We start from the raw sequence: 115,343 nt of genomic DNA, 5'->3' as shown, positions 1-115,343 counted from the left end.
CTTCTTCCGCGTAAATATCCAAGAAGGTAGATACACGACCTAGGGACATTGCAGCGCCGTTCTGGTCTTTTACTGCTGCCAAGTAGCCAAAGTATACCGCCTGAATTGCTTCCTGTGTGTTGGTAGCAGGTTTGGAGATATCACAGCCATATCTTGCAGCCATGCTCTTCATTGCTTCCAAAGCACGGATTTGTTCAGAAAGTTCTTCCCTTTGACGGATGGTTGGGCTGTCCATATAGTCAAAAGCAAAGTTTTTCTTTGCGATTTTCTTTTCTTCGATTAACTTGTCAATCCCATACAAAGCAACACGGCGGTAGTCGCCAATAATCCTTCCACGGCCGTATGCGTCTGGTAAACCAGTGATAATCGCACAGTGGCGAGCTGCCCTCATTTCATCGGTATAAACATCGAATACACCGTCGTTATGGGTTTTTCTGTGTTTAAATACACGTGCAACCTTTGGATCCATCTCTTTGCCGTATGCTTTTAAGGAAGTTTCCACCATACGGATTCCACCGTAAGGCATAATCGCACGTTTTAAAGGCTCGTTAGTCTGCAAGCCAACAATTGTTTCCAGGTTTTTATCAATATAGCCTGGAGCATATGCGTCAATAGCGGAGATTGTTTTTTCGTCAATATCCAATACGCCGCCGGCTTCCCGCTCTTTTTTCATTAAATCGGTTACTTCTTGCCAGAGGTCTTTTGTTTTTTCGGTTGGTCCAACCAGAAAGCTGTCATCACCATCATATGGTGTGTAGTTTCTTACAATAAAGTCACGTACATTGATTTCTTTGTTCCATTTTCCTGTTACAAAATCCATGTATTTTCCCTCCTGTTTTTGTATGACTGCCTTTGTTCACTTTCCTTCGATAAAGAACTATTCCGTCCATCCTTTATCTCGCATTAATATCTTAACAAACCACAAGAATAATGTCAAACAATTGTACGCCAAACTTTCTGCAACAAACTATACTTATTTTGTATATATTATATAGGAATCATTCCTAACATTGCAATAAAACGTTTTTTCATAAATAAACCAAGAATTTATTTCTTTATCAAATAAATTTTTCTCTTTTTCTCAAAAAAACAAAAATAATTTTTGCTTCCAAATCTTTGTTTTTATTCATTTTTTTGGAAACAATAAGTCTACTATGATCAATTCCTATCAAAATAAGGGCGAATCAACATCGCCCTTCTATTATCGAACCCTATCTTTTACCTTCTGGTAAACCAATATTCCTCCAGTTGTCAGAAGAAACGCCGCTACAATAATCAGTAAAACAATTCCTTCCGGTTTAATGCCTTCTAAAAATTTCGGCCTGGTTGGGTTCGTAATTAATCCAGGTTCTCCTCCGTAAGGGAAAACGTGCTTATGTTCTTTTACGCGGTTTATCCGTTCCGCAAAGTCCTTATAGGTATAGCGCTGTCCATCTATAAAATCACCGGCTGATTTCATATCTCCTGATATTTTTTCTATACCGCTTACACTAAAATCTTTAATTGGAACCATATAAACAGGTTTTTTATCCTGTAAAACGAGGCTATACAATCCTCTCATCTTATTACAATCGCCAAAAAATATTTTATGTACCCTCTGATCGAAATTCGTATTGATCAAAGCGTCATCCAGTATTTCCGTTGGTAACTTGGAAGCGTTTGGATAATAATACGATAATGAGGTCTGCCAGCGGACCTCCTGATTGGCAATTATGCGGAGGGAGGAATCGGTCAACAGCCCTTTGCTATTTGTGTTTAATTTTCGGTTCAAACGACAGCTCACAATAAAATGCCCATTATCGGTGAGAACCGGAATATTCCAAGCATATTCCGCACGAGGCAACTCCTGCTCCAAATCCTCTAGTTTTAATGGATTTACCATATAAGATTTGTATGCCAATTTAAAATGAATATTTTCTTTTTCAACGGTGATATCTAAATTACTGGAACGGATAATGGTACGGGTTTCACTTAAGATACTCCCTGAAAGCTTTTGTATTTTCTCAAATTCTTCTGCTTGAAGCAATGATTCATATCCATTTTCATTCCATACCAGTTCCCTTGTTTCCACATCGGATGAACACGCTGTTAGGATAGAAAACAGCAGTAGCATACAAGATAAGCAGGATAAAATCTTTTTCATACGACCACCTTCTCGTCCATAAAGGTCACTCACATGTTAATTTAAAACGGATGATACACACCGCTACCAAAATCGAAACAATCCCAACTAACACGAGCAAAAGGATTTGAACGTACGAGATACTATTCAAATGGGGAAAATCCTGCTTCTCTGCTTTTACCTGTTGAAATCTTTTTGCCATCTCCGAAAAATTATAAAATTTTCCAATTTGATATTCCCTCACCGATCCTTGTCCAAACCTTATATACTCCGACCCGATAGGGTAAGAACCATCTAACAAAATTCCTTGGGATAATTGATTGTTTTCCACTGTCACACCCAATGTTCCAGTTAGTTTTTCTGCGCCATAAAACAATAATTTTGGCTGGTTTGGATCAACGCCATACCATCTGGAACGCATCTGAAATTCTTCCGCTACATCCATACCTGATGAATACCGCACATAGTTTAACGCGAATTCACCAACCACCCAGCTTCTCCCTGATTTCTCCATCTTTTCCTTTTCGCTATCCGCTAAAAAAGGATAATCCCTTGGAAAACACTGGATTGTAATCCGAAACCCCTTACAACAGATTGGAATCATCCAAATATGAGTGGTATAACGCAGTTCTCGTATACAATCTTCTGTGGAAAACTCTCCTAAAAGAAATGGGTCAGACATAACAAAACAGCAATAGGCGTTTTCATAATCAATCAATTCCGGAACAATATCGGATTTTTCCACATCCTCCAGCCCCAGCAAATTATCACTGATTTCTTCCAAAATATCCTCTTCCAATGCAGAAATTTCCACAAAGTCCTGAGATTTCATTAAGGATAAAAATCCGGATTCATTCCACTTTAATATTGGTTCTTCCGCAAATGCTGGTAATTCAAACAAAACGGCAAGCATAACACATATCCATACCAACATCCATCTTTTCACAACTGTTACCAGCTTAGAAAAATCAATTGTTATATCCCCAAAGTAGGAACATTATCGTCTGTTCCCTCTACCTCCTGATGCAAAATTTTTCCTTCCCAATACAAAATATTCTCATTTTGTTTTGAGCCAATTTCAAAATGCCAGGTTTCGGAATCAGAACTTAATTCGTCCGTCCATTCATAAACATGAGGCCCATCGTTTAAATTAAACACTAACAACCCATTTCCTGTTGATTCTGTCGTTTCTGGTACCACAGTATCATCTTCAATATAACAGGTAAAATCAGTATCCACAAAAAATCCGCCTCGATATATTTCCTGGTCACCCGCAATCGTACATCCACGGTATTCGTCCAATTGTAAAACCAGATTTCCCTGTTCATCATACCAAGAACCATTATTCAGCAACAATGCGTATTCCCCGCCTAGAGTAAGGGTTTGATTAACATTGCCAAAAACACATCCAGTTAGACAAAGGGTCACCATAACACAACATAAAACAAATACTCCTACTTTTAAACTCTTTTTCATCATAAATGCCTCCTTTTCCTGCTTTTATTGTAGCATAAGGGATAACAAATAGCTATATAGTAAATCGACAAAAATCACCAAAATATTTTTGCGAAATCAACATACTACTAGATATTTCAAAAGAGATTCGTGCTACTATGGAGAGAATATCCTTTTATTTTTTGTGTGAACTATTGATTATCTGGTTTCTATTGTGATTTTTCTAATACATAAAATGAAATACTATTCCTTGTTTTGCGTCCTTCTTAAAATAACATTTCTCCTTTTACAGTAGAAACCCTAAAATATCTTTACATTGATTGATATCATAAAAACCTTCTATGGTAGGATTGAATAGATCCAGCAAAAACGGATAATAGACAAAAGCCCCCTGATGTAGGAAAATAGATACATCAGGGAGCTTAACTGTACAAAAAGGAAATTACACGCACGGGCAGGAAATATTACCAGAAATCGAGGAAATAATTCAGGCAGGAAAAAGTCAGAGAGAAATAATTGACCAATATATCCATTTCTACAACCACGAACGCATCCAAATTAAAACAGGAGTAGTGCCGCTCACACTGTGCCATTCCTACTAAAACTTAATATTCCTACACCACGGGTCTTTTTTGTACTGTCTGCACAATATGGGGCAGTACGATCCTACCATAGAGGGTTTTTGCGCTTATTCGTTTTATTATTTTTTCAACATTGTAATCCCGTTTGCAAGCTGGATAAACTGTTCCATCGTCAATTCTTCCGCACGGGCAGTAGATTTTATTCCGGATTCCTCCATCAATTGTTTTAACCGGGGTTTGCCCACCCCTAAACTGCCGGATACTGGGTTCACCAAAGTTTTTCTTCGCTGGGAAAACGCCGCTTTTACCAAACGGAAAAACAGCTTTTCATCCAGTATATTCTGTGGCGTTTCTTTTTTAATATCCAGCCGGATAACGCAGCTATCTACATTAGGCGCAGGCATAAAACTTCCTCTGGATACCTGGAACAAAATACGAGGTTCGCTAAAATAACGCACCGCCAAGCTAACAGCACCTACATCCCTGGTTCCAGGCTGGGCACAAATACGGATGGCAGCCTCTTTTTGCACCATCACGGTAACAGCATCAATTGGCAACCTACTTTCCAACAAATACATAATAACAGGAGAGGTAATATAATAAGGAAGGTTAGCGCATACCACAACCTGCATCCCTGCGAATTCTTCCTGGATCAATTTGTGGAGGTCTACCTTTAAAATATCCTGGTTGATGATTTTGATATTATGATAATCAGATAAGGTTTCCTCTAAAACCGGTAACAGCCGCTGGTCAATTTCCACCGCAACCACTTTATCAGCCCGTTGCGCCAATTCACTGGTTAAGACACCGATCCCCGTTCCAACCTCAATTACGCCGACACCTTGTTTAGCGCCTCCTTGTTCCGCAATCCTAGGGCACACACTGGGGTTTACCAAAAAATTTTGCCCCAATGATTTGGAGAATGTAAAACCATGTTTGGTTAATATTGCTTTAATTGTTGAAATATTGGATAGATTTTCCATCTATTCCTCCTTATCCGAGCCACTCTATTTTTGGGAAAAAGGTGAATTCTGCTTTCCCAAGAATTTTATCCCGTTTCACAAATGTATTTTTCCAATAACGGGAGTCTAAGGAGTCATTCCGATTGTCCCCCATCATAAAATAAGAATCCTCTGGCACTTCAAACGGTCCAAAATCTTCCCGAATGGCAATATCGGTATAGTCTGGAGAAAGTTGTTCCCCATTGACATAAACAACGCCATCAATCCCTTCCACAGTATCTCCTGGTGTACCAATAATCCGTTTAATAAATTTTTGCTTTTCATCATCTGGATATTTGAAAATCACAATATCCCCCTGTTGAGGGTCAGAAGTCAGGTATGCCAGCCGAAAGCCTATCAGACGATCCCCTTTTGAAATGGTAGGTTCCATAGATGAAGAAGGTATGGAAACATTTAAAATAATAAAACTATTTAAGATGATTGCGGCTAATACCGCTGCACCAATGGTAATCACCCAACTTAATATATTTTTTTTGGTTTCTTTTGTCAAAAGAATCCCTCTTTTCTGGATTATAAATCAACCTTTAAACTGATGTTACAATTTCTCATTGGATAACTCTATCATACCAAATTTTTGATGTATTTTCAAATCCTTTTTCTATTAATGCCATACGGATACTTTACTCGTTAACCAAATATTAATTGTTTTTCATACACATTACTTTTTAAATCCTAATTTATCATTAGAAATTTTCTCTAATCTTATCTTTTAGTTTTATTTTGTATAGACATCAAAAATATTACTAATTGTTTAAATGTTAATTTCGCTTTATAGCAAAAAGTAAGCGTACCATAGTCCTGTAACAGTCCAACATTATTTTCAGTTCTGTATCGTTATCATTTTATCCGTTTATATGGTTTCGTTTTATTTCTTTTTTCATCTTCTCCAGTATAACTTTCTCAATATAGTCGAATCAGTGGCTTATACAGCCCCTAAAAGGGGATAGCTAAATAATATGATTGCATCACACGCACTGGCTTTTCATTCGCTATACTTTTTCATACAGCCTCTTTTCAACTCGCATAAAGCTGGTCATTATAATTCTTGCACTACTTTTATTTCTTCTCCACTCAAACTAGGGGATTTTCCCACGTCAAAAGACACCATTAAAAAAACTGCTGTAACGATTTACAGCAGTTTTTCTATACTATTTGTTATAAAATCAAATTAGATTTACCTAATCCATTTGATACTATTTTGCATAATCCACTGCACGGCTTTCACGGATCAGGTTTACTTTTACCTGCCCAGGATAATCCAGTTCATTTTCAATGCGCTGAACAATCTGACGTGCTACTAAAATCATGCCATCATCCTTAATCACTTCTGGTTTTACCATGATACGGATTTCACGGCCTGCCTGAATGGCGAAAGAGCGTTCTACCCCTTCAAAGGAGTCAGCAATTTCCTCCAGTTTTTCCAGACGTTTAATATAATTTTCTAAGTTCTCACGGCGAGCACCTGGACGTGCAGCGGAAATAGCATCCGCAGCCTGTACAATACAGGCGATTACTGTTCTTGGTTCTACATCGCCATGATGTGCCTCAATTGCGTGAATTACTTCTGGATTTTCTTTGTATTTTTTACATACATCCACGCCAATTTCCACATGGGACCCTTCAATTTCGTGGTTCAACGCTTTACCAATGTCATGCAACAAGCCGGCACGACGTGCAGTATTTGCGTCCACACCTAATTCGCTTGCCATCATACCAGCCAAATGAGCCACTTCAATCGAATGGTTTAATACATTCTGTCCATAGCTGGTACGGTATTTCAAACGACCAATTAATTTTACTAGTTCGTGGTGAATACCATGTACATTGGTTTCCATCACAGCCCGTTCCCCTTCCGAACGGATAGTTTGGTCAACATCCCTACGTGCTTTTTCCACCATTTCTTCAATGCGGGCAGGATGGATACGTCCATCTGCAATCAGGCGTTCCAAAGCCTGGCGGGCAATCTCCCTTCTTACTGGGTCAAAACAAGAAAGTGTGATTGCTTCAGGGGTATCATCAATAATCAGGTCAACTCCGGTAAAGGTTTCTAAGGTACGGATATTCCTACCTTCACGGCCGATGATACGGCCTTTCATTTCATCATTTGGCAAGTTTACAACTGAAACGGTTGCTTCTGACACATGGTCAGCAGCACAACGGGATACCGCTAAAGAGATCAGCTGCCGCGCTTTATCCTCTGCTTCATCCCGGATTTGCTGTTCATAAGTAGATATTTTTAAAGCCTTTTCATGTACCAGTTCTTTATCCAAACTTTCCAGCAGCTGGTTTTTTGCCTGTTCTGCTGTTAAACCGGATATTTTCTCCAGCATTTCCATCTGGTGGGTTTTGATTACTTCGGCTTCTTCCAGTTTTTTATCCGCTGTTTTAATTTTGTTTTGTAAGATTTCTTCTTTCTTTTCAAAATTATCCAGCTTGCGGTCAAGTGTTTCTTCTTTTTGCTGCAAACGGCGTTCCATACGGTTTGCTTCATTACGGCGCTCTTTAATATCCCGGTCGGCTTCCAAGCGCAATTTATGGATTTCGTCTTTTGCTTCAATCAATGCTTCTTTCTTTTTGGAGGATGCATCCTTTTTTGCGTCTTCTAAAATACGTTTTGCCTGTTCTTCTGCACTTCCCAGTTCCCCTTCCGCAACCTGTTTGCGGTAAGCAATTCCTTTTTTAAAGGAGATAAAACCGGCAACAAAGCCACAAAGCGCGCCTGACACAACAAAGGTTAGCACACACCATAAAACTGTTTCCAAATCAAATAAACCTCCTTTTTGTTAGATTACCCTGTATTAGGATTGTAATAGTTTTCAAAATGTTTTAGCGGTGCGCACTACGCAATCGATCTATTTGATAAAGCAGTATTTTCCCAGAAAAAACACTACTCCCTGGGAAAACAACTATTTCTATTTTTTATAACAAGACACCCTCGTGTACGGACTTAAACAAAAGTGATACAGTTTACAATACGATTGTTATCTTTATATTGAAATTGAATCATCATTTTTTATTTAGGAACCCCGACGTCCCAAACCGTCGGTTTCAGTTATAAATATAAACACAAATCTATCGATAATAGGAACGATACGTCTTTCACACGCACCATATCTTTATTTTATTACGGAAACCATGTTATGTCAAGAGAAATTGTGTAATTTATACAGGTTTATTTGGATAGGAATCGACAAATACAACAAATTAGTTGAATTTATTTTACAGCTTTGCACATATTGCCAACAAACTCGCCAACAGATGTGATTTTTTCTTCTTTTGTTTTGCCATTGGCAATCCGGTTTACAATCGCACTGCCTACAATGACTCCATCACAGTACTGTTTTACTTCAGCAGCTAGTTCCGGTGTAGAAATTCCAAAGCCAATACAATTTGGAATCGTACTATAGGTTTGGATGTTATGGAAAAATTCGTTTAAGTCGGTGTTGATGTGGTCTCGCATCCCAGTAACCCCAAGAGAGGAAACACAGTACAAAAATCCTTTTGATTTAGCGATAATCCCTTTCATTCGTTCCAAGGAGGTTGGGGCTACCAAACTGATTTGATATACATTGTATTTGTTGGTATACTCCTCTATCTCGTCACTTTCTTCATAGGGCAGGTCGGGAACAATAATCCCATCTACACCCACTTTGGCACAGCCAGCAAAAAATGGCTCTGCCCCATAGTGAAGTAGACTGTTATAGTACATTAAAAATACAATGGGGATTTGGCTGGACTGGCGGAGTTTTTGTACCATTTCAAACAAACGGTCAATGCAAACATCGTGTTGTAATGCACGTAAATTTGCAGCTTGAATGACAGGACCTTCCGCCATAGGGTCAGTAAATGGAACCCCTAGTTCCACTAAATCAGCCCCCTGTTTCTCCATTTCCAACACCAGTTCAATAGTGGTGTCCAAATCTGGGTCCCCTGCGGTGATAAATGGGATAAACGCTTTTTTCCCCTCTTGCTTTAACTGTTCAAATTTTAAATCAATTCTATTCTTCATTGAGCTCAACCCCCATATATTTTGCTACAGAATACACATCTTTGTCTCCACGACCAGATAAACAGATGACCATAATCTGGTCTTTTGTCATTATTTTTGCCAGCTTTATCGCCTGGGCTACTGCATGGGAACTTTCAATCGCTGGAATAATCCCCTCTACCCTGGTCAAATACCGGAAAGCATTAACCGCTTCATCATCAGTAATCGGATAGTATTCTGCCCTACCTGTTTTAAATAGATGGGCATGCTGAGGCCCTACGCCCGGATAGTCCAAACCAGCGGAAATCGAGTAAACTGGCATAATACCGCCGTTGTCATCCTGCAAAAACAGGGATTTCATCCCGTGGAATACCCCCAACTGCCCTTTTGCAAAGGTAGCGGCATGTAATTCGGTGTCCACTCCTTTTCCAGCTGCTTCTGCACCAATCAGTTTCACAGATGGTTCATCAATAAATTCACTGAAGGTACCAATCGCATTGCTGCCTCCACCAACACAGGCAACGACACAGTCAGGCAGCCTTCCTTCTTTTTCCTTTAACTGCTGTTTGATTTCTTTACTGATCACACTTTGGAATCCCCGAACAATGGTTGGATATGGATGAGGACCTACCGCAGAACCCAATACATAAAAAGTGTCGTCCGCATGGGCAGCCCAAGCTCGGATCGCCTCGCTAGTAGCATCCTTTAATGTGGCTGTTCCAGCGGTAACAGGGGTTACCTTTGCGCCTAGCAATTCCATCCGGAACACATTTAATGCCTGGCGTTCCGTATCTTCCTTCCCCATAAACACTTCACATTCCATATCAAACAATGCGGCAGCAGTGGCAGCAGCTACGCCATGCTGCCCTGCCCCGGTTTCCGCAATGATTTTCTTTTTGCCCATCCGCTTTGCCAGCAATGCCTGCCCCAGTACATTGTTGATTTTATGGGAACCAGTGTGGTTCAAATCTTCCCTTTTTAAATAAATTTTAGGGCCTCCCAAATCCTTTGTCATCTTTTCTGCGTAATACAGCAAGGAAGGTCTACCTGCGTACTCTTTATAATAAAATTCCAGTTCTTTCAAAAACTCTGGATCTTTCATTGCTTCCGCATACACATTATCCAACTGCTGCAACGCATGCATCAGTGTTTCCGGCGCGAATACCCCGCCGTACTCTCCAAATCTTCCTAAGTTACCCATTTTATGAAACTCCTTTCATCAACTCAATTAACTGTTTTACTTTACTTTCATCTTTATGGCCATCTGTTTCTGCCCCGCTGCTCAAATCCACTGCATAGGGGCGGACTGTTGTCACAGCCTCTATTAAATTTTTTCGGTTTAAGCCACCCGCCAATATCAGGCGCTCCTTTGGAAGATGTTGGATTAGCTCCCACTGAAACTGTTTTCCGCTTCCTCCATATGCACCAGACTGATAAGCATCCATCAAATACCGGTCAGCTTGATACCGTTCTAAGCCCTTTACAGATTCCTCATTTTTTACCCGAATGGCTTTCCAGACTTCACAACTGCTATTTTGTTTTAACCGCTTTACCAGTTCCGGTGATTCTTCTCCATGTAACTGAATTACCTTTAACTCTGCTGTATGAGAAATTTCCAACAATTCTTCTAAAGGAGTGTTGACAAATACACCTACTGGTAAGATAGCAGGATTTAACTGTGTAATCAACTTTTTTGCCTGCTCTTTTGTGACCTGGCGTTTGCTTGGTGCAAACACAAACCCTACATAATCGGGATGGTACCGATTTGCAATCTCAATATCCTCTATGCTTCGTAAACCACATAATTTAAATTTTGTCATTGGGATCCTCTCAACTGTTCCACTGCTAACGTAACATTCGGATTTCTCATAAATGCTTCCCCTATCAAAACTCCATCCACCTGATACCCTGCAATCATTTGGATATCCTCCGGCGTACGGATACCGCTTTCCGAAACCACCACCCGGTCAGAGGGGATACTATTTCTCAATTCTCCGGTAGTTTCCAGCTTTTCTTCAAATGTTTTCAGGTTGCGGTTGTTGATTCCTACAATCGGGAATCCCAACTTTAGAACCCGTTCCAGTTCCTGTTGGTCGTGTACTTCATTTAAGCAGTGCATCCCTAAAGTAGTAGTGATATTATAAAACCGTTTCATGGTAGTATTATCTAAAATAGCGGCAATTAGCAGGATTGCATCCGCTCCCATGCAATACGCCTCATAAATCTGATACTCATCTATGATAAAATCCTTACGCAACAACGGGGTATTCGCAAAAGAACGGATTTGCTTAAAATACTCATCCGAGCCTTGAAAAAAATCTTCCTCGGTCAAAATAGACATAGCCTGGACACCAGCTTTTAAATACGCCCGCGCAATTGCCTGTGGATCGAAGTCTGGTCGGATTACCCCTTTGGATGGAGATGCTTTTTTCACTTCCGCAATTATTGATAGCCCTTCCTGCCGCAAGGCATATTGGAAATCCAATGGTTTCCGTTGCAGTTTTAGTGCCTGTTGTTTCAACTGTTCCAAAGGAAATTTTGCTTTTCTCTCTTGCAGTCGGATTTTCTTTTTCGCCACAATTTCATCTAAAATCATGATTTATTTCCTTTCAAACTATTGGTAAAGGTGATCAATTCCTGTAATTTTTGTTGTGCCGCTCCGGTTTCCACCAGTTCTTTCGCCATCAATACACCTTCTGCAATCGAGCTGGCTTTTCCTCCAATATAGATTCCAGCTCCGGCGTTGAGCAATACAGTATCCAGTTTCGCCCCCTGTTCTTCCCCGCTAAGAATCCGTTTGGTAATCTCCGCGTTTTCTTCTGGAGTACTTCCTTTGATATCCTCTATTCCAGCACGCTGGAACCCGAACACTTCCGGTGTCACCATATAGTCGATCACCTTTCCGTCCTTAATTTCAGAAACTTTATTTTCTCCAATTGTGGTAAATTCATCAATGCCATTGCAGCAAACCACAATTCCTTTCTGAACCCCCATGGTCAGCATAGCAGTCGCCAGGGTATTGGTCATATATGGGTCGAACACCCCAATCAACTGTCCTTTTGCGTTGGAGGGGTTGGAAATTGGCCCTAAAATATTAAAGATTGTACGGAACCCCAACTCGTTCCTAACCACAGAAGCGTTTTTCATACAGGGGTTAAAGCTACGGGCAAACATAAAGCCCATACCTGTATGGTCCACACATTCCTCTACCTGTTTTGGGGTAACATCCATATTGATTCCCAGCTTTTCTAACAGGTCGATGCTGCCACTCTTACTGGTAACTGCTCGGTTTCCGTGTTTGGCAATCGAAACCCCAGCCGTTGCTGTGATAAATACGGCGGTGGTCGTAATATTAAAGGTGTTGACGCCATCTCCACCAGTTCCTACAAAATCAATATAATCTGAAACTTTTGGATTGATGTGCATCGCCTTTTCCTTCATCATCATTGCGGAACCAGTGATTTCCTCCACTGTTTCCCCTTTTTGGCGGAGCAAGGAAAGGTATGCCCCAATCTGCGCATAAGTGGCTCCGTTATCTAACACTTTATCCATTGCGTACTTTGCTTCTTCCAGTGTTAAGCTCTCGCCCAATGATAATTTCTTTAAAATTTGTTTCATCGTTATCCCTCCAAAAAGTTTCTGATCATTTGCATGCCATCCGGTGTTAGTACCGATTCCGGATGGAACTGGATGCCGTAAACAGGCCTTGTTTTATGTTGAACTGCCATAATACATCCATCGGATGTTTGGGCGGTAATTTGTAATTCTTCTGGCAGAGTTTCCGGAGCAATCACAAGGGAATGGTATCTCCCTACCTGGACTTCCGACCGCAACCCATGGAACAACTTACAGCTAGCGTCCACAGTAGCAACATCTGCCTTGCCGTGCATCACCTGTGGCGCATGGACAATCTTACCGCCAAACGCTTCCCCAATCGCCTGATGTCCCAAGCAAACACCTAAAATGGGGATTTCCCCCGCCTGTTGAATTAATGGGATACAAATTCCCGCATCAGCAGGATAACCTGGTCCAGGTGAGATAATAATCCGCTCCGGCTTCATCTCCAATACCTGCTGCACGCTCACCGCATCGTTCCGCATTACCTTTACATCAGGCTGGATGGTTCCAACATATTGGAAGAGATTATAGGTAAAAGAATCGTAATTATCAAGAATAAAAATCATAAGAACCCTCCTGCCTAAGCCATTTCAGCCGCTTCTTCTACTGCACGGAACACAGCAGTTGCTTTGTTGACGGACTCCTGATACTCTGTTTCTGGGTTGGAATCATATACAATCCCGCCGCCAGCGCCTACATAACACGTGTTATTTTGAAACACGCCGGTGCGGATGGTGATACAGCTATCAAAATTACCATCAAAACCAATGTATCCAATCGCCCCACCATATAAACCACGACGTTTGGTTTCCAGCTCATCGATGATCTCCATTGCTCTCACCTTTGGCGCGCCGGATAACGTTCCTGCTGGTAGGACGGACGCTAGTGCGTCAAATGGGGTTTTATCCTTCCTCAGTTTCCCTTGTACATCACTGGTCATATGCATTATATGGGAAAACCGTTGGATGTACTTGTATTTGCTGACATGGACCGAACCAAATTCGGAGACTTTTCCAATATCATTCCGCCCCAAATCCACCAACATGGTATGTTCCGCATTTTCTTTTGGGTCGGCAACCAGGTCTTTTTCGTTTTCCAAATCCTCTTGCGCCGTCTTGCCCCGTGGTCGGCTTCCGGCAATGGGACAGGTGGTCACAATTCCATCCTGTACCCGGACGAGAAGTTCTGGGGAAGCGCCTGCCACCTGATAATCTCCAAAATCAAAGAAATACATATAGGGGGAGGGATTGATCACCCGCAAAGCCCGATAAGCGTTAAATGGATTGACCGAAGTTTGAATTTTAAACTGCTGGGCAAATACCACCTGGAAAATATCCCCGTTGCGGATGTATTCTTTTGCCTTTTCCACTTTGGTACAATACTCTTGTTTGGTCATGTTACTTTCCACCTGGCATTGTTCCCGATAGCGCACTGTCTGTTTTTTCCTTGGCAATACCGCCTGGTCCAGCTCCTGTTTAATCTCAATAATCCGGCGTTGTGCCATATCATAGCTGCGTTGTAGGTTTCCGCCAGTACGCATGTTAACGATAATCACCAGCTTTTGTTTTTGATGGTCAAATGCAATTACTTCATCCACAAACAAAAACTTTAAATCCGGTAAATGGAGGGAATCTTCCGGTGGATTTTCCAATCGCTCAAACAGCCGGATAGTGTCATATCCAAAGCATCCAACAGCGCCTCCACAAAACCCAGGGGATTTTTCCAGTTTTGGTGCCTTGTACTGTTTGGTCAGTTGCTGTAAATAGTCCATCGGGTTCCCAGATAAGTTCTGTTCCCCCTGCTCTGTTGTCAAAGCTATTTGATTTCCACGGCTTTCAAACACCAAAAATGGATTCCGCCCCAAAAAGGAATACCTTGCCCGTTCGCTGTGCTGTTCTACACTTTCCAGTAAAAAACAATTTGTTTCTGTCCTCAGTTTTTGGAACACACTAATTGGCGTTTCGGTATCTGCGTAATATTCCGCCATAATTGGGATCATTTGATAATCTTCTGCTAAATTTTTGACTTGTTCATAAGTTGGATAAAACATTCTGGTCACCTCTCATTGCCTGAAAAAAACAAAAACAGCCCATCCTTTTTCTGTTAAAAAGGACAAGCTGTTGTAATCTCATACAAAACCTGCGGTACCACCTTAATTGGTATAACTATACCCACTCTGCGGATGCAATCACATCCCGCTCCCTATAACGTAGGAGATACGTCGGGGGCTACTTACAGTAACTGTGTTCGGCCCGCCCTCCTCAGTCCAACGGCGTTTGTACTAATCCATACCGGCTTGCAGCAACCGCCGGCTCTCTGGGATGGCAAAAGTACAGCCAATCTGATTCATCGGTTTTGTTTTTATTTGTTATATTTGTTACTATTATAGCATGATTTTCAAATTTTGCAACCCCATTTTCAAAAAAATTTTGCAAAAAGCTATTTTTCATTACAGCAAAATTCCCTTGCAATACTGATAAACTGTATCGTTTCTACTGAGTAATCATTTTTTATAAGAGTAATCCTATACCCATAACTCAAAAGTAATAAGTCCCAACATCCCCATTTCGATCTTTATATCATTTCCATAATGAGTAAATTCTATTATTTTTCTGGAACTATCATAATTTTCCGCAAAAACAACTCTTCCAATAATCATAAACTAACTCTATCATGTTTATTGATGATACCTTTGGATTGTCAAACACCACTTTCTCTCAAAATTTTAAAAAGTTCTATCTAATTCGGAAATACTTCCAAGTTTCTTCATCAAAAGAAGAAAACTCCCGATTTTGTCAAAATCAGAAGCTTTCTATCCTACACTTATGCTATAAATATTTATCAACCAATTTCTTTTTCCAGCTCGTCAGCATCCCCTAAATGGTGCTTCTCCGCATAGCCGGTAAGAATTAAGGTCAATGCGCCATCCCCTGTGACATTGCACGCCGTACCAAAACTATCCTGCAATGCAAAGATCGTCATCATCAACGCTGTTCCGGTTTCGTCAAAACCAAGTACGCTGGTGATCAAACCCAGCGAAGCCATTACTGTACCGCCTGGTACCCCTGGCGCTCCAATCGCGAATACACCCAATAAGACAATAAACAATATCATGGATGGAATAGATGGCAACTTACCATATAAAATTTGGGATACGGTAATTACAAAAAATACTTCTGTTAAAACAGAACCACATAAATGGATATTTGCAAATAAAGGAACTCCAAAATTAATAATATCCGGACGGAGCACCTTAGATTTTTTTGCGCAGGTAAGGGCCACTGGAAGCGTTGCGGCGGATGACATAGTCCCTACTGCGGTCAAATAGGCTGGTCCATAATGTTTGAATACTTCTTTTGGATTTTTTCTAGTGACAAGCCCTGCAATACCATACAGCACTGTCATCCAGATAAAATGTCCAACAATCGCAATTACAATTACCCCTAAAAATACCGGCAACTGTTTGGTAATAGAACCCTCATACGACAATGTTGCAAAGGTGGAGGCAATAAAGATTGGCAAGATTGGAATAATAATTTTACTGACAATCGCCAAAATTACCTTTTGAAACTCATTTAACACATCTTCGATTAAAGTTGCTTTGCTCCAGGAAGTCGCCAATCCCAACATAACAGAAAGCACCAAAGCGGACATCACCGACATAATAGGGTCAATCTGCAAATCAAACAGCAATTCTGGAAGTTCTCGCAGACCTTCCGCAGCAGAAGAAATGTGCATTTGGGGGATAATCAAATATCCTGCTACAGCAGAAAAAGCCGCGGCCCCTACAGAGGATAGATAGGCAATTCCAACAGCCAATGTCAGCAATTTGGACGCATTGTTCTTTAATTGAGCAATGGACGGGGCGATAAAGCCAATAATAATCAGTGGTACAGCAAACAACACCAACTGGCTGAAAATAGATTTTATAGTAACAACCACATTCATAACCGGTTCATTAGCAAGGATACCAATAACAATCCCTAGTACCACAGCTACTAACAGCTTGAATACCAGGCTATTTAATATTTTTTTCATAATACAACTCCTTTTTTAACGGAAATCAATCATCTTCTTTCCCTAATTGTTCCATATATGGTTCCGCAGAGGAATCCATATCGCTCATATCGGATTCTTTCTCATCCCATTTTTTCAATTTTTTCTGGAACTCTTTTTCCGCAATAAAATCATCGATTAATTCAATCATAATCGCCATCAATGGAGGGCCTAAGAACATTCCCACAACACCAAATAAACCACCAAATAGCGTTACTCCAAATATAACATATAACGGTTTGATTCCAATAGAATTGCCAATAATTTTTGGATTAACAATGTTCCCATCAATCTGTTGTAATACAGTGATAAAGATAAATGCTATGATTAACTGCCCTAAACCACCGGATAAGAAGGTAAAAATAGAAACAGTAATAACACCAAATAACGCCCCAAAGTAAGGGATTAAACTAAATAATCCATAAATCAATCCTAAGATTGGCGCATTTTTTACCCCCAACAGTTGGAACCCTACTCCAGAGGCTACCCCTACAAATAGAGCATCCAATGCCTGACCATAAATAAAGCTATTGAGTACCGAACCAATCCGTATTAGTAAATCATTTACCCGCTCCGCACGACGTTCTTTAAAGATCAACTGCAATACACGGTTAAAATTTTTACGGATATTCGCACGGTCAATTAACAAATAAATCGCTAAAATCATTCCCAAACCAATATTGGTCAAGGTGCCTATCACGCTCTGAATTCCTGCAATATAACTACTCCAATCATTCATGCTTAAAAAATCCAAAATTTTAGACGGAGTTAGATATTGGTTCACTGTTTGGATCAAATGATCAATTTGTATTTCATCTCCAAAATGCTCCTTGATAAAGGTATATAACTCATTTAAATATCCAGGAATGGACCGGGCGAATTCATAAATATTCCGATACAGAGATGGTAAAAATATCACCAATAATACAACTAGTATAATAAGAAACAGTAATAATGCTGCAATCGAACTAATACTCCTAGCCCGCTTTTGGAAAAACGGCTTTTTAATTTTGTAAAGCAATATCTCTATTTTTTTCGCTGGTAAAAATAGCAGGAATGCAATCACTCCACCATAAATAAATGGAGATAATACCCCTAGTATTTTTCCAATAGTAGAAGTTATCACACTAAAGTCATCAAACGTTTTGTAAACAGCAATCACTGCTACCGCAAAAATAAACAGCTCCAGCCATTTTCGTATACTACCTTTATTCTTGGTTGACATGCTCCAATACCCCGATCTTTCCCTATTTTCGCAAATTACCTCTTGGCGATAAAATACTAGTAATTACAGACACGATTTTATATAGGCGTTATAAAATAATCATAAAAAATAGAACGACATAACTTTTTGTCCTATTTTAATACTATCTTTATTATATCTGGTAACAGAAGGTTTGTCCAGCAAATGGCATAAGTCCTACGAAACGCCAAAATTTATGGGAAATCTTTGTGCAAAATAAGTAATTCCTACTAAATATAAAGGAATTAATAAAATAGACTTTTCTATTTTTTAATGGTATAATATAGCCACAAACTAAATAAATTATGGTTCCTTTACCCCATTCTTATACAGCAATGGGGTTTCACTTTGCATAGAAAGGATGATACTTATGGAGATAAATCAGGTAATAGCGGCCTATTTTAGTCCCACTTACAGCACTAGGGATATTGTTTTAACTATTTCCTCAGAAATACAACACTCCCCAAAACAGATTGATTTAAGTATCTATGACAATAGAGAAACTTCCTATTCTTTTTCCTCCCATGAACTGGTGGTGCTAGGAGTTCCCGTTTATGGTGGAAGAGTTCCAGCTGACGCTGCAAAGCGAATCCATAACCTGCACGGAAATAACACCCCGATTATATTAGTAGCTGTTTATGGTAACCGGGAATTTGAAGATGCACTGATAGAGCTAAAGGATATTGTTGTATCAAACGGATTTATCCCAGTAGCTGCGGCTGCACCTGTTGCACAACATTCTATTATCCACTCCATTGCCGCAGGAAGGCCAAATGCGCAGGATATCCAGCAGGCACGGGATTTTTCCAAAAAGGTACAGGATAAACTGAAAAAAACTGTTGTACTAACTCAGCAGGATTGCATCCAATTGCCTGGAAACCAGCCCTATAAGAAGTATGGCGTTATCCCTTTACATCCCAAAGCTGGTCACAACTGCATCCAATGTGGTAAATGTGCGAGTAACTGCCCTGTCCACGCCATTCCTCAAGACCATCCAGATCAAACCAACACGGAACAATGTATTTCCTGTATGCGTTGTATTGTTGTTTGTCCAAAACACGCTCGTGGATTAAACCCGATTGTAAAAGCTGCTACTGCCAACAAACTGAAAAAAGTCTGTTCTCAGCCAAAAGAAAACCTTTGGATTTTATAACACTCTTATTCTATGCTTGCAGTTCTATTTACTCTATGATACAATAAAATACCAATATACAAAAGGGATGGGATAAAATGCAAAGAATTTTAGGATATATGCGCAAAGCGGTTACAGAATTTGATTTGATACAGGATGGGGATAAAATCGCAGTTGGCGTTTCCGGTGGAAAAGATAGTGTTGTATTGTTAACCGGGCTTGCCAGACTGCGCCGTTTTATTGGCATCCAATATGATATTGTGGGGATTACCCTAGATCCTCAGTTCAATAGCCAACCTACGGATTATTCCCCCATTGCAAAGCTGTGTGAGGAACTGGATGTGGAATACACAGTAAAGCCCACCCATATTGGCGAGATTGTGTTTGATGTGCGAAAAGAAGAGAATCCTTGTAGCTTATGCGCCCGGATGCGACGTGGTGCGCTTCACGATATGGCAAAAGAATACAACTGCAATAAAGTGGCGTTAGGACATCACTACAATGACGCAGTGGAAACCTTTGTTATGAACTTGTTTAATGAAGGCAGGCTTGGATGTTTTTCCCCCAAAAGCTATCTATCCCGCAAAGAACTTACTTTGATTCGACCATTGGTGTTTGCACCAGAAAAGGAGATCAGAAGGGCTGCGGAACGGACAAACCTACCAATTGTTAAAAGCAAATGCCCGGTAGATGGTTATACCAACCGACAAAAGACAAAAGAATTTTTACGGGAGCGGGAACGAGAAGACAATGGATTCACTTACCGCTTATTTGGAGCTATGCGCCGCGCTGGATTGGATGGCTGGGGATTTCCAGAAAAATAACAGATAAAAAACCTCAAGGCAATGATGAACTGCCTTGAGGTTTTCCATTTTCTCTCCTCTTCTAGTACATGCTTAATAGAGGAAATAGATAAAATTTCAAAACCAACTATCTCCCACTACCTACTAATCCAAGTAATTGTATGGTATTTCTGTATTCCTTTACGGGATCAATATTGCCCCTGTAAAGAAAAACGAAACCATGGATTTGTCATTTCGATTTTTGAGAATTGCCCCATTTTATTTCAGAAAAAACAGCCACTATTGGGGAATCACTCTGTTGTTCTGTTTATTGGATATCCTGCTCTAATGAATTAAATTCTGGCGTATCAAAAAATTGGGATAATGTGATTCCTAAGCCATCACAAATCATTTTAATGGTCGCGATTTTAGGATTCATGCTTTTCCCATATAAAATATTTTTCACAGAGGAAGGCGGTATACCACATAAATCTGCTAGTCCATTAATTGTTAAATCGTTTTGTCCGCATAATTGTAAAATTCTTGATTTAATTGCGTCTACTGTGTTCAAAGTTAACCCTCCGCTCTTCTTCTCGCTAAGATTATATAACTGCGCTAATAACAGATGCCATTATTTTTAATATACATAGATTTTCCTTTTTTTCATCGATTTTTTATTCCAAAATTTTGTTAAACCGAAAAAGTGAAGAAATATGCCTTATGGTACTGTTATATGGATTCTATTTAAGAATAGGTTAACTCAATTAATCCAGTTTTATAGGCTATACATGCTACTATAGTCTACCTATAGCCTTGTAAATTTTGGTTATTATCTTTTTTTGCACTGTTTCGACAATATATTTGCGATTTTTGCCGATTGATAGTATGATTACTATACGGTTTATTGATACCACTCCAATCTTATATTACGAAAATCAAAATAGACTCCATTCTTCTTGTATTATTCATAAATAAAGGATCATTTTACATTATTTCCATAAAACACCTCCCCTGATAATTTGCTCAACCTCCAGCTTATCCACTCGATCCATCCCATATAATCACACATTATAGCTCTGAAAAAAGTTTCAACCTGATTTCCACGAAAATAAATCACACCACAAATTTACAATTGATTATATCAAATAATGATATTCTTCAAAATCTTATACTACATTTTTCTAACAATCCCAGTGGATAAGCGATATCTACTGACTCATTTTACTTGATTTACAGCTCATAAATAGGTAAAATCCCATTGGAACAAACGCTTTTGTGTAGTGATCTTTTACCAATAGGGTGAATATCCTCTATAAAACAAAAATAGCCCCTCCTAATTAGGAGAGGTTATTTTTATTTTACTGGGTAACGACAGAATCAAAATTCCAGCTATCCCCTCCATCGTGGGAGAGAAATTTTGCTCTGGAGCCTTCCCCACCAGTCATGAACAGCGTTCCTTCCTGCCCATCAAACTCTATATCATCCACAACTGTGTAAAATCCTTTTTGTTCTTCTGGTAATGTTAATGGTATTTCCGTCCAATTCTGTCCATCCATAGAGCAAAATAATGATCCAAGGCTACCATTCGTAATATTTCCATATGACACAAAAATTTTCCCTGCTTCTGAGATACCAACACAGGATATCGGTGGGGAGTAAATAGGGCTTGTACAACTGTTCCATGTGGTTCCCCCATCGTTGGTATAATAAACCAGATTGTTGTAATATCCCATTTGCCTATCTGCATTTGCCGCAAAAACGCCATGCTGGCTATCTGAAAAATTGACAAATACCGATTCTATGATATGGTCAAGCAATCCATCTACCTGATGTAGTTGCCATCCATTTTCAGCTGACCAGGTTCCCACTGCATTTTCCGTGCGGCACGCTCCCGCTACGGCAATCATCCCATTGATATCACTGGAACCATATACCGCCGCTTCTGGCAGTTCTTTTGGAAAATCGTCTTGTTTCCCTGTTAATAAATCCAGTACATAATACCGATTCTCTCCTGGATTCAACTGGTACCGCTTTTCCTGCTCCACGGTTCCAACTATCATTTCATAAAAAACGGTGTCCAATTCTGTTTGCTCAACCGCCCCCATTGCTATTACCTGGTAATTTTCCTTGTCCTTTACCACTTCAATTGTTTCCTGGACATGATATCCCGTCCCATCATCCAGCCAGCCCAGGTATAATCCCTGTGCTACAAAATCCTGTGGACCGCCATTGGTAATGGTAATCTTCATTAACTGTTCCTCTCCATTTGTATTTTCCACCAAAGGGAACGCCTGATAAGCGGCCGCAAACATCTCTACTACATCTTCGGATTGTTTATGGTCTCCTTCTCCTTTATTTAAGGAAGAAATAAAATCTATATTTTGTTGCTCCAAGGTAAAGGCTTTTGTTTCTTTTGGCGCTATATGTCCTGTAGATTGACAAGCAGTACCGCCCATTAAGAGAAATACACATAAAAGTAAAATTCCAAGCCGTTTCATCTAATTTCACACCTTTCTTTGTTTCAGAGTATCACATTCATCACATAAACGCAATGGTATTCTATTTTCCGTGGAACGCAAGGATACCTTCCGTAGAATTTTAAGAAATCGCAATCTAAGATTGTTAGGTATCATGAACAGGATAGCCCTTTTATATTGCCTATATGTTACAACAATAAGCAACGGATATACATTTTTCATCTTATATTCTCATTCAAGGTAAAAAACGAATCAATCAGCAGCCAGTAAAAGAGTATTTGGCAGTATTACTGCCATTTACCAACAAATAAAACCGTATGATTAGCCCTGGACCAACATGTTTCTTTTGCCATTTCAATAAATTTCATTTTGTGTATCCATGTTCTCTTTCCATGTGTCTACCTTTATCTTACAACTTCACTAAGCTGGTGTCTTGAGTAAGCCCTAGAAAGGCGTACCGGCAAACATTTAAAGACGTACTGAAATATCTGTCTTTCGTATTACTTGCCCTGCTGCCCGTAAACGAGCAATTTTCTTCCAACGATAGTTTTTTCGTTACGATAAGATTGCTGTTAGTGGCTCGCTTTGCTCGATACTTAAAGTAAAGCTTTTAGGCGAGAGCCTCCACCGACATAGCCGGTGGTTTCTATAACAATGAAAAAACCGGCACAATTTTGTACCGGTTTTTATTTTATAAAATAAACTTAGAATTTTTTGCGTTTGATAACCAAAACAGTTGTTCCTGCTACTAAAACTGCCCCTACTGCCAAAGCAATTGGGAAAGCATCCCCTGTTGTTGGAGTTTGTTCGGATGGTGTAGGACTAGATGGTGTTTGTGTTTCTTCGGAAGAGTTAGGTGGTGTACTTGGTGTTTCAGAAGAATTTGTATCATCTTGTAATACCACATCAACATAAGGAGTGATACTGATATCGCCCAGCAGACCATAGGTAGTTGGATATACTTTAGAAGTATCGGTGCTTCCAACATTCCCGCCTGCTTTGCGTACTGCCGCTGCTAAGGTAGTTCCTGTACGAATGGTTAAAGTGTTTTCTCCTGGTACCAGATAACTACCCAAATCCAATATATGATTGAATTGGTCTATTGCCGGCAGTACCTGTCCATTTAAGGTTACTTCCAGAATGTTGTCATAGCTTTCTCCTAAGTCCAAGTATGCGCCGTCAAAGTTCCCATCTACTATAAAGGTATTGGTATAGAATCCTTGCCCGGAAATATCCTGCAATCCTTCAATTTCGTTCCATGGTTTCAGCTCATCCAATGCGATTGAATCAAGTTCCCGCTTGTTGATATCCCTTGCGTCATAGTTTGGATCATCCTTTGCCAATAGTGCTTTCTCTCCTGGCTCCCAACTGGTTACAGTCAGGTTCCAGCCTGTTTGCAACAATTGCGTCCCTGCTATTTCTTCCACTTTGCCAGTGTAGGAATTTTCTCCTAATGCAACACTATAATCGCCAACATTGGTAGTACGGTAAACTACACCATGGTCAGTGGATATTATTGTTCCGTCACCTTGTTTGCTTGTTGCTGTTTCTTGTGCTTTCTGTCCAAAATAGCTTGGATCGTCTGTAATACCAATTACCATCGCTTCATTATCCATAATGGAAATATCCATGCTGATCGTTCCATCTCCATTATTGGTATATTCCATAATAGGTGTAATATCGCCTGTCCACAAATTCATGGCGTATGGCATACCAGCACCTTCTAATGTTACTGTTGTGTTGATCGTATTGGCGTCGTTATGGTATAAATCGTTGGAGCCATAATCGTTGCTGCTGGAATTATTGTATAAATAATACAGGTCAGCATCCTGAGTATAACGATGTTGAACAGAAATTTTTTGGCTGTTTTCAAATGATGCGCTTGGTTCTACACCAAGGGATTTTAATGCAGTCGGTAAAGAGGATTCATCCACAATAGATGTCACGTTGTCCAGTGTTTTTAATTCCGCAAAGATTGCTGCCACCGCTGTATCGTCATTTACACCAAAGCTGTCGTCCTGGGTTGGTGTTGTTCCAATCAGTACAATTGATAATCCTGCTTTTGCGTAGTCCAAAATCTTTTGTGCGTTTTCCAAGTTCATTTTTATTTCATTGTTAATGACAATCGCCTGATATCCTGCATATTCTGGGTTCAACTCGCCATCTTTTACAACAGCATTATCCAATGCAAAGTTGCCTGGAGAAATATAGTTATAAGAATAGCCTAAATTCGCTACTGGGTTATCGGTTGGAGTAGCGTTTTCATCCAAATACAGGACACCTTGGGTATGTCCTTCATCGGTACGAATCCCCAAATCGTCACGGTATACAGCAAAATCAACATCTGCTTTTCCGTACTGAAGAGTTGCCTGCAACCTGGATACGTAATCTACAAAATCTTGTTTCATATAGTCCCAGGATGGCTGGGAGCTGTTCCAGGATTCTGAGAATCTTGGCTCATCAAAAGGCATCCATCCCGGCCATGCAGTATGGGAATTCGCTTGGGACCGGGTTGCGAAACCGTGCAATACATATTGGTTTGCGCCGGAAGATGCTGTGCGGTTAACCAATTCTATCAAATGTTGCCATGTTATTTGATATAATGCGCCAAAATCCGCACCTAACTCAACCGAAACAATCTCTGTCCCGCTCATATTTGCGGCACCAGCTAGAGAACGAAATGCATCCGGGCTTTTGTTCATACCCAGGGTCTCCCCTTCTACAACATCCAGGTAGGACGCCGCTTCAATAGAATCGACCCAATTATTATCACTAGTTCCCTGCGCTTGGGCACGATATTTAATATTATGACTGTTACACCACTCTTGAATCACCTTTACATGGTTTTCGATATACATATCGCTCAGATTTTCATTAAAATCATTGCAGATTGCTTCCTGGTCAGCTGCGTTATCAATCGTAGCGGTGTTATTAATGGTATATGTGGTACCGGCTGGGATTCTATTATCCCCTTCGCCAATATCTGTTTCTGCCACCTGTGTAATGCCAGATCCTGTTCCCAATTTTCCCATTAACAGAGGAAGGTATTGGATTAGATTATATCCTTTATTATCTTGAAAATACTCTGCCATCTCATTGCACCAAGGCAGGTCAACAGCAGTTAACTCCAAAGAATCCTCAAATAAGTCCCCACCATAAGTAGCATAATGTTCTTTCATTTCATCGGTTAACAGATTGTTTTCCCAGTAATCAATAATTGCCTGTGTCCCCGATTTGTTGAGATGGTTTACCACATAAGCTGTTGGGACAGTATCGCCGGAGGTTTGTCCGGTCCCTACAGCCCAATAAGCATAAAACACCCATTCACCTTCGGATGGAGCAGTAAAGGTAAAAGTTCCATCCTGCAAATGTATATTTTTGTTATCTACCACAGTCAAGGTAGATTCATCAATATTGCTGTCGTTTACAACAGAGTAGGTAGTTCCTCCCCATCCACTTTGTACGTTTACTTTAGAAGATGAACGATTTACTTTTGCCGCTACCAATCCAACAAATTCCTGGCTGGTAATTACGTCCCCAGATAATGTTGGCGCCTCAGGCAATTGGTAGGTTTTTTCCTCCATTGTGGCAGTTTCTGTTATCGCATTATAGGTTAATTTGCGGAACGCCGCATCGCTGTTTGGATCAAGATTTGGAATTCCTGCGGGCCAACGTGGTCCAATCGTTAAGTCCACATAGATATTGTATTTTTCTGCTTCCCGCATCAAAATTTCTACCGCTTTATTCCAGTTCGCACTGCCCCAACCGTCTTTTTCCGCATCAATGCCATGTTCCCCGCGTGCTGCAAAACTCTCGGTAATCCCGATTAATTCAATGCAGCCAAATCCCGCATCGGCAATTTGTTTTACTTCCTCTTTAATTTCTTCCTCAGAAATATCAGCGCTTGGCCACCAGGTACGCACCTTCATCCTTTGGTCAGTAGATGGGTTTGCAAAGGATTGTGCGAACCCTGATGTTTCTTCCGCGGCTGTAGCGGATAATAATCCTGTTCCTGCAAAACTTGCCACCATCAAACTGGTTGCTGTCAATAGCGCAACTAATTTTCCTGCCTTCTTCATCGTATTTCCTCCTCATAATAAAATAAACCTTTTGGTTTATGAACTAGGATATCATATCTTTTTTTGAAATAACAGGTAATTTTTTGAGGTATTTTCGGTAACATATTGAAATTATGCTGGATTCGTTGTGTTTTTTAATCTATATTTGACAGTGTTGCACAAAAATGATATGCTAACAAAAAGAGGAGGAGAGCCGTATGGTACAAATTGATTTGGACTTTTATATAAAAAAGGCATTGGAACAATGGCAGCAGTTTAATCAGCGTATAGAGGGGGAGTCCTCTCATCCATTCCACGATCCAAGCGATTCCCCAGATATTTTTACTGTGCCAGAAAAAGGGCTGTTTTTAGAAGGAGAAAATATCGCGATTTCGATACAAGCAAAACAATTGTTAAACCCTGATGTATTTTCCTCCAATCAACACGAATTTTTACACCACCACAATTTTTTTGAATTTAACTATGTGGTAAGGGGAATTGTTAAAAACCAGTTAGAAAATGCAGTGATGCTACAGGATAACAGTAAATTATTAATTATGAATCCCTACGCTATCCACGATCCTCAACTACAAACACCGGATACGATCCTATTTAATATTTTAATTAAAAAGAATTGGGTGGAACAGGTCTTTGTTAATCTACTTTCGTTTAACCAGTCTTTTTTTAATTTTTTCTTGGATGCTGTTTATGGTTTAAACCATATTAATCCATACCTGATTTTTGATAACACACCCCGCTTAATTTTTTTAATTCATCAGATGATTAAAGAATATTTTGACCATAACCTTTGTTACCAGCAGGTATTATTTGCTAAATTAATTGAATTATTTGCAGAGCTGACCCGGCAACAGAGCGACCACCACCAAAAAGAAAATGTAAAAATCCTGCAAAATCGGGATTTATCCAGTGTGTTACATTATATCCAAAACAATTATGCCACTGTTACGTTAGAAGAAGTGGCGGATAAGTTTTACTTTTCTACCAGTTACCTTTCCAAGCTCATTAAAGCCAATACCAATTTAAACTTTACCGAACATATTACTCATCTTAAACTGCAAAGTGCCTGCAATTATTTAACCCATTCTGACTTACCCATTGATAAGATTACCGAAATTATTGGTTATAATGACTCCAGCTATTTTTCCAAGGTGTTCCGGAAACAGTATGGTATGACCCCCAAACAATACCGGCAAATCCAAATATCCTCCCTTTCAAGTGTTCATGATTAATATACTAGAAAAATGTATTTCTTTTAATTTCAATTCAACTGCTGATCATAGTTCTCCAAAAGTATAAGTTCCTATTTTATTACAAAATTGGCTTTCAACACTAAATTGGTAAATTTATCAATCTCTACTTTCATTTTATCTTCTAAGCCTATATTAATTCCATTCCTGATTGATAAATAGTTCCTTAGGCCGCAAATTTTTTAGACCTGATACAGATAATCCCATAAAAGAAACCGGGACGATTTTTAAAGAATCGTCCCGGTTTCTACATTTATAATTTTTATGATAGGATACTTCTAAATTTAAATCATAAATTAATACTATTTTATGATAATAGTACTGTTATCATCTGACGCAGCTGTAATTTGGTCATAATTACCGCCGTTGCTAATTGTAGTTGTGTGTCCATTAAAGGCAGCAGCATAAATCTCAGTGAAATTTTCTGGTACATCAAAAGTAACACCGGACAGTGTTGCTGTTGCATCATATGGATAGGAGTTTGGGTTGGAACGGTTCCCTACAACAAGTGCTGCCATTGGAACTTCGTTTCCACTTCCCCAATTTGCATCATTATATTTGCCACCATCCTGATATTCTGCTGTACAAGTTAGAGTACTATTTGTGATATTTACGGTTCCGCAACGGTTAATAACCGCCTGACGGTCAGCGGTAATTTTAGAATTTTCGATATTCAATGTTCCAGGGATATTGAATAAGATTGCCGCAGTATCATGGTCACTTCTTTCCGCGACCAAGGTGGAGTTTTTAACGTTGATGGTTATATTGTGACCTGTTTGATTGTTGCTGGCATTAGTAGAAATACAATAGTTGTCATTGGTTTTAATCTCAGAATCAATGACATTGAGGGTCGCTTTATTGACGCCATTACTTACCAAAAGAGGGCTGGCCCCAGCTGGAGTTGTCATTGCAACGTTTTTAAGTGTTAATTCAGAATCTTCTTGCAAAGCAATTGCAACTTGGCTACCTTGTTCTGGAGTAGCTGTATAATTAAGGGTTCCATTTTCCATTGTTAAAGACTGACCTTGTTGCAGTATGGTTGACCCTCCCTCATTGATAGTAAGAGTTTGACCATTCAGATTGAGTTCAGGGGATTTTGTTGCTTCAATTGTATCTGCGGAAACCTCTACATCCCCAGTTAACACAACTGATTTTCCCGCTTGTAAAGCTGTTGTTAAATCTTCTGTTGAACTAACTGCTGAATACGCATTTTCAAAAGCTTCTTTTGCACTTGTAAAGCCATCTTTTTGGATCGCGTGTGCTGTAAATGTTAAATTGACACCATCTTTTAAACTACCATCTGGATTTAACATACCATCATTATCCAGTGCAGCATCATATGTAACTTTATTGTCCTTTAAAACAGGGAATGTTTTTGGGTCTGCATCTTTTGCTACCTCTCGGTAATAAACTTTGGTAGCTCCTACATTCCAACCTTCTAATTCTGTCCAACCTTCCGCAATAGTATAATCTACGAGACCATCCGTATTATCTGTTACGATAGCGTAAACATAGGAAGGCACGGTATTATTTACAGTAATGATTGGGTCTTTGGATTGTTCGGTTCCAGGGATAATATTATAGTCGCTTCCAGTGGTTTCACTTAAGGTTACCAAAACCTTATTGGTATTAAAGTTATTTATTACATCATCTGTGGTTCCTTGCAAATAAGCATAGGTTCCTCCACCCAGTACCATTGCCGCTGCCAGCGCAACCGCCAGCCCAGTGGTTACTACTTTTTTCTTACTAATTTTCATGTTTTTTTCATTCCTTTCAATGTTTTCATTTTTTACTACAATACATGAAGTTTTATTATCATTTCTGACAATAAATAGTATAATAATTTATTTTGCTGTTACAGTCCATTTATCATTGGATTTCGTCACATTATAATGTTCTGTATCCACATAATCGGATGGATCTACATTAAAGGTTCCACCGGTAATCACCAGGATATCTGTTGCCGGAACATTTCCAGAAACTTCAACCAGTTTTCCACCTGGAGCAACATTAAAATTGCCTCCCTTTACCTCAATTTTTTGAGTGTAACCGCTTTGAGATTTGATATAAAAGAGACGACCATCCGCATTAAAAGTACCATCATTAATAGTAGTAATAGTAGGTACTCTCTGAGAACCCCAGGAAAGGTAAATACACTCTCCAGAACCATCGCCTTCCTTAGTTGCGTTAAAGGTTCCGCCATTAATCTCCACACTTCCAATGATATCTGCCACAACACTGGCATTTCCTTTGCCTTCAAAGGTACCACCGTTGATAACAACACCCACCGTTTCACTACTCCTCTGGAGCTGACAGTAAACTACCGCATTATCATGACGATATTTACCACTCTCGATAGTAATAGTTGGCTGCCATGCAGTAACAGCCCCTATTTGCCGCATACCACCACCAGGCAGTTTTACCAATTCACTATCAATACTATACCCACCATTATTATTAGGGTCTCTTAACACAAGATTTACAGAAGGGCCTCCATTGGTGGTAGTACCATTTTCAAATGCACCACTAAAAGTTTTCCCATTAAAATCAATGCTAGAGTCTTTCAAAATTCCCAACTGAATACCATCTTCAACTGTAATGTTATCCTGTAAAATGATGTTCCCACCATTCTGCTGAAGCATCTCCTTCAAATCAGCAGCAGAGGAAACAAACGTTGGCATTTGCTTATAAGCATCCACTGCATTTGCAAACGGTTCGGATTGGATTGCATGTGCTTTGAAAGTCAGTGCGACACCATCTTTCAATGCGTCTCCTTCCATCATGTCACTATTTCCCAATGCTGCGTCATAAGTAACGCTATCCCCTGCTAATACAGAAAATGTTTTAGTTTCTGCGTTTGCCGCTACCTCACGGTAATAAATATTGTCATACCCATCCAGTTTTGTCCAGCCATCCGCAATGGTATAGTCAACCAATCCGTTTGTGGCATCTGTAATTTCTACATACACATAAGAGTCTACGGTATTGTCTACCGTCACTGTTGGGTCTTTGGATTGTGTTGTGCCAGGAATAATTTCATAATCATTTCCGGTAGTTTCGTTCAGTTCTACCAGAACCTTATTGGTCTTAAAGTTGTTTACTACATCCTTTGTGGAACCCTGCAGGTAAGCATAGGTTCCTCCGCCCAACGCTATCGCTGCTGCCAACGCAACTGCTAAGCCAGTAGTGACTACTTTTTTCTTATTAACTTTCATGACTTCACACCCTTTTATATTTATCTACCACTATTAACTGTTATTTTTCCATTTCCAGCATGAATAGGGGTCTCTGATCCATCAAAAAGACCACCATTTACAATTACTGTATCAGTTCCTGTTGCTGTATAGATATGAGCATTATTGCCGCTACGTTTAAATGAACCGCTTTCAATGGTAACTGTACTATTGTATTCCAAATACACATCGTAGTAATCACCAGCTGTAATATCTACATTCCTTAAAGTAGCACTAGAATTTCCGATTACTTGCATACCACCAATAACCGTTACTCCATCAATTACCACATTCTTCGCACCAGATGTTACATAAAGTGGATAATTGGCCCCTTGGTTCGTTAGATTAATCACACCGTTTTTTAATGTGATATTATTAGCTGCTAAAGAAAACGGATCACCATTTTTTCTGTTTGTAACAGATAAAGTTTTTCCATTCAAGTCTATCGTACAATTTGGAGTTACAATATAAGTATCATAGGTGCCATCTGGATGGGTTCCTGTATGAACAATGGAAATATCTTTTTCTAATTTGATAGTTTGTCCTTCTTTTACTGAACCCAACGCATTTTTAAACTCCGTGTCAGTACTTACAGTAACTGGTATACCTTTATATGCTGATACAGCATCGGCAAATCCATTTTTTTGAATAGCATGCGCTTTGAAGGTCAACGCAACACCATCTTTCAATGCGTCTCCTTCCATCATATCACTATTTCCCAGTGCTGCGTCATAGGTAACGCTATCTCCTGCCAATACAGAAAATGTTTTGGTTTCTGCGTTTGCCGCTACCTCACGGTAATAAATATTGTCATACCCATCCAGTTTTTCCCAACCATCCGCAATGGCATAACTAACCAACCCTTTTGTGGCATCTGTAACCTCTACATACACATAAGAGTCTACGGTAGCGTCAACGGTTACTTTTGGATCTTTTTCCTGTGTTGTGCCAGGAATAATATTATAATCATTTCCGGTAGTTTCGTTCAGTTCTACCAAAACCTTATTGGTATTAAAGTTGTTTACTACATCCTCTGTGGTGCCCTGCAAATACGCGTAGGTTCCTCCGCCCAACGCCATTGCTGCTGCCAACACAACTGCTAAGCCAGTAATGACCACTTTTTTCTTATTGTCTTTCATATCATTTTCATTCCTTCCAAAATTTTTGTCTATTGAGAATGACTAAATAGAATGATACCGACTTTGAATCACTTTTCTTTTAAAACTGATTGTATACAAAAATAATTCCATCATACTAGGTTTCCTTGGCTAGCAAATTTAAACTTAATGATTCTCACTGGTACCGGTAAAACGATAATAGGCTTCTTTTCCGGTAATTGTACGCCCTACACTATTACCGCAGATATAGATACCACCTGTAGATCCATCCATTTCATCCGCTGTATTTTCAAATGTATTGTTTCCGCCAAAATCAATACCATTGATATTGACATAATAGATCCCAATCATATCGTCTTTCATATTGGTGTTTGCGCCAAAATGGTTATTTGTGATGGTAACTTTTACATCTGAATTGGAATTTAGTGCTGCTTCAATATGGATAAACCGACTTTTATTCCCCGCTGGAACTGGATTTTCCAACGAAAAAGTACAGTTGTTAATCACGATTTCCGCGCCTGCTTTTGGTGTTATTTGGATAGAATCCCATTGTGGATTGATAAAGGTACATCCGTCAAATACAATCTTAGAAGCCAAATCAGTGGCATAAACAGAACTAGCGTTATTAGACTGATTGGTTGGGGAAGTAAAGGTTATGTTTTGGAAGGTTACATTTGCATTACTTGCAACCGAAATTGGTTGGTTGGAAATGACCGGATTTTTATCCCCAGCAATGGTGATATTTTTTGCGATTGTCATTGGTTTATCTAGCACCATATCATTGTTTAGTACGATAGTATCGCCATCTTTTGCATCTTTAAGGGCTGTTTCCAGTTCAGATGATGTTGAGGCAATATAGTCAGCATCTATGTATAAATAGGCTGATACAGCGTTTTCAAATGGTTTGGATTGAATTGCACGTGCTTTGAAGGTCAACGCAACACCATCTTTCAATGCGTCTCCTTCCATCATATCACTATTTCCTAGTGCTGCGTCATAAGTAACGCTATCCCCTGCTAATACAGAAAATGTTTTCGTTTCTGCGTTTGCCGCTACCTCACGGTAATAAATATTGTCATACCCATCCAGTTTTGTCCAACCATCCGCAATGGCATAACTAACCAACCCTTCTGTGGCATCTGTAATTTCTACATATACATAAGAATCCACCGTATTGTCAACGGTTACTTTTGGGTCTTTTTCCTGTGTTGTACCAGGGATAATATTATAATCATTTCCGGTAGTTTCGTTCAGTTCTACCAGAACCTTATTGGTGTTAAAATTGTTTACTACATCCTTTGTGGTTCCTTGCAAATAAGCATAGGTTCCTCCACCCAGTACCATTGCCGCCGTCAGTGCAACCGCCAGCCCAGTGGCTACTACTTTTTTCTTATTAATTTTCATGTCGTTTTTATTCCTTTCTAATACTGCAATTAATGGATTGTAAATTGAAAAGAATCCAATGCTTCTTCATACACGGATACATATGGGGACAGCGCTTCTTGTGTAGCGGCAATCTGTTCGCCGTTTACAAAGAAAGTACAGTTTTCAACATCCACTGTTGTGTTAATCGCCCGGATTGACATAAAATATTGCTTGTTTCCTGTTGTTTGGTTTGCCTCAATTCGGCAGTCTTTAAAGGTAAATACACCGCCGCTAGCACCGGTTGCACTAGGATTTCCATCTGCGTTATCTACAACAACTGTCGCAAAATCGTTCCATCCATCCTCATTATATCCTTTGTCATTTAACCCAATTAAAGTACAATTCTCAAAGGTTGCTTTCATATTTGGTGTATGTATATTCATTGCCGCCCAACCCTGGATCGTTGTATTTTTACAGTTAATTTCCACATTTTCATTTCCAAATGCGAAATTAAATGCGTAATAGCTTGCTGACAGGGATGAATCCTCAATATTAATGGTTACATTTTTGGATTGACCAACGGATATTCCGCGGGTATAGGCTCCTGTAGTAGGCCCTACCAGATCCACGTCCTTAATATTAATCGTAGTTGGCTCTGTTTGATCGGTAATGCTAATAATGCGATTGTTGTCTTTTTGTGGAGAATTGGTTGGAGCAGTTAGTTTATGCCCATTCCCAATAATATTCACTTCACCAGAAGCATTCAAGTATGCGTTGTCTAAGGCAATATCCGTTGTTAAAACAGCTGTCTTGCCTTCTTGTAAAGCTGTTGTTAAATCCGTAGAGGTATCCACTGTTGTGTATGCGGTTTCAAAAGCAGCTTCTGGGCTAGCAAATCCATCTTTCTGGATTGCATGCGCTGTAAATGTCAGGTTTAAACCATCTTTTAAAGTTCCATCTGGATTGACCATATCGCTATTTTCCAATGCAGCATCATAGGCAACTTTATCTCCCGCCAGTACAGAAAATTCTTTTGCTGCTGCGTCTTTTGTTACTTCACGATAATACACTTTTGTATGTTCGCCATCCCAGCCGTTTAACAGAGTCCATCCATCTGCGATGTCATATTTTACTAGACCATTGGTGTTATCTGTTACAATCGCGTAAACATAGGAATCTACAGTATTGTCAACGGTGACTTTTGGGTCTTTCGCTTGTTCTGTTCCAGGAATAATATTATAATTACTTCCGGTCTTTTCTTCCAGAGTTACCAGAACCTTATTGGTGTTGAAGTTGTTGACTACATCCTTTGTAGTGCCCTGCAAATAAGCGTAGGTCCCTCCACCCAACGCCATCGCTGCTGCAAGCATAACAGCTGCTCCAGTAACGATTATGCTTTTCTTATTCCGTTTCATCTTTGGTACTCCTCTCAAAATATTAATCCGCTACTACAGTATACCAAGTTCCTTTGGTATCTGTGGATTTGTCTACATGATAGCCTTCTGCTACAAAATTTGTATTTTCTCCCTCTACTGTACAATTGGATGGATCAAATTCAAAAAATTTGCCGCCTTTTACAATGATATTGGCAGTCTCATCTTTATAATTTGCATCTTTACAGTTTAATGTCCATTTTGGAGTTTTACAAATAAAGGTTCCGCCATTAATTTCAATGGTTCCTGTCTCACAATAGATTAAGTCATATTGTGCATCGTTACCATTTACTTGTTCATTTGTATAAGTACCGTTATTGATAATTAATTTGGCAAACTGGCTAGTAGTCGATACTGCCATATGGTATCCACCTGCATCATTAGAAACACCACTAACAGTACCCTCCCCATCAAGGGTTAATGTTGTATTGGTCCCTACCTGGAATACACCCCAGTTTGTTGTATTTTTGCTATTCCCCAATACTTTTCCATTCAAATCTACTGCAACATTGCCTTTATTAGACATCTTTGTAACAGTGGCAAAATCAATATTATCTTGAACAATAAGATTATGCGCTCCGTTTTTAATAGCGGATTCAAAGCTCTCCTCACTATTTGGCATCTCTACTCGATAAGCATCTTCAGGATTATAAAATGGTGCCTTTTGGATAGCGCTTGCCTTAAAAGTAATGGTCTCACCTGTTTTTAATTTTCCAGTTGTCCACATCATATCGCTATTTTCTAGGGCTGCATCATAAGATACCTGATTATCTTTTAGCACATAAAATTCCTGTGGGTTATCAGAAGCCTCAATTTCACGATAATACACTTTTGTAAATTGGGTTGTGTATTTTTCAAGTGGTAACCAGCCATCTACAATCTCATAGTCCACTAAGTCCGCTACCTCATTCGCCAATTTTACTTCTACATATACATAGGAGGGCACTGTAGCATTCACTGTCACTTTTGGGTCTTTTTCTTGTGTTGTACCAGGGATAATTTCATAATCATTCCCCGTAGTTTCTTCTAACTCTACCAGAACTTTATTGGTGTTAAAGTTGTTAACTACATCCTTTGTAGTACCCTGCAAATAAGCGTAGGTTCCTCCGCCCAGCGCCATTGCTGCTGCAAGCATAACAGCTGCTCCAGTAACAACTATACTTTTCTTGCGATTTCTCATCGTTTACTCCTCCATTTTTGTCTGTTCATCACTTGAAACAATTGTGTGAATCTTTCTTGCGTGTCCACATTAGGCCACCCACTATCCCAGAAGCTCCAAGCAACATAGCAGCAAGGTACCATCCAATATGGTTGCTATCTCCTGTTGGAGGTTTGGAAGGAACATTGGGCTCCGATTCGGATGGTTCTGTTGGTTGGGATGGCTCCGTTTGGCTCTCCCCTGTAAAGGTATTCACACAGGTTACCGAAAGTGAGGTCACATAAGCAGTAGTACCCTTTACCGTCTGTGTATATAGACCAATAGTGAGGCAAACACAGATTGCCAGTAGAAAAAACGATTTGAAAAGTAAAAGATGCTTTTCTTTTTTCGTCATTTATGTACCCCTCCTTCTTTCCAAATTATTTGCGACATCATGCAATTGGTGGAACCGTTATAGTAACATCGCCCAATCCAAACTGTTTTACAGCAAGATCTGTCGCGGTAGCTACATCAATGTTAGCAGTTTGTACAGCAAATGCTGTCACGCACAGTTTTCTTTCGCCTAAGCTCTCAATATCTGCTTTTGTCAATTCTGGGGAAATAGTAACTGTCGTAAAAATCGGTTTTAATACGATATCTTCTGTTGATTCCAGAGCGTTTACCTTTGTGCTATACGCGTAAACAGTATTACCGCCTGATTCTGCTACCTTCAACCATGCGTCTGTAGCGTAGTTCATGGTAAATTTATCGTTTAGGCCATTTTCTACTAACAGGAACACATAACATTCTTCACTACCTTTTAGCACCGTTGGAGTTGGATCTTTATCCAGCACAGCACCGGCAACATATTTGTAGTTATTAGCGTTTACCCGCTTTGCATCTTCCCCTGTTACTTTTTTGCCGTTCGTGTCAACAAATGCCTCATCTAATTTAATAGAAATCGCACCTCCCGCAAAGGTGTTTACCACCGGTTCACTGGTGGAAGACAGCCAGGATAGTGTTGGCATAACTGTGAGCATTACAATTACAGCAAGCAGTACACTGGTGAGCATGAACTTTTGACTTTTCCGCATTTTTTTATTCTCCTTTCGGTAAAATTTATTTTCATATGGCAAAATAGGAACTAGTTTACCATACTAAAACCAAATATTACGATTCTGAAACATTATGATCCGATGACAATACACTGTTATCTTTTTCCGAATCTATTTTTTTCTTTGTATTTTTTCTAGCGACAATATCCCAAACCAAAGAAAGGATAAACAGTATAGCAATTGCTCCAATCACAAAGGGACGATTTTCATCAGCGGTTAAAAAACGCATTGGCTTGCCAAGCCATGGAATGCCAAATGCAACCTTACCTACTGTGTTTCCCCATAATACAGGCGCCGCGTCTTCTGTGTTGTTCGCATCGCCTTTTGTGATAAAGGTTTTATCTGTATGATTGATATCAACTACACGGTGTGTTACAAGTATACCATCTTCATTGAGTACATAGGTGATTACATCGCCTACCTGTATTTTTTCTGGTTCAATTTTTTGTACAACAACCAATGTATCCACCGGATATTGAGGGGACATACTGGGACTGTCAACCGAAAACATACTCCAGCCAAGCACCTTAATCACAACAAATACAATTGCTATAATTGCTACTATCGCAGTAATAAATGTGGACAAAAAATCTCCTACAGTCTTTAAGGCGCTTTTTATTTTTTTGTTCATTTTTTTACATTATTCTCCTTTAAAACGCAAAAACGTACAACTTTAAAGAAATATTTATCTTTAAAGTAAGTACGTTATATAGTAATAGAAACGATTTAGATAACACAAAATAGACAGAATTTACCTCTGTCTGTCTATCTGTTAAAATTACGCCCTGCATTGTCATAAAAATCAAGACCTTATATAGAAATTATTAAATTTTTATATACATAATTTTACACCTTTAGTATATCATACCTTGGTAACTTTTTCAATAAGATTTCAAGTATTTACATATTATTACAGGTAAATATAACAATTTCCTCGCATTTCTCCATAAACAAACACATAATATGATAAGTTATAACTTATCATTGCAATTATTTTATAAAAACAGACAAAAAGACGCGGATAAAACAATCCACGTCTTTCGTTAGCCTATTCCATTACCATAACATATTCCTATTCTTGTGGTAAGTTGGTTTTAATATAAAGTTCATCCAGCTGTTTCTGGTCTACTTCTGCTGGACATTGAGTCATCAATTCACTTGCGTTCTGTACTTTTGGGAACGCGATTACATCACGAATACTTGGTTTGTTCAACATCAACATGACCAGACGGTCCAGACCATACGCCATGCCGCCATGTGGTGGAGCGCCATACTGGAACGCATTAATCAGGAAGCCAAACCGTTCTTGTGCTTCTTCTTCCGAGAAACCAAGTGCCTGGAACATCTTCTTCTGCAATTCAGGGTTGTTAATACGGATAGACCCTCCCCCAACTTCACAGCCATTCAATACCATATCATAAGCTTTCGCATGGCAATGAGCTGGATCGGTCAGTAGCTTGTCCACATCTTCGTCCGCAACTGCAGTAAATGGGTGATGTTTTGCCACGTAACGGTCCTCTTCTTCATCGTATTCAAACAGTGGGAAATCGGTTACCCACAGCAAGTCAAAGCTATTTTCTGGAATCAGTTCTAGCTTTTCCGCCAGATGACAACGTAAAGCTCCCAAAGAATCATATACAACACTGTTAGATGGGTCAGCTACGATCAGGATGACATCCCCTGTTTCTGCTCCCATTGCCTGACGGATGGCTGTTTTCTCTTCCTCACTCAGGAACTTCTCATAACTAGAACTCCCTTCCTCGGTATTCAAGCGAGTATAGGCCAATCCTTTCGCACGGTAGGTTTTCACATATTCCACTAGTTTGTCGATTTCTTTACGGGAAAGCTTTTCCGCCCCGCCTTTCACATTGATACCACGTACACTACCAGTGGATAAAGCGCCAGCAAACACTTTAAACTCAGTATTCTGTAATAGGTTGGACAAGTCCACTAGTTCCATGCCAAAACGGGTATCCGGTTTATCGGAACCATAACGGTTCATAGCTTCCTCATATGGAATACGACGGAACGGGGTTTGGATATCAATATCCATAATCCGTTTAAACACATATTTCATAAACCCTTCATTCATAGCGATGACATCATCTACATCCACAAAGCTCATTTCCAGGTCAATCTGGGTAAACTCAGGCTGACGGTCCGCACGTAAGTCCTCATCACGGAAACAGCGGGCAATCTGCATGTAACGGTCAAAACCGGCAAGCATGGTAAGCTGTTTGTAAAGCTGTGGAGACTGTGGCAGGGCATAAAATGCTCCTGGATGCACACGGGATGGCACCAAATAGTCACGGGCACCCTCTGGGGTGGACTTAATTAAAATTGGGGTTTCAATCTCGATAAACCCGTTTTCATCATAGTAATCCCGAGCGGCTTTTACGATTTTATGGCGCATCATCAAGGTATGCTGCATTGGTGAGCGGCGCAAATCCAGGTAACGGTATTTTAACCGCAGCTCTTCATTTACCTTTGTTTCATCGGTAATTTCAAATGGTGGAACCTCTGCTTCGGACAAGACACGCAAATCCGAAACAAAAACCTCAATATCCCCAGTTGGGATCTCTTTGTTTTTGCTCTCCCTCTCCCGGATGTTCCCCTTTGCCATTACGACAAATTCTGAACGGCACCCAGCCGCTTTTTCAAATACTGCACGGTCTGTGGCATCATCAAAGGCCAACTGCACAATACCGGTGCGGTCACGTAGATCCAAAAAAATCAGATTTCCTAAATTGCGGCGTTTTTGTACAAAACCGCATACCACTACTTCATCGCCAACTGCTGCGTTAACTACTTCTACACAATAATGGGTCCGTTTTAACCCTTTCATCGTATCCATTGATTCTATTCTCCTTTTGTTCAACAATCTTTCCCCAGTATTCTACCGGTTATATTAAAATGAAATATCTTCATCGCCTATTTGGTCGCTTAAATCTTTCAACTGTTTTTCATACACCACATTTGGTAAATCCTTAAACTCTACCTGCTGTACGCTGCCATCTTCCATGTCTTTTACTTTAGCAGAACAACTTTGGATCTCATCATCCCCCAATACGCAGGAAAGTTTTGCACCAATTTTGTCCGCATATTTCATTTGGGCTTTTAGGCTTCTTCCCACAGTATCGGTTTCGGCATAGAACCCTTCTTTTCTCAACAGGTAAACCAGCTGGGTGGCTTTTAACTGGGCTGCCTGTCCAATCGTGGCAATAAAAAGATCGCAGGTATTTGGTTCCGGAATTTCAATTCCCTGTGCTTCCAATACCATCAGCAGACGTTCCAGACCCATACCAAATCCCAAAGCAGGAGTTGGTTTTCCACCCATGGTTTCCACCAAAGTATCATAGCGTCCGCCACCGCACACGGTGCTTTGTGCTCCCAAATCATTGGAAACAAATTCAAATACGGTACGGCTGTAATAATCCAAGCCACGTACAATATTTGGATTCACAGTAAACGGAATCCCCATTGCGGTCAAGCTCTGTTGTACCTGTTGAAAATGTTCTGCGCAGTCCTCACAAATATAATCCAATACTTTTGGCGCGTTTTTCGTGATCTCTTTACAACTTTCTACTTTACAATCCAAAATACGCATTGGATTTTTTTCCAAACGCTCTTTACAAGTATCACACAACTGGTCAATATTCTCATAAAAATACTGCTTTAATGCTTCTTGATATTTTTTGCGGCATTCCGGGCATCCAATGGAATTGATCTGCAATTCCAGATTTTTGATCCCTAAAGTATCAAAAATTTCATACGCAACACTAATCACTTCCGCATCTGCGCTTGGTAAAGCGGAACCAAACATCTCAATCCCAAACTGATGGAATTCCTTAAAACGTCCTGCTTGTGGACGTTCGTTCCGAAAACAACTTAGTATATAACAAAGCTTTAATGGAAGAGCATCGTTGATAATTCCTGTTTCCAATACAGAACGGACCGTACCAGCAGTACCTTCTGGACGAAGGGAAAGGGAACGCCCTCCCCTATCCTCAAAAGTAAACATCTCTTTTTGTACTACATCAGTAGTGTCCCCAACCGAACGCTGGAACAACTCAGTATGTTCAAAGGTAGGTACTCTAATCTCACGGAAACCAAACATACCTGCCGCTTCCAAAACCAGATTTTCAATAAACTGCCATTTATAGCTATCCTTTGGAAGGATATCCTGGGTTCCCCTTGGTGCTTTGGTCAAAAGTTTCATTCCTGTCATCCTTTCACTTTACAATCTTAATATTTTCCATAAAACCAATGTTTTCAACGAAATTCTTTCTTTTTATCATAGCAGATTCCCCACAATAGTACAACTATTTTTGTTCTATTTGTAAACCTCCTTTGAATGAAACCGAACATTGGTATAACAGCACTAGCTACAATAATATATAATATTTTTTGATTCTTATAAGACAATTCAGCTTCTATTACGGTACTATTTGATTCATGTGTACTTATGGTATACCGCAATAAAAAATAATATCCCCGTCCACCAAGGGACGAGGATAATTCCACGTGTTGCCACCCAAATTTATGCAGCACAAAAAATAGCTTTTTTGCTACACCTTCCATTTCTTTAACGCAGAAATTACGGTTTTGCTTTTTTTCACAAAACAGCTCTAGGGTGTCTTCTACAGGGCAGGAAAAACGACTTTCAGCAGTTGCCATTCTCTCTGGACTTCCTGGGGAGCTGTATACTCTTCCCTTTCAGCGCATTATTATCGTATCGAATTTTATTGTGGGTTTACAATATTTCTCCAGTCTAAATCACCGCGTTCCAAACCGTGGATGAGCACCTCCGCAGTTGCGATATTAGTTGCTAACGGAATGTTATGCACGTCACAAAGGCGGAGCATATCCATTTCGTTTACCTCTCTGGTTTTATCCGCTAAAGCATCGCGGAAAAATAGCAACAGGTCAATTTCATCATAAGCGATACGGGCAGAAATCTGCTGGTCTCCCCCTTGTTTACCACTTAAAAAACGTTGGATGCTTAGACCTGTCGCCTCAGAAACCAACTTTCCGGTTGTGCCAGTAGCGCACAGATTATGCCGGCTTAATACGCCGCAGTACGCAATACAAAACTGTACCATTAGTTCTTTTTTGGAGTCGTGCGCAATTAACGCGATATTCATATAACTCTCCCCTTATATTAAATTAATCGGATAAAACTTTATTGTACTACCAACGGTGTGTGTTCGCCTGTTAACCGCTTGGCTATTGCTTGAAACGTCCGTTCAGATAAACTGCCAGTGCTTAATGGAAGCCCTTTTGCTGTACTGTACCAAATATCCTGCTGGTCTTTTACCACACCTAGCAACTGGACACCTACACCATCGATCACCGCATCCAAATCCGGTACCATATCCTTTTTTAACGCTTCTTTGGAAACTTTGTTAATAATCAGTCGAAGTTCCGCCGCTTTATTTTTCCGCAATACAGCTGCTACAATAGCTGCGTCACGGACGCAAATTGGGTCAGGAGTAACTAAAAGTAAAATTGTATCAGATACTGTAGCCAATGCATCTGTTAAGCCATAGCCCGCTGTTGTATCAATAATTACAAAATCATATTTGGTTTTTAATGCGGAACAAATGGCAGAAACCTCTTCTTTGGTAGGGAATCGTTCAAATTGTGAAGGTGCATTGATTAATGAAAGATTTTTACAATCTGGTACATAGTTTACAGCGTCTTTTATACTACACCTGCCATGTAGGATATCATTAAAATCATAAACAGAATCTGAAACGCCTAACATGATATCCAAGCCACGGAGGCCACAATCCAGCTCTAAAATCACAGTGGCCTTCCCTTTCGCTGCTAATGCTCTACCTAACAAGCAGCTAAAGGAGGATTTTCCAACCCCACCTTTTCCAGATGTCACTGAGATTACCTTACTCATGGTTCCTCCTATTGCCTAGTTCTCCATTTTGCTATCTTACTATAATTCTACATGATTTCAGGATAAAAATCTATATTTTTATCACAACTTAATGTATTTTTGTTTGTTGTTACAAAAAGCAAATTTTTAACACTTACATTACTGTTCAATTATAACATGTATGAATTCTGAAAATCAACGTTTTTTATTACAATAAACGGAATTTCGTACAGGTTACATAGAATTATTTTCTATTTTTTGTACTATTTATCCATTCAATTTTTTCATATTATCATGCAAATTATCCAATTTTTGTTAAATCAACTATTTTGATGTTCCTGTTGCCACTGCTGGGCGGACTGTTTACTTGCCTCATATGCTTGAATCACTGGTACCACCATATCTTTGGCGTAAGATATTCCATCACCCCGTTCGATTACTACCGCAATCGCAATTTCGGGTTGTTCTGCTGGATAAAAAGCAACTGCTGCAGAGTCATATACTGTTTTTGTTCTTTGAGGAGTACCAGTTTTAATGGCAATATTCATTCCATTCATCTCTGGGTACTTGGTACTAACAGATTCCATCCCTTTGGTTGTTTCTTCAAAGGCGTTATTTTTATCCTCCAGTTGGTTCATGATCTGTTTTTCTGTTTGTTTTACTGTTTCAGAACCATCAAATTTATCCACTTGTTTGATAATATGGGTATTATAACGAATCCCTTTGTTTGCGATAGTCGCCATCTGGGTTGCCATCTGGACTGGGGTAACATAGGTTTCCATCTGTCCAATCGCACTCTGCATCGCGTCACCGATACCATTCCATGGAATACCCAATTTTTCTGCGGTTTCTTTGGAAGTAATCCTACCAGTGGCATTGCTCAGCTCCAGACCAATGTCAGTCCCCAGCCCCAAAGCATTGGAATATTCGGTAATTTTATGCTCATCGATTTCCTGTAATGATTTACCTACATTATAAAAATAAATATTACAAGATACCTTTAAAGCATCATATAAATTCAAATAGCCATGCCTGCTTAAACAGTTAAACGGTGTACGGCTGGTATCACCAGGTAAATACATTGTTTTGGTACAATTAAACGGCTTAGAAGTTCCCGTCATAATTCCTTCGCTGACTCCTGCGACCGCCATAGCCGTTTTATAGGTGGAACCTGGACGATAAATCTCTTTAAAAGACCGGTTCAGCATTGGCTTTTTTGGATCGGCATTTAAGGTGTCATAATTTTCACTCATAGTATTCAGGTCATAGCCTGGATAACTTACCGATGCCAATATACTGTTATCACTGGTATCCAGAACCACAACGGAACCTCCAGTGATTGCACTGTGTTGGGATAATCTTTGATAAAATTGGTCTTGAATTTGTTTTTGTAAGACAGAATCTATGGTTAATACGACGTTATTTCCAGGTTTTGCTTCTTCTTCCATGTATTGATTCACAACGGTTCCATCTGCGTCTTTTTCCAAAATCATGACGCCGTCAGTGCCTTTTAGGTCGGATTCCATCAAAGCTTCTATCCCAGTACGACCAATATCATCATCCATGTTATATCCTTCAATATCCTTATATCCGGTAACCCCTGATTTTTCGTCCCCTTCCCAGTCCTCTTTCAACATAGGACCAATGTTTCCCAAAATATGAGGTGCCAAAGTTCCATCTACATATCCTCTGGTATAGGTTTCGCTGATTTCTACACCTGGGATTTCATTCTGCATTTCAATCAGTTGTGCAGCAAATGTTTTATCCACATTTTCTGCAAAGGTATATGGATTGCGGTCAGAAAAATTTTCTACTTCCATCATACAACGGATTGCCACAATGGTTCTAGTATCCTGTTCGTTGTAACCATTAATTTCAAATTTTTCTATGGCATTATCCATACATTGTTGGGCTGTACCGTAATCTTGCATTTTGAGCATTGATTTTAGTTTTTCAATCTCAGAGTCCATCCCATCTTTAAACTGATATTCTCCATTGACAGGTTGTTCTGTAATAGGGAACTCATCCCTCCAGGCTGCACCCTGTTTCTGGAACAGCTGGGTTAAACGGAGGATAACCTCGTTCTCCTTGCCCTCTGGCAAGCTTCCACGGTTTAACTGAATGTTTAACACTAGTGAATTGGTTACTAACGGCCTGCCGTAACGATCCAGGATTTCACCCCGAGCTGCCTCTACATTGGTACGAATCAAGTTATTACTGTCCGCTTTTACCGCGTTTTCTTCCCCATGTACTACCTGGATATTCATCAGCTTGATAGAAGCAAAAATAACCGCAACCATCAATATTGCGGATAATACAAGCAGACGCACTTTCTCTTTTCTTTTTGGTTTTTCTGAAGTTGCCATACTGGCTGACCTCCCTTCTTACCAAGAGCTATCCTCTTCTGCAACCGGATAAATTTTTCTTCTGATTTTTTGCATGATTAAGAAGAAAATCGGACTAAACAACAAGCTGTATCCAATTGTAGGAAGGATATTCCTTACCAATAATAGACCCATATGGGAATAACCCCAAATGAGATAACCGAAAACAAAATCAATCAAAAAATAAATTACCAATGTACCCAAACAAAACAAAATATTGTTAATTACATTGGATTTTACCAAATACATGACCAACAACGAGATGGTGACACAACAAACCATCAAGATAATGACAGAAGTACCAAACAGCCGGGATGTTGCACTATCCCATAAACATCCTGCTACAATACCAATAGCAGCTGCGGAACGCTCATGTTCCAACATGGCAATCGCCACAGCATAGGGCAAAACAAAAACCGGACGCACTCCCATAATCTCTAAAAACCCTGGTGTGGTCTGTAGAATAAACAGGAAAAACAGGATTACAATATAAATCACCCATTTTAATACCGACCGGGTGGATTTTTTCATGCTCAGCCCTCCCCAGACGATGTATTGGCAGAAGAATTGGTGCCATCCGGTGTGGACACACCCTGTCCTGTAAAGCTTTTGATGACAAGGACATCATTTACTTTTTCAATATCCACCATTGGTTCAATTTCAGCATAAGCAGAAATCCCATTTTCCTGAACGGAAATTTTCTGAACAGTACCAATTTGTAAACTTGCTGGGAATACCCCGCTAGATCCGGCAGTAGTAACAATGCTTCCCTCTTCAATTTTGGTTTCTTTATCCAAATGGAGCATCTGGCACATTCCCTGTTCCGCTAAAGAAATCTCCCCATTTACAACCCCCGCACTTTGGGTTGTTATCTCATAAGCACTGATATATAACTCTGGGTTTAATATAGTAATGACATGGGAATAGGTCAACGCAACTGAATCCACCTGTCCTACTAAGCCTTGGGATGTCATAACAACATCCCCCACTTCAATTCCGTTCAACGAACCTTTGTTGATCTGGAAAGAACAGAATGGGTCGCTAGCATCCCGTGAAATTACATTGGCTGGTTCCAAATCATAATCCGGGTTTATCTCTTTAATATCCGCAATTTCTTTCAGCTGATCATTTTCTGCTTTAATTTTTTCATAATCAATCAGTTTTTCATTCAAATCTGTAATTTGCTGTTTCAGTTCTTCATTTTCTTTTTTGTATTCGTTCGCATTAACCAATGGGTCAGTTAAACTGCTAAACCCGTTAGAAATGGTAGACGCTAGACTTTTAAAAGGAGAAGCAATCACGCCAATCAGTTGGGATGGCGAGGATATGTTCCCAGTTGAGGCCTCGTATAAAATAAATGCCAAAAAAACAGCAATAACCCCTAACAATATTTTAAAAATGGCACTTTTAAAAAATTCTCTCAATGGTTTTTACACCCCCAAAGTTGGATGTCCATACGGTTGTTGTCAATTCCACTAATAGCGGATAAGACCGAGCTCAACCTGTATGTTAAGCCCAGTCTTATCAGATTGTATTTGTTAAGTTCCACCCGTTGTATTAAAAACGGTCCTCTGTTAAAACATCAGCCAGTTTATCGATGTTTTCCAATACCTTACCTGTACCTTCCGCTACGCAGTCCAATGGGCTTTCCGCAATATGCACAGGCATGCCTGTTTCTTGGGAAATCAAACGATCCAGCCCTCTCAGCAAAGCGCCGCCACCAGTTAGCATAATCCCCTGGTCAATAATATCCGCAGCCAACTCTGGTGGGGTTTTTTCCAATGTTACTTTTACTGCATCAATCACACTGGATAACGCATCCCCCAGCGCTTCCCGAATTTCCACAGAAGAAATTTCGATATTTTCTGGCAGACCATTCAATAAGTTTCTACCTTTGATCTCCATTGTTTCTTCTGTTTCCAGAGGGAAAGCGGAACCAATATTCATTTTGATATTTTCTGCTGTACGTTCCCCGATTAGCAGATTATATTTCTTTTTAATATACTGGATAATCGCATTGTCAAATGCGTCCCCGCCAACACGGACGGATTTTGCGGCTACAATACCACCTAAGGAAATTACTGCTACTTCACTGGTACCGCCGCCAATATCTACTACCATATTACCGGTAGGTTCTTCTACTGGCAAGCCCGCACCAATTGCCGCTGCCATAGGTTCTTCAATAATCGCAACTTTTTTTGCGCCAGCCCGTTCTGTCGCTTCTTTTACTGCCCTTCTTTCTACAGCAGTAACGCCGGATGGGATGCAGATGATAACACGTGGCTTCGCCAAAAATGTTTTGTTCAACGCTTTTTTGATAAATTGTTCCAACATGCTGGTGGTGATGTCAAAATCAGCGATAACGCCGTCTTTTAATGGACGGACTGCTGTGATGGAACCAGGGGTTCTACCGATTACTTGTTTTGCTTCTAATCCCACAAATTTTACAATGTCTGTTCTGGTATCCACAGCAACAACGGAAGGCTCCCGGATAATAATCCCTTTGCCTTTCATAAATACCAGTGTGTTCGCGGTTCCCAAGTCAATACCAATGTCCTTTGAAAATGCTCCCATGTTACAAACTCCTCCTATATTGAAAAAAACTGAACGTTTTAATAGCAAAAATAACGCAATAGACTACAAGTCCTTTTAACTTTTTCATTATAACCCTAAATCGGCTTTTTCTCAACGTTTTTCGTAAAATTTCACTTTCTATTCACAAAAAGATTTAATTCCCGACTCAGTTTTGAAACAGGCAGGCCAACCACGTTATAATAATCCCCATTGATTTTCTTTACCAACAGGCATCCCTGGCCTTGGATGCCGTATCCGCCAGCTTTATCAAAGGGTTCGTTGGTGTCAATATAATCTTTGATTTCCTGCTCGGTCAGCTGGTAAAAGGTCACTTCGGTTATTTCAGAAAAACTGGCTGTTTTATCTCCCTGTATCATAGCTACTCCAGTGATTACTTTATGAGTATTCCCCGAAAGCCTACTTAGCATCTCAAAAGTATGTTGTTTATTTTCAGGTTTTCCCAGCACTTCCCCATCCAGGATGACAACGGTATCACAACCAACAACCAGCTCATCCGGATGTTCTTGGGCAACCTGGTCCGCTTTTGCCCTTGCCAAGCGCTCTGCAAAGTATTCTACTGGTTTTTGTGCCACCAGGCTTTCATCCACTCCAGATGGAATAATTTTCACATCTTTGCAAATTCTTTGAATTAATTCTTTTCTTCTTGGCGATTTTGAAGCTAAAATCATAATATGTCTTCCTTTTCTATGATTTGTCTATGATAATACATTTTATTTTTTCTATAAAACGCCCCGGTAATACAATCCTTTTGTAATAGGCAGCTCTATTTTTTGTTTTTGCAAAAAGTTTTGAACCATTTGCCTACTCTGCTCCGGGGTTTCCAACGTAATTTTTAATGTAAAAAATGAGATATTGGTAAAATCATCAATCCGGTCGGCAATCCACAAACAATCGCTGTTATAAATTTCACTACATCCATCCGAACAAGCTACCCGGAACCGTTTCCCTTTCCGGTCGGTCAGCCAGGATTGTTGTTTACATTGCCTACAGGTTTTCTGGTTCTTAATTGGGCAGTTCCTGGTCAACATCAACGGCAAGTATCCTCCGGCAAGGATACCACAAGGAAGGCTGCTTTTTAAATTTTTCATCTGTTTTACCGTCAATTCCGGAGATACCACACAATCCTGGAACCCCCATTCTTCCAGCTGGGCAATACTCATGGAATTGGCAATATTCAAACCAAATCCGCCATGCAGCCGATACCCCAGTTGTTTTCCAATCTGAATCTGTGCTAGGTTTTGTACCAATAAATCTTGAATCCCTTGCTGTTTTAATGTTTCCAGTTGCTGAATTACTTGTTGCTCTATTCCAAACATCGCTCTTGGAGGAATTACAACTAACTTTTGTTTCCATGGAGCAAGTTTAGTTATATACTTGGATAATTCCTCCAATTTTAAACCAATCCATTCAAATTGATCCATAAATTCCAGTGGAATTTGATCGAACCGTTCAAATTCTACCCTTAGACTAGTGATTTTAGGAGGGGTAAGAGGGATTTTGCTCTCTTTTATCGGAAAAAACGTTTTCGGATGGATAGCGGAACGTTTCTGCTCCAGTTGTTGTACTGCCTCACGCCGCATCCCGTTTAAAACAGAAACTGGTAAACTTAACCCATCCTCCAACTCTGCCTGAAACTGTTTTAAATAAAAAGCTGTCCCACCCAGTTTTCCCAAGCTGGACTGGAGCTTTTCCTCTGTTAGGGCAACATGTTTCGCTGTTTCCGGAACTACCCCAGAAACATGTGCTTGATTTCCATCTTGATCCCATAGGGTAAGTTGGGATGGACAATCTGATTTTAGTTGAAACTTCATCCAAACTGGAATCCTTGGAGTGGGCTTTTGATAGGTATTCTCCAGTTGTTTTAACAGCTTAGCCGAAGCTGCTGTCACATCTTCTTTGCTCCGCACACCAAACATTTGGGGAGAAAGTTTTTGATCTAAATAACCATCTGTAAACCCACTGCGAGAAAATACGGATTGTAACACTTCCATATTGGGTTGGTTTCCATCCACAACTGCTTTACAAGCGGATACCGCTGCTGCCACATATTCCGGCCGTTTCATTCTGCCTTCAATTTTTAAGGAATAAACCCCCGCATCCAGCAGTTCTGGAATCCGTTGCACTGCACTCAAATCTTTCAAAGAAAGGTCACACCTACCCGGCGCTCCTGCTGAAAAAGGCAGACGACAAGGCTGGGCACACATGCCACGGTTGGCACTGCGCCCTCCTAACATCCCGCTCATATAACATTGCCCAGAAACACACATACACAGTGCCCCATGGACAAACGCTTCCAATTCAATTCCGGCTTTCGCCACATTCCGGATTTCTTCCAGGCTCATTTCCCGAGATAATACCACACGGGAAAAGCCCTGTTCTTTTAAAAATTCCGCTCCTTTCCGGGTATGGATACTCATTTGGGTGGAACCATGCAGCCTCAACTCCGGGGCAACCTGTTTTACTAGGGAGGCAACGCCAATATCCTGTACAATCACCGCATCTAACCCCAATTCACAGGCTTGTTGTAGGGTTTCAATTACCTGCTTCCGTTCCTCATCAAACGCTATCGTATTTAACGTCAAATATACTTTTGCCCCATTCAAGTGGCAATATTCTACGGTTTCTTTTAATTGGGAATAATCAAAATTTTTCGCGTTTCTTCTTGCGTTTAACGCTTTCATCCCCAGATAAATGCTGTCGGCGCCATTGTTCAAGGCGGCTCTCACACAGTCCGGCTGGCCTGCGGGAGCTAAGAGTTCATAACGGCTTGGTATGATTCTGGTCAATTTTATCCCTCAATGTATAAATTTCTAATTCTGTTTGCAACTTTTCAATAGTTTGCTGGTATTCATCCAGTTTCCTTTGGCAGTATTCCAGCTGGCGCTGGGATTCTGCTGCCTCATCCACATAGTTTTTGATCTGCATTCTGATATTATCAATATTGGAGCTGGATTTTACCCTCTCATCCAAAATATCCAATGCTACCAATATTGCCGCATCTGGAAGGGAAATTAAACGGTCTACACTGAACACGTCTTCCAACCGTTTATCCAACTTCCTTGCCAATTCTTTCATATATTCTGGATCGTCCTGGGTGCGTAATACATAACGTTTCCCGCCAATAAACACTTCCACACGATTATATTCCATTTTTGAGACATCCTTTCCCACGGTTTTATCTGTATGAGGCTGGTATATTGCAGCTTATACTCCTGGGTACTGCATTCTATTTTATTGCCACAATCCAAAAATTTGACTGACTACCTCCGAAAAATACAGATTTCTGTTAATTTTATTATACAGCAATATACAAAATAAAAAAAGATATTTTGTTGGTTTTTTCAAAATAATCTACACATCTGATGAACATTTTAAATTTTTCTATGACAAACGTAAATTGTTTTCAACCCGCCGTAATTTCATTGATTTTTGGGCAATTTAGAGATATAATAATTATTATGTGAATACCTTTTAATATAAAATCATGAGGAGGACACGCATGAATACTTATTCTACCGATTATTTAAAAAATCAAATTGAAGAAAATATTGCGATGTTACATGAAACTACGGATACTGCCTCCAACCAGACTTTTTATAAAGCAGCAGCCAAAACAGTTAATGATATTTTAATAGAACGCTCAAAACACTTTCAGGCACAAGCTGCTTCTAAAGGAGTAAAACAGGTAAACTACCTGAGTATGGAATTTTTAATGGGGCGTTCCCTAAAAAATAGCTTATATAACCTTGGTTTAGTAGACCAGTTTGAAAAGATTATGAAAGACTATGATGTTAATCTAACCGACCTTTATGAATGTGAACCAGATGCAGGTTTAGGGAATGGTGGTCTGGGAAGATTGGCGGCATGTTATTTGGATGGCTTTGCCACCCAAGGGTACAACGCCTATGGTTATTCCATCCTATACGAATTTGGTATTTTCCAACAAAAAATCGTGGATGGATGGCAGACAGAACTCCCGGACAACTGGCTTCCAGGGGGACGGGTATGGCTTCACGCCAAACCAGAACTAGCTGTAGATGTTCATTTTGGCGGTTATATTGATGAATTCTGGGACAATGGCTACCACTTTACTAGTCATAAAAATTATACCACCGTAAAAGCAGTACCATATGATATGTATGTATCCGGTTACAACAGCCCAGCTGTGGCAATCCTTCGCTTATGGAAAGCGGAAAGCCCTGCTTTTGATATGGAATCCTTTAACCGTGGAGATTACACCCATGCCTTAAGCCAAAGTATGACCGCTGAGGCAATCTCTAAAGTCCTGTATCCAAATGACAACCACACTCAGGGAAAAATGCTCCGCTTACGCCAACAGTATTTCCTGTGTGCCGCTTCGGTAGCAGATATTACTAACCGCCACATGCGGGAATACGGTACTTTGGATAACTTTGCGGAAAAGAACACCATCCATATCAATGACACCCATCCAACCTTGGCAATTCCTGAGTTAATGCGGATTTTATTAGATGAATGTGGCTATGGTTGGGATCACGCCTGGAAGATTGTTACCAAAACCTTTAATTATACCAACCATACTGTGATGAAAGAAGCCTTGGAAGTATGGAATGAAGATATTTTTAAAGAAATCCTTCCACGCATTTACCAGATTGTCGCAGAAATTAACCGCCGATTTGTGGAAGAGATGAATCAGCAGTTTGCTTGGGACACCATGCGGATTGAACGGATGGCAATTGTTTCAAACCATCAAGTACGTATGGCAAACCTTTGCGTATACACTTCTAACAAGGTAAATGGGGTTTCCAAATTGCACAGTGAAATCATCAAACAAAATGTATTCCACGAATTTTACGATTTGTATCCCGCTAAATTTACCAATGTCACCAACGGTATCGCATATCGCAGATGGCTGTTGCAATCCAATCCATGGCTGACCAATCTGTTAAAATCCACCATTGGGGATGGATTCTTACAGGATGCTTCCCAACTGAAAAAATTTGAAAAATACGCAACCGATAAAAAAGTGCATAAACAGTTGGCAGAAGCAAAACTCTCTGCAAAAAAAGCGTTGGCGTCCTATATGAAAAAGACACAGGGCATTGAAATGAATGTAAATTCTATGTTTGATGTACAAGTAAAACGAATGCACGAATACAAACGCCAACACCTGAACGCCTTAAATATTATTACCGATTACCTCTATCTGAAAGAGAATCCAAACGCTGATTTTGTCCCAAAAACTTATATTTTTGGTGCGAAAGCAGCTCCAGGTTACTATATGGCAAAACAGATTATTAAACTGCTTTGCTGCCTAGCGGAGGAGATTAAAAAGGACCCTGTGATCAGCAAAAAGCTGAGTGTGGTTTATCTGGAAAACTACAGCGTTACTTTATCTGAATATATTATGCCTGCCAGTGAAGTGAGTGAACAGATTTCCCTGGCCGGTACAGAAGCAAGCGGAACTGGTAACATGAAATTTATGTTAAACGGCGCTGTTACCCTAGGGACAATGGATGGGGCGAATGTAGAAATCTGTGAACGAGTTGGCAACGACAATATCGTTATCTTCGGTATGGATGCGGAACAGGTAGAAACAACCAAAGAAATGGGTTATGCTCCAATTGAGTATTACAACAACAACCCGGATATCAAACGTGCGATTGACTTTATTGAAAGTGGCGTAGCTGGTTCCACCTTCCCTGATATTGCGAACTCCTTAAAATGGAATGACCCTTATATGGTTTTGGCTGACTTTGACTCCTACCGCAAAGCGCAGGCAAAAATTAGTGAATTATACCAAAAACCTGATGTATGGTATACTATGGCTGCAATGAATATTGCGAACGCAGGCTACTTCTCAGCTGACCGCTCAGTAAAAGATTATGCAACCGGCATCTGGGAATTGGAATAGCAACAAATGATAACAATATCGACAGCCTGTATCCTTCGGATGCAGGTTGTTTTCTCATTCTATCAAATCGAGGTGACTCCCATTGGAAGATTGTATTTTTAATAGTATGGACCCCGCTTACCGCAATCCATTTGGAGCAGTATCCACTGGTACTACAGTAGATTTTACGATTCATATTCCATTGGATTTGGTATATGCCACTGCTACACTGGTATTATACGATGATGGCATGGAACGCAGGATTCCTCTTGAATACCAACAAACAAAAAACAACTTGATTTTTTATCATACTTGTTTTACCTTTGACCAACCAGGTGTCTTCTTTTATTATTTCCATATCAATCGGGGACAGGAAAACTATTGGGTAAAACGTGGTGAAACTGGAAAAGGCTATCTGTCTCAATCTGGGCAAGGCTCTGATTATCAGATTACTGTTTATCAAAAAGGGTTTCAAACCCCGGATGAAGTAAAAGGCGGTTTGTTTTATCAGATTTTTTCTGACCGTTTTTATTCTAGTGGGGAAAATATTGAAAATGCCCCTGATGACCGAATCCTCCGCTCTGATTGGGGTGGCATGCCCTACTTTCTTCCCAATGAACAGGGGGAAATTTTAAATAATGATTATTTTTGTGGTGATTTAAAGGGAATTGAACAAAAATTAAATTATTTAGAAAGCCTGGGGGTTACAATCCTTTATTTGAACCCCATTTTTGAAGCCCATTCTAACCATCGGTATAATACGGCTAATTATTTAAAAATTGACCCCTTATTAGGAACGGAACAAGATTTTTCCCATCTATGCGCAGAGGCGAAAAAACATGGGATTAAAATTATTTTAGACGGTGTGTTTAGCCATACAGGGAGCGATAGTATCTATTTTAATAAAGAAAACCGTTATGATACCTTAGGAGCATTTAATAGCATGAACAGCCCTTATTTTAAATGGTTCCACTTTATTAAATACCCAGATGTTTACCAATCCTGGTGGGGATTCTCCACATTGCCAGAGTTAAATAAACATGACCCAGATTACATTGAATTTATTTGTGGTAAAAATGGCGTCTTACGTCATTGGCTCCGTTTGGGGGCATCTGGGTTCCGACTAGATGTGGCAGATGAATTGCCGGATGAATTTATCCAAAAAGTACGGGAAGCGGTAAAAGCAGAAGGAGAAGAAAACCTGCTCATTGGAGAGGTATGGGAAGACGCTTCCAATAAAATCGCGTATGGCATCCGTCGGAAGTATTTCCAGGGAAAAGAACTGGATAGCGTAATGAACTATCCTTTTAAAAATGCAATTTTAGATTTTGTGAAAGACCAAGATAAGCAAAGTTTTTTCAACAAAATTTCAATAATTGTTGAAAATTATCCTCCTCAGTGTTTGCATACTGCCATGAATTCTATTTCCACCCATGATACAGAACGGGCGATTACGGTAATTGCAGGGGAAAGCTGCTGTGGAAAAGGGCGTGAATGGCAGTCCCATCATCAGCTCACCATCTCACAATACCGAGATGGTATCAATAAACTAAAAGTGGCTATGACCCTACAATATTTCCTACCGGGTATCCCATGCTTATATTATGGGGATGAGGCTGGTTTACAGGGATATAAAGACCCTTTTAACCGAGGATGTTATCCATGGGGACAGGAAAATAAAGCTTTAATTTCTTATTGCCAACGTCTTGGAACCTTACGTAAAACCTGCCCTGGATTAAAGGATGGAAGCTTAACCTTTTTACCTTCTCCAGAAGGTATTATAATTTTAAAACGGGATGGATCTGATGGTTCTTGTATATTATCGTTAAATTATACTAATTGTAATCAAGTAATTGAACTAGCTTACCGTGGTTATCGTATTAACCAAAAAATTGTATTAAAAAAACAATCCTATACGATTCCACCGTTTGATTATATCTTATTCGAAAAGTAATTTATTTTTTAATATATACTATTTGTAATTTAATAATATTTTCTAATATCTATTTTTAAAGTAATAGGTCGATTTCTTGCAATTATTTTTTGTGTTATTCTAAAATATTATTGCATTTTATTTTGTATAAAAATAAAATGATAATGGATATGACAAAATCTATTTTAATATAAATTTTTTTAATAACAGTTTCTTTTATAAACAATAGTAGCTAATTGTTCCACTAAGAGTATGATAAAAATAAACGCACAAAATCCCATCTGAATCAGATGGGATTTTGTTATATTAATAAAAATATATACAATTCGTTATATTACTGGATTTTATCTTTTCCACCCATATACATACGCAGTGGTTCTGGGATATGAATGCTTCCATCTGCATTCAAGTTGTTTTCCAAGAACGCAATCAGCATACGTGGTGGTGCAACAACTGTATTATTTAATGTATGTGGTAAGTAATTGCCTTTTTCTTTATTTTTTACTCGAATACCTAAACGCCTTGCTTGTGCATCCCCTAAGTTGGAACAACTGCCCACTTCAAAGTATTTCTGTTGGCGTGGGGACCATGCTTCTACGTCAATGCTCTTTACTTTCAAATCCGCCAAATCACCAGAGCAGCACTCTAAAGTGCGAACTGGGATATCCAAAGAACGGAAAAATTCTACGGTATAAGAGTATAATTTTTCAAACCAAGCTGGGCTTTCTTCTGGCTTACAAACCACAATCATTTCTTGTTTTTCAAATTGATGGATTCGATAAACTCCACGTTCTTCGATGCCGTGTGCCCCCACTTCTTTTCGGAAACATGGAGAATAGCTAGTCAATGTCTGAGGCAAATCCTGTTCATCCAACATGGTATCAATAAATTTACCAATCATAGAGTGTTCACTGGTACCAATTAAATACAGGTCTTCCCCTTCAATTTTATACATCATATTTTCCATCTCAGAAAAGCTCATAACACCGTCCACAACGTTGCTGCGAATCATAAATGGTGGTACATAATAGGTAAACCCTTTGTCAATCATGAAATCACGGGCGTAGGATAAAATAGCAGAATGCAAACGAGCAATATCACCACGCAGATAATAAAAACCGTTTCCACTGGTTTTTCTGGCACTGTCTAAATCAATCCCATTCAGTTTTTCCATAATATCTACATGGTATGGCACTTCAAAATCTGGTACAACTGGTTCACCAAACCGTTCTACTTCAACATTTTCACTATCATCTTTTCCAATTGGAACAGATGGGTCAATGATATTTGGAATCACCAGCATACGTTCTCTGATTTGTTTGGAGAGTTCGTCCTCTTTTACTTCTAAGTCAGCTAGTTCCTGAGCCATAGCGGTTACTTGAGATTTCGCTTCTTCCGCTTTGTCCTTCTCCCCTTTTGCCATAAATCCGCCAATCTGTTTGCTAATTGCGTTTCTTTGGCTTCTCAAATAGTCACAACGGGTTTTTGCATCCCTGTATTGCTGATCTAGTTCGATTACTTCATCTACCAAAGGTAATTTTTGGTCCTGAAATTTCTTTTTGAGATTTTCTTTTACTACATCCGGATTTGCCCGTAAAAATTTAATATCTAACATGCTATTTCTCCTTTAATTTAATTTTGTAATCATTACATATTTTCTGCAAGCTTTTTTGCAAGTTCTTTTAATTCTTCTTTGCTATAAAAATCAATATGTAGAGTTCCATGGTCTTGTTTATTGACATCAATTTTGATTTTCCGGCTCAGCTCATTGCTCAAGGCAATTTCCACTTCATCAAAATAGCTGTCACGAATTTTTATTGCTTTTTGTTTTGGCTGCTGCTGTTCTTTTTTTGCCATTGCTTCTAATTGCCGGACCGTTAATCCTTTTTTTACAGTTAATTTTGCGATTTCCACCATTTTTTCTGGGTCTTCAAACGCTAAAATGGCTTTACCTTGTCCAAAACTCAAATCACCTTGTTGCAATAAAGCAATAACTTCCTCGGGTAAATTAAGTAAACGCAGGGAATTAGCGATTGCGGGGCGGGATTTCCCTACACTGTTCGCTACTTGATCCTGTGTAAAATGATATTCTTCCATGAGTTGACGATATCCCATTGCTTCTTCGATTGGATTCAGATCTTCCCTCTGTAAATTTTCAATCAGGGCTACTTCCATAACTTGCTGGTCATCCATTTCACGAATCACAACTGGTACTTCTGCCAACCCCAGCATTCTACTAGCTCTCCAGCGCCGTTCTCCTGCAATAATTTGGTAACTTCCATTTGCCATAGGACGCACAATTAACGGCTGAATTAAACCATGTTGCCGTATGGAATCTGCCAAGGAAGCCAAAGCTGCTTCGTCAAAATCTTTTCTTGGTTGGTTTCGATTTGGCTCAATTTCTGATAACCGTATAGTTGTTACTTCATCACTCGGTGTGCCATTATCCTGAAATAGGGCGTCCAAACCTTTTCCAAGCCCTTTTTTCCTTGCCATGCATCAACTCTCCTTTCTTTTTTTATTGATTTTAATAATTTCTTTTGCTAATTCATCGTAAGCTTTCGCACCTTTAGAGTTTTTATCATAATAAACCGCAGGTTCCCCAAAGCTCGGTGCTTCAGAAAGGCGGACTGTTCGAGGAATAACTGTTTTATATACCTTTTTGGGGAAGAATTTTTTAATTTCAGCTACAACCTGCATTGTCAAATTTAATCTTCCATCAAACATGGTTAGCAAAACGCCTTCGATATCAATCAATGGATTATACATTTTTTTTACTTGCCGCACCGTCCCTAGCAATTGGGAAAGGCCTTCCAAAGCATAGTATTCACACTGGATTGGCACCAACAAGGTATCACAAGCTGTTAATGCGTTTAGAGTAATTAATCCCAATGAAGGAGGACAGTCAAACAAGATAAAATCATAATTAGGTTTAATAGTTGCTAAAGATTTTTTTAATAGAAATGTCCTTTCTTCTAGATTAACCATTTCAATTTCCGCTCCAGCCAATTCCATGCCTGCGGGAATAATATCTAAATTTTTAAATTTAGTATGTTGAATAATTTGTTCTGCCGGAATCTCCCCCAACAATAAATCATAGGAAGTAAGATCATTATCTTTTTTATTGATTCCACATCCACTAGTTGCATTTCCCTGCGGGTCAATATCAATTAATAATACTTTCTTATTGCGGCAGCCCATAGAAGCTGCCAAATTTACAGTAGTAGTAGTCTTTCCTACTCCACCTTTTTGGTTTACGATTGCAATAATCTTTCCCATTTGATCACTCCAAAAATAGATAAACAACAGTGTTGTATGTAAATATGTTAAGTTGAGTGCTTTTACTACCATTTTCTGTTGTGTTGTACTGCCTACATACAATATAAAATGGTTCTGGTTTTTGCAAATTATTCAATTTGCATTTAAAATCTAATTCTATTTTTTATTATATCACAAACAAAATACAAAGAAAAGTAATTTGACAAGAAAAACTGATAAAATGTTTCACGTGAAACATTATTTACTTATTACGATTATGTTTCACGTGGAACATAATCAATTTTCATCCATATCATGTATTTGTTTCACGTGAAACAAAAAGAAAAAGCAGTAATTCTAATACTGCTTTTTCTTTTTTTAAGATTGTTGTTTGCTCCTTTGTTTCCAGTTTAACTTTGTTGTAAACAGCGCTGTCAAAATTGCCGTAATTGGTACTACTAATATAACAGCTACACTTCCTGTTATACTGTGCAATAATTCTATTGCAATATAATCCGAACTCAACAACTGTTGCAACTGCGTTCCATAAGAAATCAAAACAAGCAATGCGGTTACCGCACTTCCTACAAACGCTAAAATTAAAGTCTCACACATCGTTCCAATCATATCGCTTCCAATTTTCATACCAGAAACAAAAATCTGTTTTCCAGTTAATTGTGGATGAATTCGTTTCATTTCATATAAGGAAGAGGTGATTGACATAGACATATCCATAGTAGCGCCTAAAGAGGCAATTAAAATTCCTACAAACAATAATTGGTTTACTTGTAACCCTGTATTTTGATGGATAATAATTAATTCCTCTGCTTGCTCCAAATTATATCCAGTTAAATGTAGAACATTAGAAAATAAATAATAAGCAATCGCTGCAATTAGCACTCCCCCCATAACAAGATACAATTGCTGTCCAGGTTTTTGCTTGAAAGCCATTCAATAGCAACATTGAAAAAACAGTTGTTACTAATACAGTTAAAATTGCCATACCAATTGGAGAGTACCCCTGATATATCATCGGCAAAAGGAATAATAGAATAAACAAGAGAGTAAATAAAAGCCCAATCAAACTTTTTAATCCTTTTAGGCCTCCAACAAGTATCATTAAAACAGCGAAAATACCAATAATACAATAGATACCCATACTCCTATCATAGTTAAAGACAGAATAATGAGGTTCTATCCCCTCTGGTGTATCTGATTTTACAATAATGTTGGTACCTTCAGTAGCTTTAATGTTATGGGTTGCTGTCAATTCATTATGGATAACAATTTGGGAGCCTTTTTGCTCCCCAGTTTTTAAAGTAACTAGTAGTGTTTGTTCCCCACGATACCGATTCGTTTCCCCTTCTTCCAACTGTAAATCTTCTTCTATTATCTGGTCTACTTTTCCCTTTTCATAGGTAATGGAATCACTGGTATACATTTGATACGATATTGCAGAAAGATTCTGATAGCAAAATACTGCTACCAGAATCCCTGCCATTACGATAATCAATATCAGTTCTTCCAACCGTTTTTTATGATTGGTTTTCATAAACATCAATATCCTATCTTAATTTTTATTTTTTTAATTTTCTTTTCATCAAAATAGTTCCACCAATTGTAGCACCTACTGCTGCTAACATTGCTGGGAAGAACAAGATGTAATCCCCTGTATGAACTGGTTTTGTAGAATTCTGAGTGGAAGATGTATTTTGAGAATTTGTAGAACTGGAATTGCCATTAGATTGATTGTCACCAGATTCACTGGAAGATTTTACAACAACAATGTGACGTTCTACAGAAGTGCTATTGCCATTTTCATCTGTAACACTATAAGTTAAAGTATAACTGCCTGGAGTTTGTGTATCCACTTTACCTTCCACTTGAATGAGATTTGTAATATCATTGCCATTCGCGTCAGTAGCAGATACCCCATCCATTGGGTCAAAATGGCTTCCTTGTTGAATAATTTCCTGATCTCCTGTTGTTACTTCTGGTAAATGAATGGTTGGATTTTCTGTTTGGGATGTTTTGTAAATTGTGAAAGTATCTACTGGAGTTAATTGATCTGTATCTGTATAATAGGTAGTAACAGTAAAGGAATTGTCTGTGACCTCTACATTGGTAATATTTTCGCGGTTACTTTGATCTTGAACTGCTACATAATCTGGCATACCAGAAGCTAATTTGCTGTTTCTACTATAATATTTACTACCGGATGCGGAGTTTGCAGTTATATATAAAACCTGACCTTCTTCTGGATCGGTTACACTGGTTGGAGCTTGTTCCCCTTTGGAAACATCATTTCCTTCCGGAACAACTGGATTTCCACCCTCCATCATATAAGTTCTGGTATAATAATGGTCATGTCCCATTAATACAACATCAATTCCCAATTCAGAAAAAATTGGCGCTAACTCTGCCCTTCTTTGCTGGATATCTTTGTCGGTGTAGTGGTTCGCCACACTGTAAATGGAATGATGGAACGAAACTACTGTCCATCTTGCTTCTGATCCATGTTCTTTTAATACTTTTTCCATAAATGCTTTATGTTCAGCAGTTTGAACATTGTTAGAGTTTAAAGATAGGAACAAAACATTGTTATAGGTAAACCAATAATCCCCACTGCCATCACCAGTATTGTTTGATTGACCTAAACTATCCACATTTGGCATATTAAAATGCTCGGTATATTTTTGGCTACCGCTATCATGGTTACCTACATTGGTTGCCAAGGATAAAGAATGCATTGCGTCAGGGGTAAGGAAACCAACGTATTGGTCTTCTTCCTCAGAATTTTTATCATTAATTTGGTCACCAGCACTCAATAAAAAGCTAGTTTCTGGGAACTGTTGCAAGGAGCGGTTCATTGTATTAACCCATCCTTCGGTATCACTTGCTGTATTAGAAGCCCCAATTTGTGGGTCGCCAGCAAATAGGAAATTAAAAGATGCATTTTCACCAAATGCCGCAGTAGTAAAGGAGTAGGTTTCCGACCATTTTTCATCATTTCCTACACGATAAAGATAAGTTGTGTTTTCTTTTAAACCATACATGGTCGCCTTATTATTTTGGAAACCTTGCATGCTGGTAGAGGATTGTACCGCTGGAACAGAAATAACATTTTCGGCTGGAAAACCAGCTTGTTCTATCCAACCTTCTGGTTTTACTACAAATTGTACTTGTGTTGCCTGAGTAGAAGTGCCATACCAAGTAATATTTTTTTGTGTTTCATCTTCCCCAATATTTAAAGAAATATCTTTGATTTCAGGCTGATTACCTTTGGTATCTAAAACAAGTTCTTGAAAATCAAAATACAGGTCAGAACTACTTGGACGTCCTTGATGCAATTCTACAGCAAGTACATTTCCTGTTTCTTTTAACTGTAAGGATTCTATATTTTCAAAATTGATTTTTCCAGCTTTTGGTGCACTGGCATTAGAACCACCATAACCATTTTCATCGAAAGATTCATCATCAAATCCGGCGATTTTCTGTCCATTTACATAAACAACAATGGCATCGTCATATAAAACAGATCCTGTAATTTTTTGAATATCCGCAAGATTGGTTGCGTCAAAAGTTGTCCTAAAATAATAAACAGGAATATCTGGTTCATTTTTGCCATCAATATACTGCTGCAATAAAGTATTTGGTAGATATCCGCCACTGAGTTCTTCCAATTTTCCATCTTTAGCACCAAAACTACCAGTTGCTGTTTTCCATTGTGTGGTGTCGTAATTGGAATCTGTTTTCCAATTATCTTCTGGTTTTGTATTGTTATCAAGATAATTCCAACTGGTTGTTTTTGTTGTGATTACAGGTGTTGCTTCTGTTTTTGCTTGTTGATTATTCCCTACAGCAAATACTGCTACTTGCTGGAAGGCAAACAACAATAGCAACACAAGAATCAGGCTAACAATTCTTTTTGCGTTTACTACTTTTTTCATAATAGCCTCCTGATCAATAATGATAGTAATTTTTTACCGTTTTCTATCTTACTAGGGAAAGATTGGCATCTGTTTATCAACAGGTTAAATCTGGGTTAAATAATGTCATTTGAAGAATTAAAATTAAAAATTTAAATAATGTGAACCTAAAAAATTCTTTTTTATATTTTTATTTTTTCTATATAAATGGTTTTCTTTTAGTCCTTAATAATCAATTGTATAAACAATTTGTTTTCTACATATAGTATTTTATCTAGTACCATGAATAACAGAAAATGATACCCACTCAACTAGTAATTCATACAAATACCTTTCCTTACAATAGTCTGTAATTATTTATTATATTTGAGTTTATAAAAAACAACATATTTTTTGTTTCTCAAAAGATTTTGCTATTCTAAAACAAAAAACAGAAAAGCGGCACAGCCTCCGAAGCTGTACCGCTTTCCTGCTAAAATAATTGTTACAGTATTATTTTATGGGGGATTTTTCATTTGGAAAGTGGAATTTTCACAATATACTCAATACAATCCGATTGCTCCCTTTTTTCTGTCGTCGCCGGGACACCTGCTTTTTGCATGGTTTCAATCGCTTTATTGATAGTATTTAAAAACAACCGTACATCTTTAATCACCGGAATATAATTACGGTGTGGTTTTTTCGTCTCCTGTAATAAATCTTGTATGTATTTTTCGGATTGTTGGACATTTAAGTGCCTTGCTGAAATATAATAAATGGCTTTATCCACCAACATGGGGTCCTCCAGCTTTAATAAAGCCCTCGCATGGCGTTCTGTCAATCCGGCATCTAAAATTTTTTGTTGCTGCTCTGGGTGAAACCGCAGCAAACGGATTTTATTTGCCACTGTAGATTGCGCCTTTCCCAGTCGTTTGGATGCTTCTTCCTGTGTAACATTCCACTCCACAATTAAATTGGAAATTGCAGCCGCCTCCTCAAAATAATTTAAATTTTGGCGTTGGATATTTTCGATTAAAGCGTATACTGCAGATTGTTTATCCGTACTTTCCATCACAATGCAGGGTACTTCTTTTAAATTTGCCAGTTTTGCCGCACGGAGCCGACGTTCCCCTGCAATTAGCTCATATTCTCCGTTGGCATTTGTGCGCACAGTAAGGGGTTGTAATATCCCATTTTCCCGGATGCTCTCCGCTAAAGCCTGCAATTCCTGTTCCACAAAAATTGCCCTGGGCTGTGCAGGGTTCGGCTTAATCTGTTCCACATCCAGTAAAACAACCCGGTTTACTACTTTTGTCTTTGAAAAGATGCCCAAAAAAATCACCTCTGTGCCATCAGCTTGTCCACTGCCATGTCCAATACTACTATACCACAAAGATGATTTAGTTTCCACATTTTTACATTTACAAAAAATCCAACCCAAACTGTTTTTTCGAGCTTTTATGCTGCATTATAACGGGGATTTTTTGATTTTTCCTGCATTTCTCGGGTATTTTGGCGGAGTTTGCGATATTTTTTTTACCACAATAATTGCCCTGCTGTTATCTTCTAACTGGAATTTTTCTACAGCCTCTGTCTTGCCGCCCAAGGTACGGATTGCTTTTTTTGCCTGTTCCAGTTCTTCCTCAATTTCATACCCCTTCATCGCCACGAAATATCCACCGGGTTTTACATAAGGAAGGCAATATTCGGATAATGTTTGCATATTTGCCACCGCTCGTGCTGTGGCAAAATCAAATTTTTCCCGTAAGACAGTATCTCTTCCCCCATCTTCTGCCCTTTGATGAATGGTTTGAATGCCAAGCCCTAACTGGTCGGATACTTCCTGTAAAAATAGCACCCGTTTATTCAGGCTATCCAGTTGGGTTACTTTTAAATCGGGACGCACAATCGCCAAAGGGGTGGAAGGAAACCCCGCCCCTGTTCCAATATCAATTAAAGAAGAACCTTCTGGCACAGAAACCGCCTTTAAAAAAGAGATACTATCCGCAAAATGTTTGATCACAATCTCTCTGGGATCTACAATTGCGGTTAAATTGATTTTTTCATTCCATTCCACCAGCAGTTGGGCGTATCGGTCAAATTGATCCAATTGCTGTTGGGATAAAGTTACCCCTAACTGGTTAGCAAACTGTTGTAATAACGGCTGTTCAATCATAGCTTATCCTTTCCAATGGTCGTGTTTTACCTGTTCCATCCAAATCAATAAAACAGAAATATCCGCAGGGCTTACTCCAGAAATACGGGAAGCCTGTCCAATGCTCAACGGGCGGATTTTATTCAATTTTTCCCTTGCTTCCAAACGAAGCCCTTCAATGGTGTTATAATCCAAATCAACTGGCAATGACTTGTTTTCTAAACGGCGCATATCTTCAACCTGTATTAACTGGCGTTTGATATATCCTTCATATTTTAATGAGATTTCCACCTGTTCCGTCACCTCATATGGAAGTTCAGGACGTTCTTTATCAAATGGTTTTAAATCCTCGTAACTTACTTGGGGACGTCGGATTAGGTCTTCCATTTTTACACCGGACTTTAATGGGGAAGTTCCACGTGAAACCAATAGTTCATTCAATTCTTTTGATGGCCCCATATGTACCGTAGAAACCCTTTTGGTTTCCTGTTCAATCATCTCCATTTTGTGTAGGAAGTCTTGATAACGTTGGTCGGAGATCAAACCAATTTCATGCCCCATCGGGGTTAAACGCTGGTCAGCGTTATCCTGCCGAAGTACCAAACGGTACTCACTTCGGGATGTCATCATCCGGTAAGGGTCAGAACATCCTTTTGTCACCAAATCATCAATCAGGGTTCCAATATAAGAGCTGGCACGGTCTAAAATAACAGGTGTTTGTCCTTTTATTTTACGTGCTGCATTGATACCAGCTACTAATCCTTGAGCAGCAGCTTCCTCATAGCCAGAAGTCCCATTAAACTGCCCAGCACCATACAGCCCTTTGATTTTGATAAACTCCAAAGTAGGCTGCAATTGCAATGGGTCACAGCAATCATATTCGATGGCATAAGCATTACGCATTACTTCAACATGTTCCAATCCTTTTATAGTACGCAAAAACTGTAACTGTACATTCTCTGGCAACGAAGAGGACATTCCCTGCAAGTAAATTTCATCAGTGTCCATTCCCATTGGTTCAATAAACAACTGATGGCGTGGCTTATCTGAAAAACGCACCACTTTATCCTCGATGGATGGGCAATACCTTGGTCCAACTCCATGAATTTTTCCAGAATATAATGGGGACAAATGGATATTATCCTGAATGACCTGATGGGTTTTTTCATTGGTATAGGCAATATAACAATTTACTTGGTTTTTCAGTTTCCCTTTGGTTTCAAATGAGAATGGAACAATCCGCTCATCTCCAGACTGTTCTTCCAACTGGGAAAAATCAATGCTACGGCGATGGACACGGGAAGGGGTTCCCGTTTTAAAACGTCGTAGTTCCATTCCCAATTTTTCTAGGTTTCTGGTCAATAAAGTAGCGGCGTTTGCGCCGTCTGGCCCACTGGAGTAGGATGCTTCTCCCACATAAATAGTGCCATTCAAGTAGGTTCCACAACATAAGATCGCCGCTTTTGTTTGATAAACAGCTCCCAATTTAGTGACAACCCCGGTTACCTGGTTTTTATCATCTACCTGAATATCTGCGATTTCATCCTGTTTAATCCATAGATTTTCCTGGTTTTCACAGACTTGTTTTACATGGCGATGGTATGCCATACGGTCTGCCTGCACCCTTAAGCTATGTACCGCAGGACCTTTTCCCCTGTTTAACATCCTGCTCTGTAAAAAGGTGGCGTCTGCCGCCTTTCCCATTTCTCCACCTAGGGCATCAATCTCCCTGACCAAATGCCCTTTTGCCGTCCCTCCAATGGAAGGGTTACATGGCATATTAGCGATCTGGTCCAAAGATATGGTAAACAGCACAGTTTTCATTCCCAACCGCGCGGACGCCAAAGCAGCTTCCACGCCAGCATGCCCAGCGCCTACCACCGCTATATCAAATTCACCCATTGGATAATTCATCTCTTTTCACCTCATGGTATGTTTATTTTCCACCGTGTTTCCATCTAATTTTTCTGTCTTTTTTTCCACTATCTTTCCATAACGGAATCGATCTATTTTTTCAACAAATTATTTTGGCGATGCAACTATTTTTATTTTAATACTTTTCGTATTATTTTCCAACACAAAAATGAGAAAACACTTCGTCTACTACTGCATCTGTCACCCGTTCCCCTGTCAATTCCAATAGGGACTCAATCGCAGATTCAATCGAAACCGTAACAGCATCCAAAGTAAATCCTGCCTGCAGAGTCGCAATGCTTTCCTGAATCATCTGGTATGCCTGCTGCGCACAATTCTTTTGCCGTTCATTTGCGATCATTGGGGATGACCCATCAATATGCTCCAATTCCAGCATAGAAAAAATAGTTTGCTTTAATTGGTCTATCCCATCTGTATTTTTAGCAGAAATAAATACAATACGTTGGAAATGCTGCTGCAAATAAGTGGTGTCCAGTTTTTGTTCCAAGTCGGTCTTATTGACTACCGCTATGACTGGCAAGCCTCTTAACTCCTCAATCAACTGTTTATCCTGGTCAGACAGCTCTTCGGAACAATCAAACATGGCAAGGACTAAATCTGCATGAAGCATCCTCTTTTTTGCCATATCTACACCAATCTGCTCCACAACATCCTGAGTATCGCGGATACCGGCGGTATCTGCCAAACGGAGGATTACCCCGCCAATATCTACAGTTTCTTCCACTACATCACGGGTTGTCCCCGCAATATCCGTGACAATACTTTTCTGTACACCGCTCATTAAGTTCATCAAGGTGGATTTTCCCACATTTGGTTTCCCTACAATTGCAGTTTCGATCCCTTCCCGAATAATTCTTCCTACGTCATAGTGTTCCAACAGCTCTTTCATCTGGGATTCTGCTTGCTGAAGGGATTCCAAAAGATGACTTGTTTCCACCTGTTCAATTTCTTCTTCCGGGTAGTCTACCCATGCGGATAAATGCCCAGCTACGGCAACTAACTGATCGCACACACTACGGATGGACTGGTACAATGCCCCTTCCATTGCTGTTTTTGCCGATTTAACAGCCTGGTCGGATTGGGCATTGATAATATCCATCACTGCTTCTGCTTGGGTCAATCCCATTTTTCCGTTCAAAAAAGCTCGTTTGGTAAACTCGCCATTCTGCGCCGGAGCAGCCCCTGCTTCCAGTGCTGCACGAAGCACATTACGGGAAACCAATAGCCCTCCGTGGCAGGATATTTCCACTACATTCTCCCCTGTGTAACTTTTAGGAGCACGGTATACTAAGGCAACTCCATCATCTATTTTATTTCCTTGGGAAATAATATCCCCATAAGCAGCGGTATAACCTTCCATCTGACTCAATTTTTTGCCGGATACTGGCTGAAAAATCTGTTCTGCAAGAGAAATTGCTTCTTCCCCGGATAAACGGATGACCGAAATCCCTCCCACTGCAAGAGGGGTTGCAATTGCCGCAATTGTTTTCATGGATATCCTCCTGTCTTTCTAATCATAATAGGCTATCGAAAGCCATAAAAAAACAGGTAAAAGCCAAGGATTACACCTGGCTAATACCTGTTGGTTCCGATAAACAAAAGCATGTCACCGCAAGGTGCATATACGCTCTGTACAAATTTTAACAATTTATACTTTTACTTAGTCATCAAATTCGATTTTGGAATACAATTTTGTGTCACTGCTTTTTTTCAAAAACTCTTTTTCAAAATCATAAGTGGATGGCTGATTGGAAACATCTTTTGGGATAACATAATCCTTATCATCATAATTGCGGCGTTCCCGTGGTTTTTTATGGTAGTTGCCACCTTTTCCATTGCGGTTGCTTTTTCTTGGATGTTCACTAATTACCACAACTTTACGGTTTGGTTCTTCCCCAATAGATTTGGAATAAACACCTTCAATTTCGGATACCACAGAATGGATGATTCTTCTTTCATATGGGTTCATTGGTTCCAAGGTGGAATTTCTGCCTGTTTTTAAGGTTGTTTTTGCAATTTTAGCAGCCAGATGACGCAGGGTTTCTTCCCTTTTTTCACGGAAGTTACCACTGTCAATAATAAAGCGGACATAGTCCCCTTCTTCCCGGTTTGCCACTAAGCTTACCAGATATTGAAGTGCGTCCAAGGTTTCCCCACGGCGGCCAATCGCAACCCCCATGTTATCCCCTTCTAACACAATTTTCACGTTGTCCTCTTCCCGGTCAATATCCATATGAACATCGTTTAATCCCATTGCAGAAAGGACATCTTTTAAATAAGTGGTAGCAATTTCAATTTTATGTTTTGTGGTATCTTCATCAACCGATGTAGTTGTGACGGTTTCAGCAACTTCTGGCTGTTCTACTACATCCTGTTCTTCATAATAGAATGTTACTTCCGCCTGTTCTTTAATCTTTCCAAACAAACTCTTTTTTACATCGCGGATTACATCCCATTTTAATTCTTCCTGCCCTTTTTGCAGCTGCTCACAAGCCATTGCAATAGCTTGTTCAATACTATCCGCATGTAAAGTTAATTCTTTTCTCATGGTTTATTACCTCCCGTATGCCAACTTAGGATAAAAGATCATCATCTGTTACATCGATATATTCTTCCCCGTATTTTTCTGCATCAGCTTTTCTTGCCGCTGCCAGACGTTGGCGGTTCCATTCTTTTTGGGAAACTTGTTTTTCTTTTACAACTGTTTCTCCATCTATTTTAATTTCTTCTTTAATTGTTGTCTTTTTTGATTTCCGTTTTGCTTCCATCTCCGCCTTGGCTTCTTCCCGCAAACGTTTTGGATTGTAAAACTTATTCAGCACAATTACCTGCACTAAGCCGATCAAATAAGAAATAATCCAGTAGCTGCCAACACCTGCTGGTACTGTACAGGTAATCCAGATAGAGAAGATTGGCATAATGTACATCATAACCTTCATGGAACAGCCAGCTCCACCAGCCGCCTCCATGCTCATTGGGTTCATCTTCATGGAAACAAACATCTGTAAGAAAGAGAACACCCCTGCTAAAACTGGCAACAAAATCAATGGAAAAATAATTCCCTGCTGAATTTGTTCCAATGGAACCGATCCAAGGTTAATTCCTAAAAAGTTCAAGTCCAAATTTTGTATTTTTTCAATCACATCAGGCCCTAATGCAGCGAATTTTTCTGCTCCACCCGACGCTTGAACCTGGGAAATAATGCTTAACTGCTGGGTCATCATATTTCCTGTATTTCCAATAATATCAGCTGCTTGCTGGATTACATCGGAAGATAGGTGTAAAATATGGGTTAATGGCTTGTACACAACGTCAATCATACCAAATAGGATGATAAACGGAATTGCCATTGGCAGACACCCACTCATTGGGTTATATCCGTATTCCTGTTGAAGTTTCATCAATTCTTCTTGACGCTTCTGCGGATTATTCGCATATTTTTTATTGATTTCCGCCATCTTTGGCTGGAGTGCGCCCATTCTTGCGCTGGATTTTTGTTGCTTAATCGCAAACGGTACCTGAACCAATCTCAAAATAATCGTAAAGATGATCAAGGACCAGCCATAACTATGGATTACTTGATAAATTGCCCAAATAATCCATCCCAACGGCGTACCGAGGATCGTATAAATTAGATTCATTGGAAACCTCCATTCCGGCCGAACCGGTAATTCTTTTGAAGTCTTTTTATCATTTTATTTTGGTTTTTTCTGTTTTTTTGGTGGGACAGGGTCCACACCTCCAGGATGCAAAGGGTTACATTTGAAAAAACGCTTTAAGGCAAGCCATCCTCCTTTGATCGCCCCGTGGACTTGGATCGCTTCTAGCGCATATTGGGAACAGGTCGGATAAAAGCGGCAGCATGGCGGAAATAACGGCGAAATAAATTTTTGATAAAACCGAATGATTGCCATGAAAATATGCTTCATTTTATCATCCCTTTTTAAAACCGGATTGTTTTTTTCCTTTTCCCGAATCTTTTGATAACACAAAAGATAATTGTTTTTTCATATCCTGATAAATATCAGTGGATTTTTGTTCTACCGAGGCTGTGCGGGCAACAAAAACAAAATCCCACCCCTTTAGGTTCTGTTCCTGCTCCAATTGGGCATACGCTGCGCGAATGATTCGCCGAACACGGTTACGTGTATGGGCTTTTCCTATTTTTTTGCTAACGGTAATCCCAATATGGCATTGTTTATCCCATCGTTTCATTCCATAGGTAACAAGGTTGGGGGATGCTTTAAAACTTCCCCGATAGTACAACCGTTTAAAATCCTTATTCAATTTTAATGGTGTGGTATAAATCATAGCGTTATCCTACCCGTATTCCAACCATCCTTTTAATAAAAAAGACCACATAAAATGAATTTATGTGGTCAGGCTCACTGGCTTCGGTGCTGTATACTGATTTTTTAGTTGAGTTTAAACTGGCCGTAAACATTGCAGAAACCAATACGCAACACCCGAATTATCCGTAAGTATCCTGCGAAAAAACTCATTCTTAGTGAGTAAGTCTTTTTCTGCCTTTCGCACGTCTGCGTGCTAAAACTTTGCGGCCATTAGTAGAAGCCATTCTTTTTCTAAAACCATGAACTTTGGATCTTTGGCGTTTTTTTGGCTGATAAGTTCTTTTCATCTGTCCGTCCTCCTTTTTGTATGTGCGGATGCACAGCGATTATATCAATAGGGAGAACCCCTATGTAGTACAAGTTCTATCCCTGCAAGTTATTAGTATAGCTTATCCAGATAGGAAATGTCAAGCTTTTTATTTAGAAATTTATATTTGTTTTAAAATAATAAAATCCTTCCCCCTCCTTTTTTGAAAATCTCTTTTTTCTATTTTAATAAATCCGCCTTATCTTGGATTGATTTTTTACTTAGCCTGTTTAAAAACTGTGAATTATTTTGACCTATTTCTAACTATTCTTTTTTTAATTTTCCACGTTTAAAAAGAAAAAGATTCAACGATTTTTTTCTTTTTACAAAATAAATCCATAATCTTTCCTTATATAATAGGAATAAGAACGTTGAAAACTGCTTGTAAAATTGTTGAAAACATGTTATACTAGAACAGTATAAGTATGCCCAAAATGAGATCAGACCACAAAATTTGATAGGAGGTTACAATATGGAATCCTTTTCACAGGTATTTCAGGCTGTGAAACAATACTGTGAAACAGAGCTGTCCCCCACTGCGTATTCCCTTTGGATCCAGCCCATTGAACCAGTTGAATTCAAATCCGGTACCGCAGTATTAGCTCTAAAAAGCAATTTTCAAAAAAATATTGTTCTCACAAAATATATGAATATATTAACAGAAGCTTTTAAAGAGGTATTGGGGTTTGATGTTACCATTGATATCATCACCGAAGAAAACCATACTCCTGCTGCTGAACCCACTGCTTCTGTTCCACAGCAAACCAGTTTAATGCCACCTGCTGAAGAAAAAATTGATAATAAATACCTGGGGGAATATGAATATACTTTTGATACTTTTATTGTAGGCAGCTCCAACACGTTTGCCTATGCTGCTTGTAAGGCGGTTGCTCAAAAACAGAATGGTACTTATAACCCACTGTTTATTTATGGCCCAAGCGGGCTAGGAAAAACCCATCTGTTAATTTCCATTGCCCACGAAATTCGCAAAAACAATCCAAAAGCCAATATCGCCTATGTCAATGGTGAAACCTTCACCAACGAATTGATTACCGCAATTGAACGCCATACTACAGATGAGTTCCATGAAAAGTATCGTAATGTAGATATTCTTCTTATGGACGATATCCAATTCCTGGCTGGGAAAACCCAAACCCAAGAGGAATTTTTCCATACTTTTAATGAACTGCATCAGGTTGGTAAACAGATTGTATTGACATCCGACCGTCCTCCAAAAGATATTAAAACCCTGGAAGATCGTTTGAAAACTCGTTTTGAATGGGGACTGTTAGCGGATATTTCCCCGCCAGATTTTGAAACCAGGGTTGCGATTGTCCGCCGTAAGGCAGAATTGATGAACCTGGAAATGTCCGATGATGTCGCGGAGTTTATTGCTTCCAATTTAAAACATAATATCCGGCAACTGGAAGGAGCGGTAAAACGGCTAAATGCGTTTAAGGACTTAAATGGGGCTACCCCATCTATCGGCATGGCGCAAACCGCAATCCGAGATATTCTAAATAATAACCAGCCTGCCCCTGTTACCGTAGAACGCATCATCAAAGAAGTAGCACGTACATTTAGTGTCACGGAAGAAGATATTCGTTCTTCCAAACGTTCTGCACAAATTTCAACATCTCGTCAAATAGCTATGTATATTGTACGGGAAATTACCCAGATGCCTCTGGCGGAAATCGGAAAAGAATTTAATGGTCGTGACCATGCAACCGTAGTTTATGCACTACAAAAAGTTGAAAACATGATAAAAAAAGATAGCCATCAAAAAGAGATTGTTGAGGACATTATTAAAAATATCCGGGATAAATAACCATTTTTCAACATTTTTAACTCAACCAAGTTCCAACTTATTCAACATCCAATATTCGGAAATTTATTTTGTTTTACTCTTCAACAAACTTACAAACAATCTTTTAACATTTTCAACCCAGTTTTCAACATAGCTGTTAAATAAAATTTATCTTTCAACTTTTTCAACTTATTTTTCTTTTTCAATCCGGAAAAGAAAAATCACTTCAACCCTAGTATTTTCCGAGGTTTTTCACATTTTCAACTTTTACACACTCCCTACTACTACTACTAAAATATTATAAAATAAAATACATTTATTTTATTCAAAAATCGAAATTTTTTTGATCGAATACAAAGAAGTTGTGAAAAACCCTTATTTCTAGTAAAAGAGGTACTAACTATGAAATTTTCATGTGATTTAAAACTACTCAATGAAGTTGTTTCTAATGTGTCTTTAGCAATTTCTTCGAAATCTACAATACCAGCGTTGGAAGGCGTCCTGTTACAATGTAACAATAGCGAACTGACAATTACCGGCTATAATTTAGAAATTGGTATTACCAAAACAATCCAGGTAAACCAACAAGAAGAAGGTAGCATTGTATTAAATGCCCGTCTGTTCAGCGATATTTTAAAAAAGATGCCAAATCAGGAAATTTTGATTGCATCTGATGAACGCTTTATGACCTTAATTCAAGGTGCAGACACGGAATTCCATATTTTAGGGATGGCAAAAGATGAATACCCAGACCTTCCTTCCATAGAGGATTGCATTTCCTTTGAACTGCCAGAATACCTATTAAAAAATATGATTAACCAAACATTGTTTGCAATTTCTGTCAACGAACAAACTCCAATTCTAACAGGTTCCCTTTTTGATATTTCCAATGGTACAATGCATGTGGTATCCGTAGATGGATACCGGGTCGCATTACGTAGGGAAAAAGTAAACGTGGACAAGGATATTTCCTTTATTGTCCCAGGAAAAACATTAGCGGAACTAACCAAACTGTTATCTGACCAACAGGATCAAATCGCAAAAATCAATGTTTGTGAAAAACATATCCTTTTTGAAGTTGATGGATATACCATGATTTCTCGCCTATTATTAGGGGAATATTTGGACTATAAATCCGCTATTCCAGATGGTTTTTCCACTCGTATCCATGTGGAGGATGCAATATTGGCACAGAGCATCGAAAGGACTTCTATTATCATCAACGATCGGAATAAAAGCCCTATTAAATTGGAAACAGAAGGCAATTCTCTAATTCTTTCTTGTGAAAGCGCTATTGGTAAAGTAAATGATCGCTGTGAAGCACAGGTAGAGGGAAACCAAATCCGGATTGCTTTTAACAATAAATATATGATTGATGCGTTACGCCATACGGATTGTGATGAAATTTATATTGATATGAATGGTCCGCTTTCTCCAATTAAAATCATTCCAGTGGAAGGGGATCAATTCCTATTCCTGGTATTGCCAGTGAGGTTAAAAAATGAAAACTGAGACAATCCCAATCCATACACCGTTTATTAAGTTGGATCAGCTTTTAAAATTTGCCGGCATTGCGGAGACAGGCGGACACGCGAAAGAGATGGTGGCGGATGGTGAAGTTATGCTCAACGGTGAAGTTTGTTATATTCGTGGTAAAAAAGTATTCCCCAATGATAAAATTGTCATCGGGAATGAATTGGAGCTACTGATTATCCATGAAGGTAACTGAATTTCGAGGGGATGGGTTTCGTAATCTCAAACAAATTGTGATCCAGCCAGGAGAAGGGATTAATGTCATTTATGGGCAGAATGCCCAGGGAAAAACCAATTTAATTGAAGCCATCTGGTTGTTTTCTGGCGCTAGGAGCTTTCGGAGCTCCAAAGAATCCAAATTGATTGGATTTGATTGCCAGCGGGCAGAATTATCATTGGAGTTTGATGATACCCAGCGCATCCAAAAAGCCAATATGGTATTTGGGGCAAAAAATAAATATTTTTTAAACCGGGTGGAATTAAAATCCCCCACTGAGTATGCGGGAAATTTCCTCTGTGTTGTGTTCTCTCCTGCCCATCTTTCGATTATCCAAGGTTCGCCATCTTTACGGCGGAAATTTTTGGACAGCGCGATCTGCCAAATCCGGCCGGATTACCACCATTACCTGCACCAATATGAAAAGGTACTATACCAGCGGAATAGCCTTTTAAAAGAGCTTTACCGTCAGCCTTATTTAAAAGACACGATGGAGATTTGGGATTTACAGCTGGCAAAATTGGGGACGATTGTTTCCCTACTGCGCCAGGATTACACCGATAAGGTAGCAAAGTTTTCCCACCATATTTACCAGGGAATTTCATCCCAGAAAGAAAACCTGCGGGTAGAATACCAGTCCACTGTATTTGATAAACTTGGGGATCGGGAATATACCCAAGATAAAGTACAGCATTATCTGGAACAGCTGGAGCAGAACCTGGAACAAGATATCAAACAGGGATTTACCGGCATTGGCGTGCATCGGGATGAGGTGGAATTGTTAATCAATGACGTATCCGTCAAAAACTATGGCTCCCAAGGGCAACAGCGGAGTAGTATTTTGGCGTTAAAACTGGCGGAAGCCAAGTTACTGAAATCCATTACTGGAAATAATCCGGTTATTTTGTTGGATGATGTGATGAGTGAATTAGATGTTTCCCGCCAGGATTATATTTTAAACCATGTAAAAGGGCATCAGGTATTTATTACCTGCTGCGATATTTCCAATACCCTACGCCTTCAGCATGGAGAGATATTCCATGTGGAGGATGGCAGGATTCAATCATAAACAAAGAGGTTTGCTATGTATATTCATTTAGGGGAAGATACCGTGGTAAAACAGGAGAATATTGTCGGGATTTTTGACCTGGATAATACTTCTATTTCCAAACATACCCGGTTTTTTCTGCGCAAAGCAGAAGAAACTGGAAAAGTGGTGAATGTTTCGTATGAGCTTCCCCGTTCTTTTGTGGTATGCTGTGAAAATGGAACTACCAAAGTTTACATTTCCCAAATCAGTCCAGCAACCTTGCGGCTGAGGGCAAAGCGCGGATTAAAATTAGAATAGCCCTTGGTATTGGCAGGGCAAGACGTGAAAGATCATTTCAGTAATTGGGAGGAATTTTTTTTGGAAAGAATCAATCAAAACTATGATGAAAATCAAATCCAGGTATTAGAAGGACTGGAAGCAGTTCGTAAGCGTCCCGGTATGTATATTGGGTCTACTGGCTCCAAAGGGCTGCACCACCTGGTGTATGAGATTGTGGATAACTCCATTGATGAGGCTTTGGCTGGTTTCTGTACCCAGATCGACGTGGAAATTCTTCCCGGCGATGTGATCAGAGTCTCGGATAACGGCCGTGGGATTCCAACTGGTATCCATCCAAAAGAAGGGATATCCGCAGCAACTGTGGTATATACCATGCTACATGCGGGAGGAAAATTTGGCGGTGGCGGTTATAAAGTAGCCGGTGGTTTACATGGGGTAGGTGCGTCGGTTGTAAATGCCCTGAGTGAATGGCTGGAACTGACGGTATATGATGGACAGCATATCAACTACCAAAAATTTGCCCGTGGAAACTATGATGAACAAATGAAGATTATTGGAGATACCACGAAAACAGGTACTTCTGTTATGTTCAAAGCCGACGGGACGATTTTTAGTGAAACCCACTATGATTACGATATTTTGCTGACCCGTTTGCGGGAACAGGCATTTTTGAACGCTGGAGTAAAAATTGTGCTCACCGACCGTCGTGGAGAGGAACCAGTTGGGGAAACCTTACACTACGAAGGTGGTATTGTAAGCTTTGTAGAATTTATCCACAAACGCAGGCAGTTGGAAACAATCAATGACCAGGTAATCTATTTAAAAGCAAAAGAGGGGGATTCTATTGCGGAAGTTGCCCTTCAGTACAACGATAGTTATAACGAATTAATCCTGTCTTTCGCCAATAATATTCATACACCGGATGGCGGTACCCATGAGACTGGTTTTAAAAACGCACTGACGAAAGTATTTAACGAATACGCGAAAAAGACCAATTTACTTAAAGATGCGGATAAAAAGCTGATTGGCGATGATGTGCGGGAGGGCTTGACCGCTATTATTAGCGTAAAGCTCACCAACTGTGAATTTGAGGGTCAAACTAAAACCAAGTTGGGCAATGTGGAAGTGCGCCAGTTGGTGGAAAAGATGGTTACTGAAAAACTAATGGATTATTTTGATGAAAATCCATCGGTTGCCCAGGAAATTATCTCGAAATCCTTAAATGCTCAAAAAGCAAGGGAAGCGGCAAGGAAAGCAAGGGAATTAACCAGACGGAAATCCGCCCTGGAAAGCGCATCCCTGCCAGGAAAATTAGCGGATTGTTCCGAACGTGACCCAGAATTGACTGAATTGTACATTGTCGAAGGGGATTCCGCAGGTGGGTCCGCAAAAAGCGGGCGAGAACGAAAATATCAAGCAATCCTTCCTCTGTGGGGAAAAATGCTCAACGTAGAAAAGGCGCGCCTGGACAAAGTGTACGGCAATGAAAAATTGATGCCAGTAGTTACAGCATTGGGTACTTCCATTGGAGAAGATTTTGATATTACGAAACTCCGTTATAACAAGATTGTCATCATGGCGGATGCCGATGTGGATGGTAGCCATATCCGTACCCTATTGCTGACCTTCTTCTTCCGTTTCATGCGGCCTTTGATTGAAAATGGGAACGTTTATATTGCACAGCCTCCGTTGTATCGTTTAACCAGAGGAAAAGTGCATAAATATGCTTACAGTGATGAGGAACGCAACAGTTTACTGGTAACTATGCGGGGAGATAACCCAGATGCGAAAATTGATATCCAGCGTTACAAAGGTCTAGGTGAAATGGACCCAGAACAGCTTTGGGAAACTACCATGAATCCAGAAAACAGAGTAATGATTCAGGTTACTATGGAAGACGCAGCGGCAGCGGATGAAATCTTTACTATCCTCATGGGGGATAAAGTAGCACCACGCCGTGAATTCATTGAACAGAACGCACGGTATGTGCAGAATTTGGATATTTAATTTTGGGCAACCAAACAATAGCAGGAGGCAGTATGGACGAAAAACAAAAGGAAACCCAGTTGGAACCAGATCAGGAAATACAGCAGGAGCCACAAGAGAAATCCCAGGCGGAACTGTATTACGAAGAGCATAAGCATGATTTTGATGGCTTGTTCCAATGGAAAAAAGATAAAAAAGATGGGGATGAGGAGCAGGAAGAAGAATACAAGGACGATCCAACCAAATCCCAAGCAGAAAATTATTACAACAAAAATATTGACCAATTGGAAAATGTATACCAAATTAAAAAGAAAAAATCAAAAAAAGAAGAGCAAAAACCAGCTACTTCCAATATTGATTTGCAGCAGTATGATGAAAAAGACCTTCCTCCTGTGAGAATGGGAGATAAAGAAGATACTTCCCTACCCCACATTCCAGTATCCTATAACCTGACGGAAGAGGAAGTGGAAACCGGGATGAAGGCATTCCAGAAAAAGCATCTGTTTAAGCGCAACCTTATTTTTACCATTTTGTTTGGGTTGGTGCTGGTATTTTATTTAATTGATTTGTTTTTACGTACCCCTTCCACGGTTACTTACCTGGGTACCATTGTTTGTATTGCCGTGGTTTTTATCATTTGGTACAATCCAGTACGCCACCGCAAACAGGTGGCAAAGGCAATGGCACAGATTGAAGAGCCTTTTACCATGGATATTTATGACGAATACATTTTTGTAAAAGAAGAAAACGGCGGTTTCCGTATTATGTACAACAATCCCAGCAATTTTATCCTTAACCAGAAGGATAAATACATTATCAGCGTTGGGAAAGAGCGGATTTATATCCTGCCAAAACGCTGCTTGGATGAGGAACAGCAGGCAGGGATAAATCAGAAATTCCAGGCTCTCGGGGAACGGTTGATTCAAACAGAAGCATAGAAATACTGACTTGTCGGATAGATTTGGAGGAACCTGAATGAGTAATGAAAACACTTTTGACCCAAGTATGGGTAAGGTGATTCCGGTAGATATTGAAAAAGAGATGCGGAAATCCTTTTTGGATTATTCCATGTCTGTTATTGTCAGCAGGGCGCTGCCGGATGTGCGGGACGGTTTAAAACCAGTCCATCGCCGTATCCTGTATACCCTGTATGAGAACGGTATTTTTCCGGACAAACCTTACCGTAAATCAGCCGATACAGTCGGTTCTGTATTGGGACGTTACCACCCCCACGGTGACGCCTCTGTTTACGATGCCCTGGTACGTATGGCGCAGGATTTTTCCTTGCGCTATCCATTGGTAGATGGGCATGGGAACTTCGGTTCTGTGGATGGCGACCCTCCGGCTGCTTACCGTTATACCGAAGCAAAAATGAGCAAAATCTCCATGGAGATGCTTACTAATATCAATAAAGATACCGTTGAATTCGGTATGAACTACGATGACCGTTTGAAGGAGCCTACTGTATTACCTTCCAGGTTCCCAAACCTGTTGGTAAATGGTTCTACTGGTATTGCTGTAGGGATGGCGACGAACATCCCTCCCCACAACTTGAATGAAATTGTGGATGGTATCTGCATGTTGATTGATAACCCGGATGCAGAATTGCTGGATCTCATGGGCTGCATCAAAGGGCCGGATTTCCCTACTGCTGGTATTATTATGGGTCAGGCTGGAATTCGTGCCGCTTATGCCACAGGACGGGGTAAGATTACAGTACGTTCCCGTGCTGATGTAGAGGAAATGAAAAATGGACGGTTCCGCATTGTGGTGACCGAACTTCCTTATCAGGTCAACAAAGCACGGCTGATCGAGAGCATTGCCAACCATGTAAAAGATAAGAAAATTGAGGGAATTTCCGGATTGCGTGACGAATCCAGCCGGGAAGGAATGCGGATTGTCATTGAGTTAAAACGGGATGCGAACCCTCAGATTGTTTTAAATAAATTGTACAGTTATACCCAAATGCAGGAGACTTTTGGTGTCATTAACCTAGCATTGGTTAACGGCGAACCAAAGGTAATGTCTTTAAAAGAGATGCTCCAGCATTACATTGATTTCCAAGCGGAAGTTATCCGCAGAAGGACAGAATTTGACCTACGCAAAGCAAAAGAGCGGGAGCATGTGCTGGAAGGGTTAAAAATCGCTTTGGATTTCATCGAAGAAGTGATTAAAATTATCCGTTCTTCCAAAACAGTGGCAGAGTCCAAAGAGCGTTTGATGGAAAACTTTAATCTGGATGATATTCAGGCAACTGCCATTGTACAGATGCGTTTGGGGCAGTTATCCGGTCTGGAACGGATTAAAATTGAACAGGAACTAGCGGATATCCTGGCAAAAGTAAAAGAATTGGAACATATTTTAAGCGATTACCAGATTATCCTTGGGATTGTACGGGATGAGTTGCTGGAAATCAAACAGAAATATGGAGATGAACGCCGCACAGAGATCAAAGCGGTTAGCGGTGAAGTGGATATTGAAGATCTGATTCCAGAAGAGGAATGTGTAGTTACACTCACCCATTACGGCTATATCAAACGCCAGCCAGTGGATGTTTACAAAACCCAGAAGCGTGGTGGCCGTGGTGTTTCCGGTATGAAACAGCGGGAAGAGGATTTTGTGGAAGAACTCTTTATCTCCTCTACCCACGACCATGTTGTGTTTATTACCAACCGTGGAAAAATGTACCGCTTAAAATGCTATGAAATTCCAGAAGGGGGCAAAACCTCCAAAGGGATGAATATTGTCAATCTATTGCCATTGGAACCAGAGGAAAAAGTTACTTCCATGTTGCGGGTAACCGAGTTTGATTCTGACCAGTATATTGTCATGGTAACCAAGCAGGGTATTGTGAAAAGAACCAAGTTGGATGCTTACCGCAATATCCGCAAAAACGGTTTGATTGCCATTACCCTATCCGAAGACGATGAATTGGCATGGGTACGTTTGACTTCTGGACACTCTGAACTAATTGTTGCTACTAAAAACGGGATGGCAATCCGGTTTAAAGAAACGGATGCCCGTCCATTGTCCCGTTCCGCCAAAGGCGTGCGTGCCATTAAGCTGAAGGATGGCGACCAGGTTGTTGGTATGGCTCGTATCCGGGAAGGCGCGACTGTTATGACAGTTACCGACAAAGGGCAAGGCAGACGTACCGCTGTGGAAGAATACCGTTGCCAGACCAGGGGTGGTTTTGGTAAAATCAACTACAAAGTTAATGAGGAAAAAGGCCATGTAGTTGGGGTAAAAGTGGTGGATGAAGATGATGACCTGATTATGATTTCAGATGATGGTGTTATTATCCGTATCCGTGTAAGCGATGTCAGCGTGATGTCCCGGTATGCTGGTGGTGTGCGTGTCATGAGAGTACAAGGGGATACCAAGGTGGTAACCTTTGCCCGCGCGGAACATGAGGAGGAAGCGGAAGTTCAGGAAGTAGAACAAGCAGAAGAAACAGAACTTTCTCCAGAAGAAAAAGCAGCTTTAGAAGCGGAAGAAAATCAGCTAGAAACCCAGATGGATGGTTCTGACGCTGCCGATGAGCTGTTGGCACATGCGGAATCCATGGAAAGCCAAATGAATGAATTAGAAGAACAAAAAGACGAATAAAAAATTAAAAATTCCGGTAGGAACACTACCGGAATTTTTTGTTTTATATGAGTTTCCAGAAAAAATTGGAGAAAAATAAATTGTGGCAGTTGCTATTCCTTTCCTTATTTTGTTGGATAAATGAAATAAAAATTTCATAGTTATGTGATAACTCATAGGTGGTTTTCTGTTATGATAAAGTTAAACAGTTAAATTTTATTATGAGAAGAAAAAGTAGCAGAAAGGGGTTTTTAATATGAAAGTATGCCCACATTGTAATACACCCAATAATGACGAATTTACCTTCTGTAAGGCCTGTGGGGAACGGTTGGATGAGGATATGGAGATTTCCAGTTCCTACACAACGGAATATCAGCAACCAGTGGCGCCTCCACTAGTACCAAATGTAATGCCTCCTGTTGCTATCCCACAAAGGGAAGGTTACAACTGGTGTGATGTATGTGCCATTATCGGTTTTATCTGCTCTATTATTGGTCTGTTTACCTTCGCTATTATTTTATTGCCATTGGGGCTGATTACTTCATTAATTGGATGTTTTGGTAAGCATCTAAAAGGTTTAGCGGTTGCCGGAATTTCGATTTCCTTGGTTGCCACATTGGTTCGAGTTGGAATGATTTTATATGAAAATGCTATGATTCCAGACTGGATTATTTCTGGTTTGTTCTGGTAATAAACAAAAATCCCCTTGTTGTATAAAAAACAAGGGGTATTTTTGTATACAATTGTATATGATATTCATTTTTTGTATTTTAATATAAAAACGAAATTAAAAAAAAGATTTTATTTTTTTAGTTAAATATATTGTCTATAAATATATATTGAATAATAATATTAAATGTTATTTGTTAAAACAATATTTAATTAATAAAATTGTTAAAAACCATTGGTGGATTCACTAAATTTTAGGATTATCTTCGTTTATTATGACCTTTGTGTTTATTAATGTTTTGTTGTATAATAAGGTTGTTGCTTACAAAAGGATTTATCACGTTGTTTTTGTAAGTAACGGAGAATAGAAAAAGAAAAAAGAGAATACTTTTTGTTTCGAAAAAAAGATAAAAAGTGTTCTATCAAAAGAGAAGAGAGAAACATGAAATTGACAAAATCGATGAATTGTTTCAAACAAAATACAGGTAACATTGCGGAGGCAACATTACCTAATATCTTCCGATCCGGAAGAAAGAAACATTGATCCTTAGCTCTGAGAGAATCAACCAAAGATGAACCATGGCATTGAGAATGTGAATGAGAGATTAGAGAAATAACCTTGACAAGGAATCGTCCATTCCTTGAAAACAGTACAAGATGTTAGCGGTTACTAGGGGCAGTAAAGGCGGTTACATCTTACATTGGGCAATAAAATACTGGAAGTTAGGTATCATTTCCTTACGAAATTCATAGGCACGAAGATAGCGAATATTCAATCTGGTTTATTTTGTAAAATGGTTGGAAAACCAACCAAATGCTGCATCACTACAACAAACAAATCAGTTTTTCATTTTACGATTCGACTTTATAATTTTATTTTTATTGTATCCATCAACATAGTATCTCTCTAATGATTTCGAAATCAATGTACCAAAAAATGCTTTGAACCTGTTTGGGTTTAAAGCATTTTTTGTTGTTAAAAAGACAATTGGATGAATTACGCAAAATAATGCATATTTCTTATAAGCGTATACCAAGATAAAACTTTATCAAAGTGGTAATTTTCTGTTTGAATTTAAACGGGCAAACAATACAACTGTTTACGGTTTTTGTGAAAACTTTCTATTTTTTAAAAATTAAATTTGTTAATTATTGAGTTTGAAATCAAAAATTGATCGTGCTATAATAAAATTGCTTTATATGTAGCTGTGCATATATTGGGTATACTTTTTCGTTCGGTTAAACTTAGATAAAAAAACCCCTCTAAAGCAGGGGAGAAAACTTATTTTTTGACTGAATGATAAAGTATACATTTCGTTTGTTGAAGGAGGCGGAAAGAGAAAAGAGTAGTGTTGACCATAAAAAGTCTAATTTGAACGTAAGAAAAGGAGGTAAACACTAACATGTTTAAGAAAAAAGGCGTAAAACGCATGTCAGCATTGCTGTTAAGCGCTGCAATGTTAAGTACTGTTTTGGTAGCGCCAGCAAATGCTCAAGATGGCGTCAACGCACCAATGCCATATGGCTTATTAACCAATGAATTGGAAAAGCCACTAAATGTGGAGGCACCTACTTTTAGCTGGTGGAACCAGGATGTTGACCTGGACGATGTACAAACTGCATACCAGATTATTGTAAAAGATGACCTAACAGATGAGGTAGTTTGGGATTCTAATAAAGTAGAATCTTCTGAACAATCCAATATTCCTTATACAGGTCCAGAATTGGATCCAGCTCATCCATATAGCTGGACGGTAACTACTTGGGATTCTACCGGATTAAAAGGCACCAGTGAACCAGCATCTTTTGCTACTGGTTTATCGGATGAAGACTGGAATGCAAGCTGGATTCAAAAGCCAGGTACTCCTGTTACCATCGAATCTTCTGGCACTGCTGCCCATGTACAAGGTGGTGGGTTAACCATGTACAGTGCAGGGACAGGCTGGGCAAACTATAATTTGAATGTAGATGTGAACGCGGAGAAAGGTGCTGCAGGGGTAGCGTTCCGTGCAGCAGACAGCAATAACGCTTACATTTGGTCATTGGTACCAGGGAAAGGTTTAACAAAAACCGCTTTGGTAAATGGCGAGAAAAAAGACCTGGGCACTGTAGAAATGGATATTATGGAAAACGCTTATTATTCCATGAATATTGTTGCCAATGGCAATACCATTACTACCAGTATTGACGGCATACAGATAGACGTTACCACAGATGAAACTTTTGCGTCGGGTACAGTTGGTTTCTATGAAGAAGAAGGACAGGCGGGAAAATTTGAAAAACTTTCTGTTATTTCTGTAGCATCTGTCATTGATAGTATCTATGTAGCCGGCACAAAAGACAGTGGTTCCCAAATCATTTTAAATGACCAGGGATATGACTGGACTGACTATACCATTGATTTTGATGCTCAAATTAATAACACAAGTAAAGATGCAACAGGTGTAATGTTGCGTTCCACCAGCGATTTTAAAACAGGCTATATGTGGAACTTTACCAGAAATAAAGGTGGCTTAGCGCGGCATACCATGACCAATGGGAAGTTCAATAAATTGGATGGAAGTAGTGCTCTACAATATTCTTTTAAGGCTGATACCTACTACCACTTTACCATCGAATTAAAGGGTAATACCATTAAAACCTATATCAATGGGGAATTATTTGATACCTATGTAGATGAAAATAATACTTCCATGAAAGGTACCTTTGGGTTCCGCCATGCGGAAGGCGAAGGAGGTACTTACAAGAATATCAAAGTAACAGCTGCTGATGGAACAGAATTGATGGTAGAAGATTTTCAAAATTTAGACCATTATAAATTCAGCAATGGAACAACAGCTTCTACAATTAAAGTGAATGATAATACCGAAACCTACCTCTCTGCTGATTTCAGCAAAGGTTTTGATGGTTGGAGTAATACTACGGTGATGAGCCAGGTTGATGGAAATAATTGGGCAAATTGTAATACCAATGGGGTTATCCTGGCGAAAACTGGAACCGATTGGGATAACTATACCGTTTCCATGCGTGTGGTTGCGGAAAAAACTGCTGCTGGTATTATGTTCCGCGCGACAGATAAAGATAGCGGGTACATGTGGCAGATTGTCCCTGGTACTGGATTAAAAGTTCATGTACAGGAAAATGGCAAATTTACTGCCTTAAAAGACCCAATTAAATGCGATATTAAACAAGGCCAGGCTTACCGTGTTACGATTGATGTAAATGGCGATACCTTTAAAACCTATATCAATGGAACACTGGTGGATACCACAACAGATTCCACCTATTCAAAAGGTACTATCGGTTTCCGGGAAAGCACCACTGGAACAGAAGTTGGTAAATTTAGTGAAGTAAAAGTAACAGGTGCGGATGGAACTATCCTGTTAGAAGATAAATTTGACAATGGAATGACCCAATGGAATGGGGATACCGTTCCAGCAACTGGTTCCAACATGTATTGGTACGCCCGAAAAGAAGAAAAATTGGAAGAAGGCAAAGAGCCTGTAAAAGCGCTTGCTTATATGGCTTCCGCCCACGATTATGAATTATCCATCAATGGAACAAGAATTGGCCGTGGACAATCCTTTGACTATTCCAGCGAAACCCACTATCAAGGTTGGGATATTACCGAAGCATTAGGCGATGACGATACTATCTCCATCGGCATTTTGGACCGCTGGTATAGTGGTGGCCAAGGACGTGCAGCAGGAAAACCAGGTTTGTTGGGTGAGATTGTTGTTTACTACAACGATGGAAGCTACCAAACCATCTCTACTGGAGAGGACTGGGTAGCGGAAGAAGCCCCACTGTCTGGTTCTTCAAAACGAAATGGCGAAGGTGACTTCATAGAAGAATATGACGCCAGAAAAGCGATCGGTAACTACTCTGAAGTAGGATTTGACGATTCTTCCTGGCAGCCGGTTTACGTATTAGGGGAACATCCAACCGATCCATTTACCAATGTGAATCCTGAACTTGGCCATGTAACCGAAGAAGAAAATATAAAACCAGAAACCATCACGACATTGGAAGACGGCACAACCATTGTAGACTTTGGACGGGTGATTCCAGCACGTTTCTCCGTTAATTTTGCGAACGGCAAAGCCGGACAAAAATTAACCTTAACAACTGGCTATGAGCTGAAAGAAGATGGAAAAGTAAATACCAGCAACAGTTCTACCCAAAATACAAAGATGACCTTTATCTACACCCAAAAAGATGGGGCTCAAACTTATCATACATGGGATTATTTGGCATTCCGTTATCTACAGATTCCAAATGTAGGTCAGACATTTACAAAAGATGATATTACAGCAACGATTTTGTACCAGGAAGTACCAGAAGACCGTGATTCTACTCTGATAACATCGGATGAGATGCTCAATCAGGTTTACCAGTTAATGAAAGATTCCGCTCTGTACTCCGCACAAAACCAGTTTGTAGATACACCAACCCGTGAAAAAGGCCAGTTCTTACAAGACTCTGTTAATATCAGTGCAATTACTACCACAAGCTTGTATGAAAGAGCAACTTCCAGAAAAGCAATTATGCAGTTCTTTGATTCTGCGAACCGCTACTGGAATTCTGGCGATGATCTGGGACGTTATAACTCTGTATATCCAAACGTAGATAATAAAAGGGATATCCCTGATTTCAGTTTAAATGTGCCAATTTGGATTTGGAGATACTATATGCAAACCGGCGACCGTGAATTGTTAGAAGTTGCATACCCCTATCTCCAAAATACAGCGGATTACGCGACAAGGGCAATTGCAACTGAGGGTGCAACAGCTGGTTTGGTAACCAATTTACCAGGAGGAAGCGGCGAATATAAATATGGTATTGTAGACTGGCCATCTCCAGGTAGATTCGATTATGATATGGATGCTGCTGCTAGAACAACAGTAAACGCACTTTCGGTACGTGTATTTGATGTTGTTGCGGATGTCGCTCAAGAATTAGGCAAAGATGCAGCAGAAGTTCAGGATTATACTACTCGTGCGGAAAACCTGAAAAAGACCATGAATGAAAAATTGATCACAGAAGACGGTGTTTACTGTGACGGTTTGATGTCCGATGGTACACAGAGTACCCATAATGGGCAACATTCTACTTCTTACGCATTGGCATTTGGTATTGCACCAGAAGATAAAATTGATAGCATGGTAGACTATGTGGCTTCCATGGGTATGAAACAAGGTCCAATGACAGCTGATATCTTAGTACAGGCACTGTTTGATAATGGACGTGCTGATGCAGCACTAAAACTGTTGACAAATACCGAAGATTATGGTTGGGCACAATTGATTGACCAATATGATGCAACCTTTACTTGGGAACAATGGCAACATGGCCAGAGTCAATCCCATGGTTGGGGTGCAGCTGCTGGTGCGGAAATGTTAGAGAACATTTTAGGTGTTACTGTAACAGAAGCTGGTGCAAAAACAGTTACTATTGACCCTGCAAGGGATATCCTTGACCATGCGGAAGGTCGCTTTGCAACGGAACGTGGTTTTGTAGAAGTAGCATATTCCGGTAGTGGTGAAGATTACACCTTAAAAGTAACGGTACCAACCAACGTTGAAGCTACCGTTGTACTGCCAAAAATCGAAGGCGGCTACTTTGTAGATAAAAATGGAAACTCTGGAACAAGTACTTTCACCGAAACTGAACAACTGGTAACAGTAGGCGGTGGAACACGTGAATTTGTATTCCAGCAAGGCGCGAATAAAGGCATCTTAAATACTGTAATTGATTACGCTCAACAACAAAAAGATTCTGATGAATTTAACAATGTCATTGCAGATGTACAGGCATCCTTTACCGCAGCGCTAGATAACGCTATTGCAGTACGTGACAATACTACTGCAACACAGAAAGAAGTCGATGCAGCATGGCAGGCATTAATGACTGAAATCCATAAATTAGGCTTTGTAAAAGGCGACATTACTTCTTTGGAGACCCTAGTAAGTGTGGCAGAAGGCTTTGACTTGAGTAAATATGTAGAAGCAGGCCAGGCAGAATTTAAAGAAGCTTTGAAAGCAGCTCAGGATTTAATTGCAGATAAGGATAATGCGATGGAAGCAGAAATCCAAACAGCGGAAAATAATCTGCTTAACACAATGTTGAATTTGCGTCTCAAAGCGGATAAATCCATCCTGGAAGAAATGATCGCAACAGCAAACGGCATGGATGCAAATGCGTATACAGTAGAATCTTATAGTGTGTTGACAACAGCTTTGGCAAAAGCAAATGATGTGATGGCTGATGACAACGCAACCCAAGAAGATGTAGATGCGGCAGCAAATGCTGTAAAAGCAGCAATGGATGGCTTGGTAGCAATAGATGGAACAGAAGTTCAAACACCATCTACCGAAAACAATGCTACACAGGCAGGACAGGAAACAACTACTACAAAAGCAAATGCAGCAAAAACTGGAGATATAGCAGTTCCAGCAGCAGTAATTGGCTTGTTGGCAGCATCCGCAGTAGCAGTTGGCATTACAAAAAAACGTAAAAAATAAGGTTAAGATTTTTTAACTACACAAAAAGGCTTCCGAATCATTCGGAAGCCTTTTTCTATATGGTATCTTTTGATGTAGAAATAATCAGCCAATTATATCAAAAAAAGAATGGACGGAACAGCAAGAAAAATATTAAATTTTAATTTGCAAAAAAATAAAATACATACAAAAAATTTTGATAATAAAATAATATTGAGTTGATTCGTTTCCTAGTGAAATGTTACAATTCCTTATTGAGAAAAGAACTGTGTAAGCCACTAGTGGTATTAACGAAAGAAACGATTAATAGAAAAAGCGGAATGGATCTATTTTGTTATGTAGGAATGATAGCAGCTGTTCTTTCTCCTCCTGGCTTGAAAAACAGGAATCTGTAAGGATACATGCCTCTGAACAATTGAAAAACAAATAAAGACCTTTGCTGGTGACACAAACTTTCTCAATCTGTGAATAATTCTTTCTATTTTCCATATCCGTGGTGATTTCCGTGATTCCCTCTTCCCCAAAAATCACTTTTCCTGTTTCAGGATAAGGCAGCTTTCCATCTTTTTTATAATTTTTAACAGTTCCTTTGACCGAATTGAGCAGTATGCGTTTGGAAAATAAAATAAAAAGAAAAGAAAAAATAATAGATAATATAATTTGAACGAAAATAAACCATAGATCCTCATCCATCATAATAGAAAATAAAACCAGCAATAAAAAAATAGCTGGAAGACATAACCGATAAATTAATAATGAACGTTTTCCTGCTGTGCTGTTTAACAGGGCATATTGGTTAAATGCCAGATAATCTTCCTCGGTAATACAAAATTGAAATTCCATTTTATCCATCTCCTTTTTTATCATGGTTCCTTTTGCTTATGGTTTGATAAAGTAACAATAAATCCAGATAAACCCCTTAATTTACTATGATTATATCATATGGTGATAAAAATGAATATTCATATTTATAATAAAATAACAGGTTACAATTTGTAAGATAGGACAATGGGGCTTTATTAAAGTAAAATCAAATGGATATCACAGAGATTTCTATAAAAAGAAAGCCTTCCACGAATTTAGGAAGGCTTTCTTTTTGGATGTAAACTCATTATTTCTCGCTTTTATGGAATTCCTGTTGGCAGAAAATAAAATCATCAATATCCCCGGGTACGTTGCGCCATTGTTCCAAACTCATTTGTGGATTTTGCTTTTGTTCCACAGTTTTTGGTTGGTGAAATGGCGGTACGGGATATTGTCTTACCTGTTTGGTATTCACGACGCGTCACCTCCTATCTTTGCTTACAATCAATTGCACCTTACCCTTATACTATGAAAAATTGGATAAAAAAGAGTGCTAATTCGATATAACCGAATCTTTTCGTAGGGCAATAGGGATAGTTTACCACAATTCTTTTGCAATATTTGCTGAAAACGCAAGGAAATATTTGTATATAATATATAAATATAAGGAATAAATATAGGACAAATCATCTATTTTGCTAAAAATATTTTGTTCATCATTTTTTGCTTGATTTTTCATAAATAATCAGTAAAATAAATAATAGATTTAGCACTCAAATAGAAAGAGTGCTAAAACAAAATCATTTCTTTAGGAGGAATTATCAATGAACATTAAACCTCTTGCAGATAGGGTTGTCATTAAAATGGTAGAAGCTGAGGAAACCACAAAAAGTGGTATTATCTTAACAGGTTCTGCAAAAGAAAAACCTCAGGTTGCTGAAATTGTAGCAGTTGGCCCAGGCGGCGTTGTAGATGGCAAAGAAATTAAAATGGAACTTAAAGTTGGCGATAAAGTTTTAATTAGCAAATATGCTGGCACAGAAGTAAAAATGGATGGCCAGGAATATACCATTCTCCGCCAGGAAGACGTTTTGGCAATTGTAGAATAATCAATTAGATTTGGAGGAATTTCATTATGGCGAAAAAAATTGTTTATGGTGAAGAAGCAAGAAAAGCTCTTCAAACTGGTATTGATAAATTAGCAGACACTGTAAAAATTACATTGGGACCAAAAGGTCGCAATGTGGTATTGGATAAAAAATTCGGTTCCCCATTGATTACAAACGATGGCGTTACCATCGCAAAAGAAATTGAACTGGAAGACGAATTTGAAAACATGGGCGCACAGCTGGTAAAAGAAGTTGCTGTGAAAACCAACGACGCTGCTGGCGATGGTACTACAACCGCTACCCTGTTGGCTCAGGCACTGGTTCACGAAGGTATGAAAAACGTAGCTGCTGGCGCTAACCCAATGGCAGTAAAACGTGGCATCCAAAAAGCGGTTGATGCTGCTGTAGCTTCCATCAAAGAAAACGCGAAACAAATCGAAGGCACAGATGATATTGCTCGTGTTGCGACTGTATCTGCTGACAATGAATTTGTTGGTAAATTGATTGCGGAGGCAATGGAAAAAGTAACTGCTGATGGCGTTATTACCATTGAAGAATCCAAAACCGCTGAAACCTACAGTGATGTTGTAGAAGGGATGCAGTTTGACAGAGGCTATATTACCCCTTACATGGTAACCGATACCGATAAAATGGAAGCTATTCTGGATGACGCTTATCTGTTGATTACAGATAAAAAAATCAGCGTAATCCAAGACCTGTTACCACTGTTGGAACAAATCGTACAATCCGGTAAAAAACTGGTGATTATTGCAGAAGATGTAGAGGGTGAAGCTCTTTCTACTCTGATTGTTAATAGATTAAGAGGTACTTTCACTGTTGTTGCTGTAAAAGCTCCAGGCTTTGGCGATAGAAGAAAAGAAATGCTGCAAGATATCGCAATCCTGACAGGTGGTACTGTAATCAGTGAAGAAGTTGGTTTGGAACTGAAAGATGCTACAATGGATATGCTGGGCCATGCTCATCAGGTAAAAGTAACAAAAGAAAATACTACTATTGTTGACGGCTTTGGCGACAGCGAAGCTATCAAAGCAAGAGTTGCACAGATTAGAGCACAGATTGAAGAAACCACTTCTGACTTTGACCGTGAAAAATTACAGGAAAGATTGGCAAAATTGGCTGGCGGCGTTGCTGTAATTAAAGTTGGTGCTGCAACAGAAGTAGAAATGAAAGAACAAAAACTGCGCATTGAAGACGCACTTTCCGCAACAAAAGCTGCTGTAGAAGAAGGTATTGTAGCTGGCGGTGGTACTGCGTTATTGGAAGTAATCCCAGCAGTAGCTGCACTGTTAGAAAATACCCATGGGGACGAAAAAACTGGTGTACAGATTGTACTGAAAGCATTGGAAGCTCCAGTTCGTCAGATCGCTACAAACGCTGGTGTAGAAGGCTCTGTTATTGTAGATAAAATCCTCAACGCAAATGAGAAAAACTACGGCTACAACGCAGCCAACGAAAGCTATGGCGATATGATCAAAGCTGGTATTGTTGACCCTGCGAAAGTAACCAGAAGCGCACTGCAAAACGCTGCTTCCGTTGCTTCCATGGTTCTGACAACCGAAAGCCTTGTAACTGATATCAAAGAAGAAACCCCAGCAGCTCCAGCTGCACCAATGGGTGGCGGAATGTATTAATTCCCTGATCAGAATATAATGGATGAAAATCCTCAGTATTGTAAAAGATACTGAGGATTTTTTTACTTGCAATAGAATTAAAAAAATTGGATTTTACTTCCAGATGATAACAGATTTTACAAACAAACTGTATTATAAAAACAATCAATCAAAATGGGGTGGCGTAAGTTGAGCAAAAATAAATGGAGATGGATTTTAATCATAATAATAGTTCTTCTCATCGTTGGTGTTTGTATTGCCGTCCCAATTTTGAGGCAAAGCCAATCAGGGTTACAGTTGGATTCCAACGCCTCTGCATGGGAACCAACTACCTCTATTCAGACAACAGAAGAACAAGGGATACAAATTCCTGGATATGGGACAATTTATTTTGCCGCTGGGGAAAAAGATGTACCAATCACCTTATACAATCCTGAGGAGAATACCTGTAATTTTGTATTTGAACTGTCCATTGAAGGAGATGAGCCTTTTTATCAGACTGGACTGGTGGAACCAGGCAAAGCGGTAACTGAAATCAGTCTAAAAAATCCGTTTACCGCTGGGAATTATAAAATGCACATTTTAGTGAAAGCATATGACCAAGATGGAAATTCCCTGAATAGTGGGGATGTCAAAACTACTTTGGTAGTACAGTAAATTTTGAGTACACGCATAAGCGTTGCTATATATTTTACTTTACATTTAGGAGGAAATTAAAATGAAAAAAATGGTAGCTGTATTATTAACCTTTGCAATTTCTATCCCTATGGCAACAACAGCATTTGCTGCACCAGAGGAAAGAGAGGCTCCATCTACCGCAATCACATTTGAATACAAAAATGATCCAACTTATACGGTAACAATCCCTGAAACCTTGACAATGGAAGAACAGGGTACCGCTTTTGATATTATAGCGGAAGATGTTGCAAACCTGGATAACCAAAAAATTTCCGTAACTATTGCAGGGACTGATCAATTCCGCAATCAAATGACATTACAGGGTAAAACCGAAACCGGAAGTAACGCTACCCTTCGTTACACTTTTACAAAAGAAGATGGTACTGTCATTGAAACAACTGGGCAAAAAGATGAAGTGGTTGGAGTAGAAGTAGCTTCCTTTACACAAGATGGAACAGCAACCCTAACAGCAACCCCTATTTTAACTGGAAGTTCTTCCATTAAAAAAGGCGTTACTTACACTGGTAGTATTACTTATGGAATTGAGTTGGTAGACCTTGCTTAAGCGGATTTGTATCACGCTGCTTATCAGTCTTATGGTAAGTGTTTTTGCAGGTGCTGTGTCTATAAAAGCGGCTGAAGTTCCACAAACCAAGCTATATTTTTCTTTACCGCAAGAAAATGAGAATCTTCCGGTAGAGCCTTCCCCTAATACAAGGGATCAGGAGATTGCTGTTGCATTGGCCATCATGGCTATATCGGGGACAGTATCCCTATTGTTTTTCCAAAATTTAAAATTTAATGTCTAAATAAAATCAATTGCGGTATAATAATCCGCAATTGATTTTTGCTATATAGATGTTTTAATGGGAATAAGATATATTAAAATGGAATTTGAATAAGAAAACAAAACAGGTGAACCATAGAACAGAAAAAACGCTCCAATCTGATAGTATCCTTTTTTATATCTATTTTGATGATTACGGGTTATTCTAAATTTTATAAAAAGGAAAAATAAGAAAAGTAATCGATTTGTTTGAAAATTGGTTTTCAACGAAAGCAGAAATGTTTGTTGAAAATAAAACGGAAATTCAGATAGTTATGTAGAATAAAAACGAATCTTTTATTGTTGAAACAAGGTGGATAATATCAAAGAAATGGTTTTGTTGAAAAAATATTCCTATCAATAAAATTGATAATCTAAATCAAGAGAATACAAGTATTGTGTTAATACCTCATATAAAACATAATATGGGATGGTACCACTGTAAGGTCTATATTTTTCCTTACCATTTGATACAAATGTAGGGTAAATTTTATCCTATATTGAGTTTGAAAATCATATCATTTATCAACAGAAAACAACAATTCATCCATTTTTCATTAAGAAGATTTATTCTTAAAAGGATAACCTTACTAAGTAGAAGCAACTGCCATAATTAATACTACATAAATTTTTATCATTAACTACCACGGTACTAGCAGAAATTTTATATTATAAAAGACAGGTACAGTAATTTTACTGTACCTGTCTAACTATTTTAAATTTTATTGGAAGCAATTATTTTACATATTTTCCAGCTAATTGGCTATAGGTTTTCCAATAGCGGGAATATCCGTCCCCTTCTCCACGAGCACGCATATTGTCCTCTACTTGTGGATCAAAGATATATGGAGTTCCACCAATTACAACTTCTGCCCAAACGTGGTCGTCCATTGAACCATTGGCGTAATGGGTTTGTCCCATAATATAATTTGCTTGGTATCCTAAGCAACGCATCATGGCAATAAATGCGGCGCTATAACGGTTACAGGAACCTTTTCCTGTTGTTAAACAACCATATGCGGCAGAAGCAACATAGTTATTGCTTCCTTCTACACTAGTATCACCAAATCCACCTGGCATTGGTGTCCCTCTCGCATAATCAGTATGGTCGATTAAATAGTTATAGCAAGCTTTAATTTTATCGGCGTCGCTCATTCCTGGAGTAAAGATTTGAGCAAAAATTCCATTAATTAAGTTATCTAATTGGGTATAGCCAGTAGAACCAATTGCGCTGGAACTACCACTAGATGGCGTATTGCTGACTACAGGTGCTTGAGCTGTAAGATAATCAGCAGAAATAAAATTGCCATTTTCCAGTTTCATAAAGTTCAGGTCTGTTTTAGCTACTACCTGAACAGCAGTACCTTTTTTCAAAATACCATTCGAAGCGGAAGATACCCGTGGTTCCACCCTTTGGTTACAGTTTTCTGTTAAATACATCGTAGCGGAATAAGGGGATTCATTCCATTGGAATGCTGCTTGCTGTTGTTCAGCAGCTTGTTGAGCCGCTGCCTGTTGCGCAGCTGCTTCTGCCTCTGCTGCCGCTTGTGCCGCAGCCGCCTGCTCCGCTGCCTGCTGTTCTGCTGCTTCCTGTGCTGCCTGCTGTTTTATTTGTTCTATTTTTGTGGCCAACTCTTTATCCAGTTTTTTTGCAAGCTGTTTGGTTGGTTCTAAAATAGAAGCCACTTGAGTACTAGCCTGTTCAGTATCCAATGCTTGGGTGTTAATCATCCATAAACTACATGCCATTACCGAAAAGGCACTTACTAATAGGATACTCATAATCTGAAATTTTATTTTTTTATGTGCTTCAGAAGGTCTCATCGTAACATTTTATCTCCATCATCATTTTTTGTAACTTACTGGTGGAACAAAGAAAGATAGTGAATAAACAAAATAAAACTGGAACTAAACCACTACAGTAATTATTACAATTTGATTACAATTATACTTTGTTTTTAGCATTTTGTAAAGACGGAATGTCGATTTTTATAAGATATTCCATAATTTGTAGCAGAATATATAAATTGCAAGGGCTAATTTAGTGAATAGCAACATATACGAAAGACTAGGATTAGTGATAGTATGCGCTATTTTGGCGGAAAAAGTGACAGCCTATAAATATTTTGTAACTTTTTTGAAATCATTTTTGGAATCAAAGCCCAATCAAAAACTGTGGATATGTAAAAGCAAACGGAAACCTAATTTCTGTTTTTACAAAAAGGATTCTATAAAATGTTGTTTAGACTGGTTCCAATATTTTTGATAAACTCTACTATTTTGCCCATCAAAATTGAGCTGGTACATACGGAATACCACTAACTTGTCTTTTGGCTGCCACTGTTCTTCATAGGAATACCGGTATGTCATACCGATTTTTTTCATTACTTCCCCACTGCGCGGATTGTTGCGGTCGTGTGTGGCAGTGATATAGGAAAATCCTATTTTGCGCAATTGTTCTATTATTGCAAGACAAGCTTCTGTTGTAATACCCATGCGCCAAAAATCGTGCCGCAAACCGTAGCCAAGATCATAACTGTCGTTATAGCTAAGATGGACATATCCAATAGGCAGATTGTCTTTTTTAAAACAAACCGCATATTGATGCCCTAGTGTCTGCTGATATTCTTCTTGATAATGCTGTAAAAAGCTTTGTGTTTCTTCTATTGTTTGAACAGGAAACCATGGAAGGTAAGTGTTAGTTTGTTTGTCACTTAAGATAAGGAATAGGGGTTCCAGGTCGTTTTGCGTAAATTTCCGTAAGATAAGCCGTTTAGTTTCTATCTCTGGTAATAGCACATTCATTACGAATCGCCCTTTCTTTTATGATTGTTAGTATCATATAATAAATTACTGCATTTTGCAAAAATAAAAACGGCATCGTTTGAAACGATACCGTTTTTAATGTTCACTTTTTATTGCAAATCCATTGTCAACCAAGGGAGAGAATCTTTACTTACGATATAAACAACATCCCTGCCTTCCATCATTACATAATAGGCTTTGATTGGAGTAATCGAGGAAGAGCTGGTATTGCTGCTGGAATGGGAATCTTCATCGGTTTCCTGTTCTGGCAACTCTGCTTCCGTTAAGCCATTTCCAATGGTGAATGTATAGGTTGTTCCACTTACGGTATAGGAAACGGTTGCTTTCGGGTCATCAAAACCATATTCAGATCGTTGGGCAGAGGTTGGGGACACTGCCACGGTACTGGAAGCGGTAATACTGGAAATCGCGGATTCCAATTGACTGGAAAGGACGTCATCCACTGGTTCCCCATTTTGGACAAGTTGATTATCCTGGTTGGTAAATACAACAGGAGAAGCAAGGTCTTTCCTCTGGATTGTAATATTGGAAATATTAAGAGTAGAACTTGTTGTGGAAGAACTAGTATCATCCGAGGAAGATGTCGTATAGGTGGTGGTTTCCACTGTACTGGTTAAACTTAAATCCACATAGTCTAAAGTGCTACGTAAAAATTTTTCTGCTGTAGTACCAGAAACTAGATAGATATCGTCCTGATCTTCTAACTTACAATAGTAGTTTAAACCACCTGGCGCTGCATTCCCCACTAAAATTGTTTTCGTGGTACCATCCGCATAGTGTGCAGTCCCTTTGCTTGGCTGGTCTAAACCATAAACAGAGAGTTCCTGTAAATTCTCTAGTTTTTGTACTGCTTCCAGTTCTTTCATCACTTCCATAAGGTCGTTGTATTTGGATTGGTATTGGGGTGCGTCCTGGAGGGAATCAATCTTCCATTTAGGGTTCTCCTCTGTGGTATCGTCCGCAGGAAGGATGGAATAACTGCCAGAAGGATTGGAAATATCTATCGAGGTAACATCTTGATCTGTTTGTAGTATCATCAAGAAAGTGTCAGTAGAACCGGTGGAAGAGGCCAACTGTTCTTTTGGACTGGACAGTAGAAGCCAAGTCATCAATCCGGTTAAAACCAGCAGGACCGCAACTGCAATAAGTAAAAACTGGCGTTTGCTTCTCATAGGCTTAACGGTGCCTCCTGCGCATCCATACAGCTAAGCCCGTTATTAGGACAGCAACAGGAACAATAATGACAAATAAAATCAACAACAACCATCCCTGGAAAGAGGAGATCCCCAAGGTGCTGGCAGTCAGACTTTTTGGAGTAATCTGTATGGTATTTTCACGGTTTGCGGCAGCGTTAAAAGTAGCTAATACAAAATCGCCATTATTGACAACCGGTTCGGATAAGAACGCCAGCATATCCACGGAGGCGTATGCAACTACTTGCGAGCTATTTTCACCGGAAGTTTTCTTTGCGGCTAAGGCAACCGCGTAGGATTGTAGCTCATCGTTGGTAGGCTGCCAGTTCGCGTCCGCGTCGGCTGGCTGACGGACACAGGTTTCACCGGTTGTGGCCAGGGTGGTAACGGTGATACCGCTATCCGCTTTTCCTTCTTGCATTGGTTTTAGGTATGGGGTTAGGATGTTGGTACTAGTATTTGGCATATTGGATGTGTAATCGTTGGCATTTACTGTAGTAAATGGAGTTAATGAGTTTTGGTAAATCATATTGGAATCCAGTTCATGGATAGCGCCGTCCTGTACCTGAATTCCCCATTTGGATAGGAAGGCTTCTAGGTTTGGAAGTGTCCCTTGAGATGCGCTTCCAAAATAGGTTACGGTTTTTCCTAATTGACCGTTATTGTCTAAAAACGCATCTAATTTTGCAATTTCATCCACCGTATAATCCACCGATGGGCATGCGATAAGCACCATATCAGTATCATCTGGAATGGTGCCCGTTAGCAGGCTAACCGAATTAAAATTGTAGTTACTTTTTTCAAATACATCCTGGATGGAGGATAAGTCAATTTCTTCATGACCAGAAATCATTGCCACATTCACTGGGTCTTCCCCTACAATATAAGCCAGGGCGGAATCAATTGACTGTTCTGCCATCGAAAGAACTTCAGAGGTTTGGTAATCGTCAGAATAGGATTGGGTAAACAGGTCGTCTCCAGTCAATGCCTGGTACCGTCCGTTTTCCCCTACCAGAAGCAAATCCCCATTGACCAATTCCACATCCGGGTAATTAGTGGCAAAATCGGGGTGTTCTGTCAAATTAATATATTCAGTAGTGATGTTGGAATTTAAGGAAGCAAATTTTTCAATAATATAGTATGCTTGAGTGTAAAGGTCAGAATAGGTTTTAAACGCTTCTTCCTCTTCCAATACATAAATGGTGACTTTTTCGTTATAATTTTTTAAGTATTCTTCCGTTTGGTCTGTTACCTGGTAAATCTGGTTAGCAGTTAAGTCGATTTTCCAATCAAAACGGTCGATTAACAGGGCTACCACAATATTCACTACCACAATAATGGCAATAAAAATGGCGGTAATCGCTGTTGCCAACGAGCCATGTTTGAATTTTTTATTTTGGAATAGTTTCTTTATCTTCATGGCAATCACCTCAGCTCCAGCGTTTTTTCTCCAGCGTGCGTGCGGTCAAAAAGTTAAATACCAAAACTACGCTGATGAAATACAAAATGTCCGAAATATTAATTAGCCCGCCTACAAAGTTGCGGTATTTCCCCATAAAGGAAAGCTGGGAAAGCAGACTGTTTAACCAGTCAATTGGAATCAAGCTCGCAAATGTATCCATGTACATAAATACCAGGATTAAGCCAAAGGAACCCACCGCGGCAATGACCTGGCTTTGGGTTAGGGAAGAAATGAACAACCCCATGGAGATTAAGGCTCCTCCCAACAAAAGCAGTCCTAGAATATTCCCCACCATACTGTTCCAATCCAGCGGGGCAAAAATCGCCATAATCAGGGCGTAGATAATTGTGATGGCGGAACCAATGGCAAATACCAGATAAGCAGCAAAAAATTTGCCATACACCATACTGTGGATTCCTACTGGGCTAGTGAGCAGCAACTGGTCGGTTTTTGCACGAAATTCCTCACTAAATAGACGCATGGTTAAGATTGGGACAAGCAGCATAATAATTAAAAACATGGACTCAAATACTGGGCTGATGTCCGCTGAGTTTGGATAAAGGACACCGGCAAAGAAATAAAAGCCGGAGAAAAAGAAAAATACCCCTAAAAAGACGTATGCTAAAGCAGAGGAAAAGTAACCTCTTATTTCTTTTTTAAAAATTGCCCCCATTATTGCTCACCCCCATCTTGTTTTTCTTCCATATTTTCCAGTTCAGGTTCTTCCACAGAGGTGTTTTGTTCTGTATCTTCCAAAACCATATCCCCTTCTTGTGGAACCTGGTCATCTTGCTGTTCTTCCACTGCGCTTTTATCCTCATCCTCTTCTGAAATCGGAGGCTGTTGGGCAATCAGTTTTAAGAAAACTTCTTCCAAGGTTAGGGCGTTATCCTTTAATTCCAACAATGGAAGGTTGTGTTCCGCTAATAGATGGAATAGAGCAAAACGAATTTCTGTTCCGGTTTCTGGATGGAGGATAAAGTCACAAGTCCCCTCCTCTTTGCTGCCACAGGAAAGGATTTCCCGCATATGGTCTAGGGATTGAAGCACCTGTAAAACCTGTTGTTCTTCACCAGCTACCCGGATAATATATTCTTTTTCTTCGTTTAATGCTTGGGTAAGATGGTCGGCGGTGTCATCCGCCACAATCGTTCCTTGGTTAATAATGATGATACGATTACAAACCGCTTGAATCTCGGATAAAATATGGGAAGAAAGAATAATCGTATGGGTTTCGCCTAACTGCTGGATTAAGCTGCGGATTTCAATAATCTGTTTTGGGTCCAATCCCACAGTAGGTTCATCCAGAATTAAAACTTCTGGATTCCCCAGCATTGCCTGCGCTAACCCAACCCTTTGCTTATACCCTTTAGAAAGGTTGGAAATCAACCGGTCCATTACCTGGTCAAGCTGTACTCTTTGGCAGACTTCCAGGATATGCTGGAATTTTTTTTCTTTTTTTTGCTTTCCTTTTCCACCTAAATTGATTTTTTTTAGGTTATATATAAACTCTAAATATTCCAGAACCGTCATGTTTGGATAAAGTGGCGGCTGTTCTGGCAGGTATCCAATTGTTTTTTTGGCCTGGTTTGGCTGTTCCTGTATGTCCAATCCATTGATGGTTACTTTCCCCGATGTGGAGGAGAGGTAACCGGTCAATATATTCATTGTGGTAGATTTCCCTGCACCGTTTGGCCCAAGGAACCCCAAAATCTCACCCTGTTTTACTTCAAAGCTGATATCCCGTACAGCCTTACGGGAGCCGTAGCGTTTGGTGAGATGCTCTACTTGAATCATCGTGCGACCTCCTATTGTCCAAATCTTCCCCAGACCGTTTCCAGCCTGTTCTGCTGTTTTGTTGCAAAAGCAGGGGCGGGGAAACAATTTCTCCGCCCATTGTTTATTTTCAGTTTAGCATAGTTTCATGTTCGCCTGTTGTTTAAATGGTGAATATTCTTTGAACACTAAGCTGTAAAAATGCCGTATTTTCGGAGAATTACAGGATTTTATTCATAACAAGGCCTGTAATGAGTTTTGGATAAAAATAGGTGCTTTTCTGAGGCATTTTTTCTCCAGCGGTTGCTACGTCCCGGATTTCTTCCACACGGGTTGGGTTTAACAGCACGCAGCAGTTTGCTTCCCCGCTATCCACCGCCTGGATTGCCTCCCGTTTGGAGCGGGTATAGGTCAGGTTAATTTGCTGCGCCATATTCTCCTTATCAATCCCTAAAATCTTTTCTAAAATCAAAGAATGGAGTACAGCAACATCCAGATTGCGGTAGGTTTTACTTTTCTCTGGAAATACCTGGTCCATGATAGCGGGATTCTTTAAGGTAAACAGGGTATACCGGTGGTTATGGTACAGCAAGAAAGTAGTACGGTATTTGACATATTCTTCCCGCATCTGATGTTCGGCTTTTTCTTTTTCCGCAAACCAGGCAATTTCAAAGTTTTCTTTTGCTTTATTAACAATCTGGTCGATGGAAAACTTGGTTAATCCACGGACAATCCGATGGGTTGGAAGTACTACTAAACCAGGATTTTCCATGTTTACCAACATCATCATAATTTTGTTGGCAGGATGGTCCTGTTCCAGTCCAATCCCTTGTTCATGTAGCCAGTTGCGGTAGTTTAAAGCGGTCTCGTAACGGTGGTGACCATCTGCGATGTATAGTTTTTTATCCGCAAATAAACGGGAAATCTGCTGGATTAACTGGGGGTCGTCACATTTCCACAAACTATGGGTTACTTCATAGGTTGCGGTGAACGAAACCAAAGGTTCCCCTTGGCTAGCTTGGTTTAGCAAATGGGTGATTTCCCCTTCTTCATCATGGTATAAAGAATACACCTGGCTAAAGTTACAGCCAGTGGCTTTCATCAGGTTAAAGCGGTCTTCTTTTGCTTTGGAAAGGGTTTCTTCGTGGGGGAGGATAATCCCCTTTTCAAATTCCTCTAATGTGACCCGCCCGATGACTCCTTTTAGTTGGTAAGGAACGCCGTCAATCTGGAATGATTCCTGATAAATATAAAAACTATCAATTTCATCCTGTTTGAGGATTCCGGTGTTTAACCAATCTTTTAGGGTATCCGCTGCCTGTTGGTAACAGTTTTCCCCCTGTGGCAGTTCCAACCGAATAATATTGTTGGGATTTTCTTCTAAATAGTTACGGCGTTGCTGTTCGCTGATAATATCATAGGGTGGACAGGTTAGTTGTTCTGGCAGCCCTGCTTTTTCTGTAAACCGCAATGCTGGAAATGGTGTTACTTGTGCCATAAAAATCCTCCTGTTTTTTATTGTTTTGAATAAAGAGTTTTATAAAATTTATATACTGATATGTTGTATACTGCTTATGAAATCTATTTAAAATGGACAACTATATCAAGCGGTATTCTGTTTGATATACGGATACTGGTCAAACTGCTTTTGAGTCCCATAAAAAACATTACAATCAATATATGGGGTATCTCCCTGGTAGCCACTTAACCTTGCCCGGCTGGTGTATTGCCAAAAGGTCCATTGGCGTTCATCGTTTAAGTGAGGTCTGGTCATGATATCCCGTATCCAAATATCGTGTTGTAAAAAAGAGTCGGAAATATACTGTTTGTAACAAGAATATGTGGTATATATAATTGGTTTTATTCCATAATATTCTTCCAAGCGATTGGAACAGGAAGAAAGTTCACGCTGGACCACTTCCTTTGAAGGAGGATTGGACTGAAATTCCCCATAGAATTCTAAATCAATGACAGATGGAAGCATCTTTGCGAATTTTGGAACTTGTTGGATAAAATGATCTGCTTGAGTGGTTCCGCTGGACTCAAAGCTGAAAAAGTGGTATGCCCCAATCCTCAAACTGGTTTTGGTTGCCCTTTGAAAATTTTGGTGGAAGTTTGGGTCAATGGAGGAACTCCCCTCTGTTGCTTTGATAAACGCGAACTGTATCCCCTCTTGGCTGAGGACCTGCCAATCCACATCCCCTTGATAATGGGAGAGGTCAGCACCACGAACTGGATATTTTTCTGTAGAAGGGGTATTCCAAGGAATGATTCCAAAGCAAATGAGAATACCGAAAAGAATAGCGATAAAACCAAAAATAAATATGGTAAAAAACCATCTTCGTCTTTTCATATTAGACTCCTATATCTTAAATCGCTCGCAGACAATTTTCATTGTAGCACAGAACAGATAAGATTGCAAAATGATTATTTTTTGCCATATGGGCAATACTCCAAACAGATGTGATTAGCTTTATATTACCATATTGAAACGACGTTTTTCATGGGTAATATTTCAGGAAGCTACAAAAATATATTGACAGAGTGCGGGTTTCAAGATACAATAAAATTAAGTATTTGTTCGGAATTTTATTTTTGGGCATCGGATATCCTAGCTTTCAACTCTCTATTTTTGTAAGATGCCTTGTAAAAACTGATCGGGCTTAAATGAAACAGATGGCTCTGTATGGCGAAAAATTGTTTTTAAAGGAGAAAAACAGCTTTCGCCTTGGTTTATTTTGCAGAAAATCTGTTTTTACAGGGGTTTTTTCTATGGAACCACCTGTTTTCTTGTTACATAAGTAAATGATATTGCTATCAAAAAAAGAATTAAGAGAGGTAATAATGTGATTACAGAAACTCAAAATAAACAAAAAAATACGACAAAATCCCCTACAAAACGCCGTACAACCAAACCATATGCCAACCGTACCAAAACAGCGGCGAAACCAAAAACCACTAAAACACCGGAGCCAAAACAAGCGGCAAAAACAACCAAACGCGCACCACAGCAAAAACGTAAACCAGTGCGTAAGACCCCTGTACGGATTATCCCATTGGGCGGCTTAAATGAAATTGGAAAGAACATGACCTGTTTTGAATGCGGCCAGGATATGTTTATTGTAGACTGTGGTATGGCGTTCCCAGACGCGGATATGCTGGGGGTAGATTTAGTACTGCCAGATTACACCTATGTAGAAAAAAATATCGACCGTTTACGTGGTATTGTGATTACCCATGGACATGAGGATCATATTGGCGGGGTGCCATATTTTTTGAAACGGTTTAACGTACCAGTATACGGAACCCGTTTGACTATTGGATTAATTGAAGAGAAATTAAAGGAACATGGATTATTAAACAAAGCAAATTTAAACGTTATCCAGCCAAAACAGACAGTAAAAATGGGTTGTATGGCAGTGGAAGCAGTTCGTGTAAACCATTCTATCCCAGACGCTATTGCGTTTGCGATCCATACACCAGCAGGGATTATTGTCCATACCGGTGACTTTAAGGTGGATTATAATCCAATTGAAGGGGATATGATTGACCTAGCAAGATTCGCGGAACTGGGAAGCCGTGGTGTGCTGCTGCTAATGTCCGATTCTACCAATGCGGAACGTCCAGGCTATACCATGGCAGAACGGAAAATTGGCGAATCCTTTGAACGGCTGTTTAACAGCGCTGGAAATCGGCGTATTATCGTGGCTTCTTTTGCCTCCAATATCCACCGTATCCAACAGATTATTGATAATGCGGAAAAATATGGGCGTAAAGTAGCGATTTCTGGACGTAGTATGGAAAATGTTGTGAGCAAGGCAATTGAGCTGGGCTATCTAAAAGTTCCAAACAATATTTTAATCAATGTAGACGCGATTTCCCGCTACCCACATGAAAAATTAACGATTATCACCACTGGGAGCCAAGGGGAACCTATGTCCGCTTTGGCAAGGATGGCAACTGGAGACCACCGCAAAGTAACCGTGACCAGTGAGGATTTTATCATTATTTCCGCTTCCCCGATTCCAGGAAACGAGAAGCATGTTACCCGAGTTGTCAACGACTTGATGAAACTGGGGGCAAAGGTAATTTACGAATCCATGTATGAGGTGCATACCTCTGGGCACGCCTGCCAGGATGAATTGAAAATGATCCTCTCGTTGACACGGCCAAAATATTTTATGCCGGTACATGGGGAATATAAACATTTGAAAAAGCACTCTGAACTGGCGCAAACCATGGGGATTGATGCAAATAGAATCCATATTGGTACTATTGGCCAGGTATTGGAGATTGATAATATTGATATGCACGTAGCGGGAACCGTACCATCTGGACAGATTTTCGTGGATGGTTTGGGGATTGGTGATGTTGGTTCCATCGTGCTGCGTGACCGCAAAATTTTATCTGAAGATGGGTTGATTGTTGTAGTAACTACAATTGAAAGTGAGTCCGGCTGCGTTGTGGCAGGACCGGATCTGGTTTCCCGTGGTTTTGTCTATGTACGGGAGTCAGAAGCTTTGATGGACGAGGCGAAACATCTATTGGTACAGGTGCTGGATCAGTGCTATACCAATAATATCCGGGAATGGGGCGCGATGAAAACCGCTATCCGGGATGAATTGTCCAGCTATATTTACCGTAAAACAAAGCGTTCCCCTATGATTTTACCGATTATTATGGAAATTTAAAGGATAAAGCAACATGACCTAGGTAGATGAGGTATCGCATGAAGAACAAATCCATTTGGAAAATCCGCAATTATATTATCATTATTATGGCATTAAGCGTGCTGGTAACCGGAATTTTATTTTTCCAGAGCAAACAGGCGTTTTTTATTGTTGCGCCATTTGTGCTATTGCTGTTGGCGGCAGGCGTCGTTATTTTGGTCCAATTCCGCCGAGAGATACGTACATTGATGCTGCTGCTTTCCAAAGAATTTGGTACCTCTCGGAGCAAAGTATTATATGAATTCCCAATGCCTGTTATGGTGTGCGATGTAGATGGGCGCATTCTATGGTACAACAATCAGTTCCAAACTTTTTTGGCAAAACAGGATGAAATGATTGGATGGGAATTCAACCGGATTTCGGAACGTCCAATGGAGGAATTTTTATCCCCCAGTGGTGTACAGGTGGACTTTCGTGGAAAAAGTTATTGTGTTTATGGTACTTCGGTGGAAGAACATGACTTGTATACCTTTTATTTCTCAGACATTACAACGTTAACCGCGATTGCGGAAGAATATGAACTTTCCCACCCTTCTGTTATGTTGGTGATGCTGGATAATTACGACGAAGTATTTGAAGGCAAAAAGGAAAGTGCGAAATCCACTATTTTAGGTGTGATTGACGAGAGCCTGGAGGCTTTTTTTGGAGAAACCAATGGGTTTTTCCGGCGGCTTTCCCACGACCGGTTTTTGGCGGTTGTGGAGCAACGGCATCTGGAGCAGATGATTGAATCAAGGTTCCATATTTTAGATACAGTACGGGAAAAAACCAAAGAAAAAGGCATTACTGTGACCTTATCCATTGGGGTGGGAGCTGGTGGAACTACCCTATATGAAAGTGAATCCTTTGCTAGCCAAGCGTTGGATATGGCTCTGGGTCGTGGCGGGGATCAGGCGGCTGTCAAAACAGTCAATGGTTTTGATTTTTACGGCGGGGTATCCCAAGGGATTGAAAAACGAACCAAAGTAAAAACCCGGGTTATCGCCACTGCTTTGCGGGAATTTATTGACCAGAGCGAGCGGGTACTTGTAATGGGTCACCGCTTTGGAGACTTGGATAGCATGGGTAGTTCAATTGCCATGGCGAAAATCGCCCGGCAGTTAGGAAAAAAATCTTATATCATTGTGGATTATAAAAAGAACCTTGCTACTGCGTTAATTGATAAAATGACTGCAAATGGCGAAGAAGGTATGTTTGTCCATCCTTCTGATGCCGGGGATTTGATTACACCAAACACCCTATTGGTCGTGGTGGATACCCACAGCCCGGATGTTGTGGAAGCTCCTGGTGTGTATGAACGCTGCAAGAATGTGGTTGTCATCGACCATCACCGAAAAATGGTCAACTATATTGATAACGCTGTTATCTTTTACCATGAACCATATGCTTCTTCCGCCTCAGAAATGATTACCGAATTGGCGCAATACATGAATGGAGTTGTTTTACAGGCGCCGGAAGCGGAAGGGCTTTTGGCGGGTATTATGTTAGATACCAAAAATTTTGTTCTGCGTGCTGGCGTCCGAACCTTTGAAGCTGCTGCCTATTTAAAGGGCAGAGGGGCTGACACAGTATCCGTCCGCAAACTGTTTTCCAATACGATTGATTCTTACCAGCAAAAAACAAGGATTGTCTCCAATGCAGAAACCTACCGCAACTGCGCCATCGCTATGGGAGATTTCCAATGTGACGATATGCGTGTGGTTGCGCCTCAGGCAGCGGACGAGCTGTTGGGGATTTCGGATGTTGACGCGTCGTTTGTTTTATATCAGACTGGGACAACCACTAACATTTCCGGGCGCAGTTTGGGAGCGGTGAATGTTCAGGTCATTATGGAAAAACTTGGTGGCGGCGGGCATCAAACCATGGCAGCCTGTCAATTGGAAAATACCAATCTAGAACAGGGGCGGCAGCATTTATTGGATGCCATTGACCAATACTTAAATTCCCGGACGGATAAAAAATCATAATATGAAATTGAATTTTCTGTTTTTCGAAAAACCTTGTTTTCATAAAATTTAAAAGAGTATCCATTTATTTCTGTTGTTTTAACAGAATAAATTTTTCCTTTGGATGGAAATAAAAACTTTGAGTATACAAAATAAAATACGGATAACAGGATGGCAAGGTATGTGATGAGGCAATACACGATGCAAGGGGTCAAATCCCCCTTTCCTAAATTCACATATACATTGCTTGAGAGAAGCTAGAACAAATCAATTGGATATTGATTTGATTAAATTTTCATTTTATGTTATCTTGTATTTGTAACGATCAATCTTCCGATCAAAAAAAGACATAATATAGAGGAGGAATCACCGATGAAAGTAATTTTACTACAAGATGTAAAAGGCTCCGGTAAAAAAGGGGACCTTGTCAATGTAAGCGACGGTTATGCCCGTAACTTTTTATTTCCAAAAAAGATGGCGATGGAAGCAACCGCACAGGCGATGACCGAAAAGAAAAATAAAGACCAGGCAAAAGAGTTCCACAAGCAGGAGGAAATCAAAGCAGCACAGCAGATTGCGGACAAGCTAAAAGACCAGACGGTTACCATCGCTGCAAAAGCAGGCACAGCTGGCAGATTATTTGGCTCTGTTACTGCGAAAGAAATTTCTGCGGCCATCAAAAAAGAGTTTGGTTTTGATATTGATAAACGAAAAATCTCTGTTGGCGAAGTAAAAAGCTTTGGTACTTTCCAGGTAGAAGTGAAAGTATTGACAGGGGTTACTACCAATATGAAACTAATGGTGGTAGAAGCATAGCAATGTTTTGAATGATGGATAAGCCGGGATGTTTTCCGGCTTATTTTCATCGTTTCCAAAAAATAGTTCTGCTAGTAAAACAGGAAAAATTAATTGCCAATTGGAACAAGATATGCTATAGTGGTAACATCTTTGAGGAGATCCATTTTTTGATGGAAGGAGCTGTCACATGGATTTAGAAAATCAAATAGAACTGGAGCAGCTTCCTTATAATTTGGAAGCGGAACAGTCGGTGCTGGGTGGTTTGATTTTAGACCCAAGCTATATGGCGGACGCATTAAAGTTTGTTGGGGTATCCAGCTTTTATCGGGAACAGCACCAACGGATTTTTGCGGTCATTGCCCGCATGTATACTTCTGGGCAACCGATTGATTTTATTACAGTATATGATGCCGTAGTTTCGGAGAATATTTTTGATACACCGGAAAATGCCAAGGTATACCTGGGCAGATTGATGGAAATGGTTCCATCTGTGGCCAATATGGAAGTATATTGTAAGATTGTTCAGGATAAGTATTACATCCGTTCCTTGATTTTAGCAGCCCGGGAAATTATATCAGTAGCTACGGATAGTGGCGCAGATGCGGAAACCATATTGGATACCGCAGAACAAAAAATTTATGAAATCCGTCAGGGCAGAACTTCCTCCAGTTTAATCCCGATCAATGAAGTAATCGGCCGTGAATTTGACCATCTGGATAAATTGGCAACAGGGCAAAAAGAAGTGGGAATATCCTCTGGTTTTTCTGGGTTAGACCATGTATTGACCGGTCTAAATCCATCCGACCTGATTATTTTGGCAGCCCGGCCAGCAATGGGAAAAACCAGCTTTGCGTTAAATGTGGCAGCCAATGCGGCGAGAAAGAGCAAACGTCAGGTAGCAATCTTTTCTCTGGAAATGTCCAGTCAACAGCTGGTAGAGCGTATGCTTTCTTCCGAGTGCAGGATTCAAAGCACCAAGCTGCATACCGGAAATTTGGCTCAGGAGGAATGGGCACTATTGGCAGCAGGGGCGCAATCTCTGAGTGAATCCAAAATTTATTTGGATGATACTCCAAATATTACTATTGCAGAGATGAAATCCAAGTTGCGCCGCTTACCGGATTTGGGCTTGGTGGTAATCGACTATTTGCAGTTGATGAACAGCGGGCGACGGGATGGAAACCGTGTACAGGAGATTTCTGAAATTACCCGTAACTTAAAAATCATGGCAAAAGAGTTGAATGTAACGGTGATAGCCCTATCCCAGCTGGCACGTGGGCCGGAAGCTAGGCAGGATCATCGTCCCCTGCTTTCCGACTTGCGTGATTCCGGTTCTATTGAGCAGGATGCGGATATTGTATTGTTTTTGTATCGGGATGAATATTATAACCCGGAAGATGGAAAGCACGGCATTGCGGAGTGTATTGTGGGCAAAAACCGTCATGGTGAAGTGGGCACAGTAGAATTAGGCTGGGATGGGCAGTATACCCGGTTTACAGGATTGGATACGATTCACCATGAATAAAATACAGGATTCAGTTTCCAAATGGTTCCACGCAGGAGAGGTTGTGGTCATTGGAGTATCTGGAGGGGCGGACTCTATGGCGTTATTACATGCTGTATGCCATTGTGGAGTACCCTTACAAATTATGGTTGCCCATGTGAATCATTGTTTACGGGGAGAAGAAAGCGACCGAGATGAAAATTTTGTCCGGCAGTATTGTGAAAAACAGCAAATTTTATTTTATTCCAAACGGGTGGATGTTGCTTCGTTAGCGGAGGAAAACAGGCAGTCCGAAGAAGTTTGCGGCAGGGAGCAGCGATATGCCTTTTTTGAGGAATTGGCAGGGAAAGATGGCTGGATTCTAACAGCTCATACCCTATCTGACCGGATTGAAACCATGTTGTTCCATCTTACTAGGGGGAGCTCGTTATCAGGGCTTTGTTCCATCCCACAAAAAAGAGGAAAAATCCTTCGGCCTTTGTTGGATTTTACCCGGCAGGAAATTGAGGCGTATTGCCAAGAATTTTATCTTCCCTACGTTCAGGATAGTACCAATGATTTGGATCTTTATAATCGGAATAAAATACGTCATCATGTTGTACCAGTATTACAGGAGATCAACCCTAGATTTGCCCAAAATATGCTGCGGACATTCCAATTGTTAGAAGCTGACCGGGAGTTGTTGCAGAAACAGGCAGAACATCAATTTTATTTACTGTTTGACAAAGGGAAACTATGGGTAGAAAGAATGATAGGTGTACCAACTGCGATATCCAGCAGGATTATTTCGTTGTTTTTGGAACAGCATCAAATTCCGGCGGATACCAAATTAATTTTATCCATTTTGCAGATTTGCGAAAGAGGGTTTGGAAAATATAATGTTCCAGGAAATCGTTTTGTAGTTTGTCAAAACGGCTGGTTATCCGTACAAACTTCTGTCGAAGGACACCCTTATTTTGAGTATCAGGTTGAAAATTGTACCAATTGCCGGGTTTTTGGCTTTCATCTTCTAGTAGGAGGGCAAGAAATTTACGAACAATTCATAAATGTTGCAAAAAATTTCTTTCATTCTATTGTGGATTATGATAAAATATTTGGTAAAGTTAAAATAAGACAGCGTATGCCCGGGGATCGTATTTCCCTACCGAATCATCCAAATCGGAAAGTAAAAAAATATTGGAACGAGCAAAAAATTCCACTGGAACAGAGGGATTTGCTTGCTGTGTTTGAGGATGACAATGGTGTATTTGCGGTAGAGGGCCTTGGTATTGACCAGAGGGTACAGCCAGACGCCCATACAACCAGATATTTATGGATTCAAAAAGAAACTGTGTAAAATAGCATCTATATTATGTAACAGGAATACACACAGTTATACCAAAAGATAGAAATATAACTTTGTTTTTACGAAAATAAACCTAATTGAAAAGGGAGATGAGAGTTTGGACAACCAAAACAAAAACAGTAAATCCTTTATTGTCCCGGTGATTATTATTTTGGTTTTAGCAGGTGTGGCTATTTACATGTTAATGAACATGAAAGGCCCTAGCAGCAACCTGAAATATTATGAGGTTGTAAGCCTGTTCCAAAACAACCAGGTAAAAGCTGGAGAATTGGACTTAGGAAGTGGTGAATTAAAGCTGGAACTGCGGGATGGCGTTGATATGAGCAAGTTCCAAAGCAATACGAATGACCGTTCCAACAATAATATTTTGTTTGGTGGCAATAGTCAGGATAACCAAAATAACAATGCAACCAGTAGTGCTGTTTCGGAATCCTCCAGCCAGACATCCAGTACAGAAGAATCTAACACTGCAGAGAGCCAGGCTAGCTCGGAACAAGCTTCTTCTAGCGAATCATCCAGTAGTGTTGCCGCTGCAAATGGCAATCAAAATGGAAACCAGTCCAATAATAAAAATGGACAGAGCAGCAATCAGATCACCTATAAAGTGCCAAGTGTAAACTTGTTTGTCAATTCGATTGACCCATTGATTTTGGAATATAACAAAGCACATCCAGATGATATGATTGAAATGAACTATACTCCTGCAAGCGATAATTCCTGGCTGCTGCAGATGATTCCAACCGCGCTTTCCTTATTGTTGATTGTAGGCCTGTTGTTCTTTATGATGAAACAGGCAAATGCAGGCGCGGGTAAAATCGGTCAGTTTGGAAAAGCGAATTTAAAAAATTCTATGGAACGCGGACGAACGACTACCTTTGATGAGGTGGCAGGTGCGGAAGAGGAAAAAGAAGAACTTTCTGAAATCGTTGAGTTCCTGAAAAACCCGAAAAAGTTTAATGAATTGGGTGCCCGTGTACCAAAAGGTGTGTTGTTAGTAGGACCTCCTGGTACAGGTAAGACCTTGTTGGCCCGTGCGGTTGCAGGGGAAGCAGGTGTTCCTTTCTTCTCGATTTCTGGTTCTGATTTCGTGGAAATGTATGTTGGTGTTGGTGCATCCCGTGTGCGTGACCTGTTTGAGCAAGCAAAGAAAAACGCTCCAGCCATTATCTTTATCGATGAAATTGACGCAGTTGGACGCCAAAGAGGCGCTGGCCTTGGCGGCGGACACGATGAACGAGAACAAACATTGAACCAGTTGCTGGTAGAAATGGATGGTTTTGGCGCCAATGAAGGGGTTATTATCATTGCGGCAACCAACCGTAGGGATATTTTGGATCCAGCGTTGTTGCGTTCCGGACGTTTTGACCGCCAGGTTGTAGTAGGCTATCCAGATGTAAAAGGCCGTGAAGAAATCTTAAAAGTTCACTCCCGCAACAAGATTTTAGGCTTTGATGTAGATTTAAGTGTAATCGCGAAATCCACCGCAGGGTTTACTGGTGCGGATTTGGAAAGCCTGATGAACGAAGCGGCTCTGTTAGCTGCCCGTAAAAACCATAAAGCAATTACCGCTTCTGATATTGAAGAAGCCACCATTAAAGTAATTGCGGGACCAGAAAAGAAATCACGTATTATTAACGAAAAAGAAAAACGTTTAACCGCTTACCACGAGGCAGGGCATGCGGTTGCTACCTATTATAGTCCAACTCAGGACCCTGTACACCAGATTTCGATTATTCCACGTGGTATGGCAGGTGGCTATACCATGTCCTTGCCAGAACATGACAGAAGTTATGTATTAAAACAGAATATGCAGGAAGAACTGGTGGTATTGCTGGGTGGACGTATTGCCGAAAGTATCGTATTAGATGATATTTCCACAGGCGCATCCAATGATATTGAACGCGCAACTGACATTGCTCGGAACATGGTAACCCGTTATGGCTTTAGTGAAAAGCTCGGTCCTATTGTATATGGGGAAAGCGACCACGAAGTGTTCCTGGGGCGTGACTTTAATAACTCCCGAAACTACTCTGAAACTGTCGCAACCGAGATTGATGAGGAAATTCGTTCCATTATGGATCGCGCTTATAAAACCTGCCACGATATTTTGGTTACTCACCGTGACCAATTAGAAATAGTAGCACAGTACTTGATCCGCAAAGAAAAAGTGGATGCAGATACCTTTGTAAAATTGATGACAGGTGAAATTACCCTGGAAGATATTCATAAGATGGATGAACAGGAAGCGCAAGAAAAAGCACGAAAAGAAGCACAAGCAGAGCAGAATCCTTCATCTACAACAGAAAAATAGTGGATTGATAAAAAGCCGTTTGCAAAAAAGCAAACGGCTTTTTCTTGTTGTTATGGAAACTACCGGCTATGCCGGTGGAGGCTCTCGCTCAAAAGCTTTACTTTAAGCATCGAGCGAAGCGAGCTACTAACAGTAATCTTATCGTAACGAAAAAACTATCGTTGTAAAAATTACTCGTTTACGGGCGGCAGGGCAAGTGATGCAAAAGATAGATATGTTTAGATGCTTTCCGGTATTATGCCTTTCTAGGGCTTACTCAAGCCACTATCTAACTGCATCTGTCAAGAAAAAGTAGACACCAAAAACACCATAGTATTAGAAGCCCACGGCGTCTGCAGGCCGCCTGTTATTGAAGTAATATACATACCTATCCAAGAGTAAGTGAACATCATCTGTGGTTGCTAACCTGAAGTCAAGGTAGAGTACTTCTTTCATCCATCCGTTTCGTGCTTCTATGATTGGATTATCTGTTGGAGTTCCCTCTCGCGACATTGACCGAAGTATTGTTATAGTGTTCATGGGCTCGGCAAAAAGCCCGGGAGGAGTAGATAGAACCCTGGTCGGTATGGAAAACTACTTGGGGAGTCTGTTCCTCTTTCTTTCCTGCAAACAGCTTCAGCTGCTCTAAGCCAATGGTAATATGGTTTGTTACTGCCGTGAACAGACGTTGCCTGATGTGCTATATCTCATTATTAAATGTATCCAATAAAAGTGTCCATTTCCGCCTTTTTTGTCCCTTTTTCATGATTACCACCTCCAACTTCATTTTAACATAAACAAAAGGTAGACAACATGGTGGTTTTCCATGTGACTACCTTTATCTTACAACTTCATTGAACTGGTGATCATGACTTTCCGGATATCATCTTTGTTGTTTTGGATAGAAAGTTGAATGTGGGAATTATTTTGAAAGACAAAAGAATCAACCTGTTATATCAACACATTAAGGCAAAAAATAAATCTTCCACAATGCTGTAG

90 protein-coding genes and 2 other annotated features (1 of these 92 only partly in view) are annotated in these 115,343 nt (G+C 39.8%); of the genes, 26 read left to right on the top strand and 64 right to left on the bottom strand.

What is annotated here, in order from left to right; translation table 11 throughout:
• The 16 genes from pflB to H8Z77_RS09705 form a co-directional block, all read right to left on the bottom strand.
• Positions 1-820 carry the start of a formate C-acetyltransferase gene (gene pflB, locus H8Z77_RS09785; protein WP_069987949.1) on the bottom strand. Its footprint begins 1,394 nt before the window's first position, so 820 of the gene's 2,214 nt are visible here — the first part of the coding sequence; the start codon lies at positions 818-820; its stop codon lies off the left edge, out of view.
• Between the two features lie 381 nt (positions 821-1,201).
• Positions 1,202-2,143, bottom strand: a complete 942-nt coding sequence (locus tag H8Z77_RS09780) for a hypothetical protein (protein WP_186996893.1) — start codon at positions 2,141-2,143, stop codon at positions 1,202-1,204.
• A gap of 25 nt (positions 2,144-2,168) precedes the next feature.
• Positions 2,169-3,068 carry a hypothetical protein gene (locus H8Z77_RS09775; protein ID WP_186996892.1) on the bottom strand — a complete coding sequence of 300 codons (900 nt, stop codon included), beginning with the start codon at positions 3,066-3,068 and terminating at the stop codon, positions 2,169-2,171.
• 29 nt (positions 3,069-3,097) lie between these two features.
• The gene (locus H8Z77_RS09770) at positions 3,098-3,598 is read right to left on the bottom strand and encodes a hypothetical protein (RefSeq protein WP_186996891.1); all 501 of its coding nucleotides are present in this window, start codon (positions 3,596-3,598) and stop codon (positions 3,098-3,100) included.
• A gap of 679 nt (positions 3,599-4,277) precedes the next feature.
• Positions 4,278-5,141, bottom strand: a complete 864-nt coding sequence (gene rsmA, locus H8Z77_RS09765; protein WP_069987936.1) for a 16S rRNA (adenine(1518)-N(6)/adenine(1519)-N(6))-dimethyltransferase RsmA — start codon at positions 5,139-5,141, stop codon at positions 4,278-4,280.
• A 10-nt stretch (positions 5,142-5,151) separates the two neighbouring features.
• Positions 5,152-5,670, bottom strand: a complete 519-nt coding sequence (lepB, locus tag H8Z77_RS09760) for a signal peptidase I (protein WP_186996890.1) — start codon at positions 5,668-5,670, stop codon at positions 5,152-5,154.
• A gap of 703 nt (positions 5,671-6,373) precedes the next feature.
• Positions 6,374-7,906 carry a ribonuclease Y gene (gene rny, locus H8Z77_RS09755; RefSeq protein WP_270740011.1) on the bottom strand — a complete coding sequence of 511 codons (1,533 nt, stop codon included), beginning with the start codon at positions 7,904-7,906 and terminating at the stop codon, positions 6,374-6,376.
• 488 nt (positions 7,907-8,394) lie between these two features.
• The gene (gene trpA / locus H8Z77_RS09750) at positions 8,395-9,189 is read right to left on the bottom strand and encodes a tryptophan synthase subunit alpha (RefSeq protein WP_069987930.1); all 795 of its coding nucleotides are present in this window, start codon (positions 9,187-9,189) and stop codon (positions 8,395-8,397) included.
• On the bottom strand, positions 9,179-10,369 hold the full coding sequence (gene trpB, locus H8Z77_RS09745) for a tryptophan synthase subunit beta (protein WP_186996889.1): 1,191 nt from the start codon (positions 10,367-10,369) through the stop codon (positions 9,179-9,181). The genes trpA and trpB overlap by 11 nt, the downstream gene beginning before the upstream one ends.
• Before the next feature lies 1 nt (position 10,370).
• The gene (locus tag H8Z77_RS09740) at positions 10,371-10,988 is read right to left on the bottom strand and encodes a phosphoribosylanthranilate isomerase (RefSeq protein ID WP_186996888.1); all 618 of its coding nucleotides are present in this window, start codon (positions 10,986-10,988) and stop codon (positions 10,371-10,373) included.
• A complete protein-coding gene (gene trpC / locus H8Z77_RS09735) occupies positions 10,985-11,764 on the bottom strand; it encodes an indole-3-glycerol phosphate synthase TrpC (protein WP_186996887.1) in 780 nt (259 codons plus the stop codon). The genes H8Z77_RS09740 and trpC overlap by 4 nt, the downstream gene beginning before the upstream one ends.
• Entirely contained in the window at positions 11,761-12,786 is a 1,026-nt protein-coding gene (gene trpD, locus H8Z77_RS09730) for an anthranilate phosphoribosyltransferase (RefSeq protein ID WP_186996886.1), read from the bottom strand. Before trpD ends, trpC begins: the two co-directional genes overlap by 4 nt.
• A 2-nt stretch (positions 12,787-12,788) precedes the next feature.
• Positions 12,789-13,352, bottom strand: a complete 564-nt coding sequence (locus H8Z77_RS09725) for an anthranilate synthase component II (RefSeq protein WP_069987914.1) — start codon at positions 13,350-13,352, stop codon at positions 12,789-12,791.
• 14 nt (positions 13,353-13,366) lie between these two features.
• Positions 13,367-14,836, bottom strand: coding sequence for an anthranilate synthase component I (trpE, locus tag H8Z77_RS09720; RefSeq protein ID WP_186996885.1), 1,470 nt, complete (start codon positions 14,834-14,836; stop codon positions 13,367-13,369).
• Positions 14,837-14,891: 55 nt separating this feature from the next.
• Positions 14,892-15,145, bottom strand: a binding site (T-box leader).
• Between the two features lie 482 nt (positions 15,146-15,627).
• The gene (locus H8Z77_RS09710) at positions 15,628-16,824 is read right to left on the bottom strand and encodes a dicarboxylate/amino acid:cation symporter (RefSeq protein WP_069987901.1); all 1,197 of its coding nucleotides are present in this window, start codon (positions 16,822-16,824) and stop codon (positions 15,628-15,630) included.
• A gap of 25 nt (positions 16,825-16,849) precedes the next feature.
• The gene (locus tag H8Z77_RS09705) at positions 16,850-18,067 is read right to left on the bottom strand and encodes an AI-2E family transporter (RefSeq protein WP_069987900.1); all 1,218 of its coding nucleotides are present in this window, start codon (positions 18,065-18,067) and stop codon (positions 16,850-16,852) included.
• A gap of 388 nt (positions 18,068-18,455) precedes the next feature.
• On the opposite strand from H8Z77_RS09705, the gene H8Z77_RS09700 reads away from it, so the two are divergent.
• Complete coding sequence (locus H8Z77_RS09700) at positions 18,456-19,238, top strand: 4Fe-4S binding protein (protein WP_186996883.1); 783 nt, start codon at positions 18,456-18,458, stop codon at positions 19,236-19,238.
• Positions 19,239-19,315: 77 nt separating this feature from the next.
• On the top strand, positions 19,316-20,041 hold the full coding sequence (locus tag H8Z77_RS09695; protein WP_186996882.1) for a tRNA 2-thiocytidine biosynthesis TtcA family protein: 726 nt from the start codon (positions 19,316-19,318) through the stop codon (positions 20,039-20,041).
• Positions 20,042-20,327: 286 nt separating this feature from the next.
• Here the strand turns inward: H8Z77_RS09695 and H8Z77_RS09690 are convergent, their stop codons facing one another.
• The 3 genes from H8Z77_RS09690 to H8Z77_RS09680 all read right to left on the bottom strand — a co-directional run bounded on the left by H8Z77_RS09690 (position 20,328) and on the right by H8Z77_RS09680 (position 26,555).
• Positions 20,328-20,570 carry a helix-turn-helix domain-containing protein gene (locus H8Z77_RS09690; RefSeq protein ID WP_186996881.1) on the bottom strand — a complete coding sequence of 81 codons (243 nt, stop codon included), beginning with the start codon at positions 20,568-20,570 and terminating at the stop codon, positions 20,328-20,330.
• Between the two features lie 787 nt (positions 20,571-21,357).
• Entirely contained in the window at positions 21,358-22,497 is a 1,140-nt protein-coding gene (locus H8Z77_RS09685; RefSeq protein ID WP_186996880.1) for a WD40/YVTN/BNR-like repeat-containing protein, read from the bottom strand.
• Positions 22,498-23,180: 683 nt separating this feature from the next.
• Positions 23,181-26,555 carry a glycosyl hydrolase gene (locus H8Z77_RS09680; RefSeq protein WP_186996879.1) on the bottom strand — a complete coding sequence of 1,125 codons (3,375 nt, stop codon included), beginning with the start codon at positions 26,553-26,555 and terminating at the stop codon, positions 23,181-23,183.
• Between the two features lie 197 nt (positions 26,556-26,752).
• Here H8Z77_RS09680 and H8Z77_RS09675 point away from each other — a divergent pair, with 197 nt between their 5' ends.
• On the top strand, positions 26,753-27,784 hold the full coding sequence (locus tag H8Z77_RS09675; RefSeq protein WP_186996878.1) for an AraC family transcriptional regulator: 1,032 nt from the start codon (positions 26,753-26,755) through the stop codon (positions 27,782-27,784).
• Between the two features lie 320 nt (positions 27,785-28,104).
• On the opposite strand, the gene H8Z77_RS09670 is transcribed toward H8Z77_RS09675, so the two are convergent.
• From H8Z77_RS09670 to H8Z77_RS09580, 19 genes are all read right to left on the bottom strand, one after another.
• The gene (locus H8Z77_RS09670; protein WP_186996877.1) at positions 28,105-29,559 is read right to left on the bottom strand and encodes a hypothetical protein; all 1,455 of its coding nucleotides are present in this window, start codon (positions 29,557-29,559) and stop codon (positions 28,105-28,107) included.
• 87 nt (positions 29,560-29,646) lie between these two features.
• Positions 29,647-31,017, bottom strand: coding sequence for a hypothetical protein (locus H8Z77_RS09665; protein WP_186996876.1), 1,371 nt, complete (start codon positions 31,015-31,017; stop codon positions 29,647-29,649).
• 20 nt (positions 31,018-31,037) lie between these two features.
• Positions 31,038-32,174: a hypothetical protein gene (locus H8Z77_RS09660; protein ID WP_186996875.1), complete on the bottom strand. Its 1,137-nt coding sequence runs from the start codon at positions 32,172-32,174 to the stop codon at positions 31,038-31,040.
• 144 nt (positions 32,175-32,318) lie between these two features.
• Positions 32,319-33,557, bottom strand: a complete 1,239-nt coding sequence (locus H8Z77_RS09655; RefSeq protein ID WP_186996874.1) for a hypothetical protein — start codon at positions 33,555-33,557, stop codon at positions 32,319-32,321.
• 29 nt (positions 33,558-33,586) lie between these two features.
• Positions 33,587-34,933, bottom strand: coding sequence for a hypothetical protein (locus H8Z77_RS09650; RefSeq protein ID WP_069987888.1), 1,347 nt, complete (start codon positions 34,931-34,933; stop codon positions 33,587-33,589).
• A gap of 22 nt (positions 34,934-34,955) precedes the next feature.
• Positions 34,956-36,131, bottom strand: coding sequence for a hypothetical protein (locus H8Z77_RS09645; protein ID WP_186996873.1), 1,176 nt, complete (start codon positions 36,129-36,131; stop codon positions 34,956-34,958).
• Between the two features lie 410 nt (positions 36,132-36,541).
• Positions 36,542-37,183, bottom strand: a complete 642-nt coding sequence (locus H8Z77_RS09640; protein WP_186996872.1) for a hypothetical protein — start codon at positions 37,181-37,183, stop codon at positions 36,542-36,544.
• A 76-nt stretch (positions 37,184-37,259) separates the two neighbouring features.
• On the bottom strand, positions 37,260-37,835 hold the full coding sequence (locus H8Z77_RS09635) for a signal peptidase I (protein ID WP_186996871.1): 576 nt from the start codon (positions 37,833-37,835) through the stop codon (positions 37,260-37,262).
• Positions 37,836-38,276: 441 nt separating this feature from the next.
• Positions 38,277-40,058 carry an aspartate--tRNA ligase gene (gene aspS, locus H8Z77_RS09630; protein WP_186996870.1) on the bottom strand — a complete coding sequence of 594 codons (1,782 nt, stop codon included), beginning with the start codon at positions 40,056-40,058 and terminating at the stop codon, positions 38,277-38,279.
• A 54-nt stretch (positions 40,059-40,112) separates the two neighbouring features.
• Positions 40,113-41,423 (bottom strand): histidine--tRNA ligase, encoded by a 1,311-nt coding sequence (gene hisS, locus H8Z77_RS09625; RefSeq protein WP_069987866.1) that lies wholly within the window; start codon positions 41,421-41,423, stop codon positions 40,113-40,115.
• A gap of 282 nt (positions 41,424-41,705) precedes the next feature.
• Positions 41,706-41,933 (bottom strand) — a binding site (T-box leader).
• A 13-nt stretch (positions 41,934-41,946) separates the two neighbouring features.
• Positions 41,947-42,348 carry a methylglyoxal synthase gene (locus H8Z77_RS09620; protein WP_069987861.1) on the bottom strand — a complete coding sequence of 134 codons (402 nt, stop codon included), beginning with the start codon at positions 42,346-42,348 and terminating at the stop codon, positions 41,947-41,949.
• Between the two features lie 38 nt (positions 42,349-42,386).
• Positions 42,387-43,115, bottom strand: coding sequence for a nucleotide-binding protein (locus tag H8Z77_RS09615; RefSeq protein ID WP_069987858.1), 729 nt, complete (start codon positions 43,113-43,115; stop codon positions 42,387-42,389).
• Between the two features lie 299 nt (positions 43,116-43,414).
• Entirely contained in the window at positions 43,415-45,460 is a 2,046-nt protein-coding gene (locus H8Z77_RS09610; RefSeq protein WP_186996869.1) for a peptidoglycan D,D-transpeptidase FtsI family protein, read from the bottom strand.
• Between the two features lie 18 nt (positions 45,461-45,478).
• Positions 45,479-46,009, bottom strand: coding sequence for a rod shape-determining protein MreD (mreD, locus tag H8Z77_RS09605; RefSeq protein WP_069987855.1), 531 nt, complete (start codon positions 46,007-46,009; stop codon positions 45,479-45,481).
• Positions 46,010-46,011: 2 nt separating this feature from the next.
• Entirely contained in the window at positions 46,012-46,902 is an 891-nt protein-coding gene (gene mreC, locus H8Z77_RS09600) for a rod shape-determining protein MreC (RefSeq protein WP_186996868.1), read from the bottom strand.
• 133 nt (positions 46,903-47,035) lie between these two features.
• Positions 47,036-48,052, bottom strand: a complete 1,017-nt coding sequence (locus H8Z77_RS09595; protein WP_069987838.1) for a rod shape-determining protein — start codon at positions 48,050-48,052, stop codon at positions 47,036-47,038.
• Positions 48,053-48,183: 131 nt separating this feature from the next.
• Positions 48,184-48,741: a Maf family protein gene (locus H8Z77_RS09590; RefSeq protein ID WP_186996867.1), complete on the bottom strand. Its 558-nt coding sequence runs from the start codon at positions 48,739-48,741 to the stop codon at positions 48,184-48,186.
• 51 nt (positions 48,742-48,792) lie between these two features.
• Complete coding sequence (locus H8Z77_RS09585) at positions 48,793-50,859, bottom strand: U32 family peptidase (RefSeq protein WP_186996866.1); 2,067 nt, start codon at positions 50,857-50,859, stop codon at positions 48,793-48,795.
• Positions 50,831-51,223 carry a cell division protein ZapA gene (locus H8Z77_RS09580; protein WP_069987831.1) on the bottom strand — a complete coding sequence of 131 codons (393 nt, stop codon included), beginning with the start codon at positions 51,221-51,223 and terminating at the stop codon, positions 50,831-50,833. The genes H8Z77_RS09585 and H8Z77_RS09580 overlap by 29 nt, the downstream gene beginning before the upstream one ends.
• Positions 51,224-51,572: 349 nt before the next feature.
• Between H8Z77_RS09580 and H8Z77_RS09575 the strand changes: the two genes are divergently transcribed.
• Together H8Z77_RS09575 and H8Z77_RS09570 are read left to right on the top strand one after the other, a co-directional pair.
• A complete protein-coding gene (locus H8Z77_RS09575) occupies positions 51,573-53,966 on the top strand; it encodes a glycogen/starch/alpha-glucan phosphorylase (RefSeq protein WP_186996865.1) in 2,394 nt (797 codons plus the stop codon).
• A gap of 82 nt (positions 53,967-54,048) precedes the next feature.
• Positions 54,049-55,899 carry a glycoside hydrolase family 13 protein gene (locus H8Z77_RS09570; RefSeq protein WP_186996864.1) on the top strand — a complete coding sequence of 617 codons (1,851 nt, stop codon included), beginning with the start codon at positions 54,049-54,051 and terminating at the stop codon, positions 55,897-55,899.
• A 313-nt stretch (positions 55,900-56,212) separates the two neighbouring features.
• Here H8Z77_RS09570 and serS read toward each other — a convergent pair whose 3' ends face one another.
• The 15 genes from serS to rpmH form a co-directional block, all read right to left on the bottom strand.
• A complete protein-coding gene (serS, locus tag H8Z77_RS09565) occupies positions 56,213-57,493 on the bottom strand; it encodes a serine--tRNA ligase (RefSeq protein WP_186996863.1) in 1,281 nt (426 codons plus the stop codon).
• A gap of 32 nt (positions 57,494-57,525) precedes the next feature.
• Positions 57,526-58,374, bottom strand: a complete 849-nt coding sequence (locus H8Z77_RS09560) for a ParB/RepB/Spo0J family partition protein (protein WP_186996862.1) — start codon at positions 58,372-58,374, stop codon at positions 57,526-57,528.
• A 3-nt stretch (positions 58,375-58,377) separates the two neighbouring features.
• Entirely contained in the window at positions 58,378-59,157 is a 780-nt protein-coding gene (locus H8Z77_RS09555; RefSeq protein WP_069987819.1) for a ParA family protein, read from the bottom strand.
• Positions 59,158-59,514: 357 nt separating this feature from the next.
• Complete coding sequence (locus tag H8Z77_RS09550; protein ID WP_186996861.1) at positions 59,515-60,036, bottom strand: YibE/F family protein; 522 nt, start codon at positions 60,034-60,036, stop codon at positions 59,515-59,517.
• Positions 59,999-60,688: a YibE/F family protein gene (locus tag H8Z77_RS09545; RefSeq protein WP_186996860.1), complete on the bottom strand. Its 690-nt coding sequence runs from the start codon at positions 60,686-60,688 to the stop codon at positions 59,999-60,001. Before H8Z77_RS09545 ends, H8Z77_RS09550 begins: the two co-directional genes overlap by 38 nt.
• Positions 60,689-60,713: 25 nt before the next feature.
• Positions 60,714-63,086 carry an immunoglobulin-like domain-containing protein gene (locus H8Z77_RS09540; protein ID WP_186996859.1) on the bottom strand — a complete coding sequence of 791 codons (2,373 nt, stop codon included), beginning with the start codon at positions 63,084-63,086 and terminating at the stop codon, positions 60,714-60,716.
• 490 nt (positions 63,087-63,576) lie between these two features.
• Positions 63,577-64,437 carry a ParB/RepB/Spo0J family partition protein gene (locus H8Z77_RS09535; RefSeq protein WP_235843886.1) on the bottom strand — a complete coding sequence of 287 codons (861 nt, stop codon included), beginning with the start codon at positions 64,435-64,437 and terminating at the stop codon, positions 63,577-63,579.
• A 75-nt stretch (positions 64,438-64,512) separates the two neighbouring features.
• Entirely contained in the window at positions 64,513-65,220 is a 708-nt protein-coding gene (gene rsmG / locus H8Z77_RS09530; protein ID WP_069987807.1) for a 16S rRNA (guanine(527)-N(7))-methyltransferase RsmG, read from the bottom strand.
• Positions 65,221-65,223: 3 nt separating this feature from the next.
• Positions 65,224-67,113 carry a tRNA uridine-5-carboxymethylaminomethyl(34) synthesis enzyme MnmG gene (mnmG, locus tag H8Z77_RS09525; protein ID WP_186996858.1) on the bottom strand — a complete coding sequence of 630 codons (1,890 nt, stop codon included), beginning with the start codon at positions 67,111-67,113 and terminating at the stop codon, positions 65,224-65,226.
• Positions 67,114-67,264: 151 nt separating this feature from the next.
• Complete coding sequence (mnmE, locus tag H8Z77_RS09520; RefSeq protein ID WP_186996857.1) at positions 67,265-68,626, bottom strand: tRNA uridine-5-carboxymethylaminomethyl(34) synthesis GTPase MnmE; 1,362 nt, start codon at positions 68,624-68,626, stop codon at positions 67,265-67,267.
• Between the two features lie 168 nt (positions 68,627-68,794).
• Positions 68,795-69,682: an RNA-binding cell elongation regulator Jag/EloR gene (jag, locus tag H8Z77_RS09515; protein ID WP_186996856.1), complete on the bottom strand. Its 888-nt coding sequence runs from the start codon at positions 69,680-69,682 to the stop codon at positions 68,795-68,797.
• A gap of 25 nt (positions 69,683-69,707) precedes the next feature.
• Complete coding sequence (locus H8Z77_RS09510; protein WP_186996855.1) at positions 69,708-70,775, bottom strand: YidC/Oxa1 family membrane protein insertase; 1,068 nt, start codon at positions 70,773-70,775, stop codon at positions 69,708-69,710.
• A gap of 54 nt (positions 70,776-70,829) precedes the next feature.
• Positions 70,830-71,063 carry a membrane protein insertion efficiency factor YidD gene (gene yidD, locus H8Z77_RS09505; protein WP_069987797.1) on the bottom strand — a complete coding sequence of 78 codons (234 nt, stop codon included), beginning with the start codon at positions 71,061-71,063 and terminating at the stop codon, positions 70,830-70,832.
• Between the two features lie 4 nt (positions 71,064-71,067).
• The gene (gene rnpA, locus H8Z77_RS09500) at positions 71,068-71,445 is read right to left on the bottom strand and encodes a ribonuclease P protein component (protein WP_069987796.1); all 378 of its coding nucleotides are present in this window, start codon (positions 71,443-71,445) and stop codon (positions 71,068-71,070) included.
• A 193-nt stretch (positions 71,446-71,638) separates the two neighbouring features.
• Entirely contained in the window at positions 71,639-71,773 is a 135-nt protein-coding gene (gene rpmH / locus H8Z77_RS09495; protein WP_069987794.1) for a 50S ribosomal protein L34, read from the bottom strand.
• A 492-nt stretch (positions 71,774-72,265) separates the two neighbouring features.
• Here rpmH and dnaA point away from each other — a divergent pair, with 492 nt between their 5' ends.
• The 10 genes from dnaA to H8Z77_RS09445 all read left to right on the top strand — a co-directional run bounded on the left by dnaA (position 72,266) and on the right by H8Z77_RS09445 (position 89,447).
• Complete coding sequence (gene dnaA, locus H8Z77_RS09490; RefSeq protein ID WP_069987792.1) at positions 72,266-73,621, top strand: chromosomal replication initiator protein DnaA; 1,356 nt, start codon at positions 72,266-72,268, stop codon at positions 73,619-73,621.
• Between the two features lie 381 nt (positions 73,622-74,002).
• Positions 74,003-75,112 (top strand): DNA polymerase III subunit beta, encoded by a 1,110-nt coding sequence (gene dnaN / locus H8Z77_RS09485; RefSeq protein ID WP_069987790.1) that lies wholly within the window; start codon positions 74,003-74,005, stop codon positions 75,110-75,112.
• Positions 75,102-75,329, top strand: coding sequence for an RNA-binding S4 domain-containing protein (locus H8Z77_RS09480; RefSeq protein WP_069987788.1), 228 nt, complete (start codon positions 75,102-75,104; stop codon positions 75,327-75,329). Before dnaN ends, H8Z77_RS09480 begins: the two co-directional genes overlap by 11 nt.
• On the top strand, positions 75,316-76,419 hold the full coding sequence (recF, locus tag H8Z77_RS09475; protein ID WP_186996854.1) for a DNA replication/repair protein RecF: 1,104 nt from the start codon (positions 75,316-75,318) through the stop codon (positions 76,417-76,419). Before H8Z77_RS09480 ends, recF begins: the two co-directional genes overlap by 14 nt.
• Before the next feature lie 15 nt (positions 76,420-76,434).
• A complete protein-coding gene (remB, locus tag H8Z77_RS09470) occupies positions 76,435-76,698 on the top strand; it encodes an extracellular matrix regulator RemB (RefSeq protein ID WP_069987780.1) in 264 nt (87 codons plus the stop codon).
• A gap of 60 nt (positions 76,699-76,758) precedes the next feature.
• Entirely contained in the window at positions 76,759-78,687 is a 1,929-nt protein-coding gene (gene gyrB / locus H8Z77_RS09465; protein ID WP_069987778.1) for a DNA topoisomerase (ATP-hydrolyzing) subunit B, read from the top strand.
• A 32-nt stretch (positions 78,688-78,719) separates the two neighbouring features.
• On the top strand, positions 78,720-79,604 hold the full coding sequence (locus H8Z77_RS09460) for a YcxB family protein (RefSeq protein ID WP_069987776.1): 885 nt from the start codon (positions 78,720-78,722) through the stop codon (positions 79,602-79,604).
• Positions 79,605-79,641: 37 nt separating this feature from the next.
• Positions 79,642-82,275, top strand: a complete 2,634-nt coding sequence (gene gyrA / locus H8Z77_RS09455) for a DNA gyrase subunit A (RefSeq protein WP_069987774.1) — start codon at positions 79,642-79,644, stop codon at positions 82,273-82,275.
• Between the two features lie 235 nt (positions 82,276-82,510).
• Positions 82,511-82,945: a zinc-ribbon domain-containing protein gene (locus tag H8Z77_RS09450; RefSeq protein WP_186996853.1), complete on the top strand. Its 435-nt coding sequence runs from the start codon at positions 82,511-82,513 to the stop codon at positions 82,943-82,945.
• A 1,381-nt stretch (positions 82,946-84,326) separates the two neighbouring features.
• Positions 84,327-89,447 (top strand): family 78 glycoside hydrolase catalytic domain, encoded by a 5,121-nt coding sequence (locus H8Z77_RS09445; protein WP_186996852.1) that lies wholly within the window; start codon positions 84,327-84,329, stop codon positions 89,445-89,447.
• A gap of 282 nt (positions 89,448-89,729) precedes the next feature.
• On the opposite strand, the gene H8Z77_RS09440 is transcribed toward H8Z77_RS09445, so the two are convergent.
• Entirely contained in the window at positions 89,730-90,269 is a 540-nt protein-coding gene (locus H8Z77_RS09440) for a YcxB family protein (RefSeq protein ID WP_186996851.1), read from the bottom strand.
• A 268-nt stretch (positions 90,270-90,537) separates the two neighbouring features.
• The gene (locus H8Z77_RS09435; protein ID WP_159427355.1) at positions 90,538-90,705 is read right to left on the bottom strand and encodes a hypothetical protein; all 168 of its coding nucleotides are present in this window, start codon (positions 90,703-90,705) and stop codon (positions 90,538-90,540) included.
• Between the two features lie 349 nt (positions 90,706-91,054).
• On the opposite strand from H8Z77_RS09435, the gene H8Z77_RS09430 reads away from it, so the two are divergent.
• From H8Z77_RS09430 to H8Z77_RS09410, 5 genes are all read left to right on the top strand, one after another.
• A complete protein-coding gene (locus H8Z77_RS09430) occupies positions 91,055-91,339 on the top strand; it encodes a co-chaperone GroES (protein WP_069987764.1) in 285 nt (94 codons plus the stop codon).
• 26 nt (positions 91,340-91,365) lie between these two features.
• Positions 91,366-92,991 (top strand): chaperonin GroEL, encoded by a 1,626-nt coding sequence (groL, locus tag H8Z77_RS09425; protein ID WP_069987762.1) that lies wholly within the window; start codon positions 91,366-91,368, stop codon positions 92,989-92,991.
• Positions 92,992-93,159: 168 nt separating this feature from the next.
• Positions 93,160-93,627, top strand: a complete 468-nt coding sequence (locus H8Z77_RS09420; RefSeq protein WP_186996850.1) for a hypothetical protein — start codon at positions 93,160-93,162, stop codon at positions 93,625-93,627.
• 61 nt (positions 93,628-93,688) lie between these two features.
• A complete protein-coding gene (locus H8Z77_RS09415) occupies positions 93,689-94,213 on the top strand; it encodes a hypothetical protein (RefSeq protein ID WP_069987758.1) in 525 nt (174 codons plus the stop codon).
• A complete protein-coding gene (locus tag H8Z77_RS09410; RefSeq protein WP_069987756.1) occupies positions 94,206-94,457 on the top strand; it encodes a hypothetical protein in 252 nt (83 codons plus the stop codon). The genes H8Z77_RS09415 and H8Z77_RS09410 overlap by 8 nt, the downstream gene beginning before the upstream one ends.
• 752 nt (positions 94,458-95,209) lie before the next feature.
• On the opposite strand, the gene H8Z77_RS09405 is transcribed toward H8Z77_RS09410, so the two are convergent.
• The 8 genes from H8Z77_RS09405 to H8Z77_RS09370 all read right to left on the bottom strand — a co-directional run bounded on the left by H8Z77_RS09405 (position 95,210) and on the right by H8Z77_RS09370 (position 104,084).
• Positions 95,210-96,298 carry a transglutaminase-like domain-containing protein gene (locus tag H8Z77_RS09405; RefSeq protein ID WP_186996849.1) on the bottom strand — a complete coding sequence of 363 codons (1,089 nt, stop codon included), beginning with the start codon at positions 96,296-96,298 and terminating at the stop codon, positions 95,210-95,212.
• 390 nt (positions 96,299-96,688) lie between these two features.
• Entirely contained in the window at positions 96,689-97,279 is a 591-nt protein-coding gene (locus H8Z77_RS09400; RefSeq protein WP_186996848.1) for a GNAT family N-acetyltransferase, read from the bottom strand.
• Positions 97,280-97,389: 110 nt separating this feature from the next.
• Entirely contained in the window at positions 97,390-98,472 is a 1,083-nt protein-coding gene (locus H8Z77_RS09395) for a DUF4340 domain-containing protein (RefSeq protein ID WP_186996847.1), read from the bottom strand.
• A gap of 4 nt (positions 98,473-98,476) precedes the next feature.
• Entirely contained in the window at positions 98,477-99,913 is a 1,437-nt protein-coding gene (locus tag H8Z77_RS09390; RefSeq protein WP_186996846.1) for a GldG family protein, read from the bottom strand.
• Positions 99,914-99,923: 10 nt separating this feature from the next.
• Positions 99,924-100,628 (bottom strand): ABC transporter permease, encoded by a 705-nt coding sequence (locus tag H8Z77_RS09385; RefSeq protein ID WP_069987749.1) that lies wholly within the window; start codon positions 100,626-100,628, stop codon positions 99,924-99,926.
• Complete coding sequence (locus tag H8Z77_RS09380) at positions 100,628-101,752, bottom strand: ABC transporter ATP-binding protein (RefSeq protein WP_186996845.1); 1,125 nt, start codon at positions 101,750-101,752, stop codon at positions 100,628-100,630. The genes H8Z77_RS09385 and H8Z77_RS09380 overlap by 1 nt, the downstream gene beginning before the upstream one ends.
• Positions 101,753-101,951: 199 nt before the next feature.
• A complete protein-coding gene (locus H8Z77_RS09375) occupies positions 101,952-103,229 on the bottom strand; it encodes a DUF1015 domain-containing protein (RefSeq protein WP_186996844.1) in 1,278 nt (425 codons plus the stop codon).
• A gap of 105 nt (positions 103,230-103,334) precedes the next feature.
• Positions 103,335-104,084 carry a GH25 family lysozyme gene (locus tag H8Z77_RS09370; protein WP_186996843.1) on the bottom strand — a complete coding sequence of 250 codons (750 nt, stop codon included), beginning with the start codon at positions 104,082-104,084 and terminating at the stop codon, positions 103,335-103,337.
• Between the two features lie 493 nt (positions 104,085-104,577).
• Here H8Z77_RS09370 and H8Z77_RS09365 point away from each other — a divergent pair, with 493 nt between their 5' ends.
• From H8Z77_RS09365 to ftsH, 6 genes are all read left to right on the top strand, one after another.
• The gene (locus tag H8Z77_RS09365; protein ID WP_366472067.1) at positions 104,578-106,422 is read left to right on the top strand and encodes a ribonuclease J; all 1,845 of its coding nucleotides are present in this window, start codon (positions 104,578-104,580) and stop codon (positions 106,420-106,422) included.
• A 38-nt stretch (positions 106,423-106,460) separates the two neighbouring features.
• Positions 106,461-108,428, top strand: coding sequence for a DHH family phosphoesterase (locus tag H8Z77_RS09360; protein ID WP_069987741.1), 1,968 nt, complete (start codon positions 106,461-106,463; stop codon positions 108,426-108,428).
• A 351-nt stretch (positions 108,429-108,779) separates the two neighbouring features.
• Positions 108,780-109,223: a 50S ribosomal protein L9 gene (gene rplI, locus H8Z77_RS09355; RefSeq protein ID WP_069987739.1), complete on the top strand. Its 444-nt coding sequence runs from the start codon at positions 108,780-108,782 to the stop codon at positions 109,221-109,223.
• Positions 109,224-109,392: 169 nt separating this feature from the next.
• Positions 109,393-110,730: a replicative DNA helicase gene (gene dnaB / locus H8Z77_RS09350; RefSeq protein ID WP_069987738.1), complete on the top strand. Its 1,338-nt coding sequence runs from the start codon at positions 109,393-109,395 to the stop codon at positions 110,728-110,730.
• Positions 110,723-112,045 (top strand): tRNA lysidine(34) synthetase TilS, encoded by a 1,323-nt coding sequence (gene tilS / locus H8Z77_RS09345; RefSeq protein ID WP_186996842.1) that lies wholly within the window; start codon positions 110,723-110,725, stop codon positions 112,043-112,045. Before dnaB ends, tilS begins: the two co-directional genes overlap by 8 nt.
• A 106-nt stretch (positions 112,046-112,151) precedes the next feature.
• Positions 112,152-114,365, top strand: coding sequence for an ATP-dependent zinc metalloprotease FtsH (gene ftsH / locus H8Z77_RS09340; protein ID WP_286165554.1), 2,214 nt, complete (start codon positions 112,152-112,154; stop codon positions 114,363-114,365).
• Between the two features lie 315 nt (positions 114,366-114,680).
• On the opposite strand, the gene H8Z77_RS11740 is transcribed toward ftsH, so the two are convergent.
• On the bottom strand, positions 114,681-114,857 hold the full coding sequence (locus H8Z77_RS11740; RefSeq protein ID WP_366472188.1) for an integrase core domain-containing protein: 177 nt from the start codon (positions 114,855-114,857) through the stop codon (positions 114,681-114,683).
• Positions 114,858-115,343: the final 486 nt, after the last annotated feature.

Origin of the sequence: Clostridium facile (genome assembly GCF_014297275.1) — a bacterium.
Classification (GTDB): domain Bacteria; phylum Bacillota; class Clostridia; order Oscillospirales; family Ruminococcaceae; genus Massilioclostridium; species Massilioclostridium facile.
This window is presented reverse-complemented; position numbering and strand designations above follow the sequence as displayed.

Bases quoted from the DNA above. Each gene is read 5' to 3' on its own strand.
- H8Z77_RS09635 (WP_186996871.1), bottom strand. From the start codon at position 37,835: ATGAACAAAAAAATAAAAAGCGCCTTAAAGACTGTAGGAGATTTTTTG.
- H8Z77_RS09415 (WP_069987758.1), top strand. From the start codon at position 93,689: ATGAAAAAAATGGTAGCTGTATTATTAACCTTTGCAATTTCTATCCCT.
- mreD (WP_069987855.1), bottom strand. From the start codon at position 46,009: ATGAAAAAATCCACCCGGTCGGTATTAAAATGGGTGATTTATATTGTA.
- H8Z77_RS09395 (WP_186996847.1), bottom strand. From the start codon at position 98,472: ATGAGAAGCAAACGCCAGTTTTTACTTATTGCAGTTGCGGTCCTGCTG.
- rsmG (WP_069987807.1), bottom strand. From the start codon at position 65,220: ATGATTGAACAGCCGTTATTACAACAGTTTGCTAACCAGTTAGGGGTA.
- H8Z77_RS09590 (WP_186996867.1), bottom strand. From the start codon at position 48,741: ATGATTTTAGCTTCAAAATCGCCAAGAAGAAAAGAATTAATTCAAAGA.
- H8Z77_RS09575 (WP_186996865.1), top strand. From the start codon at position 51,573: ATGAATACTTATTCTACCGATTATTTAAAAAATCAAATTGAAGAAAAT.
- H8Z77_RS11740 (WP_366472188.1), bottom strand. From the start codon at position 114,857: ATGTCGCGAGAGGGAACTCCAACAGATAATCCAATCATAGAAGCACGA.
- H8Z77_RS09460 (WP_069987776.1), top strand. From the start codon at position 78,720: ATGGACGAAAAACAAAAGGAAACCCAGTTGGAACCAGATCAGGAAATA.
- H8Z77_RS09670 (WP_186996877.1), bottom strand. From the start codon at position 29,559: ATGAAAATTAGTAAGAAAAAAGTAGTAACCACTGGGCTGGCGGTTGCG.
- H8Z77_RS09710 (WP_069987901.1), bottom strand. From the start codon at position 16,824: ATGAAAAAAATATTAAATAGCCTGGTATTCAAGCTGTTAGTAGCTGTG.
- H8Z77_RS09660 (WP_186996875.1), bottom strand. From the start codon at position 32,174: ATGAAAGACAATAAGAAAAAAGTGGTCATTACTGGCTTAGCAGTTGTG.
- H8Z77_RS09685 (WP_186996880.1), bottom strand. From the start codon at position 22,497: ATGAAACGGCTTGGAATTTTACTTTTATGTGTATTTCTCTTAATGGGC.
- H8Z77_RS09725 (WP_069987914.1), bottom strand. From the start codon at position 13,352: ATGATTTTTATTCTTGATAATTACGATTCTTTTACCTATAATCTCTTC.
- H8Z77_RS09510 (WP_186996855.1), bottom strand. From the start codon at position 70,775: ATGAATCTAATTTATACGATCCTCGGTACGCCGTTGGGATGGATTATT.
- H8Z77_RS09440 (WP_186996851.1), bottom strand. From the start codon at position 90,269: ATGGAATTTCAATTTTGTATTACCGAGGAAGATTATCTGGCATTTAAC.
- H8Z77_RS09695 (WP_186996882.1), top strand. From the start codon at position 19,316: ATGCAAAGAATTTTAGGATATATGCGCAAAGCGGTTACAGAATTTGAT.
- H8Z77_RS09375 (WP_186996844.1), bottom strand. From the start codon at position 103,229: ATGGCACAAGTAACACCATTTCCAGCATTGCGGTTTACAGAAAAAGCA.
- H8Z77_RS09645 (WP_186996873.1), bottom strand. From the start codon at position 36,131: ATGAGAAATCGCAAGAAAAGTATAGTTGTTACTGGAGCAGCTGTTATG.
- H8Z77_RS09370 (WP_186996843.1), bottom strand. From the start codon at position 104,084: ATGAAAAGACGAAGATGGTTTTTTACCATATTTATTTTTGGTTTTATC.
- trpE (WP_186996885.1), bottom strand. From the start codon at position 14,836: ATGTTTTATCCAACTTATGAACAAGTCAAAAATTTAGCAGAAGATTAT.
- groL (WP_069987762.1), top strand. From the start codon at position 91,366: ATGGCGAAAAAAATTGTTTATGGTGAAGAAGCAAGAAAAGCTCTTCAA.
- H8Z77_RS09400 (WP_186996848.1), bottom strand. From the start codon at position 97,279: ATGAATGTGCTATTACCAGAGATAGAAACTAAACGGCTTATCTTACGG.
- H8Z77_RS09700 (WP_186996883.1), top strand. From the start codon at position 18,456: ATGGAGATAAATCAGGTAATAGCGGCCTATTTTAGTCCCACTTACAGC.
- H8Z77_RS09545 (WP_186996860.1), bottom strand. From the start codon at position 60,688: ATGAAAACCAATCATAAAAAACGGTTGGAAGAACTGATATTGATTATC.
- H8Z77_RS09480 (WP_069987788.1), top strand. From the start codon at position 75,102: ATGAAAACTGAGACAATCCCAATCCATACACCGTTTATTAAGTTGGAT.
- H8Z77_RS09780 (WP_186996893.1), bottom strand. From the start codon at position 2,143: ATGAAAAAGATTTTATCCTGCTTATCTTGTATGCTACTGCTGTTTTCT.
- H8Z77_RS09560 (WP_186996862.1), bottom strand. From the start codon at position 58,374: ATGGCAAGGAAAAAAGGGCTTGGAAAAGGTTTGGACGCCCTATTTCAG.
- H8Z77_RS09705 (WP_069987900.1), bottom strand. From the start codon at position 18,067: ATGTCAACCAAGAATAAAGGTAGTATACGAAAATGGCTGGAGCTGTTT.
- H8Z77_RS09665 (WP_186996876.1), bottom strand. From the start codon at position 31,017: ATGAAAGTTAATAAGAAAAAAGTAGTCACTACTGGCTTAGCAGTTGCG.
- H8Z77_RS09430 (WP_069987764.1), top strand. From the start codon at position 91,055: ATGAACATTAAACCTCTTGCAGATAGGGTTGTCATTAAAATGGTAGAA.
- H8Z77_RS09655 (WP_186996874.1), bottom strand. From the start codon at position 33,557: ATGAAAATTAATAAGAAAAAAGTAGTAGCCACTGGGCTGGCGGTTGCA.
- H8Z77_RS09740 (WP_186996888.1), bottom strand. From the start codon at position 10,988: ATGACAAAATTTAAATTATGTGGTTTACGAAGCATAGAGGATATTGAG.
- trpC (WP_186996887.1), bottom strand. From the start codon at position 11,764: ATGATTTTAGATGAAATTGTGGCGAAAAAGAAAATCCGACTGCAAGAG.
- H8Z77_RS09380 (WP_186996845.1), bottom strand. From the start codon at position 101,752: ATGATTCAAGTAGAGCATCTCACCAAACGCTACGGCTCCCGTAAGGCT.
- rpmH (WP_069987794.1), bottom strand. From the start codon at position 71,773: ATGAAAAGAACTTATCAGCCAAAAAAACGCCAAAGATCCAAAGTTCAT.
- recF (WP_186996854.1), top strand. From the start codon at position 75,316: ATGAAGGTAACTGAATTTCGAGGGGATGGGTTTCGTAATCTCAAACAA.
- H8Z77_RS09650 (WP_069987888.1), bottom strand. From the start codon at position 34,933: ATGAAACGGAATAAGAAAAGCATAATCGTTACTGGAGCAGCTGTTATG.
- trpB (WP_186996889.1), bottom strand. From the start codon at position 10,369: ATGGGTAACTTAGGAAGATTTGGAGAGTACGGCGGGGTATTCGCGCCG.
- hisS (WP_069987866.1), bottom strand. From the start codon at position 41,423: ATGAAACTTTTGACCAAAGCACCAAGGGGAACCCAGGATATCCTTCCA.
- yidD (WP_069987797.1), bottom strand. From the start codon at position 71,063: ATGAAGCATATTTTCATGGCAATCATTCGGTTTTATCAAAAATTTATT.
- dnaN (WP_069987790.1), top strand. From the start codon at position 74,003: ATGAAATTTTCATGTGATTTAAAACTACTCAATGAAGTTGTTTCTAAT.
- H8Z77_RS09385 (WP_069987749.1), bottom strand. From the start codon at position 100,628: ATGGGGGCAATTTTTAAAAAAGAAATAAGAGGTTACTTTTCCTCTGCT.
- H8Z77_RS09595 (WP_069987838.1), bottom strand. From the start codon at position 48,052: ATGGGAGCATTTTCAAAGGACATTGGTATTGACTTGGGAACCGCGAAC.
- H8Z77_RS09390 (WP_186996846.1), bottom strand. From the start codon at position 99,913: ATGAAGATAAAGAAACTATTCCAAAATAAAAAATTCAAACATGGCTCG.
- H8Z77_RS09555 (WP_069987819.1), bottom strand. From the start codon at position 59,157: ATGGGAAAGATTATTGCAATCGTAAACCAAAAAGGTGGAGTAGGAAAG.
- mnmE (WP_186996857.1), bottom strand. From the start codon at position 68,626: ATGAAAACAATTGCGGCAATTGCAACCCCTCTTGCAGTGGGAGGGATT.
- remB (WP_069987780.1), top strand. From the start codon at position 76,435: ATGTATATTCATTTAGGGGAAGATACCGTGGTAAAACAGGAGAATATT.
- H8Z77_RS09450 (WP_186996853.1), top strand. From the start codon at position 82,511: ATGAAAGTATGCCCACATTGTAATACACCCAATAATGACGAATTTACC.
- gyrA (WP_069987774.1), top strand. From the start codon at position 79,642: ATGAGTAATGAAAACACTTTTGACCCAAGTATGGGTAAGGTGATTCCG.
- rnpA (WP_069987796.1), bottom strand. From the start codon at position 71,445: ATGATTTATACCACACCATTAAAATTGAATAAGGATTTTAAACGGTTG.
- dnaA (WP_069987792.1), top strand. From the start codon at position 72,266: ATGGAATCCTTTTCACAGGTATTTCAGGCTGTGAAACAATACTGTGAA.
- H8Z77_RS09445 (WP_186996852.1), top strand. From the start codon at position 84,327: ATGTTTAAGAAAAAAGGCGTAAAACGCATGTCAGCATTGCTGTTAAGC.
- jag (WP_186996856.1), bottom strand. From the start codon at position 69,682: ATGAGAAAAGAATTAACTTTACATGCGGATAGTATTGAACAAGCTATT.
- H8Z77_RS09610 (WP_186996869.1), bottom strand. From the start codon at position 45,460: ATGGCAACTTCAGAAAAACCAAAAAGAAAAGAGAAAGTGCGTCTGCTT.
- trpD (WP_186996886.1), bottom strand. From the start codon at position 12,786: ATGAAACAAATTTTAAAGAAATTATCATTGGGCGAGAGCTTAACACTG.
- H8Z77_RS09405 (WP_186996849.1), bottom strand. From the start codon at position 96,298: ATGAGACCTTCTGAAGCACATAAAAAAATAAAATTTCAGATTATGAGT.
- mnmG (WP_186996858.1), bottom strand. From the start codon at position 67,113: ATGAATTATCCAATGGGTGAATTTGATATAGCGGTGGTAGGCGCTGGG.
- dnaB (WP_069987738.1), top strand. From the start codon at position 109,393: ATGGATTTAGAAAATCAAATAGAACTGGAGCAGCTTCCTTATAATTTG.
- H8Z77_RS09360 (WP_069987741.1), top strand. From the start codon at position 106,461: ATGAAGAACAAATCCATTTGGAAAATCCGCAATTATATTATCATTATT.
- H8Z77_RS09615 (WP_069987858.1), bottom strand. From the start codon at position 43,115: ATGAGTAAGGTAATCTCAGTGACATCTGGAAAAGGTGGGGTTGGAAAA.
- H8Z77_RS09770 (WP_186996891.1), bottom strand. From the start codon at position 3,598: ATGAAAAAGAGTTTAAAAGTAGGAGTATTTGTTTTATGTTGTGTTATG.
- H8Z77_RS09640 (WP_186996872.1), bottom strand. From the start codon at position 37,183: ATGCGGAAAAGTCAAAAGTTCATGCTCACCAGTGTACTGCTTGCTGTA.
- rplI (WP_069987739.1), top strand. From the start codon at position 108,780: ATGAAAGTAATTTTACTACAAGATGTAAAAGGCTCCGGTAAAAAAGGG.
- H8Z77_RS09675 (WP_186996878.1), top strand. From the start codon at position 26,753: ATGGTACAAATTGATTTGGACTTTTATATAAAAAAGGCATTGGAACAA.
- rsmA (WP_069987936.1), bottom strand. From the start codon at position 5,141: ATGGAAAATCTATCCAATATTTCAACAATTAAAGCAATATTAACCAAA.
- serS (WP_186996863.1), bottom strand. From the start codon at position 57,493: ATGTTAGATATTAAATTTTTACGGGCAAATCCGGATGTAGTAAAAGAA.
- trpA (WP_069987930.1), bottom strand. From the start codon at position 9,189: ATGAAGAATAGAATTGATTTAAAATTTGAACAGTTAAAGCAAGAGGGG.
- H8Z77_RS09580 (WP_069987831.1), bottom strand. From the start codon at position 51,223: ATGGAATATAATCGTGTGGAAGTGTTTATTGGCGGGAAACGTTATGTA.
- aspS (WP_186996870.1), bottom strand. From the start codon at position 40,058: ATGGATACGATGAAAGGGTTAAAACGGACCCATTATTGTGTAGAAGTA.
- H8Z77_RS09540 (WP_186996859.1), bottom strand. From the start codon at position 63,086: ATGAAAAAAGTAGTAAACGCAAAAAGAATTGTTAGCCTGATTCTTGTG.
- H8Z77_RS09680 (WP_186996879.1), bottom strand. From the start codon at position 26,555: ATGAAGAAGGCAGGAAAATTAGTTGCGCTATTGACAGCAACCAGTTTG.
- tilS (WP_186996842.1), top strand. From the start codon at position 110,723: ATGAATAAAATACAGGATTCAGTTTCCAAATGGTTCCACGCAGGAGAG.
- H8Z77_RS09620 (WP_069987861.1), bottom strand. From the start codon at position 42,348: ATGAATATCGCGTTAATTGCGCACGACTCCAAAAAAGAACTAATGGTA.